Here is a 111,594-nt window from a genome sequence, read left to right as displayed (position 1 = left end):
CCGGAGGTCACCATCACCGGCGAGGCCGTCCAGCAGGGCAAGCCCTCGCCCGAGGGCTATCTGGCCGCGGCCGCGCGGCTGGGCGTGCCGATCGAGCAGTGCGTGGTGGTGGAGGACAGCGCGGCGGGCATCCAGGCCGGACTGGCCGCCGGGGCCGGGCACGTGCTCGGCGTCGGCAAGGGCGAGGCCACCGAGGCCGCACACAGCGCGGTGCCCGACCTGACCGGGGTGACCTGGGACGGCAGCGGGCTGCGAGTCGGCTGAGGCCGCTGCGGCCGGGGGACTGGTCCCACCCGGGATCACTAGCTTCACCTGCACGAACGGTTCCGTTCCACCGGACAGATCGGCAGGTCCCGGGTATGGCGGTTCGAGCTTTTTGGGCAGGCGCGGCAGCAGTCCTCATGGTGATCATCAGCACCCCGCCGGTCACCGCGGATCCCGTGTCGCGGCAACAAGTCCAGCGTCTGGAGTACGGCAGCAGCGGCGCGGGGAATCCGCAGACCCACGACTGCACTGTCCACATCGGACCGGGCGCCTCGATCAACGCGGCGATCTCCCGGGCCGGTGCGGGCGCGGTGCTGTGTGTGCGGGCGGGCGACTACCGCGATCAGTCGGTGGAGCTAAACAAGGCCGAGGTGACCTTGCGCGCCACCGGATCCGCCGTCGTCCGCGGCGCGGTCATCCGGGGCCGGGGCGCCACCCTGGACGGGTTCACCGTGGCCGGCGGTGACTACGACGCGCCCCGCACCGGGATCGTGCTGGCCGCCGCATCGGTGCGGGTGCAGAACAATCTGGTCAACGGCGGCCGGTTGCTGCTGGGCATCTCCTGTGCCGGCGGCGGCTGCGACCAGGCCCGGATCGCACGCAACACGGTGACCGGCGTGGAGAGCATCGGCATCCAGCTCGGCGACGGCGCGGGCGCGGTGGTCGAACTCAACAACATCTACGACCTGCACAAGGACCGGGCCGGTCAGGCCCACGACGTCGACGCGATCCGGTTCTGGGGGCGGCACCTCATCCGCTTCAACTACCTGCACGACATCAACGAGTTCGCCAGCTACGACAACCCGCACGTGGACTGCTTCCAGACCTTCAACACCGGCGCCGGATCGGCGGGCACGGTGATCGAGAACAACTACTGCCTGCGGGTGTCCCGGCAGTGCCTGATCGCGCAGAACCACAGCGCGAGCAGCTACCAGATCCGCGAGGTCACCTTCCGCAACAACGTCTGCGAGACCTATGACAGCCAGGGCATCAACCTCGGCAGCATGAGCGGGGTGCTGCTGGAGAACAACCTGGTGCTCAGCGGTTTCCGGTTCCAGGTGATCAACCTGGAGGTGCTGGGTCCCGGTCTGGCCAACACCGGCACGACGGTCCGCAACAACATCCTGGTGCGCGCCGAATCCAGGGCCACCACCTTCCGGCGGGCCGGGGCCAGCACCGGTGAGCGGATCGCGGCCAACCTGGAACTGCTCGACACCTCGCTGAACGGCCGCGACGAGGCATTCCACCGCAGCAGGCCGCCCTATCCCGCGCACCGGGCGGCGGATTTCACCGAGTACCGCGACTACGCCGCGGCCCGCGACATCGTGGACAAGGGCATCGCGGGCAACAGTTCGACCGCCGATGTCGACGGCAACCCCAGGGTCGCGGGCGGGGGCATCGACCTGGGGCCCTTCGAGATCCGGTAGTCCACAGTGGACGGCGCCGGCGATCGGGCTCTGGGGGAAGCCCGTCCGCCGGCGCCGCTGATCCGTCACCGCCTGGCCAGTGGTGGCCCGCGGTGACGGAGGAATCGGGCGGGCCAGGGCGATCCGGTCACCGCGCGGCCCGCCGGTTCGGCCGAGCGGCCAGTTCCCCGGGCACGCAGCCGCGGGCCGGCCCGGTCCGCGGCGACCCGGCGAGCAGCACATCCAGGGGGGTGGCCGTGCCGGATTCGGCCGGGGCCACGAAGTCCAGGTCCAGCTCGGCGGCGTTGAGGCAGGCGATCGAACCCAGCGCGCCGCATTCCCGTTCCAGGCCGGTGAGCCGGTCCGATCGCCTGCCGTGGCTGACCCTGGCCAGGTAATGCCGGGCCCTGGCCGGATCCGCGCTCGCGCGCACCCTGGCCAGGATCGCGTCCGCGACGTAGTCGGCGGTGCCGTGCACCAGATCCAGTTCGCGGACCGCGGTGACTTCCCCGGCACACCGGGTCAGCCAGCGGTCGTACCAGTACGCGGCGATCCGCAGTTGCCGGTCCCGCTGCAACGGGTCGCGGAAGGCGCGCACCAGGGCGTCGTAGATCATCGACCGGATCAGCGCGGCCCCGGCAGGCCGCCGCCCCGCCGGTTCCGGCCGGGCGGTGCGCGGTGGCCAGCGGGCCTGCACCTGTTGCCGGAAGCCGACTTCGGTGGCCTGCCGGAACCCGTCCAGGAGCTGATCAGCGAAGGGCCGGCCGGTGAAATCGGGGGCGAGGTCCAGCAGCAGCACGGGTTTGCCCCGCCAGTACGCCGCGACGCAGGTGCCCGGCAGGCCGGGCCCGCACACCTCCGCGGCCGACACCTCGCTGATCCCGGTGCAGCTGACCAGTCTGGCGTGCGCGCCGTGCACCAGCAGCACGCTGAGCCTGCCCAGATCGGCGCCGGGCCAGAACCGGTTGCTCGCGCCCCAGCCATACTGGAGGTGCCTGCCCAGTGCGCGGGCGTAGCCGTCGAGGGTGGGCACGGCGGGCGGGCGATGCCCGCGCCGGTGGACGCCGCGTCCCGGAACCAGTTCGGTCATGGTGGATCCCCAGTGAGTTGATGCGATGGCGACAACTCTGGCCTGATCCACCGGGAAGTCAACAAGTCGCGGCCGGTGTCCAACCGCGACCGCTCGCACCGGGCGGGGCGTCACCGGAGTTCCAGCGGTGTCCAGCCGGTGCCGTCGCCGGAACGCCGGTAGGGCAGCGGGACCTCCGTGGCGAGTCTGCTCGACCAGGCCAGGTAACCGCCGCGAGTCCACCGCACCCAGCCGATCTCGGGCTGTTCCGTTGGTGCGGCGGTGAAAGTGCGCCCGCCGTCGGCGCTGCGCCGTAACCGCCCGCCCGGCTCGGTGGAGACGAGCACCCGCTCACCTGGCCCGAACACCGGCACGCCCAGGACCCGTAACGGTGGTGTGCCAGGGGCCGGGCGCCAGGTGCGCTGCCAGCTCCGGCCGCCGTCGGCGCTGCGCAGGATCGCGAGCAGGACGGTGCCTACGGTGATCGAGGCGAACAGCAGGCCGTTGCCCGTCCCGGCCACGTGCACCACGGCCCGCTCCGGTCGGGCGTCCTGTGTGGACAGTCGATCCAGGCTGCCGCTGAGGGTCCAGCTCCGCCCGTCGTCCCGGCTGACCGCGAGCCGCCACCCGCCACTGGCCCGGTCCACCCCGGAGAGCCACCAGCTGCCGTCGGCGGTGGGCGCGGGGCCGGGGCGCAGCCCGGTCAGCCGGGGCACGCCGCGCAGCCGGGCCGTGCCGCCGGTCCGCGGGGAGACCACCAGGAACTCGCCCTGGCACGGAATGTCGGCGGGACAACCGGATTCCGCGAGCGCACCCCTGGGGATCCGGTCGACCTCACCCTGGGGCGCGACCGGGACGCTGTGCCACTGACGGCCCGCGTCGGCGCTGAACAACCGCCGATCATGCTGCCGCGGCACCGAGAGCAGCACCGCCGCCGGGCCCAGCACCGCGAGTTCGCCGAGCAGGTTGACCTCCGGCGGGCGCGCCGAAGCCGCGGGCGCTGGCACCTGCTGCCAGGTCCGGCCGTCGCCGGTGCGCAACAACTCATCCACGCAACCCGACCGTGCCGCCTGCCCGCCCGCACAGTGCCTGCGCAGCGCGAAACCGGTGCGCTCGTCGGCGAAGTCCACCTGGGACACCGCGGTATAGGGCGCGCGATCGGGCTCGGTCCGGGCTGATTCGGCGGTGGGTTCAGGACGGGGTTCGGTGCGGTCGCGCAGCAGGGCGACCGCGGCGATCACCGCGACCGCGAGCAGGCCGGACCAGGATTTGCGCCAGGACAGGGGATGCCGTTTCACGGCGGAGATCCTGGCGCACCGCCCGCCTGTCCAACTGCTGACTCAGGTGCGGGCCGCGCCTACCTTCCAGTACCCGGAGAACAACACCCGCCGCCGGTCCAGGCCGCGCTCCTTGACCAGGTGCCGCCGCACCCCGGTGGCCAGCCCGGACTCCCCGCACACCCAGGCGTAGTCCAGCTCCGGCAGGTCCGAGGCACGCAGCGTGCGCACCAGTTCCGCGCCCGGTTCGCCGTCGCGGGTCAGCCAGGTCACCGCGACCCGCTCGTCCAGCGGCACCCGGTATTCCGCGCCGGGCACCTCCACCAGCACCCGCAGTCCGGCCACCGCCTCATCGTCCACAGTGGACAGAATCGCGGCCAGTGCGGGCAACGCGGTGTCGTCGGCGGCCAGCAGCTGGTGGCGGGCACTGGCCGGGGGCTGGTAGCAGGATCCGCCGGTGCGGAAGCCGACCAGGTAACCGGGTTTGGCCGTGGCGGCCCAGGCCGAACCCGGTCCGGCGTCGGCGTGCAGCACGAAGTCCACGTCGATCTCGCCGTCGGCGGCCCGCAGTTCGCGGATGGTGTACCAGCGCAGCTCGGGCCGGACCGCCGCGGGCATCCGGCGGATCGCGGCCCGCACGTTCATCCGCTCGGCGGGCAGCAACACGCCCTGCTGCCCGGCCTGCGGCATCAGCAACCCGAAGTACTCGTCGGGGCCGGAGCGGGCGAAGAACTCGAATTCGGTGGCGTGGAAGGTGATCCGCCGAACCTTGGGCGCCACCTGGCGGACCGCGGTGACTGTCATCAGGAACTGGTCCAGGTCCTCGCGCGCGGTCGGCGCGGCCATCACCAGCGAGGTGGCGGAGCTGAGCAGGTTCAACTGGAGGCGGTCGAACCGCGACAGCTTAGACATGAGGGTAGCCTAACCTAAATTTCCGGCGGCTTGCGGGACTCGCCTGTCCTGTGGTTCATTAGTGGAGTAACGAACCACAGGACCGGAGTCCGGATGTTCAACGACGGCAGTCCGATCTACCGGCAGATCGCCGAGCGGATCGAGGCGGAAGTGCTCAGTGGCGCGCTGGCCGCCGATGAGCAGGTGATGTCGACCAATCAGTACGCCGCCTTCTACCGGATCAACCCGGCCACGGCGGCCAAGGCGTTCCAGCAGCTGGTCGAGCGGGGTGTGCTCTACAAGAAGCGAGGTCTGGGGATGTTCGTCAGCGCGGATGCCCGCGAGTTGTTGCGGGCCCGCCGGGGGGAGCGGTTCTTCGCCGATGTGGTGGATCCGATGGTGGCCCAGGCCAAGGCCATCGGGATTCCGCTGGACGAGGTCGTGCGGCGGATCCGGGAACTGACCGAGGAGGGGGCATGATCACGGTCGAGGTGGACCGGCTGGAGCTGCGCTACGGCGCGACGACGGCGTTGCGGGACATCAGTTTCCGGCTGGACGGGCCGGGCATCTGCGGGGTGCTGGGGCACAACGGGTCGGGCAAGTCCAGCCTGTTCTCGGTGCTCGCCGCCTTCCGGCGGGCCAGTGGCGGCGCGGTGCGGATCGACGGCGAGCCGGTGTTCGAGAACCCGCGCAATACCCGGCGGATCTGCCTGATCCGGGAGTCCGGGGACACCGTGGAGAGCGGTGACCGGGTGGCCGAGGCGCTCACCCTGGCCGCCGAGCTGCGGCCGGACTGGGACGCCGACTACGCCGCGGCGCTGGTGGACAAGTTCGGCATCGGGACGCGGAAACGCCTGCGGGAGCTGTCCCGCGGCCGGAGATCGGCACTGGGGGTGGTGCTGGGGCTGGCCAGCCGGGCGCCGCTGACCATCTTCGACGAGACCTACCTCGGCATGGACGCGCCCTCCCGGATGGCCTTCTACGACGAGCTGATCGCCGAGCAGGGCACCCGGCCGCGTACCTTCCTGCTGGCCAGTCACCTCATCGACGAGGTGGCCCCGCTGCTGGAACGTGTTGTGCTGCTGGACGATGGGCGGCTGGCCGCGTTCGAGGAGGTGGACGCGCTGCTCGCGCGCGGGGTGTCGGTGACCGGACCCGCCGGGGCGGTGGCCGGGATCGTCGAGGGCCTGCAGGTCATCGGCGGGCGCACGCTGGGCCAGACCCGGCAGGCCGTCGTCTACGGCGAACTGGACGACGGCCGGCGGGCCGCGGCCGTGGCGGCGAACGTCGAGCTGGGGCCGTTGTCCTTGCAGGAACTCATCATCCACCTGGCCGGGAAGGGGGAACGGGCATGAGCGGGTATCGGCCGATGCGGTTCCCGTTGCCGGGGATCTTCGCCTTCGTGACGTTGCTGTGGCTGGCCTACGCGGTGGTGGTCGGCCTGGTGCTGACCGGGATCGCGGTGTGGGGCACGGTCAGCCTGAGCGTGTGGGACAACGCGGTGCAGGTCGCGCTCTGGTTCGCGTTCGGATTCACCGCCTGGCTGCTCTACACCTACCTGCCGGTGTATGTGGCCAACGGGATCACCCGGCGCGAGTTCACCGCGCGGGTGGCCGGGTTTGTCGGTGTGCTGGCCGCGGTACTGGCGGTGCTGACCGCGGCGGGCTACCTGGCCGAAGGCGGCGTGTACGCGCTCGCCGGATGGCCGCAGATGCTTGCCCCGCAACGGTATTTCACCGCCGCGACCGAAGTGCCCACAGTGCTGCTGACCCAGTTCCTGGCCTTCGGCGCCTTCAGCGCGGTGGGCGCGCTGGTGGGATCGAGCTTCTACCGGGACCCCGCGCTCGGGCTGGGGTCCCTGCCGGTGGGCCTGGCGGTGCTCTACCTCGCCAACATCGTCTCCGGCACCTGGGTCGCGGCGAGTGTCGGCCTGAGCCCGTTCGATCGGCTGCCGCTGGCGGTGGCCGCGCCCGCGGGAGTGGCCCTGATCGCCCTGGTGCTCGGCGGGGTGTGGTTGCTGCTGCGGAACATTCCGATCCGACCTGTGTCTACTTAGGACTGACTGGAGTATGGGGGAGTTGATGGCTGTCATCGAGGTCGAGGGGTTGCGGAAGCGGTACCGGGACACGGTCGCGGTGCGGGACATCGGGTTCAGCGTTGCCGAGGGGGAGATCTTCGGCATCGCCGGGCTCAACGGGGCGGGGAAAACCACCACGGTCGAGTGCATCGAAGGGTTGCGCCGGCCCAGTGGCGGGCGGGTCCGGGTGCTCGGGCTGGACCCGTGGCGGGACCGGGCGCGGTTGCGGCAGGTGGTCGGCTCACAGTTGCAGGACAGCATGCTGCCGGAGAAGCTACGGGTCGGCGAGGCGCTGCGGTTGTTCCGCTCCTTCTACCGGGACGGCGCCGATCCGGAGACCCTGCTGGGCGAGCTGGGCATCGAGACCAAGCGGCACACCGCGTTCGAGGATCTTTCCGGCGGTCAGCGGCAACGGCTGTCCATCGCGCTGGCGCTGATCGGGAAACCGCGGATCGTGGTGCTGGACGAGCTGACCACCGGCCTGGACCCGGTGGCCCGCCGCCGCACCTGGGAGCTGATCGAGAAGATTCGGGCCGGCGGGGTGACCGTCGTGCTGGTCACCCACTTCATGGACGAGGCCGACCGGCTGTGCGACCGGCTGGCCATCTTCCACCAGGGCAGCGTGGCTGCCCTGGACCACCCGGCCGCCCTGCGCGCGCAGCTGGCGGCCAGCCGCGGCGTGCTGGATGTGTCCCTGGACGAGGTCTTCCTGGCACACACCGGCGCGCACCCCGAACTGGCGGAGGAGGACGCATGAGCACCCTGACCCCGTTGCCGCGCACCACCGGCTGGCTCGCGCTGACCGTCAGCGAGGCGAAACTGCTCTGGCGGGATCCGGGCGGCCTGATCATCCCGGTCGCGCTGCCGCTGCTGATCATGGTGATGAACGGTATGGGCGCCAAGGGGTTCAGCCCGCCCGGCGGGGTGCGCACCTTCGACACGGTGGCCACCCCGGTCGCGCTGGGGATGATCATCGCCACCACCGCGCTGGTGAACGTGCCCGCGGTGCTGGTCTCCTACCGCAAGTCCGGGGTGCTGCGCCGGATGTCGGCCACCCCGGTCAGCCCGCTGGTGCTGCTGGGCGCGCAGGTCCTGGTGAACCTGGCGCTGTCCGCTTTCGGCATCACCCTGGCGCTGACCGTGGCCACCTTCGCCTTCGATCTGAGCGCCCCGGCCTCGCCGCTGGTGACGGTGATCGCCTTGCTGCTGGGCGTGTTCGCCAACTACGCCCTCGGCGTGCTGCTGGCCGCGCTGGCGCCCTCGGCCAACGCCGCGATCGGCATCGGGCTCGGCGTGTTCTTCGCGACCTTCGCCGCCGGCGGTGGGTTCCTGCCCGCGGAACGGTTGCCGCGCTGGCTGGCCGCGATCGGCGAGTTCACCCCGTTCGGCGCGATGCTGCAGGCGGTGCGGGACGGCTGGTCCGGCGCTGGACCAGCCGCCCTGCACCTGGTGGTACTGGCCGCGCTGGGGGTGCTGCTGACCGCGATCTCGGTGCGGGTGTTCCGCTGGGAGTGACCCGGCGCGGCACCCGGGTCAGGCCCTGACCTCCGCGGCCGGGCGCACCGAACGCAGCACCACCAGCACGAACCCGCTCAGCACCAGGCATCCGGCGGCCCCGATCCAGGCCACCCAGTGCAAACCGTCCACAAAGGACATCCGGGCCGCGGTCAGCAGGGTCTGCCCGAGCTGACCGGGCAGCTCCCCGGCCAGCTTCACGGCCGCGGCCAGGGTGTCCCCGGCCGCGGTCAGCTGCTCCGCGGTCAGCCCGGCGGGCGGGTTGCCGGTGAGTCCGGCCCGGTAGATCAGCGCGCCCAGGCTGCCCAGGATCGCGATGCCCGCCGCGCCGCCGAACTCGTTGGCCGTCTCGGAGATCGCGGCCGCGGCACCGGCCCGTTCGGGCGGGGCGGTGGCCAGCACCAGGTCGGTGGCGATACTGGCCACCGCGCTGATGCCGGTGGCCATCACCACCTGCGAGGCCACCAGCCACAGCACCCCGCTGTCCGCACTGACCTGGGCGAACAGCGCGAATCCCGCCGAGGCCAGCGCCAGGCCGCCCGCCAGCAGGTAGGCCGGGGGCACGGTGGCCGCGACCGCGGTGGCCAGGCCAACGCCCAGCAGCATCCCGGTCAGGCCGGGCAGCGACCACAACGCGGCCTCGAACGGGCTGTAGCCCAGCACCAGCTGCAGGTACTGCGCGATGAACAGCCCGATCCCGGCCAGGATCAGGTAGGTGATGGTGCAGGCGATGATCGAACCGCTGAACCGGATGTGCCGGAACAACCGCACGTCGATCATCGGCTGCCGGGCACGCAGCTGCTGCCGGACGAACACCCAGCCCAGCAGCAGACCGGTCGCGATGGCGGCCAGGTGCGGCCAGGCCACCCCCTCCTTGGCGATCTTCTTCACGCCGTAGATCACCGGCAGGATCGCGGCCAGCGACAGCGCCGCGCCGCCCAGGTCGAACTTGCCTGGGTCCGGGTTGCGGGCCTCTGGCAGCAGGATCGGGCCCAGCACCAGCAACAGCAGCATCACCGGCACGTTGAGCAGGAACACCGAGCCCCACCAGAAGTGCTCCAGCATCAGCCCGCCGATCACCGGGCCGATCATGGTGCCGCCGGCAAAGCCCAGCGTCCACACGCTGACCGCGATCTGGCGTTCCCGCGGATCGGTGAACATGGTGCGGATCAGCGACAGCGTGGACGGCGCCAGCGTCGCCCCGGCCACCCCCAGCATCGCCCGCGCCGCGATCAGCAGTTCGGTGCTCGGCGCGTAGGCGGCCAGCACCGAGGCCACCCCGAACAACGCGGCGCCGCCCAGCAGCACCCGCCGCCGCCCGAACCGGTCGCCCAGGGTGCCCATGGTGATCAGCAGTCCGGCCAGCACGAAGCCGTAGAGGTCCAGGATCCACAGCAGCTGATCACTGGTCGGTTGTAGTTCGGCGCTGAGCGCGGGCACCGCGTAGAAGAGCACCGACAGGTCCATGGACACCAGCACGGTGGGCAGTGCCAGCACCGCGAGGCCAAGCCATCGCATGGGAGACCCCCCTGTTTACGTCGTAAACATCTCGAACGCTTACAACGTATACTTCGAAGGGTCGAGCAGGCAACCGAGTGGAGGACCATGCGGGAGATGGCGACCCGGCGGCCGGGCCTGACCCAGGAACTGATCGTGGCCACCGCGATCGAACTGGCCGATGCGGGCGGGCTGGACGCGGTGACCATGCGCGGGGTCGGCCAGCGCCTCGGCGCCACCGGCATGGCGCTGTACCGGCACGTGGCCAACCGGGAGAAGCTGGTCGAACTCATGATCGACCAGGTCGCGGGGGAGTACGCCTATCCCGATCCGCGCCCGGCGCTCTGGCGGGATGCCCTGGAGGCGCTGGCCTGGCAGGACTGGCGGTCCTTCTACGCGCACCCGTGGATGCTGGCCGCCACCGCCACCGCCCGCCCGCCGCTGGGCCCCAACCTGATCGCCAACATGGAGTGGGCGCTGGCCAGCTTCGACGGTCTGCTGCTGGAGCCCCAGGAGCAGCTCTACCTGCTGGGCGTGGTCACCAGTCACGGCCACGGGCTGGGCATGGTGTGGCTGGGCGGGGAAGCGGTGCCCGACGTCAAGGCCACCACCGGCTGGTGGCGGGACCGGCTGAGCGAGTCCGACGCCTGCCCCCGGCTCAACGCGCTGGCCACCGCGCTCGGCCCGGAGATCGACGTGCACCGGGAGTTCGAGTTCGGCCTGGCCCGCATCCTGGACGGCATCGAACTGCACCTCGTCCGGCGCTGAGCCGGCCATCAGACGCAGTCGGCGCTGAGCCGGCGGATATCGGGTTCAGCCCGCCGCGCGCACCGCCTCGGCCGTGGCGTGTTCCAGGGCGAGGTGCAGTGCGCCGTGCGCCGGGGCCAGCGCGCCGAGCACGCCGTGGCCGAGCCGGACCGGCGCGGGGGAGCGGGCGGCGACCGCGGCACGCACCGGTTCCAGGAGCGCCGGGTGGGTGCCGACCGGGCCGCCGAGCAGCACCAGCCCGGGATCCACCACCGCGGTCACCGAGGCCACCGCGCGCGCGATCCCCGCGCTGAGCGTGCTGATCGCCTGACTGCGGGCGGTGCTTTCGTTGGCGGACAACAGGTTTAGCACCGCGTCCACATCGGTTCGGCCGAACCCCGCCGCGCTGAGTTCACCGGCCAGGGTGCCCTCGCCCGCACCCGGCAGATAGCCGATCTCCCCAGCCAGCCCGTGCGCGCCACGGATGAGCCGGTCGCCCAGGTAGAGCCCGACACCCAGCCCGGCGCCGATGTGCAGGTAGGCGAAGCTGTCCGCGCCCGCCGCGCCACCGGAGCGGTGCTCGGCCAGCGCGGCCAGGTTCACGTCGTTGTCCACCAGCACCGGCGCGGCGGTCACCTCGGCCAGGATCGCCGCCGGGCTGACCAGGCCCTCCGGGAACGGTGAGCCGGGCAGCGCGACCACCTCGCGGGAGCCGGGCGCGACCGGGTTGGCCACCGAGACCGCCACCGCCCGCAACGGCCCGCGCTCCGGCCCGATCGCCGCCAGCGCGTGCCGCACCACCGCCCGCAACCCGCTCGCCACCGCCGCGCTGTCACCGGGTTTCCCCGGCGGCCGGGTGTGCTCGTGCCGGATCACCCCGGCCAGATCCGCCGAGCGGGCGCGGACCCCGGCCTGGTCCAGCACCACCGCGAGCACCCAGCCCGCGGCCGTGCCGAGTTCGTGGAACGTGCCGACCCGCCCGCGCCTGCCGGTCTCGGCGGGTCCGGTGGCATCGAGCAGCGCGGCCTCGACCAGGCGGCGCACCGACTCGGACACGGTCGGCTTGGAGATCCCGGTGGCGGTGGCCAGTTCCGCCCGGGTCACCCGGCCGCGGGCGATCACCTCGGCCAGCAGCCGCGCGTCGGTGCCCGTGCGCAGCACCGACTGCGGCAGCTCCCTGCTGAGGCTTGCGCGCTCTCGTGTCACCGGCCTAGCCTGCCATCAGGATCTAGTTAGGTGAGGTTACCAAATGACGTCGACCACCGCCGCCCCCATCGACTTCCCGGCCGCCATCCGTGCCGCCAAGGCCGAACTGCGGGCGCGGGTCGGCGATGTGGCGGGTGCGTTCGCCCAGGTGAGTGCACAAATGCGGAACGAGGTCGCGGCGGTGCTCGCACAGCGCGAGCGCGGCGAGCAGGTCTGGCCGGTGCTCGAATTCGCCGAGCTGGCCGCGGTCTCCGCCGAGCAGCGGGCCGCGATCCGCCGCCGCGGCTGCGCGGTCATCCGCGGCACCTTCCCGCGCGAGCGCGCCGAGTCCTGGGACGCCGAGCTGGTGGACTACCTGGCCCGCAACGACTTCGAGGGTTCCTACCGCTACCTCGACGACGGCGTCTTCGGCGGCCTGGCCGCGGGCAAGCCGTCGATCTTCCCGATCTACTGGTCCGGCCCGCAACTGGCGGCCCGCTCGGACCCGAACATGGCTGCCGTGCGCGGTTTCCTCAACGGCTTCTGGAAACACGAGTCCGAAGGCCGGGTCTGGTTCGACCCCGCCCGCGACACCGCCTACCCGGACCGCGTCCGCCGCCGCGCCCCCAGCGCCAACTCGGCCGGATTGTCCCCGCACACCGACTCCGGCTCGGTGGAACGCTGGCTGCTGCCCGCCTATCAGCAGGTCTTCCGGCACGTCTTCGCCGGTGAGCCCGCGAAATACGATCCGTGGGACGGCGCGTACCGGACCGAGGTGCACGAGTACGAGTCCACGGTGATGTGCTCGGCCTTCCGCACCTTCCAGGGCTGGACCGCGTTGTCGGATATGGCGCCGACCGAGGGCGTGCTGCACGTGGTGCCCATCCCGTCCGCCATGGCCTACCTGCTGTTGCGCGCCCTGCAGGACGACGTGCCCGAGGACGACCTGTGCGGCGCGGTCAACGGCCAGGCGCTGCCGATCAGCGAGCAGTGGCACGCGGAGCTGTTGCCCGCGCTGACCCCGATCCCCGCGGTCGCGCCAGGGGACACGGTGTGGTGGCACGGCGACCTGATCCACTCGGTCGGCGCGGTCACCGGCCAGCGCGGCTGGGCCAACGTCATGTACATCCCGGCCAGCCCGCACTGCCCGAAGAACGCCGAGTACGCCGCCCGCTGCGGCCAGGCCTTCCTGACCGGCGCCAGCCCCGCCGACTTCGCCGCCGAGAACTACGAGACCAGCTGGACCGGCCGCCCAGCTCTCGCCGACCTGAACCCCTTGGGCCGCAACCAACTCGGCCTGGGCTGACCAGGGCGCCGGCTCACCACACCGGGTCGACCCCGAGGATCTGCACCGTCCGCTCCCACAGTTCCCGCCCGAACTCCGGATCGTGCGGCTGGGCACCCTTGGGCGGCTGCCGTTCGAGCAGGTGGAAGTAGGCCCCGTTCACCGACTCCGCGTCCGGCGTGGTCGCCAGATGTTCCAGCGGCGCGGCGCCCTGGTCCGGGCTGACCGCCATCCAGCGCCCGAGCGGCGAGTTGATCATCACCTTGCCGAACAGCCCGAACACCCCGTCGTTGCGGAAGAAGTCGCTGGCGACCAGCCCGGGGTGGAAACTCGACGCGGTCAGCCCGCTGCCCGCGGCCCGCAGGGCGAGTTCCTGGGTGAAGAGCACGTTGCCGAGCTTGGAGCGGCCGTAGACGTTGGTGCTGCGGAACCGGCCACGGGCGGAGTTGAGATCGTCCAGGTCCAGCTTGGCCCAGGAGTGCGCGGCACTGGCCGTGGAGATCACCCGCGCGGTGCCCAGCGCCGGCGCGAGCAGGTGCGTCAGCAACACCGGTGCGAGGTAGTTGGCCTGGAAGGTCAGCTCGTGCCCGTCCACGGTGGTGCTGCGCTTGGTGGCCTGTAAACCGGCGTTGTTGGCCAGGATGTCGATCACCGGGTACCGCGCGAGCAGTTCCGCGGCCAGTCGCCGGACCTCGTCGAGGTTGCTGAAGTCGGCCAGGAACGATTGCGCGCCAAGCTCTTCGGCGACTGCCGCGGTCTTCTCCGGGGACCGGCCGACAATCGCCACGGTCGCGCCGAGCTTGGTCAGTCGCCGGGCCGCGGCCGCGCCGACTCCCGCGCTGGCACCGGTGATCACTACAACGCGGCCGTCGAGCCGCAGGGTTTCCGCCATGGGATCGATCTTGCCAGGATGGGCAGAGTTCGCGGGCACTGTCGTTTCAGTGAGGAATGAAGTCAGTAGGGTGGGGCGCACAAAGCGAAAGGCAGCCTGGAGACGGGGTGTCGGCGGAGGGGCTGGGGAGCATGGGGCGCTGGGGTGTGGCGGGGCGGCGGGAGAGGTCGGGGCGGGCCGAAATTCCCGTGGCGCGAGGGATGTCCGTGTGGCGGGGCGGGATTGCCGCGGCGCGGCGGGAGCTGACGGAGCGGGGCGGAATCGTAGTCGGGCGGCGGGCGTTGCCGGGGTGGGGAGGAGTTCCCGTGGCTCGGCGGAAGTCCGCCCGTCGTGGCGGGATTGTCGTGGGAATCCTGGCCTGTGGGCTGATCGCGAGCGCGTGCACCACCGCCGAAATCCCGGAACCGATGCCCGCGCCCAAAGCTGCCCCCGCCGACATCCACCCACCGGGCCGCTCACCCGTCCCACGCCCCGCCACCCTCGAAGACGTGCCCGGCGACCCCGCCCGCCAGCGCTCACTGCGGCTCGAAGAGGAGCTTCGACGGGCGCTGCCTGCCGGGTTGCGGGTAGAGCGGGTCAGCTCCTCTGTGGAGCCCGCGCTGGGCAGCCGCTCCTACGAGATCGGCGCGCTGGTCACCGACGGGACCGGGTACGGCGTGGTGCTGGTGATCTTCACCAGTCCGCCGATCACCTCGGGGGAGCCGGGGTGTTTCAAGCACCAGGAGAAGTTCTGCCGGATCCTGCCGCAGGCCGGCGGCGACACCGTGTCCATGGTGGACCGTAGTGGCGAGAGCGAGCAGCGGGCGATCACGGCCGAGCGGTTCCGGCCGGATCGCAAGCTGCGCCTGACGATCCGGTCCCAGGACGGGGCCGACGAGATGCAGTCCCGGTTCTGGCGGGGTGGGCCACGGCTGGGCCGGGTGCCGCTGAACGCCGACCAGGTGGTGGCGCTCAGTGGGCATCCCGGGTTCACGCCGGACTAGCGCCCGACCCGCGCCGCCGAAGTGCCCAGCCCACGGGGTCCGCCGAGGGCTGAGCGGGTCTTGCGCTGCCACGACTCGGGTCGGTACCGGCGGGTTTCCAGGTGCCATTGGAAGTCCCCGGCCAGCCAGTCGCGCAGGCCGCCGAGGTAGCGCCGGGTGATCGCGGCCGTGGTGGGGTCGTGCCGGGTGAGCAGGGCCGGGATCTCGGTGTGGCACAGGTGCTCGAACAGTTCCAGCCGGGCGGTCAGCAGGTGGCCGGTGCGGATGGTGGCCGACTCGACGCCCTCGCCGAGGAAGGCCGCGTGCACCACGACCGCGTTGCTGACCTCCTGCTCGTACTCGGTCTCGCGGCGGTAGGAGAGCAGGTCGTTGTGCAGGTCCACCACATCGGCGAAAGCCTCGCCGAGTCGCCGCATCGCCGAGCTGTCCCGGATTGCGGCAGGCAGTTCCAGCTCCAGCACCAGTTCGGCCAGCTGGGCGGCCCAGTGCGCGCCACCGGCCAGGCGGCGCATGCCGAGGTAGTCGGCGGGGTCGGGGATCCGGCCCAGCGCGAGGTTGTCGATTTCCCACAGCGCGTCGTCGGCGATGTTGGGCAGGCACTCGGCCAGCCGGGCCCGCCAGGCGGGGGAGGCTGCGGTGCGTTGCCAGAGGTCGCGCAGGGCGTGTTCGACCGGGTTGGATGGGGTCGCGCCGCCAGGGATCCGGGCCAGGCGGTCGAGGAAAGCCCTGGCGCCCAAGGGATCCCGGGTTCGTTTGTGGCGTTCCAGCAGCAGGTCGTCCAGGTACCAGCTCCAGGTGTACCAGTCCGCGACCAGGTTCAGTGTGTCGCCGCGGCCCTCGGGGTGGACCAGGGCGGCGAAGAGCGGGAGGTCGAAGTCGGCGAGGTCCTGCTCGTCCCAGATCGCGAACCAGGGATCCGGTCCGGCCACCAGGCCCATCCGGTGCGCCCAGGCGGTGCTGTGCGCGCGGGTCCGGGTCAGGTCGGGGCTGCGACGCGGCGGGTAGGGCGGCTGCACGGCGCGAGCTTGCGGGGCGAGCGGGCTGCTGTCCACACCTCGAAAGCGTGACACGGGAAAACCGGTGGTCCGCGAAGCCCGGAACGAGCAGCATCGATGATCGTGACCGTCGATCCGCGAGTGCTGGCCCTGATCGCCGCCCGGCACGGGCGGACCCTGCGCGAGGTCGAGCCGCTGCCACCCGGCGTGGCCAACCACTGCTACCGCCTCGGCCCCGACCTGGTGCTGCGCATCCCGCGCGGCGACCCGGCCGAGTTGCGCAAAGAGGCCGCCGTCATCCCGGTCGTGCGCGCCGAGGGTGTCCGCACCCCGGCGGTGCGCAGCTACGACCCGGACCTGCCGTACCTGGTCCTCGATCACGTCCCCGGTGCCGAACTGACCACGCCCGACCCCGTCGCGCTGACCGAGCTGGGCCGTCAGCTCGCCCGCCTGCACCGCGTCACCCCGGCCACCGCCATCCCGTGCGTGCCCACCGACACCGAGTCCGACCCGCGCCCGCTGGTGGACCACCTGGCCACCACCGGCCTGCTCGACCGGTCTGCCGCCGCCTGGCTCACCGACTGGTTCAACCGCCTGGAGTGCTACCGCCCGGCATCGGAACCGGTACTCGTGCACGGCGACATCCACCCGCAGAACCTGCTGGCGCACAACGGTTCCGTCACCCTCGTCGACTGGGGCGACGCGGTCTGGGGCGACCCGGCCACCGACTTCGTCAAACTCCCGCTCGACCACCTCCGGCCCGTGCTCACCGGCTACCTGCCCACCCCGGCCGACCACCCGGCCTGGGCGGCCCGGATCCTCTGGCACCAGCTGTCCTGGGCCCTGGGCCGGCTGCGCAACCCGCGCCCGCGCCCGGACGAACGGCAGTGGAGCGCGCCCCCGTACGCGCGACTGCTGGACCTGCTCCGCTTTCTCGCCGAGGGCCCGCCCGAACCGTGGCGGTCACTGCTGCCGAACTCCCGCGCCGGGAAACACTGACCCACGGTTTACCGCCACCCGGTGGATCCGGCCGGGAACCCATTAGCCGCGGCCAACTCGGGATCCGCGGTGGTAGCGCTTCCGCGCATTGATGCGGTACCACTATGCCTGTGGGATAACCATCAGTGACACGGGCATCGGTGGCTGACTGTTTGCCGAGGGGTGAGCGGGATGGGGGCACAGCCGCCAGAATCCGGCGAGAACGAGGAAACCGGGGCCACCCCGCCGGTTCCGCCGCCCAGCGCGCACAACGATCTCTCTGGACACATCTACGGCGGCGCGGTCCAGGGTTACCGGATCGGGCCAGTGAACTTCCACCAGGTCCCCGGCCAGCGGCACCAGGTACCCAGGCAATTGCCGCCCGCTCCCGCCTGGCTGGTCCATCGCGGTGACGAGCTGGCCACCCTGGATCGGCTGGCCGAGGGTTATCGCCACGACGGCCGGTCCATGGTGGCGGTGCTCAGCGGGTTGAGCGGAGTCGGAAAGACCGCGATCGCACTGCAGTGGGCACACCAGAATCTGGCCCGCTTCGGCGGCGGGCAGCTCTATGCGGATCTGAACGAATACCGTCATCGCGGTGCCGTGGATGTGAATGAGGTGCTCGCCGGTTTTCTGCGCGCGCTGGGCGAGCACCGGCCGTTGCCGATCCGGCTGCCGGAACGGGCGGCGAAGTTTCGCACCATGACCGCCGAGTCGAATGTGCTTGTGCTGCTGGACAACGCCGACCAGCCGGGGCAGGTGCGCGCCTTCCAGCCCGGCTCGCCCGCGGGTGTGGTGCTGGTGACCAGTCGCAGCAAACTCAGCGGCCTCGGATCGGAGGGCGCCGAGCTGATCCCGGTGCACCCCCTGGATCCGGCGCACAGTGTGGAACTGCTGCTGGAGCAGACCCGGCGGGGCAACGCCGAGTACGAACAGGCCATGCTGGAGGTGCTGGCCGAGCTGTGCGCCGGGTTGCCGATGGCGCTGCGGGTGGTGGGCGCGCTGCTGGCGCGCCGGCGGCACTGGTCGCCACAGCGGCTGGTGGACCACTTCAGCGACGAACGGCACCGGCTGAACAGGCTGTCCTCCCGGGACCGGGACCCCTTCGGCCGGCTCTTCGCGGACGCCGCAGGTCAGCTCTCCACCGACGGCCGCGCGATCTACCACTGCGTTGGCGTCCACCCCGGCCCGGATTTCGGCCAGCACGTGCTGGCCGCGGCCACCGGACTGACGCCGGAGGCGGTGGAGGACGCCCTGGACGAGCTGAGCGAGGCGCACCTGGTGGAAGTCACCGGTCCGGACCGCTACCGCATGCACGAACTGGTCAAACTGCACGCTGGTCAGTCCGCGCCACCGGCCGCGGGGCACGCCGAGGTGTTGCGCGGCATCGTGGACTGGTACCGGCACGGGGCGGCCGCCGCGGACCGGGCGGTGCTCGGCGCGGACCGCTGGCGGCTGGCCCCGCGCAGCGAGACCGCGCCGACCTTCGTCTTCGCCGAGGGCAGCGGCACCGGCTGGTTCGAGCTGGAGCGGCGCAACCTGCTGGCCGTAGTGCGCTGCGCGGCCGGGCAGCGCTGGGACGAGGTGGTGTGGCAGCTGTGCGAGGCGCTCTGGCCCGCCTACCACACTCGCCAGCATTTCGCGGATTCCATTGCGGCACACCAGCTTGGCGTGGCCGCGGCGGAGCGGTGCGGGCACCTGACCGCGGAGACCCGGATGCGTAACCAGCTGGCCAGGGCCTGGCTGGAACTGGCCGAGTTCGCCGCGGCCGAACGTGAGCTGGAGGAGGCCCAGACCAGGGCGGCGGCCAGTGGCGAACCCAGGGCCCGCGCGGTGGTGGTGGAGTCCTACGGCGTGTTGCGCAGCAGGCAGAACCGGCTGGCGGAGAGTGCCGGGCACTTCCGGCAAGCGCTGGGCATCAACGAGGAGATCGGCGATGTGCGCGGGATCGCCATGCAGGGCTACCAGCTCGGCGGGGTGTTGCAGCGGCTGGGCGAGCACACCGAGGCGATCGCGGTGATCCAGCAGGCGTTGCTGAAGTTCTACCAGGTCGGCGACGAGTTCTCCGCGGCCCGCGCCCGGATCGTGCTCGGCGACGCGCACGTCGCGCTGGGCCAGGACCGGCAGGCATGTGTGGAACTCCAGGTCGCGGTCCGGATAATGCGGATGCGCGGGCAGCCGGAGCGGGAGGTGCGCGCGTTGCAGGCGCTGGTGGAGATCGCCGGTCGGCTGGCCGATGCCGAACTGCGGCAGATCGCGCTGGACCGGTTGCGCGAGCTGACCGGCGGCACTGCCTCAGACCTGCGGTAGCGGCCGCACGCTCTCCACGCAGACCTCGACCTCGGGGCCGTCGGTGAGCCGTGCGCCGAGTTTGCCGCCGGGTTCCAGCTCACGTCCGCTGACCCGCCAGCGGTAGACCGCGACCGCGGCCAGGAACACCGGCAGCGGCTCGGCGGCGCAGGGCCACAACGAGACCACGCCCAGCGCCGGATCGCGGAAGGTGAGCACGCACCGCTGTTCCGAGACCGCGGCCACCAGTGCGGCCGTGCCCTCGGCGAGTGCCCGCGTGGCCCACTCGGTCAGCTCGGCCCTGGGCAGGGGACCGGTGCGCACGATGATCTCGGCGGTGGCCCGCATCCCGGGGTCGACCTCCTCATCGTCGATCACCAGCAGGTAGTCGGCGGTGTCGCTGAGCCGCCGGAACCGTTGCAGGATCGCCGGAAACCGCTCAATGTCCACAGTGGACTCGGAAACGGTGTCCAGCACGTGGAAGGCGGTGATCGCCGCACCGCGCACCGGCGTCGGCGCGCTGATCGGCAGCATTCGCGGCGGGTGCGCGGGCGGGGCGAGCTGGAGCAGTTCGTAGCAGGTCTGCCGCAGCGTCGCCGCGGACCCGCCGGGCAGGCCCAGGGTGTCGGCGGTGATCTCCACCAGCTCGGCCGAGACGGTGCCGCGCTCGACCTGTCCGCGCAGGTCACCGTGCACGTTGAGGACAGGTGCGGTGCACACCAGCCTGATGGTGACCGAGCCAGGGGTCAGATCGTCCAGGCCGCTGGCGGAGTTGAGGAAGGGCCTGCCCAGCGCCGCGCCGTAGAAGGCGACCGAGCCGTGGTCGCCGATGCTCACATCCGCCGCGATCAGCGCGGCCTGCCAGCTGTCCTCCGGCCGGATCAGCAGCAGCCCGCTGTCCAGGGCGTCCCGGAACCAGGCCCGCACGGTGCCGACCCCGTGGTAGGCCCACACGTTCGGGTGCAACACCAAGGCCACCCGGTAGTGGTCCACCGGCAGCTGCGCGAGCAGCCGTTCCACCAGCTCGTCCCGCTGCCCCAGCAGCGAGCGCTCACCCCAGGTCGAACTGATCAGCACCAGCCGCTGGCCAGGCCCGACGCCCAGCGCCTCCCGGTAGGCCGGGCGCCGGACCTCGGCCGCGCGGATCCGGTCCCAGGTCGGATCGCCGATCACCCTGGCCCGGCCGGCCGCCGCCGGGGTGTGCAGGGCGAGGTCGAGGCGCTGGCGTTCGTGGGAGAGTCCGATGACCGCGGGGAACACCTTGCCGTCCGCGGTCAGCTCATGCGGGGACAGCCCGACCGGGGCGTCCTCCTTGTTGGTGCGGCTGGACAACTGGCGGTTGTACCCGGCTCCGTGCGGCACCACCAGCAATGGCCCGTCCAGTGCGGCCAGCGAGGGATTGACGTGCGCGGCCAGCACCAGGTCGAAGCGGGATTTCGCGGCCACCTCCCAGTCGAGCAGGGTGATGCCGAATCGGTCCAGCTGCCCGTGCAGACCGGCGGTGAATACCGAACCGGAGTCGAGGGTGAAATGCACCGCGACCCGGTTGTCGCAATCCAGTAGCGGCACGATGTCGAGCAACCGGACCAGCGAGGTCAGGTTGCGCACCACGGCGAGGACAGTGCGTTGTGGCCGCACTGTCGCCCACAGGTCAACATCGGGCAGCACGCGACCTCCGGGACAATGGCGCCCGCCAACTGGCGAAGGATACACAGCAACGGGAATCGGCAGAGTTCCGGGTAGAATGGCGCATTGCCAGGGGAAGAGGTGGGGATTGATGGACCCGGTGACACTGGCCGTCGGCGGTGGCCTGGTGCTGCTCGGTTACCTCGGCGGACTGCTCAGCCGCCGCAAGCGCACCCCCGAACCCCCGCTCACCGCCGACTGCGGCTGCGGCCACTCCCTGGCCCTGCACGACCCGGAGGCCGGGACCTGTCACGCCCAGCTGGAGCGGATGACCGCGCACAACAAGTACGCGGGAACCTCCTACGAGCAATCCCAGTGCCCGTGCCGGCAGTACGTGGGGCCGCGGCCGATCGAGGAGTTCCTGGCGCCGAGGTACCTGCCACCCGCCTGACCCGCTTACCGGCGGTGGGCGCAGAACCACCTGTCCGGGATCCGGGTTGATCCGTTGGTGTCCATGGACGGGTGCTCACCAACTCGGTCAGCGACGCGGGCCGGCACGAGGCCGGGGTGCGCCAGCAAGATCGGCGAAGGGCCGCTGCGGCCGACCGCCTGGTACCAGACTCGAAAATCGATCCGCGCCGATACCGCTCGTGGCATACTCGCAGGTGGCACTTGGGCATCGGCGCGGATCTCGCCCTGGTCCGCGACCCTGGCCGTACGGCTGGGCCGCTTTGTGCTGCCATTTTCCGCCCGGCACGGGCGTCTGCGAAGCAGACCCCGGTGGCACTTGGGCCAACTGGTACGCCCGCTTGGGCAAAACCGGCGTACCACTTGGCCCAACTCGTCGAAAGGGGGGATTAGTGGATTGCGCGGAGGAGGCGGGAGACGTTGATGCGGGTTGGGTTGAGGCCTTTTTCGATTTTTTCCAGCATCAGTTCGGCGTTGAGGCGGCCGTAGGCGAGCAGGTCGATGTTGGCCAGGCTGAACTCCGGCCAGGTGTGAATGCTCAGGTGCGATTGGGACAGCACGAGCACCGCGGTCACCGCGCCGTTGGGGAAGATGTGCCCGGTCTCGCCGAGGATGGTCGCGTTGCCCGCGATCGCCGCTGAGCGCAGCAGGTCGAGCAGCACGGGTTCGTCGACCAGGATCGCCGGATCGCGTACCCACACGTCCACCGCGTACGAGCACAGCTCGTCCACCTGTACCTCTGCTGCTTCCGGCTCGCTCATGCCGCCCAGGCTAGGGCTGATCAGGCCGGGCCGCAGGGAGAACACCCGCCGGGGTCACCCGCCGGCCAGGCGGTAGCCGGTGACGACGAGTTCCTGCAGGGCCAGGGCGTCCGCGGCCGGGACCACCGCGCCGGGGTCGATGTTGTTGCGGGCGTTGTAGAAGGCGGTCAGCGCGGCCAGTTCGGGGCGGGCCTGCGCCACCGTGACCGTGCCGTCGGCCAGCCGGAGTTCGCCGCGCCGGAAGTCCAGCACGTGCGTGCCCTCGGCGGTGTGCGCGGTGATCGCCATGGTGACGGTGCGGGCCGCCCGGTCCAGGCGCACCAGCGCGGGCACCCCGGCGAAGCTCAGTCCCAGCTCGGCCTGCTCCTCCACCGGACCACCCGACACCGCGCAGGATCGCACCTCCGGCAGTCCGAACACCGCGACCAGCACATCTAGCGCGTGCACGCCCAGGTCCAGCAGCGCGCCGCCCCCGGCCAGCGCCGGATCGCGGTACCACGGGGTGAACGCCTGCCACAGCCGATCGCCGGGATTGCCCATGCCGAACTCGATGCTGGTGACCTCACTCGCACGTACCGCTGCGGTGAACGGGGGCAGCAACTCGTGGAAGCGGTAGGGCAGGTTGACGCCGAAGAGCGGTCCGTCCACGGTCTGGGCGGCGAACTGGCGAGCCTGGTCGATGTCGGCGGCCAGGGGTTTCTGGCACAGCACCGCGACCCCGGCGTTGAGCGCGGCCAGCGCCGGCGCCACGTGCTCGTTGTTGGGGGTGCAGACCGCGAGCACGTCGGGCCGGGTCCTGGCCAGCACCTCGTGCACCGAGCCGCCGACCCACACCCCGGGTTCGTTGGCGAAGAGTTCGGCGGTGCGGGCCGGGTTGCGATCGCAGGCGCCGACCAGCTCCAGATCGGGGCGGGAGTCCAGGAACGGCAGGTGGTAGCGCTGGGCCACCCGGCCGCAGCCGATGATCGCGACTCTGGTCATGGCGCGGCCTGCCGGGCGGGCGCGAGTTCGGCGGCGAGCTGGTCCAGGCTGATCCGGCCCCGCAGGAAGTCGCCGACCCTGGCCAGCCGGGGCCGTCCGTGCCGCTGCGCGACCAGGGTCCAGAACTGGCCCAGGTCCGCCGCGGTGTGGTGCCGGGCCTGGGGCAGATGGCAGGCGAAGGAGCCGATCAGCCGGAACTCCGCCCCGGCCAGCGCCAGCCGCAGGCCCAGTTCCAGGTCCTCCCCGCCCCACAGCGCGCCGAACCCCTCGTCGAATCCGCCCACCCGCTCGAACAACTCCCTGGGCACGCTGGTGCTGGTGCCGACACAGGCCAGCCAGCGCAGTTCGTGGTAGGCGGGAATCCCGGCCACCGCCTGGGCCACGCCCTCGATGAACGAGCGCTGCGGGCCCAGCCGCCGGTACCGCTGGTCCAGTGCGGGCAGATCCGCCGGGCCCAGGGTGCGGCCGCGGGCGCCGGTCAGCGTGTCGCTGAACCTGGGTGGGTCGGGGGCGAACAGGAACGCGGTCAGGTCGGTGATGCGGCCGTGCGCGACAGTGGCCGGGCCGGGTGCGCTCGCGTGCCGGTGCACCAGGTCCGGGGCGGCCAGGGTGTCATCGTCGAGGAAGAGCAGCAGGTCGCCACTGGCGAGCGCGGCGCCGGCGTTGCGGGCGGCGGCCACGCCCCCGCCGCCGGTTGCCGTCCGGCGCAGGGGAAGTCCGGTGGGCAGGGCGGCGAGCACCGCGTCCACCGCGCCAGGGGTGGGGGAGTCGTCGACCAGCACCACCTCGAACTCGGCCCGGTCCAGGGTCTGCGCGAGCAGGGCGGACAGGGTCAGGTACAGCCGGGTGGTGCGGTCCCTGGTCGGGATGACGACGCTGATCATCGCGCCGCCCTTCTTTCCCTGGAGAACGCGAGTGTCTTCGTGCACGCCATTAGGTCGCGAATACGCGATGCCGACTCAGTGGCATTCGGCATTCCGCTCAATGTAGCGCAGTGCGGCCGCGTCCACTACTGTTCCTTTGTTTCACTGGGTAACTTGAGGGGCCATTGCTCCGACCGAATTAAAACAAGATGGCCGCCGGATTCGCCTGCCGGAAAACGCTAGGATGCGCGATTGGCGGGAAGGGGGCCGGAATGCACTTGCCGTCCGGCGCAACGGAGTGCGACCACCTCGCGGAACTGACGCCGGTAGGCGCCGAACCGGACTTGGCCCCGCTCCAGGTCGATCCCGGGGCGATCGGACCCGCCGCTGTCCCGGCCACGGACCTCCGGTGGCTGACCCTGGGCCCGCCCCGGGCGCCGAGTAGGCCGCCGCCGGCCGCTGCCCCGCGACGGGCCACCCCGGAGACCTCCCAGTAGCAGGCCGCCACCCGGTCCACCAGGTTCATCCGAACAGCGCTCGGTGATCTGCCCGATAGGGAGCCTGGGTCACCCGTATCCCCGCTTACGCTCGCCCGGGATACGTGAGTTGATCAGGAGGAACAGGGTGACGGAGGCGACGGGCTTCGGCGCCGGGCTGCGCAGGCTGCGCACCGAACGGGGGCTCTCGCTGGCCCAGGTGGCCAGCCTGGTGCACTACAGCAAGGGCTACCTGAGCAACGTCGAGAACGGCCGCAAACCGGTCAACCCCGGCCTGGCCCGCAGACTGGACAAGGCCCTGGACGCGGCGGGCGAGCTGACCGGACTGGCCCTGGAGGACGGGCAGCGCTGCCCGTACCAGGGACTGGCCGCCTTCGAGGCCGAGGACGCGGGCTGGTTCTTCGGCCGGGACCGCGCCACCGCGGCCCTGCTGGGCAGGCTGTCCGACTCCAGGACCGCAGGGTTGCCGCTGGTCGTCTTCGGCGTCTCCGGCGCGGGCAAATCCTCGCTGCTGCGGGCCGGACTGGTGCCCGCGCTGGACCGGGGCGCGCTGCCGGAGGCCGGCGGGGTCCAGGTGATCACGCCGACCGCCCGGCCGATGAGCGTGCTGCCCGCCTCGGGTGGGGTGCTGGTGGTGGACCAGTTCGAGGAGGTCTTCACCCTCTGCGAGGACCCGGCCGAGCGCCGGGAGTTCATCAACGCGCTGTGTGCGGCGGCCAAGGCGGACACCCTGGTCGTGCTCGGCGTGCGCGCGGACTTCTTCGGCGCCTGCCTGGCCAATCCGTGCCTGCTGGCCGCGGTGCGGCACAACCAGTTCACCGTGGGCGCGATGCACCGGCGGGAACTCGTCGAGGCCATCACCGGACCCGCCGAGCGCACCGGGCTCGCGGTGGAACCCGGGCTGGTCGAACTGCTGCTGCGCGATCTCGGCGTGGCCGGCGACGACCCGGCCGCCGGGTACGATCCCGGCGCGCTGCCGCTGCTGTCCTACGCGCTGATGGGCACCTGGCAGCAGCGCACCGCCGAGGCGCTGACCGTGGCCGGGTACCAGGTCACCGGCGGCATCGAGGGCGCGGTGGCCGCCGCGGCGGAACGCGCCTACGAACAGCTCGGCCCGGAGGCCCAGGACGCGGCCCGGCGGGTGCTGTTGCGGCTGGTGCGCATCGACGAACGGGATGAGCCGGCCCGCCGCCGGGTCCGGTTCGAGGAACTGCTGTGCGGGGAGGAGAAACCGGCCCAGGCCGCGATCGAGACCCTGGCCGAGGCCCGGCTGCTGGTGCTGGACCGGGACACCGTGGAGATCACCCACGAGGCACTGCTGCGCGCCTGGCCGCGGCTGGGCGACTGGATCGCCGCGGACCGGGAGGGCCTGCGGCTGCACCGCCAGCTCACCCAGGCCGCCCAGGAGTGGACGAGCCTGGGCCACGACCCCGGCGCGCTCTACTCCGGCGCCCGGCTCACCCTGGCCGCGCAGTGGGCCGCCGAGCACGACACCGAACTGACCGGTGGCGAACGGGATTTCCTGCGCGCCAGCGCGGCCGACGGGCAGCGCCGTGCCCGCACCCGGCGCAGGCTGGTCGCCCTGCTCGCGGTGCTGCTGGTGCTGGCCGCCAGCGCCACCGTGGTGGCCACCCAGTCCCAGCGGGCCATGGCCGAACAACGCGACCTCGCGCTGTCGCGGGGCACCATCGCCACCGCGACCTCGTTGCAGGAGAGGGATCCCGCGCTGGCCGTGCAGCTCCGCCTGGCCGCCTACCGCCGGTCGCCTGGCCCGGACACCCGCGATGCCCTGCTGGCCGCGTTCAGCCTGCCCTATCGTGGCCGGTTCGCCGGCCACAGCAGCGATGTGGTCACCATGGCCTTCGCCCCGAGCGGCCCGCTGGCGGCCACCGCGAGCTGGGACCACACCGCCAGGCTGTGGGACATCGCCAACCCGCGGCGGCCGGTCGAACTCGCGCAGCTGCCGCTGGCCGAACAGGCCCGCGCGGTCGCCTTCCACCCCGGCGGCAAGCTGCTGGGCGTCGCGGACGCGAGCAGCCTGCGGCTGTGGGACATCACCGAACCGCGCGGGCCCCGGCCGGTGGCCATCCTGCGCGGCGAGATCACCTGGGTCGCCTTCAGCCCGGACGGCCGGACCGCGGCCACCGGTGACATGAAGGGCAGCACCACGCTGTGGGACATCAGCGATCCGGTGCAGCCCAGGGAAACGCACAAACTGCCCGGCCACCTCTCTGGGGTCACCTCCATCGCGTTCAGCCTGGACGGCAAGCTGCTGGCCACCTCCGGCGACGCCACCGCCCGGGTCTGGGAGCTGGGCGGCGGCGTGCCCCGGCTGCGTGGCGTGCTCACCGGGCACACCGCCTCGCTGCGCACCATCGCGATCAGCCCGGACGGCGCCACCCTGGCCACCGCCAGCTGGGATCACACCGTCCGGCTGTGGCGCACGGCCGACCTGCACGCGCTGGCCACCGTCAACGCGCACCAGTCCATCGTGTGGTCGGTGGCGTTCAGCCCGGACGGCCGCAGGCTGGCCAGCACCGGTGGCAACACCATCCTGTGGGAGGTCGCCGATCCGGCCGCGCCACGCAGGCTGAGCACGCTGCCCGGCGGCACCTACGCGGTGGCCTTCAGCCCCGACGGCAACACCGTGGCCACCCCGGACTGGGTGCAGGACCTGCGTGAACTGCCGCTGACCGGGCACGAGGACGTGGTCACCACAGTCGTGTTCAACCCGAAGGGCGATCTGCTGGCCACCGGGAGCTGGGATCGCACGGTCCGGGTGTGGGACGCCCGCCGCCCGCGCCCGCTGGCCGTGCTGACCGGCCCGGCCGCCTTCGTGCGCGTGGTGGCCTTCAGCCCGGACGGGACCCTGCTGGCCGCGGGCAGCGAGGACGGCTCGGTGTGGCTGTGGGACGTCAGCGACCCGGCCGCCATCCGGCCGCTGCCGCCGATCGTCGTGGGGGCGGGGGAGGTCGGCCACCTCGCGTTCAGCCAGAACGGCAAGCTGCTGGCCACCGCCGGGCACTACTGGGTGACCCTGTGGGATCTCCCGCAGCGCCGCGAGCTGTCCCGGCTGAGCAACTCCACCACCGGCAACCTGCTGGTCGCCTTCAGCCCGGACGACCGGGTGCTGACCACCTGGGCCAGGTCCAGCCCGCCCCGGCAGTGGCTGATCACCGACCCCGAACGCCCGGCCGAACAGGCCCGCCCGGCCGGTGACAGGTCGGCGAGCACCGGCACGCTGAGCCCGGACGGCCGGATCCTGGCGCTCTACCACTACGAGGAGCGCACCGTGCGGCTGCTGGACCAGAGCGGTGAACTGGCCGTGCTGCCTGGGCAATCGCTGCTGTACCGGCTGACCTTCGCCCCGGACGGCAAGCGACTGGCGGGGGCCGCGGAGGACGGCGTGGTGCGGGTGTGGGACCTGAGTGACCCGCGAGTGCCGGTCGAACAGGCCCGGCTGGCCGGGCACAGCGGACCGGTGCCAGGGGTGGCGTTCAGCCCGGACGGCGCCCAGCTGGTCACCAGTGGCAACGACCGTGCGGTGCGGCAGTGGGACACCGATCCGGACCGGGTGGCGGCCAAGATCTGCCAGGTGGCCTACCCGCGGATCAGCCCGGAGGTGTGGGAGCGGTACTTCCCCGGACTGGAGTACCAGCCACCCTGTCCGGCCTGAGCGGGGCCCTGGCGCGCACCCGCCCGCCAGGGCCACCGGGCCGGGCTCAGAAGCGGAACAGCCAGGTCTGCTGGGGTGACCCGTTGCACGGCGTGGAGTCCGCGACCCTGGCATCGTGGTTGGCGGTCAGGCAGAAGGTGCTGTTGCGGTACAGGATTTTCCCGTCCGGCCGAGGATCCCAGGTCTGACCGAGGAAGTTCCACGGCTTGCAGCGCAGGGCCTGCACCGGGTTGTGGTTGATCTCCAGGCAGTCACCGGTCCGGGTGTTGACGATCGTGTTCCCGCCGCTGCGTACCCACCTGGCCGAGTTGGCGAAGACGGGAATGCAGGGCAGGAGCCGCACTACGTCGTCAACCTGGGTCATGCACGGCCCGATCGCGTTGCCGGCCCTGATGGTGGTCCCCGCCGCCGCCGGCCCTGCCGCGGCGGTGGGCGTGCTGGTCAGTGCCACCAGGGCCAGTGCGATCCCCAGGACACGGCTGCGTGCCTGCATGCTGTTCTCCTTCGTGCGTGGATACCTGGACCGGATCCTGGCAGCAAGATCACGGCACCGGCCGCGCCGGACCGAAGGGCTGCCCACCAGAGCGCCCGAACGGGCCTGACCGTGACAAAACCATTACGTGGCAAGGACAAAACGCGGACACGGCGGCCCGAGAGTGGACGGGTCGACGGCGGGCGCACGGAGGGTGCGCCCGCCGGACCCCTGTCTTGTTCTCGAAGGAGTGGTTGTCCTGAAACACATTTCCGTTGCCGCCGCGACCGCGGCAGCGCTGCTGCTGACCACCGCCTCGCCCGCCGGCGCCACCGCGATCGGCGATGTCCAGCAGGCCATGGCGAAGGTGGCCGCGACAGCCGGCGCCGTGGGCGTGATCGGCGGCGTGTACCTGGACGGCAAGCTCGCCGGCCGGGGCACCGCCGGATCGCGGCTGCTCCACGGCGAAGGCGGCCCGATCCCGGCCGACGCCCGGTTCCGCATCGGCTCGCAAACCAAGACCATGGCGGCCACCACGCTGCTCAAGCTGGTCGAGGAGGGCCGGATCGGTCTGGACGGCAAGCTCGCCACCCTGCTACCCGAGGTGGCCGCCGACGGGCTGGTGGCGCGCGCCGACGAGATCACCGTGCGGCAGCTGATCCAGCACACCTCCGGCGTCCCCGACTGGTACTCCCGCCCCGGCTCGACCGAACCGGCGTTCGACGTCTTCGACTTCACCACCCACTACCGGCCGCTCGACGTCGTGAAGATGACCAGGGGCCTGCCGCGCACCGGCGAGCCGGGCGAGAAGTTCACCTACTCCAACACCGGCTACACCCTGATCGGCATGATCATCGAGAAGGTGACCGGGCGCGGCCTGGCCCGCGAACTCGACCGGCGGCTCTTCCAGCCACTCGGCATGACCCAGACCTATCTCGCCACCAAGCCCCCGGAGGGCATCAAGGGCCCGCACGGGCACGGCTACTACCCCGACGCCACCGGCACTCCGCGCGATGTGGACCGCCTCAACGCCAGCTTCGGCGCCGCCGCCGGCGGCGTCATCTCCACCACCCGGGACATCAGCGCCTTCTACCGGGCCTTCCAGCAGGGCAAGCTGCTGCCGCCGGAGCTGCAGGAGGTCATCACCCGTGGCCCCCAGGGCCGTGCACGGCCGGGCGCCGGGCAGTGCGGTGACGACCTGCGGATCTTCGGCGGCACCGCGCCCGGCTACAGCGCGGTGACCCTCACCTCGACCGATGGCAGGCGGCAGATCGCCGTCGGCGCCACCCGGAGTCTGGCCGACGACAACACCGTCATCTCCGCGATGATCGAGGCGGCCCAAGCCGTGCTCTGCCCGGCGGGCTGACGCTCCACACTGGCGGTCCACCTGACCAGGTCGCCGCTCCCGGCGGAGAGCGACGGCCGGTCAGGTGGTCAGCCGTGCGGGTTGAACGGGATGCCAGCCGGCTTGGCCTTCTCCAGCTCCCAGCCGAACGCGCTGTCCTTCAGCCCGAACCCGGCACTGCCGAAGTCGGCCTGCACCAGGCGATCCCGGATCCCGGCCGGATAGTTGTCCCAGCCCACCAGGGTCGGGTACTGCCAGGCGCCCTTGTGGTTCTCCGGCGGCTCGGTGGCGCTGGCGTGCCGGAAGCAGTGCGTGCTGATCCCGTCCTTGTGATAGACGATCTTCGCGTGCGTGCCCTCCCAGGCGACCTGCGAGGAGGGCTTGGTGGTGTATTTGCCATGCGCGGAGGTCGAGACGTGCTGCGCGGCGCCGTTCTGCACCCAGATCACCACGTGCTCGATGTCGTGCCGGTGCCCGCTCTCGATCCCGGCCAGGGCCTGGTCCTTCTCGAAGTACAGGTCGTACATGTAGGCGCACCAGCCGTTGTTGCACCGGGCGCGGGAGTAGGAGTTGGTGTTGTTCAGGTCGGAGAGGTCCCGGCAGTTGCCGTTGAGCGCGCCGGTGGGCTTGAGTCCCGGGTTGAGCGTGCCGTCCGGACCGATCGCGGGACTGGAGTAGCAGCCGTCCCCGTCGTAGTCGAAGGCAGGCTGCCAGCGCTGGTCCTCCGCCGGCGCGCTGCCGGGCAACGCGCGTGGCGGGTCGGCGTGGGCCGCGCCGGGTAGCAGCAGCGCCACCGCGGCCGCACCAACGATTGCATTGAGAGTCAACGAAAGCTTGCCGAACCGCCGTTTCCTGCCGTTCTCGGCCAATGGCACAGCACTGTGCTGCAAGGGGACCTCCCGGACCGGTGGGGGCGGCGGTTGTTGTCGTTGACCATGGTTCAGTGCGCACCCGCCGGTCCGTCAAGGGCCGGGCGGCGGTCACCGCCCGGCCACTCGAAGGTTCCCGGATTGATCAACTGACGTTCACCGGGCGGTGCGCCGATCAGGCTTGCGCCCGGCTATTCCGGCGGCGCGCCCCGCCAGCGCCATCCGCTCTGCCGCGGCTGGTCCGGCAGGCCGGCCCGGCCGGTCGCCCACAGCAGCACCCGCCACGGGTCCAGGCCGGTGAGCTGGGCCGTGGTGTGCGGGAACATCCGGGTCAGCACCCGCGCGCACACCGCCCGTGGCGGATCCAGTGCCAGCCCCAGCCCTGCGGCCAGGTCATGGCCGTGTACCAGCATCTCCACGCAGCCCATCCCGGCGAACCCGGCCGGATCCGCCAGCCCGGTCGGGTGGTACGCCCGGGTCTCCGGCGGCGCGGTGCGCACGGCGGCGGACAGCAGGCGGCTGCCGGTCACCGCGAACTCCAGCAATTCGGCGCTGGTGGCGTCCTTGTCCGCGAACGCCTCGAACCGGACGTAGTGGTCGGTGGGCCGGGCAACCAGTTGGGCGGCATAGGAGAGCAGGCAGTCGCCGAGGTGTTCGGCGGTGTGCCGGGCGGTCCAGTCGCCGGTGCCGGGCACCGCGGACCAGTCCTGGCCGGTCGCTGGGGCGAGGATCGCCGCGACGTGCGCGGTGACCGTGTCGAGGTCGTCGGTGTGCACGGTGGGTCAGTGTGCCGGGGCCTGGTCACCGGTGCTCGGTAGGTTCTGGGGCGTTGGCCGGCAAGGCTGGAGGGCATGCGGTGGGGTTGGGGTTGCTCGGGCAGGCGGTGGTCATGTTCGTGGTGACCAATGTGGACGACATCGTGTTGCTCGCTCTGTTCTTCGGCCAGGCCACCGGCAGCCGGGGGGTGATCCGGGTGGTCGCCGGTCAGTACCTGGGCTTCGCCGGGATCCTGGCCGCCTCGATCGTCGGCGCCCTGGGTGCCGGGTTGTTGCCCGCACCGGTGATTCCCTACCTCGGGCTGCTGCCCCTGGTGCTCGGGCTGCGTGCGGGCTGGCAGGCGTGGCGGGAGCGGCGGTCCGGCGGGGAGGACGAGTCGGAGGTGCCGGGCGCGGGTCCGACGGTGGCGGCCGTTGCCGCGGTCACCTTCGCCAATGGCGGGGACAACATCGGTGTGTACGTCCCGGTGTTCGCCAACGCCGGGACCACCGGGCTGATTGTCTACACCGTCGTCTTCCTCCTTCTAGTCGGCGTGCTGTGTGTGCTGGGCCGGTACTTCGCCACCCGGCCGCTGGTCGCCAGGGCGCTGGCCCGGTGGGGGCACGTGGCGCTGCCGGTGGTGCTGATCGGCATTGGGCTGCTGATCCTCGTTGAGGGCGGCGTGTTCCGGCTCTGACGCTGGTCAGCGAGGGGTCTTGCGGAACAGGAGTAAGACGACGGCGGCCATGGCGGTCAGTAAGGCCGCGCTGAGTCCGCCCAGGGTGTTCAGGGCGGTGGTGAAGGCGGATCGGGCGGTGCTGAGCAATGCGGTGGCGGCCTCCGGGGAGAGTTGGGTGGCGGTGCTGAGGGCGCCGGAGAGAGTGTCCTTGGCTAGATCCGGGGTGTCCTGGGGGAGTCCGGCGCGGTAGACGGCGGCGCCGATGCTGCCCAGGACACCGACGCCGGCGGCGATGCCGAACTCCATGCTGGTCTCGGACAGCGCGGAGGCCGAGCCCGCCTGGGCGACCGGCGCGTTGCCGACGATCAGGTCCGGGCCGAGGGCCATCAGTGGACCGTTGCCGAGGTAGACCAGGACAAAACCGGTGACCAGCAGGGGTAATCCGGACACTGGATCGACGAAGGCCAGCAGCAGGTAGCCGAGGGCGGCCACCGCCAGCGCGGCGGCCAGGATCCGGCCGGGTGGGAAGCGGCGGGCCAGGGCCGGGGTGAGCAGCGAGGTGACGATCATGGCGCCGGCGGCGGGCAGCAGCCACAGTCCGGCGGTGAGCGGGGACAGGGACTGGACCTGTTGCAGGTACTGGGACAGGAACAGGTAGACCGCGCCGACCACGCCGATGCCGACCATCAGCACCACCAGGGCGGCGGTGAATGTCCTGGTGCGGAACAGGGTCAGGTCGAGCAGTGGGTCGGGCAGGCGGCGCTGGCGGCGGATGAACAGCACCGCGCACAGCACACCGACGGCCAGGGCGGGCAGGCTCCGGGCGAGTTCGCCGCCGCGGGAGAGGTCCTTGATGCCGTAGATCAGCGGCAGGATCGCGGCCAGGGACAGCAGGATGCTCGCCAGGTCGATCCGGCCCGGCCGGGCACGTGGGGCGCGGTACTCCGGGAGCAGGAACGGGCCGGTGAGCAGGAGGAGCAGCATCACCGGGACACCGGCCAGGAAGACCGAGCCCCACCAGTACCACTGGAGTAACAGGCCGCCCAGGATCGGGCCGAGCGCGATGCCGGCGGAGAAGCAGGTGGCCCAGACCCCGATCGCGGTGGCGCGCTGGCGCGGGTTGACGAACATGGTGCTGAGCAGGGCCAGGGTCGAGGGCATCAGGGTGGCGCCCGCGATGCCGAGCAGGGCCCTGGCGGCGATGAGCACGGCCGGACTGCTCGCGTACGCGGCGGCGACCGAGGCCAGGCCGAAGGCCGCCGCGCCGATCAGCAGCAGGCGACGCCGGCCGATGCGGTCGCCGAGGGTGCCCATGGTGACCAGGAAGCCGGCGATCATGAAGCCGTAGCTGTCCACGATCCAGAGCAGTTCGGTGCTGGTGGGGCGCAGGTCGGCGCCGAGTTGGGGCAGGGCCAGGTACAGCACGGTGGCGTCCATGGCCAGCAGCAGGGTGGGCAGGGCCAGCACGGCCAGGCCAAGCCAGTCACGCAGACCGGCCTGGGGTGTGGTTGCGGTTGTGGTGTGCACGGGTCCTCGGCGGGTGGGAGTGGGTGTCGGGGATCAGGCTGCCGGGGCGGTCGCACGAAAAGCGCACGAAGTTCGCACGGGGCGGGGTTGTCGGGGAGGTGGGCTAGCGTCGGGTTCGTGCGTTTTGGAGTGCTGGGTCCGCTGGCCGTGTGGACGGCGGCGGACGTGCCGGTGCGGATCCCGGAACCCAAGGTCCGCGCGCTGCTCGCCGTCCTGCTGGTGCAGGAGGGCAGGCCGATGCCGCCCGCCCGGATCATCGCCGAGCTGTGGGGTGATCAGCCGCCGGGCAACCCGGCGAACACCTTGCACACCAAGCTCTCCCAGCTCCGCCGGCTGCTGGCGAAGGCCGAGCCGGGTGCCCGGCCGTTGCTGGTCCGCGAGTCCGCCGGGTACGCGCTGACCCTCGGCCCGGACGCGCTGGACCTCACCCGGTTCCGCGCCCTGGTCGCCACCGCCGGGCGGACAGCCGACCCTGGTGACCGCGCCGGTCTGCTCGGGCAGGCGCTGGCGCTCTGGCGCGGGGCGGCCCTGGCCGATCTGGCCGGGGAGGAGTTCGCCGAGGCGGCGATCGCCCGCTGGGAGGAGGAGCGGCTGGTCGCGATCGAGGACCGGGCCCGGACCCGGCTGCTGCTCGGTGAGCCCGCCGCGCTCGCCGCCGAGCTGGCCGAACTGGCCGCCGTGCACCCGCTGCGGGAACGCCTGCAGGCCGCCTACCTGGGCGCACTGCACCAGGCGGGCCGCCAGGGCGAGGCGTTCGCCGGGTACGAGCGGCTGCGCGCGGAACTCGCCGACCAGCTCGGGGTGGATCCCGGCCCCGAACTGCTCGACCTGCACCAGGTGATGCTGCGACCACCCGCCCCGGCGCCCCCGCCCCGCGGCAACCTGCCCGCGCCGCTGACCGGACTGCTCGGCCGGGCCGAGGCGGTCCGTGCGGTCGGCGCGCTGCTGGGCCAGTCCCGGCTGGTGACGCTGACCGGCGCGGGCGGGGTGGGCAAGACCCGGCTCGCGCTGGCCGTGGCCCACCAGGCCAGGACCGCCTTCGCCGACGGTGTCTGGCTGGTCGAACTGGCCGGGCTGGACCGCGGGCAGACCCCGGCCGGCATTGCCGAAGTGGTGGCCGCCGCGCTCGATCTGCGGGCCGGACCAGGCAGTGCGCAGGGCCCCGGCTGGGTGGTGACGGCGTTGCGGGACAAGGAGATCCTGCTGGTGCTGGACAACTGCGAGCACGTGGTCGAGGCGGTGTCGGCCTGGACCGCCGAGCTGCTCGCGGCCGCGCCGCGGGTCCGGGTGCTGACCACCGGCCAGGAGGCGCTGGGCCGCACCGGCGAGACGGTGTGGCCGGTGCCGCCGCTGGCGGCCGAGGACGCGGTCCGGCTCTTCGCCGCCCGCGCGGCCGACCGGCAACCCGGCTTCACCCTGACCGCGGACAACACCGAGGTGGTCGCCGAGATCTGTCGTCGCCTGGACGGTCTGCCGCTGGCCCTGGAACTGGCCGCGACCCGGGTGCGGCTGCTCGGTGTAGGCGAGGTGCGGGCCCGGCTGGACGACCGGTTCCGGCTGCTCGCGCAGGGCGAACGCGCAGCCCCGCACCGCCAGCGCACCCTGCGCGCGGTGGTCGACTGGTCCTGGGAGCTGCTCGATCCGGCCGAACAGCTGGTGCTGCGCAGACTGGCCGTGCACGCCGACGGCTGCACCCTGGCCGCGGCCGAGGCGGTGTGCGCGGGCGGGCCGGTGGCGCCGGAGGAGGTGCTGGGACTGCTGGGCAGGCTGGTGGACCGGTCCCTGGTCGAAGTGTCCGATGTGGACGGTCCGAGGTACCGGCTGCTGGAGTCCGTCGGCGCCTACTGCCTGGAGCGGCTGGCCGAGGCGGGCGAACTGGCCGAGGTGCGGGCCGCGCACCGCGGCTACTACCTGGCCCTGGCCGAACGCGCCGAGCTGCGCGGCCCGGCCCAGCGGGACTGGCTGCGCCGGCTGGACCTGGAGAGCGCCAACCTGCGGCGGGCGCTGGAGGGCGCGGTGGCCGAGGGCAACGGGGTGGCGGCGTTACAGGTGGCGCGGGCCCTGCTCTGGTACTGGTTCCTGCGCGCACGACTGTCCGAGGCCCGGCGGCACTTCGCCGCCGCACTGTCCCTTGTGGACAACCCGGCGCCGTCGATCACCGCCTGCGTGGAGGGGATCGCGCTGCTCGACGGCGACCGCCCGGTCCAGGGGCCGGTCCCGGCAGATCCGTTCGGCGCCTGGTTCCTCGGCTACTGCCGCTATGCCACCGGTGACTTCGCCGGGAGCACGGCCCCGCTCAGCGCGGCGCTGGCCGCCTTCGAACAGCGCGGCGACCAGTGGGGCCGCGCGGTGGCGGCCAGCACCAGGGCTGCCGTGGGACTGCTGCTCGGCGACCTGGCGCAGGCCCGCCGGGACGCCCTGCTCGGCGCGAAGCTGGCCGAGCGGACCGGTGACCGCTGGGCCCGGTCCCTGGCCGCCGGACCACAGGCCGAACTGGCCGAGATCGCCGGTGACTACGCCCAGGCCCGGCGCTGCCACGCGGACGGCCTGGCCTGGGCCGAGGACCTGGGCCTGTGGCTGGAGGCCGGGGAACGCCTCGGTGGGCTGGGCCGGATCGCGATGCTGTGCGGCGAGCACGAGGCGGCCAGCAGTCACCACGAGCGGGCCAGAGAACTGGCGCGGACGCACGGTTTCGAGTCCGGCCGGATCCACGCCGAGATCGGACTGGCCCTGGGCGCCCGGCGGCGGGGCGCGCTGGCCGAGGCCGAGCGGTGGCTGCACGGGTTGCTGGAGTGGCACACCCGCGCCGGACAGCACCACGGCACCGCGCTGGTGCTGGCGGAACTGGGCTTCGTGGCCGAACTGCGTGGGGACGCGGCGACCGCGCTCGCCCGGCAGCAGGCCGGGCTGGTGGCGGCCAGGGACAGCGGTGATCCACGAGCGGTCGCGCTGGCCCTGGAAGGACTGGCCGGAGCCAGCGCGGTAGGCGGGGAATTCGTCGTGGCAGCCCGGTTGCTCGGGATGGCCGCGGCGATCCGCGAGTCGGTCGGCGCGCCGCTGCCCTCCGCCGAGCGTGGGGATGTCGACCGGATCAGTGGGCTGGTGGCCGATGCGCTGGGCGAAGCGGGATGGTCGGCGGAACTGGCGCGGGGCCGGGAAATGCCGCTGGGGCAGGAGGACGCCGTCGTGGCGTTGGCCGGTGGGTGAGCGGTCCGCCGGGCGCCGTGGGGACGGCGGCCCGGCGGAGGATGATGGCCCGGCTCAGCCCTCGGCGCCCAACCGTTGGTCCAGTTCGGCGCGGTCGGCCAGGTACCAGATCTGGTTGCCGCGGTTGGTCTCGCGCACGTAGCCGGCCAGCGCCGAACTGCGCTGGACGTGCTCGCTGATGTCACCGAGGAAGGCCAGTGGCACCCGGTAGTTCACGAACTTCTGGGTGAACTCCCCGGCCATCCGGGTCTCCAGCCGGAAGAAGCCCTCGGCCAGCCGGGACACCGGGATCGCGATCAGTCTGGCCTGCTGCGACCAGGCTTCGCCGATGAGGTCGGCGGCGTCGCGTTCGGTGCCCAGCAGTGGGCCTTGCGGCGCGCAGTGGAACACCGGCACGCCGTGGGTGATCTCAAGCATGTCGCCTCCCCGCGGTGGTGGTGGTCAGGAATTCGAGTTCGGCCTCCTCGGTCGGCACCAGGTGGCCGGTGCCGGGTAGCAGGCGCACGGTCGCGCGCGGGAGCACGGTCCGGAGTCGCCGGGCGGCGATCCTGGTGTCCCACATGACGTCCAGCTCGCCGAGCAGCACGTGCACCGGCATGGTCAGCCTGCCCAGGGCCTCATCGGTGAACACGGGCAGGTCGCCGCTGCGGTAGCGGTAGTGCCTGCTCATCAGCACGGTCCGCGCCACCACCGCGGACTCGTCCACTGTGGACAGACCGGGGCCCAGCATCATCCGCACGGTGCGCAGCTTGCCCCAGCGACCGAACGGGGCCAGCAGCAGCGCCTTGACCAGATAGCCCTTGCGCTCCTTGGTGATGCCGGGCGGGCAGGACAGCGCGAGCCGGTCCACCCGCTCCGGTCGCCGGGTGGCGTAGTCCAGGGCGAGCCAGCTGCCCAGCGAGTAACCCAGCATCGCGGTGCGGGCCAGGCCGAGATGGTCCAGCACGGCGTCCAGCCAGCGCGTGTGCCGGTCGGAGGCCGGGTCGGGCCGGGTGGGCGCGCTCAGGCCCGGTTCGCCGATGATGTCCACCGCGTGCACCCGGAAAAACGTTGCCAGCTCAGGGATCCGGCCCAGCCACTGGGCCGAGTTGCTGCCGGAGCCGTGCAGCAGCACCAGCGGCGGCGCGTCCAGCGGACCGCAGCTGAGCACGAAGGTCTCGCCCTCGGGCGTGGGCACCCGCCGCTGGTCGTGGGGCACGGGCCAGGACGCCAGCTCCGCGAGGTACAGCTCGCGGAGCCGGCGCTGGCCAGCCTCGGATCGGTAGATCATGCAAGTGACTCTAACATTCCCTAAAGTTCCTTGCTAGGGGTTTGATAGGGAGTGATGGGGAACTCAGGGGTTAGCCGCCGTTGATCACGAAGGAGGATCCTGGTTCGCGGACGATGTTGCCCTTGGCCGAGTTGGTGATGGTGACGCCGGTCAGCGTCGCGCTGCCCCGCGCCCCGCCCATGGCCAGGATCCCGGCCCCGTTGTTGCTCTTGTCGACGCGCACGTTGGTGATGGCCACGTTCGGCATCTCCCCGCCGCCGGTCTTGAACTGGATGCCATCGTAGGTGGAGTCCAGCACCTCGGTGTCCCGGATGACCACGCCCGGGATGGGCAGGTTCTGCGGGAACAGCGTGATCGCGCCGAACTCCTGCGCCTCGCCCCAGAACACCCCGCCGCAGCGGTGCAGCGCGTTGTTGGCGATCAGGGTCTGGCCGGAGAAGGGCAGCGGGTCGTGGTCGGTGGCCAGCATGATCCCTGGGTAGTTCATGGTGTCGTAGACGAGGTTGTTCTCGATGCGGTTGCCGTAGCCGCCGTAGACGGCGATCCCGTTGGCGCGCCAGGGCAACTGGATGGTGTTGTTGAGGAACTTGTTGTCGTGCGCGATGTCCACCGACTGGTTCTTCACGTACTTGTTGGCCCACACGGCGAGGGCGTCGTCCCCGGTGGTGCGGAAGGAGGAGTTGAACACCGTGGAGTTGCGGGTGCCGTTGGTGAAGTTGATCCCGTCGGCGTAGGTGTTGCGGATCCGCATGCCGCTGAACTCCAGCCCGTCACCGGGCCCCCACAGCTCGGGGATGTTGTCGAAATCGCGGCCGACCCAGACGCCCACGTTGGCGTGCTCGATCCAGACGTTGCTGATCTTGGTGCCGGTGCCGAAGCGGCCATTGAGGCCCACCCCGCCCTCGGCGTTGCCGTCGCCGCCGCGGATCCGGCCGGAGCCGAAGATGGCGATGTCGGAGATCTGCGTGTTCTTGTCGATGTCGAAGCCGAAGTTGCCCTCGTGCGGGTGGTTGAGCCCGCCGGTGGCCAGGTGCGGCTGGGTCAGCGTGTACAGCTGGGAGTGCCACATGCCCGCGCCGCGGATGGTCACGTTGCTGATCCCGACCTGGTTGTACTGCCCGCGGTTGTGCGGGTCGTCGGTGAGGATCTTCTTCTCCTGCCGCCACTGACCGGCCGGGATCCACACGCAGCCGATCACGCCGTTCTGGTCGTCGGTGACCGCGCGCTGGATGGCGTCGGTGTCGTCGTTCCCGTCGCCCGGCACCGCGCCGTAGCTGGTGATCGAGGTGCATCCGGCAGGCTGGCTGGCGGCCGGCGCGACCTGCTCCAGGTCGATCAGGTCGATGATGTAGAACTGCGCCGAGTCACCGTCGTCGCGCTGCAGCTTGAATCGGGTGCCGGGCGGGTAGGAGCTGGCCAGCAGCGCGTGCGATTCGTCGAACAGGCGGCGGGCATCGGCCTGTGGGTTGTTGGTCAGCGATTCGGGTCCGTCGCTGGTGCCGTAGAGCCAGCTGTGCCGCGAGGACAGGGTGAGCTTGCGGACGAAGGAATCGTTGACGTACAAGCTGATCGTGGCCTCGATGCCGCCACCGCCGGGCGCGTCCGGGATCGAGTTGCGCACCACGATCGAGTTGGCCTGGTTGGCCGAGGTGAACTCGACGAACTGCCCGGTGCTGTTGAGCCGCACGGACTGGCGGCCGGAGGATTCGGTGGCGAAGTTGGTGTGCCCGAAGGTGCGCAGCGGATCGGCGCTGAGCAGCTGGCCCTGGTAGCGGGCGGCCTCGGCCTCGTACTCGACATAGGGCACCGCCGCGCCACGGCCGACCACGATCGCGCGGGCCAGGGAGTTGTTGTTCTCATTGGTTTCGGTGAGCACGCCGGTGGCATCGGCGGTGGCGGTGATGGTGGCCCCGCCGCTGCTGGCGGTCCAGGTGCCGCTGATCGCCACGGTGGCCTCCGCGCCCGCGGCGATCGGACCGGTCGGGGTGTTCAGCGTGGTCCCGCCGACCGCGACCCGGGTGACGGTGTTCCCGGCCGCGCTGGTGCCGCGGTTGCGCAGCTGCACCGCGAAGCTGACCTGCGCGCCGACTGCCGGACTGGCCGGGTTCGAGGTGACGCCGAGGACCTCCAGATCCGGGCCGGGCGCCTGCCCGACGGCGAGCTGGTTCGGCGCGGTGAGGCCGTTATTGGCGTCGTTCTGCTCGACGATCGTGTTCGCCGGGTCGACCAGCGCGGACACCTGGTAGCTGCCCATCGCCCTGGTCCCCGCGCCGACCGAGACGGTGGCTGTGCCGCCCGCGGCCAGCGCGCCCACCGGGGCACTGCCGACCACCGCGCCGCCGAGGCTGAAGTTGACCGTGGTCGCGCCGGCCGGGGCCGAGCCGATGTTGCGGACCTGCGCGGTCAGCGTGATCGGGTCGGTCTCGCTGGGACTGGCCGGGCTCCAGGACACCGTGGACACGGTCAGGTCCGGGTTGGGCGCCGGGGTGCCGATGACCTGGATCTCGCCCACCTGGCCGCCGGGCGCACCGGTGTTGCCGAAGAACTGAAGCCGCAGGTCAGCGGCCCGCCCGGTGACCGGGATGGTGATCGAGTTCTGGTTGCCGGTCGGGCTGAACTGGTAGTCGGCGCGGTCGCGTAACGAGCTGAACCCGGTGGCGGCCTGCTCGCGGCCCAGCACCTGGATGCTCTGCGTGCGCGGGCCCCAGATCGGGTCCGGGTTGAGCTTGACGACCACCGATTCCAGGTCGGCGTTGGACCCGAGCTTGACGGTCAGCGTGGCCGGGTAACCAGCCGATTCCCAGTAGCTGCCGATGTTGCCGTCGTTGGCGTTGGCCGCCACGTAGTTCTGGGTGACCGAGGACGCCTCGATCGCCTTGCCGCGGGCCAGATCGGCCGGTGCGGCCAGTGCGGTCGCGGGGGTGAGACCGGCGCTGACCAGGCCGATCGCCAGCAGGGCGGTGCTGAGCCGTCTGAGCTGCTTCCAGTGCATGGGGACCTCTGTTCGGTTTTCCGCGCAGGGCGGGACGCCGCGGGGCCAGGGCGAAGGGCGGCGACCGCGGGCGTGACAGGGCGTATGCGATGAAGTTGCAGATGATCGCCGATGATTTGAGCGATCACAGTCGACTTTTTGCGGGCAGGGGAGTCAAAGGTTGCAGACAGATGACGGTGACGTCAACGGTCCGCAGGCGTCGACTTGGCCAAAGTGGGACGCCCACTTGGGCCAAACCGGCGTACCGGTTGGCCCAACTCGCCGGGAGACCAGCTCCCGACCGCGCCGACCGCTACGCGCCCAGCGCGGTCGGGAGCTGGTCTCGGGACTGGATGCCGAGCTTGCGGTAGGCGCTGGTGAGGTGGACCTCGATGGTGCGGCGGCTGACGAACAGGGTTTGCGCGATGGCGCGGTTGGTCTCGCCGTTGGCGGCCAGCCGGGCCACTCGCAGTTCGCTGGCGGTGAGGGCGTCGACGCCGGTGAGCAGGGTTCGCCGGGGCCGGGCGCCAGTGGCGACCAGCTCCTGTTTCGCTTGGGCGGCAAGGGGATGGGCGTGCCGGCGGCTGGCCAGATCCAGGCCCTCGCGGAGGTGGCGCTGGGCGTCGGCGCGGTGGCCGGCCCGGCGGAGCGCGCTGCCGTACTCGATCAGCGAGTGCGCGAGTTCGAGCACGCCGGTGGAGCGGCGCAGCACGTCCACGGATTCGGCGAGGCGGTCCAGCCGGGTGCCGCCGCCCTCGATCAGGCCGAGGGTGCGCAGCGCGATGCCGTGTGCTCTCGGCGCGCCGAAGCCTTGGGCCAGTGCGAGTTCCTCCTCGGCGAGGTCTCTGGCCGCGGTGGGTTCGCCGAGGGCGAGCTGGGCCAGCGCGGCGTCGGCCCGCCAGTGCGCGAAGCCCGGGTTGACCACGCCCGCGCCGGTCAGTCCGGCGCCGCAGGCGAGCAGGTCGGCCAGGGCGGCGCGAGGGCGTTGCTGGCGGAGCCGGAGCCGGCCGCGGGCCAGGTGCACGAAGTGGCCGATGAGCATCCGGACTTCTTCTTCGGAGTCCAGTTCGTGTTCGGTGAGCACGGCCTGGGCCTCGTCCAGGTGGCCCTGTTCGGCGAGGGCGTCGACCAGCACGGCCGCGGCCAGGGGGAGTTCGCGGTCGCCGTCGACCTCGTGCAGGGCCAGTGCGGCGCGGCCGTCGGCCTCGGCTTCCTGGAGGTGTCCGGCGGTGAGCGCGGTGCGGGAGCGCAGCACGGCGAGGTAGCGGAATTCGGCCAGGTTGCCGCGGGTGCGGGCGTGTTCGACGCCGCGGTCGAGCACGTCCAGGGCCTCGGGCAGCCGGTCGGCCATGACCAGGGCGGTGCTGGCGAAGTTGGCCAGGATCCACTGGTCCCGGGACGGCAGCGAACCGGCCACGGCGCGAGCCGCCAGCTCGCCGACCACCTGGGCCGGGCGGTCGGCGGTGGCGCAGGCGCCGAACGCCAGACAGGCCAACACCATCCGGCCCGCCTCGGTCGCCGCGGACACGGTGTCCGCGAGCTGGTCCAGGCGGGCGATCCAGGAGGTGGGCGGGCGCATGCTGACGAAGCTGGCCATCGAGTAGGCGACGGTGAGCTGCAACGGCAACTCGCCCTCGTCCAGGGCCGCGCAGGCCAGCTCGAAGGTTTCCATGGCCGCGTCCGGGCGGCCGGTCTGCACCATCACCGCACCCAGGTCCAGGGCCAGTTCGCCGCGGATGACCGGGTCGGTGCTCAGGTCGAAGGCGGCCCGCAACGCCGGGGCGGCCTCGGCCGGACGGTTGGCCATGCCCAGCGCCCGGCCCAGTTCGGCGTGCAGTCTGGGCAGGTCGGCGGTGGCCGGGGGTTCGGCCAGTGCCCGGCGCAGGCAGCTCGCGGCGGCCTCGGGCGCACCCCGGCCGAGCGCGTTGGCCGCGGCCGCGACCAGGGCGGTGACCACCGCGGGGTCGGCGCTGGGCGCGGCGGCCAGCAGGTGCGGCACGAGTTGTTCGGCGGGGGCCTGCTCGGCGGTGAGCACCTGCACCGCGCGGCGATGGTCGGCGGCGCGGCGGATGTCGGTGCCGTCGGCGTAGACCGCGGTGCGCACCAGTGGATGCGCGAAATCGAGGGGATAGCCGCCGGTGAGGATGGACTCGCGGGCGAGCAGGTCGGCGAGTTCGGTGGCGGTGTCCAGGGGCAGGTCGGCCAGCCGGGCCGGGCGGCGCAGATCCGCGGCGGGACCGAGTACCGCCAGGGCCCTGACCAGCCGGACCGCCTCGGGGCCGAGGCGGCTGAGCCGGGTCAGCACGGTGCGCGCGATCGGCGCGGCCTGCAACCCGGGCACCCGGCCCGCCTGCGCGGCCACCGGCGGCACCCGATCGGCACGCAACGCGGTGATCGCCTCGGTGAGCAGGAACGGGTTGCCGCCGGTGGCCTGCGCGCAGGCGCGGCAGAACTCGGCGTCAGCGGCGGGGGAGAGGCGGTCCCGGACGAACCGGCCGACCGCGTGTTCGGACAGCGGGGCCAGGTTCAGCCGCACCGGGTCCACCCCGCCCAGGGCCAGGGTGAGCGCCGCGTCCGGGGCGACCGGGCGGCTGCCGAGCAGGAGCAGCACCGGCAGGTCGGCCATCCGCCGGGCCAGGTGCGAGACGAACCGCAGCGAGGCTTCGTCCGCCCAGTGCGCGTCGTCCACCGCGAGCAGCAGCGGCGCGGGTTCGGCCAGGTTGGAGCACAGCCAGTACAGCCCGTGCACCACGCTGCCCACCGCTGCTTGGGGCCCGTCGGCGGCGAAGACCGGCGCGGCCAGTGCCGCGGCCCCGGTCCGGACCTCGGGGTCGGCGGTGCGCAACGCGGGCTCGAACAGTTGACGGATCAGCGCGAACGGCAGATCCTGCTCCAGTTCGCCGCCGGTGGCGGTGAGCACCCGGAAACCACGTCCGGTCGCCAGGTCGCCGGCGGCGGCCAGCACCGCGGTCTTGCCGATCCCGGGCACCCCCTCGACCAGCGCCGACGTGCCCCGCCCCGCCGCGGCCGCCTGCAGCAGCGCACCGATCCGCCCCAGTTCGGCGTCCCGCTCGAACAACCCCACCCGCACCCCTGCCCGGCAAAAGACTTCGGTGCCGACCACAATGCCGAGACGGTCGCGGAAAGTCATCGTGGTGTCTCAGGTTGTTACCTGCCTGGGAGGGGCCATGCGCAGAACCGTGATCGCGGGACTCGCGATCGCACTCGTCGCGCTGCTCAGCGGCTGCGACGACCTGGAGGATCAGGCACTACCCCCGTCGGCGACCAAACCGCAGGTCATCGCACAGACCACGGTCAGCCCGGCCACCGCGGGGGACTGCAACCGCACCGGCCCGAAGATCCGGTCCGTGCTGCCGACGCTGACCAGCAAGTTCCACATCGCCAAGGCCAACCCGTGCGTGCCGCTGATCGGCCTGGTGGACGAGGTGCTCGGGGTGGTGCCGCGGTCGGAGCGGGCCGCGCTGGCCGCCTTCCAGGACCGCCTGGGCAGGCTGGTGGGCGCGGCCAACACCGTCAACACCGTGCTGACCTGCGCCTACCAGACCGACCGGGTGGGCATCGTGCTCTACCAGGAGAAGGCCACGGCGCTCTCGCTCGGCCTGGTGGTGGCCATCCGCGGCAAACTGGACGCCGCCGCCGAGGTCGCGGCCTGCTACCTCAAGGTCACCCTGACCGGCTTCCTGGCCGACCCGCCACCCGGCAAACCCAAGGCGCCGTGCTTCCACCGCGGCTCCCGCACACAGGGCGGCGAGGACTACTCGCTGTTCTGGGTCGGCTCCAGCGAGGCCATGTGCGGCGCGCTGGCCAAGCTCGCCGGCTAACGGCAGCGCTTCCGGCGCGGCGCGGGCAGGCCGTGCCGGATGGCGTTGCCCGCGTGCACCCCGTAGGCCAGGTCAGCGGCCAGATTCTTCAACTCCCGCAACAACTTTCGCATGGATTCAGCCTCGTCTGGGGGCCGGGGCCGAACCAGTGGCGGTAACGACAACCTTCGCTAAGATCCCGCCATGGCCAAGACCGTGGCGGTACTCGCCTACGACGGCATGACCTCCTTCGAGACCGCGATCGTCACCGAGGTCTTCGCGCTGCGCTGGCCCGATCTGGACCTCGGCGAGGACTGGTACGAGGTGCGGATCTGCGCCGAGCGTCCAGGTCCGGTGCCGGTGCTCGGCGGCGCGGAACTGCTGGTCCGGCACGGCCTGGACGTGCTGGCCGACGCGCAGACCGTGGTGATCCCCAGCGTGGCCGACGTGCACGCCGAACCCGCGCCCGCGGTGATCGCCGCACTGCGGCTGGCCAGCAGCCGGGGCGCGCGGATCGTGTCCATCTGCTCCGGGGTCTTCGTGCTGGCCGCCGCCGGACTCCTCGACGGACTGCGCGCCACCACGCACTGGCGCTACACGGAGCTGTTGCAGCGCAGGCATCCGGCCATCCAGGTCGACCCGCGCCCGCTCTACATCGACAACGACCGGATCCTCACCAGCGCAGGCTGCGCGGCCGGCCTCGACCTGTGCATCCACCTGCTGCGCAAGGACTTCGGCGCCGAACTGGCCAACGCGGTGGCCCGGCGGCTGGTCATCCCGCCGCACCGGGACGGCGGCCAGGCGCAGTACATCGAGAGCCCGGTGGCCGCCCAGCCCGGCGACGACCGGATCGGCGAGAGCATCGCCTGGGCTCTGTCCCACCTGACTGAGCCGATCTCGGTGCGCGCCTTGGCCGAGCGGGCCCGGATGTCCGAACGCAGCTACCTGCGGCACTTCGCCAGGACCGTCGGCGCGAGCCCGATCAAATGGCTGATCGCCCGGCGGGTGCAGGCCAGCCTGCCGTTGCTGGAGAGCACGGACACCCCGATCGAGCAGGTGGCCGCCGCGGTCGGCTTCGACACCGCGGTCACCTTCCGGCACCACTTCAGCACGGCCCTGCGCACCAGCCCTTCGGCCTACCGCCGGACCTTCCGCGCCACCGGCTAGCCAAATTTGGCTAGCCGGTGCTAGGCTCCGCTTCGGCAGGTAGCCAAATTTGGTTAGTGGGGAGATTTGATGTCCGGCTTGACCCCGTACGTGATGGTGCGCAGCGCCAAGGAGTTCGTCCAGTTCATCACCGACACCTTCGACGCCGAGGTGTCCAACGTGATCCCGCTGCAGCAGGACCCGGAGCGGGTGGTGCACGCGCAGGCCCGGATCGGTGAGGGCGTGCTGTTCTTCGGCGACGCCGGCATGGACGGCCGCCAGTGCCTGCCCACGCCGGAGGAGTCGGCACATGTCCAGCTGTGGACCGTGGTGCCGGATCCGGAAACCACGCACGCCAAGGCCCTGGCCGCCGGCGCCCGGGAGGCGCTGCCGGTGACCAAGGAGGAGGACGGCACCCTGATGAGCGGCTTCATCGACCCGTTCGGCACCCTGTGGTGGTTGAGCGCGACCGGGCTCTGAGCGCGGGCTAGGGAAAAGGGGTCAGTCCATGTCGGCGGTTCGGTTGCTGGTGCTCGGCGCGGTGCGGCGACACGGGCGCGCCCACGGCTACCAGGTTCGCGCGGACCTGGAGAGCTGGGGCGCGCACGAGTGGTCCAACGCCACCTCCGGCTCGGTCTATCACGCGCTCAAGGCGATGACCGGCCAGGGATTGCTGGTCCTGCACGAGACCAAGCCGAGCGAGGCTGGCGGACCGCCGCGGATGGAGTACGAACTCACCGAGCAGGGCGAGCAGACCTACTTCTCGTTGCTGCGCAAGGCCCTCAGCAGTCACGACCCCGGTCTGGACCAGCTCGCCGCCGCGGTCGGCCTGATCGAGGACCTGCCTCGTGCGGAGGCGATCGAGCTGCTGGGCAAGCGGGCCGCGGCCACGGCGCAGTGGCGGGCCAGCGTCACCGAGGGGCTGCCGCCGGAGACGGATCTGGACGGCTGGGGGCCGGTGGGTGAGGTGTTGCGGCTGTGGCTGCACACCGCGGACAGCCGGGCGGAATGGACCGCCCGGCTGCTCCGGCGGCTGGAAGAGGGGGCGTACCGGATGGCCGGCGAGTAGGTGATCCCGGCCGATCCGGGTGGTCCGGGATTCGTCCGTACCGGCTCAGCGCCGGGTGGTCCAGGCCGCGCCGCGGGTGATGAACTCCTTGAACAGGGCGGAGATCCGGCCGGTCAGCACCGCGTTGACCGGGGTGTCGTCGGTGCGGGTGAACTGGGTGATCCCGTCCCGGCGGCCCAGGCTGATGTTCTGCCACACGTAGCGGATCCGGATCGGCCGGGTGCGGCGGCCGCGCAGGGTGCGGGTGATATCCGTTGCCGCGTAACGGCCCATGGGCAGTCCGGTCTGGCAGGACATCCGCGCGCCCGCCGCCGCGTCGCCGATACCGTAGACCTCCGGATGCGAGAGCGAACGCAGGTGATCGTCGACGAGCAGGCGGCCCTGGGCGTCCACGGCCAGGCCCGCCTCGGCGGCCAGTGCGGGCACCCGGAAACCGGCCGCCCAGACGGTGGTGTCGGTGGGCAGGCCGGTGCCGTCGGCCAGGTGCACGGTGTCCGGGCCGAGCTTGGTGACCTGGCTGCCGTGCCGGGTGGCGATGCCCAGGCGGGTGAGGGCGCGGTGCAGGTGGCGGCGGGCGGCGGGGGAGAGCCAGGCGCCGGGCTGGGTGCCGCTGAGCAGGCTGATGCGCAGGTCCGGGCGGGTTTCGGCGAGTTCGGCGGCGGCTTCGATGCCGGTGAGGCCACCGCCGACCACGGTCAGTCGCGCGCCGTCGGGCAGGGTGGGCAGGTGGGTGCGGAGGCGGTGGGCCTGGTCCGGGTCGGCGAGGGCGAAGGCGTGCTCGCGGACACCGGGCACCGAGTCCAGGTCGGCTGAGCTGCCCAGGGCGTAGACCAGGGTGTCGTAGCAGAGTTGCGTGTCCGTATCCAGGTGGACGGTGCGCGCGGCGAGGTCGATCCCGGTCACCGTGGCGGTGCTGGCGTAGCCGGGAAGTGGTTGCCTGCGCAGGGATTGGCCCGCGGCGAGCTGGTGCAGGCGGACCCGTTCGACGAAGTGCGGGGTGCGGTTGACCAGGGTCAGCTGCGCGGCAGGCAGCAGGCGGGACAGCCGGTTGGCCGCGGACAGGCCCGCGTACCCGGCGCCCAGGATCACGATGCGGTGGGTCATGGCGGGTTGACCGGACAGCCGCCGGAATCGTGACGGGGTGTGGGCGCGATCACCTGAGCTGGCCGGCGGCGAAGGTGAGTTTGGCCGAGTTGACGATCAGGTGCAGCCGGACGATCCGGTCGCCGTCCAGCGCGGGGGCCAGGATCGCGGTCAGGGTGTCGCCGATCCGCAGCAGGGCGGCGGGATGTCCGTTGACCTCGGCGGTGCTGGCGTGCACCAAGGCGGCCTGCGGGTGCCGGGACAGGCCGAGCAGGTACCGCAGCACCTTGGGCTTGCCGGTGATCGCGCGACGGGCCGCGGTGGTGCCGCCGCCGTCGGCCCAGGAAACCACGTCCTCGGCGAGCAACTGCTCCAGCCCGGCCAGATCGCCGGTGAGGGTGGCGGCCAGGAACCGGCTCACGATGCGCTGCTGGGCGGAGCGGTCCGGGGTGAAGCGCCGGCGTTCGGTGGCAATGTGCTCGCGGGCCCGGTGCAGGAGTTGCCGGGAGTGCGACTCCTCGACGTCCAGGATCGTCGCGATCTCCCGGTGCGGGTAGTCGAATGCCTCGGCCAGCACGAACACCGCGCGCTGGATCGGGGTGAGCCGTTCCATCAGCACCAGCACACCCAGAGACACCAGATCCCGCTGCGCCGCGGTCTCCAGGGGACCGAGCGCGCCGTCCGCGGTGAGCACCGGCTCGGGCAGCCAGGTGCCGACGTAGTGCTCCCGGCGGGCGCGGGCCGCGGTCAGCCGGGTCAGGCACAGGTTGGTGACCACCGTGGTGAGCCAGGCCGCGGGCACGCTGATGGCCCCGCGATCCGCCAGGTGCCAGCGGATCGCGGCGTCCTGGACCGCGTCCTCGGCCTCCGCGGCCGAACCGAGCAACCGGTAGGCCAGGCCGAACAGGCGGGACCGATGTTCCTCGAAGACCCGCACGGGCCGGAGGTTACCCGCAGCGCGGCGACGGGTTACGTGCAGTGCGGCGGCCGGGAGCGAGGCTCCGCCCCCGGCCGCGCCGGAATCACTTGCCGTTGTCGCCGATCGCGGCCAGCGCGGCGGCCAGCTTGAAGTACTTGTTGGTGCCCAGGTCGCGGACCGTCTTGATGCCGAAGGCGGCGGCCAGCTTCTCACCGTCGCCCTCGCTGACGCCGGCCAGCGCGGCGACCGGCGCGTCCAGAACCTCGGCCACGGTCAGGTTCTCGTACGCCTTGTCCAGCTGCTTGGCCAGGTCCACGGATACAGCCACAGGTGGTTCCCCTTCAACGAGATGCGGTAGATGCCGCGGGCCAGGCTAGCGACGGCGCGTGGTGCGGAAGAGCCTCTGCGGGACCAATTCCGGCTCAGCACTGAGGGTGAACGCGCGGCCACAACCGGGCCGGGCGGCCCGGAGCCAGAAGCTTCGAACCGCGGGTATCACCGGGTCAGCCGATCAAGACCGGCGCGAGGAACCCTGCCTAGCAGGTCCCGCAACGCGCCGACCACCACCGCCGGCGCCTCCTCGGCCATGAAATGCCCGCAGGACACCGTCCGGTGCTCGACCTCCGGCGCCCAGGCCCGCCACAACGCGGCCGCGTCGAACCCCAGTGCCGACCCCCAGTCCTGCTGCAACACCGTCACCGGCATCCGCAGCTGGTTCCCGGCCGCCCGGTCGGCCTGATCGTGTTCGACGTCCACCCCGGCGCTGGCCCGGTAGTCGGCGACGATCGAGGGCACCGCGTTGCGGCAGGCATCCAGGTAGGCCGTGCGGATCGTGGCCGGGATCGCGGCCGGATCCTTGGTCCAGAGATCCAGGAAGTAGCCGAAGAACTCGTCCGCACTGGCGCTGATCATCGCTTCCGGCAACCCTGGCGGCTGGGCCATCAGGTAGAGGTGGAAGCCGATGGCCGCCGACCGCCCGCGCAGGACCGCCCACATGTCCATTGTCGGCAGCACGTCCAGCGAGGCCAGGTGGGTGATCACGTCCGGGTGGTCCAGCCCCGCCCGGATGGCCACCAGCGCACCCCGGTCGTGCCCGGCCAGTGCGAACCGCTCGTGCCCCAGCGCGCCGGCCAGCTCGACGATGTCCGCGGCCATGGTGCGCTTGGCGTAGCCGTCGGCCGGCTTGTCGCTGTCCCCGTAGCCACGCAGGTCAGGCGCGATGACGGTGTGATCGGCGGCCAGGTCGGCGGCCACGTGCCGCCACATCAGGTGCGTTTGCGGGAAGCCGTGCAGCAGCACGATCGGGCGGCCGGTCCCGCCCACCGCCACGTTGAGTGCCACCTCCGGGGCGACGGTGATCCGGTGGTAGTCGAATCCGGTGATCCTGGGTGTCATGAGCGCAGCGTGCCCGCGCCCGATCAGCAACCGATCAGCAAACGCTTAGGCTCGGCACGTGATGACCTTTGGGGTGCTCGGCCCACTCGTGGCCGCGGACGAGCACGGCCCGGTCACCCTCAAAGGCCCCCGCCAGCGCGCGATCCTGGCCCGGCTGCTGATCGCCCGCCGCCGGGTGGTCCCGGTCCGCACCCTCATCAACGACCTGTGGGAAGACCCGCCCGACGGCGCCCTGGGCGCGGTCCAGACCTTCATCAACACCCTCCGCCAGTCCCTGGAACCCGGCCGCGCCCCCAGAACCCCCGCCACCCTGCTGGTGACCGAGGCCCCCGGCTACGCCCTGCGCACCACCCCGGACGCGGTCGACGCCGACCGGTTCGAGGCCGCGCTCACCACCTCCGATCTGTCTACATTGGACAAAGCGCTCGCCCTGTGGCGCGGCGCGGCGTACGCCGAGTTCGCCGAACATCCTTGGGCCCGCCCGGAAATCGCCCGCCTGGACGAACTCCGCCTGCTGGCCGTGGAACGCCGGGCCGAAGCCGCTCTGGCCCAGGGCCAGTCCGCCGCGGTCGCCGCCGACCTGCGCGCCCACATCACCAGCCACCCCTGGCGCGAACACGCCTGGCACCTGCTCGCCCTGGCTCTCTACCGCACCGGCCGCCAGCACGACGCCCTGGACGCCCTGCGCACCGCGAAAAACGCCCTGGTCACCGAGTTGGGCGTGGACCCGGGCCCCGCCCTCCGCCAGCTGGAAACAGACATCCTCGCCCAGGCCCCGCACCTGGACGCCCCAACCGCAACCCCCGCCACCGCACCAATCCCACCCCCCAACCCCCGCCCCGAACCCCTGCTCCTCGGCCGCACCACCGAACTCGCCCAACTGACCCCCACCCCACCCCGCCTCCACCTGGCCCTCATCTCCGGCGAACCCGGCTCCGGCAAAACCGCCCTCGCCGAAGCCCTCACCAGCACCCTCGCCGCCCAGGGCTGGATCACCGCCTGGGGCCGCAACCCCGAACACCCCGACACCCCCGCCACCTGGCCCTGGACCCAGATCCTCACCACCCTCGCCACCCACCATCCCCTCCCCGCCGCACCCGCCGAGGATCGTTTCCACTTCCACCGCACCGTCCTGTCCTATGTGGACACCCTCGCGCGGGAATCCCCACTCCTGCTCGTCCTCGACGACCTGCACCGCGCCACCGAGGAAACCCTCGCCCTGCTCGCCGCCCTGGTCACCGAACCCCCGCCCCGCCCGATCCGCATCCTCGCCACCCACCGCTCCACCCAGATCACCCCCGGCCTGGCCGAGCTGCTCGCCCGCATCGCCCCCGCCGAACCCACCCGCGTTTACCTCACCGGCCTGCCCGAGTCCGCCACCGCCGAACTCGTCCGCGCCACCACCCAGCGCGAACTCCCGGCCCGCGTCCTGCACGCCATCCACGAACGCAGTGGCGGCAACCCGTTCTTCGCCCGCGAACTCGCCCGCCACTACGAGACCGAGGGCGACTTCGCCGTGCCCGCCGGGGTCCGCGAGGTGATCCGGCACCGCCTCAGCGCCCTGTCCGAGGACGCCCGCACGGTCCTCCGTCAGGCCGCCGTGATCGGCCGGGATCCCGACCTCGACCTGCTGATCACCCTGTCCGGCAACGAGAATCTGGTCCTGGACACCCTGGATGCCGCCCTGCTGCTGGGTTTCCTCACCGAGTCCGGCCCCGATCGCCTCCGGTTCGCACATGCCCTGGTCCGCGACACCCTCTACGACGAGGTCTCCGAATCCCGCCGCGCCCGCTGGCACGCCACCCTCGCACACACCCTGGAAAGCCTGCGCCCCAACGACATCGACGCCCTGGCCCACCACCATCTACTGGCCGGATCCCGCGCCCCCGCCGACCGCCGCGCGCACTACGCCGCCGCCGCGGCCCGCCTGGCCGAATCCCGTTTCGCCCCGCACGAAGCCGCCCGCCACTACCGGCACGCCCTCGACGCCTGCGACGGCGACCCGCGCACCCGCCTCGAACTCCGGATGGGCCTGATCCGCAACCAGGCCGTCACCGGCCACCTGCACACCGCCCGCGACCAGCGCGCCGACACCCTGACCGAAGCCGAATCCCTCGGCGACCCGGAACTCACCGCCAGGGTCATCGCCGCCTTCGACGTGCCCGGCAGCTGGACCACCCACGACGACCCCGCGATCGCCGCGCAGGTGGTCGCCGTCACCGAACGCACCCTCACCGCCCTGCCCCCACACCGGATCGCCGACCGCGCCCGCCTGCTCACGACCCTCGCGATGGAACTGCGCGGCACCCGCTCCACCCGCGCCCGCACGGCCGCCGCCGAAGCCGAGTCCCTGGCCAGAAAACTGGCCGATCCGGCCCTGCTCGCCTTCGCCCTCAACGGCCGCTTCCTGCACACCTTCGACCACGCGGGCCAGTCCCCGGAACGCGCCGCCCTGGGCCACGAACTCCTCAAACTCGCCACCCAACACGGCCTGATCACCTTCGAGGTCCTCGCCCACCTCATCCTGATCCAGGCCAACTCCGCCCAAGCCGACTTCGCAACCGCCGACCAGCACGCCACCGCCGTCGACCAACTCGCCGAGGGCCACCAGCTACCCCTGGTCGCCGTCTTCACCGAGTTCTACGCCGCCCTGCGCCACTCCGCCGCGAGCCGGTTCACCGCAGCCGAAGCCACCTACCGCGCCGCCGCCACCCGCCTCGACACCGCGGGCATGCCCGGCCTGTCCCACGGCCTGTTGCCCCTGGCCCTGCTGTCCCTTGATTTCCAGCGCGACCCACTGTCCACAGTGGACATCAACGCGGACTGGGGCCCGTACCTGGACTGGGTCCGCCCACTCGCCCTGCTCACCGCGGGCGACCGACCCGCCGCCCTGGCCGCGGTCCGCGCCCTCCCGGACACCCCGGCCGACCTGCTCACCGAGGCCCGCCTCGCCCTGCTCGCCCGCACCGCCCTGGCCCTGCACGACCGCGACACCCTGGAACGCGCGCACACCGAACTACTGCCCGCCGCCGCCGAACTCGCCGGCGCGGGCAGCGGCCTGCTCACCTTCGGCCCGGTGGCCGGCTATCTCACCGAACTGGCCACCGCACTCGACCGCTAGGACACCAGCGAGTCCAGCAACCGCAACCGTTCGGCCGACGGCGTGCCCGGTTCCGCGCCCAGGAAAATCAGCCGCTGACTCGAATCGTCCGGCAGCCGCAGGATCTCCTCCTGCAACACCAGCTCGCCGACCAGCGGATGCCGGAACTGCTGCACCTTGGGCAGGCATTCCGCCACCGGGTGCTCGGCCCAGATCCGGGCGAAATCCGTGCTCTTGATGCTCAGCTCGCCGATCAGCGCGGCCAGCAGCTCGTCATCCGGGTGGTCGCTGGTGGCCGCGCGCAGGTAGGAGGCGGCGTTGCGGGCCTGCGCCGGCCAGTCCGGCAGCAGATCGCGCCACTCAGGGGAGAGGAACATCAGCTTGGTCATGTTCGGCCGCTGGTCCGGACGCAGGCCGTAGAGGGCGAAACCCAAGCGGTTGGCGGCCAGCAAATTCGTGCTGCGGCCGACCAGCACCGCGGCCTGTTCGGTATTGCTCTCCAGCAACGTCAGCATCGACGGCCGGACCGTCTCCGGACCGGCGCCGCGACGCACCGCCCGCACGGGCCGGGCCAGCCGGAGCAGATGCGCGTGCTCGTCCACGTTGAGCTGCAGGGCGGCGGCCAGCGCGGACAGCACCGAATCCGACATCTGATGGCTTTCGCCCTGCTCAAGCCGGGTGTAGTAGTTCACGCTGATCCCGGCCAGCTGGGCCACCTCGTCCCGGCGCAGGCCGGGCACCCGGCGCGGCTGGCCGTAGGTCGGCACCCCGACGGTCTCCGGCGTGAGCGCGGCCCGCCGGGCCCGCAGGAAGTCGGCCAGCTCGTCAGCCGTGCTCCGGTTCTCACCCATGCCCCCATGATCGCCCCGTTCCGGCCGGGCTGCCATCCCCTCGCGTTGGTACCCACCGCAGGGGCGCGCGCGGGCCGCGCGGCGGGTGCAGCGTGGCTGCCATGACCGCCACCACCCGCACCCTCGGCCTGGACACCTTCGGCGACGTGCCGGACAGTGCCGGCCAGCCCGAGGGCATCCGCCTGCTGGTCGAGCAGGGTGTGCACGCCGAACTGGCCGGGGTGGACTACTTCGGCATCGGCGAGCACCACACCGCCGAGATGCCGCTGTCCGCGCCGGACCTGGTGCTGGCCGCGATCGCCGCCCGCACCCGGCGGATCCGGCTGGGCTCGGCGGTCACCGTGCTCAGCACCGACGACCCGGTCCGGGTGTTCCAGCGCTACGCCACCCTGGACGCGCTCTCCGGCGGCCGCGCCGAGGTGATCCTGGGCCGCGGCTCCAGCACCGAGTCCTTCCCGCTGTTCGGCTTCGACCTCGCCGACTACGACGAGCTGTTCGCCGAGAAGGCCGACCTGTTCGCCTTGCTGCGCGAGGAGAAACCGGTCACCTGGACCGGTAGGTTCCGGCCCGCGCTGGACGGCGTCGAGGTCTTCCCGCACACCACCTCCGGCGCGCTGCCCACCTGGATCGGCGTCGGCGGCACCCCGCTGTCGGTGGTGCGCGCCGCCCAGCACGGGCTGTCCCTGATGCTGGCCATCATCAGCGGTCCGGCCGCCAGGTTCCGCCCGTTCGCCGAGCTGTACCGGCAGACCCTCCAGCACACCGGCCGGCCGGACCTGCCCATCGGCGTGCACTCGCCAGGGCACCTCGCCGACACCGATCAGATCGCCCGCGAGGAGTTCTTCCCGCACTACCTGGACGCCTTCGGCCGGGCCGCCCGGCAACGCGGCTTCCGGCCGCCGACCAGGGAGTCCTACGACCAAGAAGTCGGCCCGCGCGGCGCGCTCTACGTCGGCTCGCCGGAGACCGTGGCCACCAAGATCGCCGCCACCCTGCGGCAACTCGGCGCCACCCGCTTCGACCTGAAATACGGCATGGCCGGCCTCGGGCACGAGTCCCTGCTGCACGCCATCGACCTGTACGGCCGCGAGGTAGCGCCCCGCGTCCGCGCACTGCTGTCCACCCACTGAACCGAGGAGCATTTCCCGTGTCCGACAAGAAGATCATCGCAGTCATCGGCGCCACCGGAGCCCAGGGCGGCGGCCTGGCCCGCGCGATCCTGGACGACCCTGCCGGCCCGTTCGCGCTGCGCGCCATCACCCGCGACCCCGCCTCGCCCGCCGCCCGCGCGCTGGCCGAGCGCGGCGCCGAGGTGGTCCAGGCCGACCTGGACGAGGAGGACAGCATCCGCCGCGCTTTCACCGGCGCCTACGGCGCGTTCGTGGTGACCAACTTCTGGGCCGCGCTCACCCCCGAGCAGGAAGCCGCCCGCAACCGGGCCCAGCTGGAGATCGACCAGGCGCACACCGCGGCCAAGATCGCCGCCGAGATCGGCCTCAAACACGTCGTCTGGTCCACTTTGGACGATTCCCGGCCGCAGTTCACCCACCGCGGCATCGAATTGCCCACCCTGCTGGGCCGCTACAAGGTCCCGCACTTCGACGCCAAGGCCGAGGCCGACGCCCGGTTCACCGAACTGGGTGTGCCCACCACTTTCCTGCAGACCACCTTCTTCTACGAGGCGTTCCTGATCGGCCAGGGCCCGCAGCGGGACGCCGAGGGCAACCTGGTGCTGACCACGCCGATCGGGGACAGCCCGATGGCGATGATCGCGGTGGAGGACATCGGCCGCACCGCCTACGGCATCTTCAGCCGCGGCGGCGAGTTCGTCGGCCGCACCGTGGCCATCGCGGGCACGCACGCCACCGGCAAGGAGATCGCCGCGCTGTTCACCGACGTGCTCGGCGAACCGGTCAGCTTCCGCCCGAGCACCCCGGAGGAGGTCCGCGCCTCCGGTCATCCCCTCGCCGACGAGATCGCGGCCACCTTCCAGTTCTACGCCGACACCGCCGACTACTTCGTCGGCGCCCGCGACCTCAATCAGGTCCGCGAACTCAACCCCCGGCTCCAGTCGCTGGCCGACTGGCTGAAGGCCAACGCGGCCAAGATCCCCCGGGACTGACCGCGTCCGCGCCCGGCCGGAACCACCCGGCCGGGCGGTCCGATTGGACACGTCTGGTGACCGACCTGTTACTCACCGTACCCTCGGGTTGTGACGCGACGCTGCGACCGTCTCCGGGGTGGAGGTCGACGCGCGTGGCGGTCAGGGAATTCAGCAGGGCGACAACAACCGGATGTGGAACCTCTTCGTCAACCTCGGCCTGCCGCCCGCGCTGAGCCGGGCGCTGGTGCTGCTGATCGTGGTGGCGCTGCTCGGCGGCGGCACCTGGGCGGTGGCGAGCTGGGTGCTGCCCTGGCTCGCGCCGACCTACCGGACCCAGTTCCTGATCGACACCACCGCCGAGGAACCGGAGAGCATCGCCCGCTCGCTGCGTCAGGCAGTGCAGAACGCCGGTGACCAGGACTCGTTGGCACTGCGCGGTTTCGGCGGTGAGTGCGGGTCGCCGGACAACACCACCCAGCTGGTCGACTTCGGCACCGGCAACCGCCAGGAGATCACCCAGGCCGCCGGGCAGCGCCGCGGTGGCAGGCCCACCCTGTTGCGTGGGGTGGTGGAGGCGGTGGCGGACTTCTCCGGCCCGTTCACCCTGCGCGCCACCCAGGTCAACCGGATCATCCTGGTCACCCGGCACGGCACCGACGCCTGCGACGAGGACACCGCGTTCGTCGGCAAGGAGATCAAGGACCGGCTGGCCGCCGCCGGCCTGACCATCGAGCTGCGGCTGGTCGGCTACCAGCTCCCCGCCGAGCAACGCGATCGGCTCAAGCGGATCGCCGGTGGCGCGGGCGCGCCGGAACCGCTGTTCGCCGCCGACCAGGCCGGGCTGGACGCGGCACTGGAGTTCGTGACCAACACCGAACCCGTGCTGCGCTACGCCAAGGAGATCGTGGACATCCTCAACCCCACCGTGGAGCGGGTGAACACGGCGGCCACCGCCACCGTCGACGGCCGCCTGGACCTCGCGGAGACCACCCTGGCCGAGGCCAGGGAGTCCGCCGGGCAGACCGGCCTCCGTTTCGACGGCCTGCGTGATCGGGCCAGAACCCAGCAGACACAGGACCTCCAGCGCCAGGCCGACACGCTGCGCGCCCAGCTCGACCGCATCCTGGCCGCCGCCAACGGCCTGCTCGCGACCGCCCGCTCCGCCGAGTCCCTCGACCCCGGCCTGACCGCCTTCCGGGGCCTCGCCGCCGACTACAACGCCAAGGTGACCAGCATGAACAAGGCCATCGCCGCCCTGCGCGCCACCGCCCCGGCGGCCCCACGATGACCGCACCCGTCAAGCCCCGCCGCCGCTTACGCCTGATCGCCGTGCTGCTCACGCTGATCCTGGTGGCCGCCGCGGTGATCGTCTACTTCCTCATCCCCAGCCACCGCACCGCCCTGGTCGTGGACTCCTCGGCCGCCCCCGACGGGTTCGGCCCGGTCGCCCAGGCGGTCGGCGCGGCCGCGGTCAACAGCGCCGCGGCGGATTCGCTGTCCCTGCGCCGGTTCGGCGGCGAGTGCGGCAGCCCGGCCAGCACCAGCGAACTCGTCGCCCCGGCCACCGGCAGCGGCAAACAGGTCGCGGACGCGCTCCGCCGGGTCACCGCCGCCGGCCGCAGCACCATGGTGGCCGGAATCCTCGGCGCCATCGAGGATTTCAGCGCGTTCTACCCGTTCCGCGGCTGGACCACCAACCGCATCGTCGTGGTCACCCGCCAGGGCATCGACGCCTGCAACCAGAACGAGGCCGAAGTCAAGAAACTCATCCAGGACAAGGTGGCCGAGGCCGGCCTGACCCTGGAGTTCCGCTTCGTCGGCCTGCAGATCCCACCCGAACAACAACAAAATCTGACCCAGCTCGCCGCGGCGGCGGGCGCGCCCAAACCCAAGCTGGCCGCGAACACCGCCGAGCTGGCCGGCTCGCTCCGGGAACTCGTGCTGCCGCGCGCCACCGAGGCCAGTTCGATCGCCCCGCCCACCAGCGCGACCAAGCCGGCCGAGCGGGCATTGGTGCAGGTCGCGGTGGCCATGTCGGTGTTCTCCGCGGAGGTCAGCATCAACGCGCCGGACACCAAAGCCTGTGCGCTGCCAACAGGTCTGAAGTCCAGGCGCTGCGAGTTCACGGTGCCGGCCGGCACGATCGCCCCGGTGCGCGCCACCATCTCCGGGGCCTGGACGGGCCGCGGCCACCAGGGCCAGCCGATCTGGTTCGGCTGCGACGACAAACCGACCACCCTGCAAGGGATTCCCGGCGCCAGCGCGACCTGCAACCTGGACCTGACCACCTCCGGCCGCTACGTCTGCCTGGCCACCACCGACATCGCCGACCGCGGCGGCGCCTACGCCTGCTCGGAGATTTTCCGGAAGGTCCCCAAGGCCCCGATTCCCTTCGGCAGCACCGCTCCCGCGCCCACCAAGTAGGTCTCACCGGTGTACCGCCCGGCCAGCTCGGTACCGATCCGGGCCAGTTCCGCCTGCACCGCAACAGGTTCCAGCACCTCGACCATCGTGCCCCAGCCGGCCAGGTTGCGGGCCAGATCCAGCGGCGTCGGCGCGGCCAGCCGGACCCACGCCCGTCCGTCGCGCTCCTCGTCGACCTCGCAATGCCGCCCGAACTGGTTGCGCAGCACCGGAACGAACCGCGACTCGATGACCACCGTCGCCCAGGTCCGGGACCGCTTCTGCTCGACCTCGCCGACCACCTTGTCCCAGGCCGCGGCCAACGTGAAATCGTCCGGCCGCTCAGCCGGTTCCTCGGTGACCGTGGCCTCGATGATCCGCTCCACCCGGAAGGTCCGCTGCCCCTTGGCCGTGCCCGCGAGCAGGTACCAGATGTCGTCCTTGTCGACCAAGCCCCACGGCTCGACCAGGCGTTCGGTGCGTTCCCGCGCGCCGCTGGTGTAACTCAGCCGCACCTTGCGGCGGCGCACCACCGCGGACTGCAAGAGGTCGACCATCGCGGGCCGGTGCCGGTCGCGCTCACCCCAGCGGGTCGGGTCGATCATCGTGGCACTGGCCGCCGCCTCGGCGTCCGCGCGGAAGGTGCTCGGCAGCGCCCGCACCAGTTTCCGCAACGCCGCCTTGGCCTCGGCGGAGACCGCGGCGGCTGGTCCGACCAGCAGGAACAACGCCTGCGCCTCGGTGGCGGAGAGCCCGCTGAGATCGGTGCGGGCGCCGCCGACCAGGGACCAGCCACCACCGCGGCCGGGTTGCGGGTACACCGGGATGCCCGCCGCGGACAGCGATTCCAGGTCCCGGCGCGCGGTGGCCACCGACACCTCCAGCTCCGCGGCCAGCTCGGCGGCGGTCACCCGGCCCCGGGCCTGCATCAGCAGCAGGGTGGCGACAAGTCGGTCAGCGCGCATGTTTCCCAGCTTGTCCGGAAAAGTGCTCAGTTGATGAGCACTTTAGGTCGCAACATGGTTTCCGTCAGCCCCAACGAGAGGAACCACCGATGTTGCGAGGACTCACCACCCACAACTTCTTCGCCGCCGACGTCACGGCCGCCGTGGCCTGGTACACCGAACTGCTCGGCGTCCAGCCCTACTTCGAGCGTGAACTGGACGGCAAGCCTGCCTACGTCGAGTTCCGCATCGGCGACTACCAGCACGAACTCGGCATCCTGGACCGCCGCTTCGCCCCGCCCGGCGCCGGTGCCGCCGGCGGCACCGTGACCTACTGGGCCGTGGACGACATCGAGGCCGCCTACCAGCGCCTGCTCGACCTGGGCGGCACCCCGCAGCAGGGCCCGACCGAGCACGGCCCCGGTTTCGTCACCGCCTCGGTGATCGACCCGTTCGGCAACATCCTGGGCGTCATGTTCAACCAGCACTACCTGAACGTGCTCGCCGGTCAGGCGGGGGAGTGAGATGAGCACCTTCACCGCGGCGACCACCGAGGACTGGCGAAACTGGCTGGCCGCCAACAGCACATCCGAGTCCGAGATCTGGCTGATCATCCAGCACCAGGACAGCGCCACCCCGAGCCCGCGCTACCACGAGGCCATCGAACAGGCGCTCTGCTTCGGCTGGATCGACAGCCACCACCGCAAACACGACCCGACCAGCTCCCGCCTGCGCTTCACCCCGCGCACCCCGCGCAGCACCTGGAGCCGGCTCAACCGAGACCGCGCCGCGAACATGATCAACCGCGGCCTGATGACCGCCCCCGGCCAAGCCATGATCGACCTGGCCAAAGCCACCGGCACCTGGGAACTCCCCGCCAACCCACCTACGGACCTGCACGCCCAACTCGACCGCGATCCGTTGGCCCGCAAGCACTTCGAGCAGTTCCCACCCTCCTCGAAACGGCTCATCCTGGACTGGATCGCGGGCGCCAAACGACCCGAGACCAGGCAGCGCCGGATCGAGCGGACCGTGTCGCTGGCCGCGCTCAACCTCCGCGCCAATCACCCGCAGACCCGCCAGGGCGCCGGTGCGCGACCACCGCGGCCGCGCACCGGACCGCTCACCTGAGCTGCTGCTTGATCAGATCCAGGTAGCTGATCACCCGGGCGTACACCCCCGGCTTCCCGGCCTGGGCACAGCCCTCGCCCCAGGACACCACGCCGACCAGCTTGCCCGCGGTGACCAGCGGACCGCCGGAATCACCCTGGCAGGAGTCCTTGCCGCCCTCGGGCAGACCGGCGCAGACCATCGAGGTGGCGTTGTACTCGCCGTAGGCCGACTTGCAGGTGGCATCGCTGGTCAGCGGCACGTCCACCTTGCGCAGCACCGGCGAGGACGGCCCGCCGGAGCGGATGTCGCCCCAGCCCAGGGTGGTGGTGACGGTGCCGGCCCGGTACAGCCCGGTGTCCGCCGCGGTCACCAGCGGCATGGTCTTCTGCTCCAGGTTGCGGTCCAGGGTGAGCACCGCGACGTCATCACCCTGTTCCACCGACCGGTAGCTGGGGTGCTGCCAGTACTTGGTCACCTTGGCCACCACCCCCTTCGTGGTGCGCATGTCGGTGCGCCCGGCCACCACGGAGAACCGGGAGGCCGGATCACCGTCGGTGCAGTGCGCGGCGGTGAGCACCTTGTTCGGCGCGATCAGGGTGCCACCGCAGTGCTCGCGGTTGCTGTGGAACACCGCGACCGTCCAGGGGTTGGCCTCGGTGGTGGTCGTGGTGCCGCCGACGATCAGGGGATCGACGTCACTGGCGGCGGCGTTGGCCAGACCGCCCAGGGGAATCGCACACACCGCAACAGTGGCCACAACTGCGGCGCGACGGGCAAAGTTTCGCAGGGTTTCTCGCACGATCGGATTCCTTCCACAGAAATTCCGGTACGTGCCCCAGCGCACCACTGTTCGTGCGCGCGCAACATCCAACGGAGGTCGGGTATCCGACCACCGGAAAGTCCACCCCCGGCGATCAGGACACCAGCCCCCCATCCCGAGCGATCATCGCCGCCTGCACCCGGTTCGCACACCCGATCTTGGTCATCACCCGGCTCAGATGACTCTTGATCGTGCTCTCACTGACCCGCAACGCCACCCCGATCGCCACATTGGACGCCCCTCGCGCCACCAACGTGAGCACCTCGCGTTCCCGAGCACTCAACTGCCCAAGCAGCCGATGGGCCTGGGCGAACCGCCGCGGATCGATGCTGGTGAACTGCGCCAGCACCAGCCTGGTCAGTCGAGGTGACAGGATCGCCTCACCCCCAGCCACCACCCGCACCGCGTAGAGCAACTCGTCCGCCCCGGCATCCTTGAGCACGAACCCGGCCACCCCCGCCCGCATGGCCCGATGCACAAACCCAGCCATACCAGCGCCATCGGCCTCGTGTCCGGACCCGCCCACACCCGCACAAGCGGTGTGGTGCACGGATCCGGCCCCGCCAGCACAAGCAGTCTGGTGCCCGGACCCGGCTGCGCCCAGGCACCTGGCCTGGCGCCCAGACTCGCCCGCACCGGCGCAAGCGGCCTGGTGCATGGACGCGGCCATACCAATGCAACCGATCTGGTGTGCGGACGCGGCCACACCAGCGCCAGCGGTCTGCTGTGTGGACCCACCCGCCACCGCACAGGTGGCCTGCTGACCGGACCCGCCCGCCCCGGCGCAAGGAGCGTGACGACCGGCCCCGCCCGCGCCAGCGCACGCGGTCTGGTGCCAGGATCCGCCGGTGCCGGTGCCGGTGCCGGTGCCGGTGTCCGTGCCGCCACCGGTGTCCGTGCCCGTTCCCGTTCCCGTGCCCGCGCACGTGGCCTGGCAGGTGGATACGCCCGTGCCCGCGCAGGTGCCCTGGTGCGCAAGCCCGCCCGTGTCCGCGCCCACCGCCCGGCGCAGGTGGCCAACCTGCTCGGCCGCGGTCGGCTCGAACGCGGTCAGCACCACCACCGCGGTCTCCGGTACCTGCTCCCGGACCGCCTCGATCGCGGACAACCCGTCCTGGCCGGGCATCCGAAGATCCATCAGCAGTACCCGCGGCCGCTGCTGCCTGGCCAGCCGCACCGCGGCCGCACCATCCCCGGCCTCGCCCACCACCCGCAGATCCGGCGCGCTTTCCAGGATGCCGCGGATGCCGTACCGGGCCAGGGTTTCATCGACGATGCCCACGGTGATCACGAGACCCGCCGAATCAGGAATCGCGGTGAGCGAGTGTGCACAATTCCAGAAAACGCTCCTTCTTGCTTATTGTCCGACAATTGCCGCCGGTCAGGGAAAATGTGGCGGGCATGGTTCCGGAAATGTCGTCCCAAGGTTCCGTCCGGCCCGCTCGGATGTCACGTCAGGTCACCAGCGCCTCGACCGTACCACGGTCGCGCAGGCGCTCTGTACTGCGCAGACGTTTCACTCCGCGAACTGAACAGATTTGCCGGACAGGTCTGCCCGGCATACTACTTTCCTCCTAGTCGGCGCCTCGGTTCAATACCAGAAAGTATGACCCATCAATACCCGCCAGTGTGATTGTTCGGCCATCCTGCGCACCTAGGCTTGCTGTCAGGTGGGCCATGGTCCACTGTGGCTGGTGGCGGGTCCCGATGCCGACCAGTTCGCCGGGTTCTCCCGTAGCGATATCACTCCGACACTGATGAGGAACCCACCGCCATGGGCGCACGGAAGACAGCAGCAGTACTGGGCGCGGTCCTGCTGACCCTGGCCACCGCCGCACCAGCGGCCGCCGCGCCAACCGACGAGCTGTCCGACTCCGTCCGCAATCAGTCCACTATGGACACACCGGCGACCGGTGACCTGGTCGCGATCGCCAGGGAGATCGTCGCCCGCGACCTGGTCCGGGGACAACGATGAGACCGGGCAACCGGGTCGGCCTCGGCGGGGCGCTGCTGGTGTTGCTCGGCGTGCTGGCCATGACCTTCGGCCCCGACCTGATCAACGCCACCGTCCCGTCCCGGACCCCACCGGTGCAGGCCGGTGACACCAGGGTGATCAACACGGGGGAGGCCAGGGTGAGCCTGGATCTGACCCCGCTGGCGGGCTGGACCCAGTCACCGGGCACCAACCCCACCGGCTTCACCCTCACCCGCTCCGCCGACCGGCTCAGCGTCGAGGTGAAGTCGGGCGTGCAGAACGGCCGGATCGCACTGGAGCGGTACCTGCGCGGCCTGGGCGTCACCGAACCCGCACTGCGCTGGCAACTCACCGGCGAAGTGCGCACCACCACCGGACTCACCGGCCACCAGGCCGGGTTCGACCTCCGGGAACGGCACGGCACGGTGTGGCTACTCGGCCGGGACAGCACCGCGGTGATCCTCAACCTGGTCGGCCCGCGCGACACCGAACCCGGCATCGGCACCCTGCTGGACCTGGTGGAGGTGACCGGGTGAGACACCCGCCGCCAATCGCACGCCACCGTCGGCGAGGTGCGGGCGCGGTCCCCGACTTCACGGGCGATCGACCGCAGCTCCCCAGCGAGCAGGCAGCCCGTCCTGGCGTCCGCGGAGGTCCCGGCCATGAAGGAAGGTAACGCCATCAGCGCGCTCCAGGCCCGCGCATTCTGGCAGCCCCGGCGCGCGATGCTGTGGGTCTATTTGGTGATCGTGGTGATCTGCCTGCCACTGCTTGCTCTGACCTTCGCCCCGTTCGCCGCGGCCTCCCCGGTCGCGCTGGGCATCGCGCTGGCCGGGCAGCTGGTGCTCGGCGTGCTGCTCTACACGCTGATCCGCTGGATCGACCTGTTCGAGAAGGAACCCCGCACGCTGCTTGCCGCGGCCTTCCTGTGGGGCGTGGCGATGACCGCCCTGGCCGGCAGCCCGAACGGCGCGATCGGCCAGCTGGTGGCCAAACTCGGCGGCCACGAGTTCGCGGTGGAGTGGTACGCCGCCATCGCGGGCCCCACCACCGAGGAAACGCTCAAGGCGCTCGGCGTGATCGCGATCGTGGTGATCGGCCGCGAACAGGTCCAGCGCACCCTGGACGGCCTGGTGTACGGCGCGATGGTCGGCCTCGGCTTCCAGCTCGCCGAGAACGTCACCTACGTGCTGAGCAACGCGATCGAGAACCCCAACAGCGATGTCCAGGGCGGGATCGGGGTGCTGCTGGCCCGGTTCCTCACCGGCCTGGCCACGCACACCGTGTACAGCGGCGTGGTCGGGCTGGGCATCGGGTACGCGCTGACCAGGGTGGACCGATCCTGGGCCCGGCGGGTGCTGGTGGCGTTCGCGCTGTTCCTGGGCGGCTGGGGCCTGCACTTCCTGTGGAACTCGCCGCTGCTCGGCGAATCCGGCCTGGTGACCATCATCGTGAAGCAGGGCCTGATCGTGCTCTTCTTCATCCTGGCCATCCGCTACGGCGCGCGGCACGAGTACCGCTGGTTCGTCAGCACCCTGCGCGCCGAACCAGCCGAGATGATCAGCCCCGCGGAACTCGGCGCCCTGCGCACCCGCCGATCCCGCCGCCGCGCCCGCAGACACGCCGCCGCCCAGCTCGGCCCGCCGGGCCCAATGCTGCTCCGGCGATTGCAGGACGCCCAGCTCGCGCTGGCCGTGGCCAAGGACTGGGCGGCCGACCCGGCCACCGATCCGGAGGTGGCCGCGACCCGGCAGGCGATCGGCCGCGCCCGCGCCGAGCTGGCACGACGTGGTCAGGAGGTCAGCCTGGGCGGGCGATGAGTTCGACCATGGTGCGGATCGGGGTGAACCTCGGCAGCTCGGCGAAGGCGTCCCGGTGCTCGACGACGAACCCGGCCCGGCGCACCGCGGCCTCGGTGTCCCGGTTGGGGCGACAGCCCGCGGCCAGCCGCCGCCACAGCGGGTCCACCCGGTCCTGCCACCTGGCCAGCCCACCGCTGCCGCGCACGTGCTCCAGCACCACCAGCCGGCCACCCGGCGCCAGCACCCGCCTGGCCTCGGTCAGCGCCCGGTCCGGATGCGCGACCGTGCACAGCACCAGCGTGCAGACCACCGCGTCCACGCTGGCATCGGGCAGGGCAAGGGCCTCGGCGGGGGAGTCCAGCACCTCCACCGGCACCCGCGCGCGATTCACCCTGCGAGCGAGGCGCTGCCGCATGTGCGGATCCGGCTCGGTAGCCAGCACCCGCGCCGCACTGGCGAAATGCGGCAGGTTGACCCCGGTGCCCGCCCCGACGTCCAGCACCACCCCGGTCAGCCCACCCAGCAGCCTGGCCCGCCGGGCGGCCAGCACCCGCCGTTCCATCGCGGCCGTCATCCGGTCGTAGACCATCGCGAAAAGCCGGTGACCAGGCATATCGCCCATCATCCCAGAACAGCGTCGGCTTGCTCACTCGTTCCGCGCTTGAAAGTTCGGCCAGCCGAACTTTAGTCTTCCAAGGACCGAACTCGGCACTGGGAGGCGCGGAACACGCATGCGGAACACACCCTCGCGGTTAACGCGCACCTGGCTGGCCACGATCGCCGTCCTCGCCCTGGCCGCGACCGGCTGCACCGCCCGCACCGCCGCCGACCCCGCCGACAGCCGCCCGGTCGTGCTGACCACCTTCACCGTGCTCGCCGACATCGCGAGCAACGTGGCAGGCGACAAACTGCGGGTCGAGTCGATCACCAAGGCCGGCGCGGAGATCCACGGCTACGAGCCCACCCCCGCCGACATCCGCAAGGCCACCCAGGCCAAGCTGATCCTGGACAACGGCCTCAACCTGGAGGCCTGGTTCACCAAGTTCGTCGCCGAACTCGACGTGCCACACGCGGTGGTCAGCGAGGGCGTGCAGCCGGTGGACATCGCCGAGGACGCCTACCGCGGCAAGCCCAACCCGCACGCCTGGATGTCCCCGCTGAACGTGCGCACCTACGCCGACAACATGGCCAAGGCCTTCGCCAAGCTCGCCCCGGCGCACGCGGCCGAGTTCACCGCCAACGCCGAGAAGTACAAGCAGCAGCTGACCGAGGTCCAGCAACGGCTCACTGGCGCACTCGGCAAGCTGCCCAAGGAACAGCGCGCACTGGTCACCTGCGAGGGCGCTTTCTCCTACCTGGCAAGGGATGCGGGCCTGACCGAGCGGTACCTGTGGGCGGTCAACGCCGAACAGCAGGCCACCCCGCAGCAGATCGCCGGCGCCATCGAGTTCGTCCGGCAGAACAAGGTGCCCGCGGTGTTCTGCGAGTCCACCGTCTCCGACGCGCCGATGAAACAGGTCGTCTCGGCCACCGGCGCCCGCTTCGGCGGCGTGCTCTACGTGGACTCGCTCTCCGAGGCAGGCGGCCCGGTGCCGACCTACCTGGACCTGATCCGGCACGACGTGGACACCATCGTCGCGGGGCTGACCAAGTGAGGGCCGCGGTCCGGGTCGAGGACGTCACCGTGCACTACGGCGAGGTGCAGGCGCTCAACGGCGTCAGCCTCACCCTGGAACAGGGCCGGGTGCACGCGCTGATCGGGGTCAACGGCTCCGGCAAGTCCACCCTGTTCAAGACCATCATGGGCGTGCTGCGCCCGGACTCCGGCACCGTCGAGGTGGACGGCCAGACCCCGGCCCGCGCCCGCAAGTCCGGCGCGATCGGCTATGTGCCGCAAAGTGAAACGGTCGACTGGGCGTTCCCGCTCTCCGTCCGCGATGTGGTGATGACGGGTCGTTATGGGCACCTGGGCTTCACCCGCCGCGCGCGCCGCGCCGACCACGAGGCGGTCAACGCCGCGCTGGCCAGGGTCGAGCTGACCGACCTGGCCGACCGGCAGATCGGCCAGCTCTCCGGCGGCCAGCGCAAACGCGCCTTCCTGGCCCGCGGCATCGCCCAGCACGCCCGGATCCTGTTGCTGGACGAGCCGTTCGCGGGTGTGGACAAGCCCTCGGAGGCCACCATCACGCGGCAACTCCGCGCACTGGCCGCCGACGGCGTCACCATCCTGATCTCCACCCACGACCTGGCCGCCGTGCCCGGCCTGGCCGATGAGGTCCTGCTGCTGATGCGCCGGATCCTGGCCCGCGGCGAACCCGCCGAGGTCCTCTCCCCGGAGAACCTGGCCCTGGCCTTCGGCCTCGACGTCTCCCAGGAGCGGGTGTGAACATCCTCGACCTGCTGGCCGAACCCCTCGGCTACAGCTTCATGGTCCGCGCGCTGGTGGCCACCGTGATCGCCGCGGTGGTGTGCGCGGTGCTGTCCTGCTGGCTGGTGCTCATCGGCTGGTCGCTGATGGGCGACGCGGTCTCGCACGCGGTGCTGCCCGGCGTGGTGCTGGCCTATGTGCTCGGCGCGCCGTTCGCGGTGGGCGCGCTGGTGTTCGGCTTCCTGGCGGTGGCGCTGATCGGGGTGGTGCGCGACACCAGCCGGATCAAGGAGGACGCGGCCATCGGCATCGTGTTCACCACGCTGTTCGCCCTGGGCCTGGTGCTGATCTCGGTGACCCCGAGCCAGACCGACCTCAACCACATCGTCTTCGGCAACCTGCTGGGCGTGGCCACCACCGACGTCATCCAGATCGCCGTGCTGGGCGCGCTGGCCCTGACCGTACTGGTGCTCAAACGCCGCGATTTCACCCTGTACGCCTTCGACCCGACGCACGCGCACGCCATCGGCCTGAGCCCCCGGGTGCTCGGCGCCGCGCTGCTGGCCCTGCTCGCCTTGACCTCGGTGGTGGCCCTGCAGGTGGTCGGGGTGATCCTGGTGGTGGCGATGCTGATCATCCCGGGCGCCACCGCGTACCTGCTGACCAACCGCTTCCAGCGAATGCTGATCATCGCCCCGGTGCTGTCCGCACTGGCCGCGGTCACCGGCCTGTACCTGAGCTACTACCTGGACACCGCCTCCGGCGGCATGATCGTCCTGGTCCAGGGCGCGGTGTTCACCCTGGCCTACCTGTTCGGCCCGGAACACGGAATTCTGGGCCGCCGGCTGGCCGCGCGTCGGCGTGCGGCCGTCCGGACGTGACCGTGCGCGGATACCCTGCCCGCATGTCGGTGTCCGAGCTGTCCGAGAGCACCCAGAACTACCTCAAGGTGGTCTGGGCGCTGCAGGAGTGGTCCGAGGAGCCGGTCACCACGTCGGTGATCGCCCAGCGCCTCGGCCTGCGGCTGTCCTCGGTGTCCGAGTCGGTCCGCCGGCTGACCGAACAGGGCCTGCTGGAACACCCGCGCTACGGCAGCGTCGGCCTGACCGAGGCCGGCCGGGCGCACGCGGTGGCCATGGTCCGCCGCCACCGCCTGATCGAGACCTTCCTGGTCAACGCGCTGAACTACCGCTGGGACGAGGTGCACGAGGAGGCCGAGCAACTCGAACACGTGGTCTCGGACCTGATGGTCACCCGCATCGACGAGTTCCTCGGCAAACCCACCCGCGACCCGCACGGCGACCCCATCCCCGCCGCCGACGGCACCGTGCACCGCCCCGACGCCCGCCAGCTCACCGGCATGCCGCCCGGAACCCGCTGCCGGGTCGAACGCATCTCCGACGCCGACGCCGCCCGCCTGCAGTACTTCGCCGACAACGGCCTGGTCATCGACACCGAACTCCTGGTCCTGGACTCCGCCACCGGCGCCGACACCCTCACCATCCGCGTCGCCGATCGCACCGACCACCTGAGCCTCGGCCCAGCCGCCACCGACGCGGTCTGGGTCTCCCACCAGCCGTAGCCCCGCCGCCGCTGTCAACAGGACGTGCACAGAACATCCGCACCCGGCTGAGAGTGTCCAGGTGTGCTCACCAGGCGAACCTTCACCAAAATCCTCACCGCCGGGGCGGCCACCGCCTCGCTGACCGCCGTCTCCACCGGCGCGGCCGCTGCCAGGAACGAGCCGCGGACTGCCGCCGCCCGCGACGAGCAGCGAACGACCACCGCTGAAGACAAGCCACCAACCAGCGGTGCCCCGGGTTGGCGCAGGCTGGGCCCGATCCGGCAGGTACGCACCGAGTTGCTGGACATCGCCTACCACGAGTCCGGACCGGCCACCGGCCCCGTCGTGCTGCTCGGCTACGGCTGGCCGTACTCACCACTTGCCTACGCCGAGGTGGCTCCCGCACTGGCCCGTCGCGGCTACCGCGTGCTCATCCCTTACTTGCGTGGCCAGGGCGCGACCCGGTTCCGGTCACCGAGCACCAAACGTTCCGGGCAACAGGCCGCCCTCGGTTCGGACTGGATCGCGTTCATGGACGCACTCAAGATCCCCAAGGCCGTCTTCGGCGGCTACGACTGGGGCGGCCGCGGCCTGTGCGTGGCCGCCGCCCTGTGGCCGCAACGCTGCCTCGGCCTGGTCTCGGTGAACAACTACCTGGTGCAGGACTTGGCACTGGCCAGGATGCCGCTGGCACCGTCCATCGAATCGGCGCAGTGGTACTTCTATTACTTCCTTACTGAGCGCGGCCGCAACGGCCTGACCACCAACACCAAGGAACTGACCCGCGTGGTCTGGCAACGGAACTCCCCAACCTGGCGATTCACCGAGCAGGACCTGGATGAGGCGGTCTCGATCTTCCGCAACCCCGACTACGTCGACATCGTGCTGCACAACTACCGCCACCGCCTGCTCACCGAACCCGGCGACCCACGCTACGACGACCTGGAGGCCAAGCTGCTCACCCAGCCCCGGATCACCGTGCCCACAGTGACCCTGGACGGCCTGGACGACGGCAACTTCCCACCCACTAACGGCACTCCGTCAGCGAAGTTCTTCACCGGCCCGCGGGTGCACCACCAGGTCCCCGGCGCAGGCCACAACCTCCCACAGGAACGCCCCAAAGCCTTCCTGAACGCGATCCTGGAGGTCACCCGCCTCCGCTCGTGACCTGTCCCCAGTGCGAGGTCTTTCCCTTCACTTTCACCAGGCCGTGATTCCACTGTGGACAGGGTGAACCGAACAACCAGCCGACCATTCGCCCAAGCCAAGGCCCTCGGCCTGGCAATCACCCTCGCGTTCACCCTGACTCCACTCGCGACGGCAACGCCAGCCGCGACAGCAACCCCAGCGGCAGCGGCAACCCCACCCGCAATGGCAACTCCAGCCGCCGTCGCACCCGTCGCACCGGTCGCTGCGGCACCAGGCACGGTTACCCGCCACAGCTTCGGCAACAACGCCGGCAGGCGTGAGTACGGCCTCTACCAGCCCGCCGGCGGAGCCCGCCCCGGCCGACCACTGATCGTGTTCCTGCACGGCTGCGGCGGCGCGAGCCCCGAGGAGGCGGTCCGGCAGTCCGGCCTGACCACCCTCGCCGACCAGCACGGCTTCCTGGTGGCCGCACCCGCACAGCCCAGCTTGACAGGGTTCAACGGGTGCTGGAGCTGGTTCCTGCCCTGGCAACAGCAGCGCGACGCCGGAGAACCGTCGATCATCGCGGGCATCACCCGGGAGGTGGCGCGGCAAGAGCAGGCCGACCCAGCCCGTATCTACGTCGCCGGATTCTCCGCCGGTGGGGCGATGAGCACGGTTATGGCCGCGACCTACCCGGACCTGTACGCCGCCGTGGCGACCTTCGCCGGCTGCGGGTACCCCACCTGCGTTGACGGCACCGGCCTGCTCGCCCGACTACGCATGGGCGGTCTCGCCAGGCCAATGCCGGTGCTGCTCGGACAGGGCGAACTGGACCCGATCAGCGTGTATCCGCTGGGACGCCTGCACCTGCGCCAGTGGCTCAATGCCAACACGTTGGCCGGCGGCGGTGGCCCGTGGCTGGGTCCGGACCGGGTAGACCGCAACCAGTACTTCGACCGGGAGACCTACCTCGATCCGCGCGGCTGCGCGCTGGTGGAGTTCCTCACCGTGCACGGCGGCGGACACACCTACTTCACCGGGCTGCCGGACTATCCCGCCGAGCTGACCAGTTTCCTGCTGCGACAACGACTGGGTGCGGCACCCGCGGTCCCCGCAGCCTCCGTAGCCCCAACGTCCCCGCAGCCTCCGCGGACTGCCGGTGAACGCCACTGCGGAACCACGTCCCCGGCGCTGCTGGGATAGCGGATGGAGGCGGGACAACAACGTCGGAGCTTGGGCGGCGGATAGTCAGCGGGAAAGCAGCGGGCCTGGACCGCCTGCGGCTGCTGCAAACCGGCACCGACGGCTTCGCCGGTAGAACATCACCGCGCCCGACCTGGACGCCTCCGCGCTGATGGCGTTGCCGGACAACCTGATCGTCGAGCAGCAGGACCTCACCAGCCCTAGCAGGGCGGCGACGACCTGGTGCTGCGCTGGTCCCGCCACATGCTGTACCGGCTCGCCACCACCGGTCTGTCCGAAGTGGACTTCCGACTGCTCGACCAAGAGCACTTCTCGGACATCTCGCAGATGATCATCGCAGCCTGGGCCGCCGCCCACACTGAGGTCACCGTTGTCGTTGATTTCACCGCCGCTACGCGGAAACCACCACTGCCGCTTGGAGTCCACTACCGCCACGCTGGGCGCTCAGGGGCCGGACGCCTCGGCCAGGTCCTTGAGGTGCTCGTTGCGGGTGCTGATCAACCGCCGCATGTAGTGATCAAGCACCAGCAACTCCGCGAGCCGGCCCAGCGGACCGAGCGGCGCAGCGAAGTCGATCACATCGCGCATCAGCGTGCCGCCCCGGCCGTCCGGCTCGAAGTGGTGCGCGTGATGCCAGCGCCGGAACGGACCACGCTCCTGCTCATCGACGAAGTACCCCGGCGGGTCGTACGCACTGATCCGCGAGGTCATCCGCCAACTCAGCCCGAAGTGCTTTGCCTGCCAGGTAACGGTGTCGCCCAGGGCGAGCCGCCCGGAGGTGACCCCGTCGATCGCACGCTCGGTGGAGCCCGCCATCGAGCTGGTGTGCACCTCGACCTCCAGCGAGAGGTCGAAGACCCGCTGCGGCGGCGCGGCGATGCTGGTGCTGACCTCGAAACGCGGCATGCCTCGACCCTACGTCCAGCCGCCACCGGTGGCAGTCAGCTGGCATCGACCTCCGCCGGGACACCCGGACTCAGGGACGCCGGACCAGGTGACCGCCGATCTGCAGCTGATCACGCAGCAGCCCTTGGGTTCGAGTCACCTCCTCCTCTGTGCAATCGATCAGTACCTTGATCTCGACGTCCCGCTTGACCAGATCCGCGGTGAGCAGCACCCCGCACACACCCACGCCGGCAGCGCTGCCCAGGAACATATCGATTCCCTCGCCATCGCCGCTGCTGGTCGAATCCAGGTGGCCGTAGTCGAGCGGGTAGATCACATCGGGAAATCGCGGATGCGGTTGGCCACGTGGGCGGTCGACCACGATGGTCGAGGCCGCGACCAGCTGGTCGAGCCGGTCGAAGAACCCCAGCAGGTCACTTGGTTGGCGTCCGGGAGAGGTAGGCACCCGGACATCCTCGTTCACCCCGGCCTCCGGCCAGAATCATTACTCTGGCCGGGGCCGTGGGGTTGCCGACGGGGGGAGAACGATCGTGCCAACGACCAGGGAGTTGCTCCGGAACGTACGGCGGCGGCCTGGCATGTATCTGAGGCAGTCTGAGCTGTCGTATGGGGGATTGGCCGACTTCGTGATGGGCCTGGACCTGGGCACCGACGGCGCCCTGCTCGATGGGTTTCGCGAGTTCCTGGTGCTCAAGCTCGACTACGGAGACAATCTCGCCTGGTCCGCGCTGGTCTGGCACCTGTCCCGCAACGGGACGGAGACCTTGGCCGACCAGACTGCGGCCGACCAGACTGCGGTTGACTGCCTCTTCGATCTGCTGGACGAGTTCCTGGCCGAGGTCAGTGACCGGCGACGTCGGCACCGCATCCACCACGAGTACGTGCAGTGGCTGCAACGGCAGTCCTGGTACGACCAGGATCTGGCGCGGTTCGGCAGTTCCCCGCCACCTGAGATGCTCGACGTGGATCAGGTGCGCGCGATGCTCGGCATGGACCGGGCGGCGCTCTTCGACCTCGTGGCGACCGGGCAACTCCAGTTGTCGCGGGCTGGGGCGGACGTGCTGTTCTACCGGCGAGAGGTCGAACGACTGGTCCCGTGACCCGCTGGGCTGGGAGAAGATCAGGGCATGAGCGATCTGTTGTTGCGGGACGGGCTTGTGCTGGACGTGCGCTCTGGTGACTACTCCGAGGCGAGCCTCCGTTGTGTGGATGGCCGGATCGCCGAGATCGGCCGGGGCCTGACCGCCTCGGCGGAGGCCAGGGTCGTTGACCTGGCCGGTGCGGTGGTGCTGCCAGGGCTGATCGACGCGCATGTGCACGTCACCGCGGCGACCGCGGCGCTTGGGGAACTGCCGACCTGGCCTCCGTCCTATGTGGCCGCACACGCCGCCCGGATCATGGGGTCGATGTTGCGGCGCGGGTTCACCACCGTGCGGGATGCGGCCGGTGCGGACTACGGGCTGGCTGACGCCCAGGCGGAGGGCCTGATCGTCGGACCTCGGCTGGCCTTTTGCGGCAAGGCGTTGAGCCAGACCGGCGGTCACGGGGATCTGCGGGGGCGAGGCGCCTCGGCCTCGGACGATCATCCATGCTGCGCGGGGCTCGGGCAGGTTGCGGATGGGGTGGACGCGGTTCGGGTGGCGGCCCGGAACGAACTGCGCAAGGGGGCGCACCACATCAAGGTGATGGCCTCCGGTGGGGTGGCTTCGCCGACTGACCGGATCGACTCCACGCAGTACTCGATGGAGGAGTTGCGGGCGGTGGTGGAGGAGGCCGAGGCGGCCAATCGGTATGTGGCGGCGCATGCCTACACCGCGCGGGCGGTGAACCGCGCGCTGGAGGCCGGGGTGCGGTCGATCGAGCACGGCAACCTGATCGATGAGCGCAGCGTCGAGTTGTTCCTCGCGCATGACGCCTATCTGGTGCCGACGCTGGTTACGTACTGGGCGTTGAAACAGGAGGGCGAGGCGCACGGCCTGCCGGCGGACAGCCACCGCAAGGTGGACGAGGTGCTGGAAGGTGGACTGCGCGCGCTGGAACGCGCGGCCCGGAGTGGGGTGAAGCTGGTGTACGGCAGCGATTTGCTCGGCGGAATGCACCGCTACCAGAGTCACGAGTTCCTCCTTCGAGGTGAGGTTCAGCAACCGATCGATGTCATCCGGGCAGCCACGGTCACCGCGGCTGAGCTACTCGGTCTCGCCGGGGAGATCGGCGAGGTGCGGGTGGGGGCACAGGCCGATCTGGTTGTGCTGGAACGGGATCCGCTGGTGGAGGTGGGGGTGTTGGCGGTCACACGTCATATCGTGCAGGTGGTGCAGGAGGGCCGCATCGTCTCTGACGGCAGAGCCGTATAGGCGGAAAGTCGTACCTGGCTCTGCCCTCCTCGCTGATGTCCCGAAGCCCCCGACCGACGATCGTGGAAATCGCGCTTCGGACGGAGGGACAAACAGTGATCATCGCTGAGGGCTTGACGAAACAGTACGGCGGCGGCGTCGGTGTGGACGACCTGTCCTTCGCCGTGCGGCCCGGCGTGGTCACCGGGTTCCTCGGTCCGAACGGGGCCGGTAAGTCGACCACGATCAAACTGATGCTCGGCCTGGTGTGCGGCGCGGGCCGCACCACCTTCACCGGCCACACCTACCTGGAACTGGCCGATCCGCTGCGCACGGTCGGCGTGCTGGTCGACCCGGGCGCGGTGCACCCGTCCCGCTCGGCAGCCGGGCACCTGCGGATGGTGGCCGCCGGCGGCGGGTTGCCGATGCGCCGGGTGCCCGAGGTGCTGTCCCTGGTGGGCCTGGACTCGGTGGCGGACAAGGCGGTCGGGAAGTTCAGCCTGGGCATGCGGCAGCGACTGGGGCTGGCGACCGCGCTGCTCGGCGATCCGGAGTACTTGATCCTGGACGAACCGGCCAACGGGCTTGATCCTGACGGGGTGCGCTGGATCCGGCGGTTCCTGCGTGGCCTGGCCGCGCAGGGGCGGACCGTGCTGGCCTCCTCGCATCTGCTGGCGGAGATGGCACAGCTCGCTGACGACCTGATCGTCATCGGCGCGGGCCGGTTGATCTCGGCCGGGCCGCTGGCGGACTTCGTCGACCAGCACACCCGCAGCACCGTGGTGGTGCGCGGGCCCGAGAGTGCGCGGTTACTGGTGGCCTTGGGGCGCAACGGGTTACGCGTGTGGCAGGGCACCGCCGAGGAGCTGGTGGTCGACACCGACAACACCGAACTGGTCGCCAGAGTGGCCGCCCAGGCAGGCACGCCGGTCCGGGAACTGTTCGTGCGGCGGTCCGATCTGGAAGAGGCATACCTGGCCGCGACCGCGCATACCGTTCAACTCCGAGGAGAACCGTCGTGAACACAGCGGTGGCCTATGAATGGCACCGGGCCCGCAGTCTGCGCTCGACCTGGGCGCTGCTGCTGGCGGCCGGATTACTGGCTTTCGCATCCGGGCTGTACTGGGGTGCCAAGACCGATCTGGGGACGCTGGACGCCTTCGACTCCTCGCTCGGGCTCCCGCTGACCCTGGGTGCCGCGCTGATCGCCGCGGTGGGCGTGTGCGCGTTCGGACTGGATTATCAGCACGGCACGATGCACACCACCCGGCTGGTGCTGCGGTTCCCGGCTCGGATCGTGGCGGCCAAGGCGGTGGTGGCCGGCGGGTTGAGCCTGGTCGGCGGCGTGCTGGTGACCGGGCTCGCGGCCGCCGGGGTATTACTGGCCGGTGGTTCACCCGGTGGTGGGGTGACGCATGTGCTGCTGCGGGGCGTCGGCGTGCTGTTACTGGCGCTGCTGTCCGGGTTGGTCGGGCTCGCGCTCGGCGGGCTGCTGCGGCATACCGCGGTCGGGACCGGGGTCTTCCTGGTGTGGACGTTGGTGGCCGAGACCGCGCTGGGTGGGTTCCTGGAGGTGCCGCTGACCTCATTGCCGTTTCGCGGCACCGCGTTACTGTTCGCCGGTAGTGCCCCGCCGTGGTTCGCGGCGCTGCTGTTCGCGCTGGTGGCGGCGGTCGGGCTGACCGCGGTGGGATTCACCCTGGCACGTCGGGACAGCTGACGGTCAATGATCACGTGGCCGCCTACAGTGGGCGTCGTGGGGTCCGAGAAGCGTGTGCAAGGCAGATGGGCCTGGTGGGACGGTCGGCTCAGCCTGGTGGCGCTGGACATCCTGGTGTTCGCCATCGTGTTCACGTTTGAGCTGGTCAGCGCTCGGAACCAGGACAAGCTGGACAACCCGTACTACCAGGTCGCGCTGGTCACGCTGATCTGCACGCTGCCGCAGTTGCGTCGGCGGTTCCCGATGGTGGTGCTGGTAGTGGCGCTGGCCGGTATTCCGGCTGGGCTGACCCTGGTCCCGGCGACCGTGGCGGTCTACTCGGTCGCGGCCCGGCACGGACTGAGCTGGAGCACCGGCATCGCGGTCCTGCTGACAACGGCTGTGGAGTTCATCCAGCGGAAGCCGTTTCGGGTGGAGGACCTGGCGCCGATGGCGTTCGCCTTCGCCCTGATGGTGGCGGCACCAGTGCTCGCCGGGCTGTGGATGCATCAGCGGGCGACCCTGCTCGCCGTGCTGCAGGACCGGGCCGAGGAGGCGGAGCGCACCCGCACCCTGCTCGCCGAGCAGGCTGTGTCGGCCGAACGCCGGCGTATCGCCAGGGAAATGCACGACGTGGTCGCGCACCGAGTCACCGCGATCGCATTGCAGGCGGGCGCGCTGTCGGTGAACGCGCCGGACGGGCGGACTGAACGGGCCGCGGAGACGATCCGCACCGTGAGCGTGACCGCACTGGATGAGTTGCGCGGCATTCTGCGGGTGCTGCGCGATGAGGCCGACGAAGGTGAGCCGCCGCCGACACGGGCCACCGGGAGCGGGTTGTTCGGCTCGATCGAGCACCTGGTGGCGGAGGTGCTGGCCACCGGCGGGCGGGTCGAGCTGGAACTGCCGGATCCGGCGCCGGAGGTGCCCGAGGTGGTGGAGCGGGCGGTGTACCGGGTGGTGCAGGAATCACTGACCAACGCCGGTAAGCACGCCCCGCACGCGGACGTGCGGGTGCGGGTCAGCGCGACGGCTGAGCTGCTGGTCGTGGAGATCAGCAATCCGCTGGCCCCGCGTCCGGCGGACGTGCCCGGCTCCGGTTACGGTCTGCTGGGTATGCGGGAACGGGTCGAACTGGCCGGTGGGCGGCTCAGCGCGGGCCGTGTCGAAGGCGGAGTGTTCCGGGTGACCGCGCGGTTCCCGCTGGAGGAGACGACAACGTGACGGTGAAGGTGGTCCTGCTGGAGGACGAGGAGATCGTCCGCAGCGGGGTCCGGATGATCCTGGAGTCCGCCTCGGACATCGAGGTCGTGGCCGAGGGCGAGGACGGCTCGCAGGCGATCGAGCTGACCGATCGGTTCCGGCCAGATGTGGTGCTCACCGACATCCAGATGCCCAAGGTCGACGGCATCGAGGTCACCCGCCAGCTGACCGCTCGGCCCGAGGCTCCTGCGGTGGTCATCCTCACCACCTTCGACGTCGACGAGTACGTGCATGCCGCACTGCGATACGGCGCCGCCGGCTTCCTGCTCAAGGACAGCCCACCGTTGGAACTGGTCACCGCGGTCCGGGTGATCGCCTCCGGTGAGGCCATGATCTCGCCCCGGATCACCAAGCGCCTGCTGTCCCGCTTCGCCACCGGCGCGGCCGAAGAGGCGGCACTCGCCCGGCTGGCCGCGCTCACCCCACGGGAACGCGAGGTGGCGGTGCAGATCGGGCACGGGTTGAGCAACGTGGAGATCGGGGGTGTGCTGTTCATGAGCGAGTCCACCGTGAAGGTCCACATTGGACGGATCAAGATCAAGCTGCGAGCAGCAAACCGCACCCAGGTGGCAATCCTGGTGCACGACGCGGGTTTGCTCTGACGAGGCAGGGCATCAGGAGTGGTGGGGCAGCGGGCAACCGGGCTGTGGGACGACCGGGCGACGAGGCGATCGGGCGACGAGGTGACCGGCTCGCGAGGTGGCGAGGCTGTGAGGCGACTGGGCTGTGAGGCGACTGGGCCGTGAGGCGACTGGGCCGCGAAGTTACTGGGCCACCAGTTGACCGGGTCGCGAGGCGCCCAGGTGACGAGGTGACCGGGTCACGAAGTGGCAGGTCTGCGAAGTGGTTGGTCCGTGCGCTGACGGGACCTGGTTTGCATTGGCGGGGGCGGGTTTGCCCTGGCGTGCCTGGGAGTGTTCTGAACTGCCCGCGCTTGGTCTTGTGATGCTGGGCGAGCCTGGCGTGACGGAGCCGCTGGCCTCCTTGTTGGAGGGATTGTCAGCGGGCGTCGCCGTAGGCGCTGGTGCGCCCGAACAGGAACCACAGCAGGGGGCCCAGGAACGGGGCGCAGAAGGTGAAGACCACCCAGACCAGGGTCATGCCGCCGTGCAAGGGGCTTCGTAGGACGCTGATCAGTGCGGCCAGGAAGAGCACGAATCCGGCGATGATGGTCAGGGCGATGGCTGCGGCGGCTCCGTATGCCCAGTACTGCTCGGTCATGGTGACTTCTCCTGTGGGTTGGGAGCGGTGGCAGCCGAAGTGGGCGGCGGTGTTGAGGGGCGTGGGGGCGGACCAGGTGGTGTTGGTCTGGGGGACTGGGAACGGGGTGTGGGCGGTCACCTGGGCGAGAACAAGCTGGGGGCTCCGGTTGGTGGGTGTGGGTGGGAATGCCGTGGTGGGGCCCAGTTTTGTTCGTGGGGTGGGGGTGCGCATCAGACGTGACGGCGGGGTGGGTAGTACCAGAGTCGTAGGGGGAGATGGCTAGGTGGATGAGGGGTGCCGCGGAATTTCACTCCTGGGAGGGAGACGCCGTTCTGCGGCGGGGATTTGTGGCTGGTAGTGGCGTTGGGGCGGGCTGGTTTGTGGCTTGGGAGACCGGTTTTCCTGGATTTGCCCGCACAGCGGACGGGACAGGTCCCGTGGGCGGACAAGTAGCCTGCGAGGCGTGAGCCGAATTTCGGATCGATCGCACCCTGATCTACCCGTGAACACCTGCAGCCGGACCCGGTTCGCCGCCGGGATCATTGGCGCCCTGCTCATCCTCGCCACCGGCACGATCGTCATCGGCCTGATCGTCCGGCTCGTCTTCCCGGTGCAGTTCAGCGCCGGGGACCACTACCGGCTATCGCCGTTCGGGGTCGGCTTCGGCGTCAGCGCGATCTACCTCGCCTGGCTTGGCTATCTGGCGCTGCGCCGGCGGCACTGACCCACGGGCGGCTCCCGGCCAGGCGCCGCGGCCGAGCAGGCACAGCACCAGCGCGGCGATGTTCCACGAATCGTCGTCGCCGCGGTGGTGGCGGCCCTGCAACGGCAGTCCGGCGATCTCCAGCGCGCGGGCCATGCCGGCGGGGCGGCGCAGGCCAAAGGCGGTGGCGAAGACCGCTTTGGCGTTGGTGTGCAGCGGGCTGAGTGGGTAGGCGGCGGCGTGGGGCGGATTGAGTGGGTGGGCGGCGATGTGGGGCGGATTGAGTGGGTGGGCGGCAGTGTGGGGCGGGCTGAGTGGGTGGGCGGCAGTGTGGGGCGGGCTGAGTGGGTGGGCGGCGGTGTGGTCGGGGTTGAGCGGGTGGGCGTTGGTGGGCCGTGGGTTGCTTGGGCTGGCGGTGGGGGTGCACTGGCGGTGGAACTGCTTGCGGTCGTAGTCGCCCCAGCTGGTCCAGGCGCGTTTGGCCGCGGCGTGTTCGGTGGCCAGAAGCGCGCAGGCCTCGGCGAAGTCGACGCCGGTGTCGACCTCGGTCTGGGTGAGTCCAGTCAGCTCAGTGCAGAACTCGCTGACCGCGGACTGCCGTGGGCGCACCAGGATCCGGTGTTTGCGCAGGCGTTCGGCGGTGGCGAGGTTGACCACGGTCAGGCCGATCTCGATGATCTCGCTGATCTGGCCGGGCGGCGGGGTGCCGGGCCAGCAGGTGGCCTCGACGTCGATGACGTTCAGTAGGCCGGGCTCGCCGTTCATCCGCCGAGGTTAGCCGGTGCGGCCGATGACGCGGGCGGCGTCGGCGGTGTCGGCGACGTGGGTGGGGTTGGTGACGTCGTGGGGGCGAGCCGGTAACGCTTGCGGCACGCCGGTCCAGCTCGGCTAACGACGAAGAGTAGCGACTCGACTACGGGCAGGTGACCAAGCTCGACTACTACGGCGCTATCCAGTGGCTGTTGAACGTCCTGCGGATTCCGGTCGATGTGACCGGGCTGGCCGGGGACGATCTTGGGCCGTTGTGGGCGTTGTTGATCTTGGTGTGGCTGGTGTTCGTGCCTTACTCGATCATCCGGTGGTGGTCTGGCCGGACGTTGAGTCACGAGTTGCTCAGCGAGAACCTGGGCACCTTGCCGTTCCTGCACTTCGGGTTGCTGGTGCTCTCCTTCGGGCTGGCCGGCCAGCCCGGCGATGCCGTCACCGAGGCGGTGGTCAAGCTGGTCAGCGAGAAGCTGCCGGAGACGGCGCCGGTCGCGGTGCTCACCCAGATGGCGCTCACCTTGCTGTTCTGGCTGGTGTTCACCCACCTGCTGGCAGTGCCCTGGCACACCCGGGCGACGCCGGTCCTGCAGTTGGTCAGCCAGATCTCCAGTCTGGGCACGGTATTTGTGCTCACCGCGGCCTGGATGGGGGTGGGGCCGTTCCAGCGGGTGGGCGAGCCGGACTACTGGCTGACGGGCCTGCTGGTGACGCCGGCCATCCTGATCCCGGTCTACCTGCACTGGGTTGCCTACAACCCGCCCGAGGACGAGGAACCGTGGTGGACCCGGCTGCTCGCGCCACCGGGCTGGCTGCTGTGGCGGACCCTGCGCGCGGCCCTGGGCTACGCCGGGATCGGCGTGCTGTTCAGTCTTCCGTTCTGGTACGGGATCTTTCCGCCGCCCACGTTCGCGGCGGTGCTGGGCGTGCAGGCGTTCGTGTTGTCGATCAGCTTTCTGTTGTGGTGCAACAGGTGGACCGAGTCGATGCTGGACGAGCAGGACCCGGACATCCCGGCCGCGCTGCCGCGGTTCGTGCACCTGAGCCTCGCGTTGTCCGCTGGTGCGCTGGGGGTGGCGAGCCTGCCGTCGTCCGGGCCGAACCAGGTCTGGTTGCTGGGTGTGGGGCTGCCGGTGCTGGTCGCGGTGCTGCTGTACCTGGCGCGGGTCAACCGGGAACGCGGGCGCACCGACCGCTGGCAGGCCTGCCTGGTGGCGGCGCTGGCCGGGGCCGTGTTGGTGGTGCCAGTGAAGCTTGGACTCACCGCGTTGCTCACCGTGGTGACCGGAGCCTGACCCAGTGCCGGGTGAGTTCAGGAAGCGGTGATGTCCAGCACCGCGGTGTTCTCGCGGTGGCCGGCGAGTCTGAGCTTGATGGTGGTGCCGGGCTTGCCGAAGGAGCCCTCGCTGTCCGCACCCAGTCGCAGCAGACCGGAGTCGTGGGTGACGGTGACACCGGAGGGGGCGACGGTGATCTTGAACTTGAAGTCGCGCAGGGAGAGTTCGGCAGTGTCGGTGACCTGGATCTGGCACTTGCCGGACTGGCAGGCGGCCAGGTTGGTGCCGTTGGCGGCGGCGGGCAGGGCGGCTGGGGACGCGGGCGGCTCGCAGTTCGGGGCGAGGCCGTGCGCGGTGGCCAGCTCCGGGGTGGGGGCGGCCAGCTCAGCCAGGGACGGGGGTTGTGGTTTGAGCGCGGTGAGGATGTGGGCGACCTGGGTGGCCTGCTCCTTCAGTTCGTTGAGCGGGGCCGAGTTGAGCGGGGGCCGGTTGTAGCCGTAGTTGGGCAGCTTGGGCAGGGCGTCCTCGACGGCGGCGAGCACGTTCGCCCGGTGGTCGTCGGCGGCCTTGATCCCGGTGGGCGGCAGTGGTTTGAGTTGCTTGACGACCTGGGCGGGGGTCTCCCGGGCGCTGCGCAGGTACTGGTCCAGCGTGATGTCGGCGACCCGGGCGAAGCGCGGATCGGTGAGGGTGGGGTCGTTGAGCGGGTCGGTGCGCATGGCGGCCAGCGACCTGGTGGTCTCGCACATGGTGTTCATCCAGCTCAGCAGCGTGCGGGCGCGGTCGTCCCGATTCTTGCCCGGGGCGCAGTGCGGCGCCAGGTTGTGTGAGCTGAGGAGTTCGGGCGTGCGCTCGGCCAGGCCGGTCAGCTTGGCGAGCTGTGGTTCGATCGCGGTGAGGTGGTCGCCGATCTGCTTGGCCTTGGCCTTCTTCTCCTCGTCCGGATCCCGGAGGATCAGTGCCGCGTCCCTGGCACTCGGCAGCTTTGGCTGGAGGTCCCGCAGGGTCTTGGTCAGCGCGGCGAGGTGCTGGTCGGCGGCGGCGATCTTGCTGGGTTCGAGCTTCGTCAGCGCCTTGACGATGCCTTCGACCTTGCTCGCCGCGCCGGTGACCGCGCCGACGAGGGGGAAGGCAGCGGTGTCGGGGCCGGGCCCGGTCGGGCTGCCCGGTTTGGGGAGCCGGTCGAACTGGGCTCGTAGTTCGTCGAACTGGGCGGCCTGTGCGCAGGCGGTGCCGGCCCAGGCCACCAGTGCCCGGGTGGCGGGCGCCGGTGGTGGTGCGGCCGGGGGCTCCGGCGGTGTGGTGCAGCCGCCCGCGAGCAGTCCGAGTCCCACTGCCGTCAGCCATCCCGTGCGCATCGCCCTGTGCTTCACGGGCGCACCGTAACGGGGCTGGGGTGGGAGAGGTCCCGGGCGGCAGGTTGCGGACACGGGTACGGAAACGCACCCGGGCAGTAGCCGGTTCGGGCTCCGGTGGCCGCCAGTGCACAACCGGGTCGCGCCTTGATCCACCGGGTGGCGTAGGCGTGCGCCGGGTGATCCTGGATGCTGAGCGCATGGCACGTAAGTTCCAGGTGGTTGTCGACTGCCACAACCCGGACCGGATGGCCGCTTTCTGGTCCGTCGCGCTCGGCTATCCCATCCAGAGACCGCTGGACGGCCACCGGAGCTGGCTGGACTACCAGCTCGCCAAGGGTTTCCCGGCCAACGAGCAGGCCAGGTTCGCCGCGATCGCCGATCCGGACAGCGGTGACCGGGTCTGTTTCCTCGGTGTGCCCGAGGCCAAGGACGGCAAGAACCGGCTGCACCTGGACATCCAGGCCACCGCCCCCGGCGACGCGCTGCCCGCCAAGATCGCTAAGGTGGACGCACTGGTGGCCGAACTGCGCGGGCAGGGCGGATCGGTGTTGCGCACCGGCCGGGAACGCGGCCAGTACTTCGTGACCATGGCCGATGTGGAAGGCAACGAGTTCTGCGTGCACTGACGTCCCACCCGGATCCGCTGGCCGGCGCGGTCAGGCGCGCGGGCCGGCGGCTGTTGCCGTTCATGGCGTTGCTGTTCTTCGTGAACTACCTGGACCGGGTCAACGTGGGCATCGCCGCGGTCCGGATGAACGCCGATCTCGGTTTCAGCGCAACGGTGTTCGGCCTGGGCGCCGGTCTGCTCTTCGTCGGCTACACCCTCTTCGAGCTGCCCAGCAACCTGGTGCTGCGCCGGGTCGGCGCCCGCCGCTGGATCGCCGCGATCACCCTGGGCTGGGGCATCTGCGCCGCGTCCACCGCGTTCATCCAGGACGAGACCGGCTTCTACCTGCTGCGCTTCCTGCTCGGCGTGTGCGAGGCCGGTTTCCTGCCCGGCATGATTCTGTACCTGACCGAGTGGTTCCCCCGGCACCAGCGCGGCCGCTACACCGCGCTGTTCATGCTCGCGGTGCCGGTCACGGTGGCCATCGGCACCCCGATCTCCACCGTGCTCATGGAGGTCAACGCCTTCGGCCTGGCCGGCTGGCGGTTCATGCTGCTGGCCGAGGGCATCCCGGCGATCCTGCTCAGCGCCCTGGTGCTGAAGCTGTTGCCGGACCGGCCTGAACAGGCCAGGTGGCTGCCTGCTGAGGAGACCGCCGCGCTGCGGGCCGCGCTCGACGCCGAACAGGCCGACATCCGCACCCACGGCCGCAGTTCGCTGCGTGCGGTCTTCCGGGACGGGCGGGTCTACGTCATCGCGCTGATCGGCTTCGGCATCAGCGGCGGCCTGTACGCGCTGACCTTCTTCCTGCCGCAAATCGTGGCCGGCTTCCACACCAGTTACGGCGGCCTGTCGACCTACGCGATCGGCCTGATCACCGCGATCCCCTCGGCGCTGGCCGCGGCCTCGATGTGGTTCTACGCGCGCAGATCCGACCGGGCGGGCGAACGCATCCGGCACATCGCGCTGCCGCTGATCCCGGCCGGGCTGGCGCTGGCCGCCGCGCTGTACCTGGAGTCACCGGTGCTGGTCATGGCGGCCATCACCATCACCACGGTCGGCGCCTTCATCACCCTGCCGGTGTGGTGGCAGCTTCCGGCCGGCATTCTCACCGGCCCGGCCGCCACCGGTGGCATCGCGCTGATCGCCTCGCTGGCCAACACCTCCGGTTTCCTGGCGCCCTACCTGACCGGCTGGCTCCGGGACCTCACCGGCGACTACCGGTCCGGCATGCTGGTGATTGCCGCGTTCATGCTCATCGCGGCCGTCGCCACCCTGTTGCTGGGCCGCACCGCGGCGTTCCGCGGCACATCCGGATCGCGTTGACCGCGTTTGTTTGTCCGGCCCGGATTTCCCAGCGTCACCACGGTGACCGGGCCGAATGCCGGTCACCACACTCGGGAACATGCTGCCCTGCACCCGGATCGTGTCTGGCGCTGATCGCCACGCCCGGCGGCTGCTGGCGCGCTCGCGCTGTGGTGGGCATCCCGCGCCGGTGTGCATCCCGGTTTCGCTGGGTGGCGAAAAACAGCAGGTAGCGCTTCAACGCATTTATACCTAGATATTGTTCGGCCGTTTTTTGGGTTGATGGATACACCATGTTACTGACGGCTCGCTCGATCGGCAGGTGGTTCCCTGTCGTGTGAACCCGATGGACGGAAATTGTCCGGACTGAAACACTCGCATGGTCAATTCGTCTACCGATTCCAGACAGGGGATGTTGACGGTGAGTTTGCGAAGTCGTGGGCTCGCGCTGCTGGGCAGCGTGGTGGCAATAGCGGCATTGTTGGCCGCATCGGGGGTATCGCAGGCGGTCGAGGGGCCGCGGGCGCAGGCCGGAGATGTTGATCTGTACCTGATGCGCGGCGGGGCGGAATTTGTTCCAGGTGGGTCAACGGATCGCGCCATGACGGTCATCAATCACGGGCGTGACATGGTCGGGAATGCGGAGCTATATTACACTACGCCCATTTTCGTCAATGTCGACAGTGCCAAGAAGTTGCCGACCGGATGCGTCATGTATTACCAGAACAAGGATTACCGGGTCCCGGAGGTCGTCAAGTGCACTATCGCGCCACTCAAGCGTAATGCGCGGGTGGAAGTGACTTTGCCGCTGAAGATCTACCAGGGCGCGCCCGCCGTGCCCACCTATGGTGTCGCGATCGTGCGTTCCGCCCAGGCGCACAGCGACCCCGAGCGCAACATCACCGACAACATCACCGTTCCCGGCGGGGTGATCTCCCTTCCGGTGCCTCCCGCGCCTGATTACGATCGACAGGTGCAGGCGGGGCCGCGAATCGCGTTGGCGGCCTCCACGGCCATTGTGTCGAGCAAGCCCTCCGAGGCCGCGTACCGGGTGTACAACATCGGGGATCAGGTCGCGTACAAGGTCCGTCTGCAACTGATCACCGCACTGTATGTGAACACGAGTACGGCCGGCTCGCTGCCGGCCGGTTGCAGCATGACCCTCAAGGACGCCGACCCGGCGGTGCCGGAGATCGTCGACTGCGAAATCGGGAATCTCGAGCCCGGCAAATTCAAGGAGTTTCGCATCCCGGTCAAAGCCGTCCCCAACGGCCCGAGAGGGCAGATGCACGGCATGGCCCTGGTAACCAGGAGTGCGGCACCACGGGACGGCCTGCAAGATGTACTTTCGGCTGAACTGCAGCTCACTGGCGCGTCGCTAGGTGCCAACGGCGCCCAGTAACTCCACCGGCAATTGACACAGCGTGGCTGCCGGCCGGTCGGATCCGCGACCGGCCGGCCATCGCGTGCGGGTGCGGGCAGCACCGCATCCGCCCCTCCTGCTGGTTGTACGGTGGCTCAGGACGGACAGCAGGGGAGTGGCGTGGAACTGGATCTCGGCGCGGTCCGGGCCTTCGTCGCGATCGCGGACGAGCAGCACTTCGGCGCGGCCGCCGACCAGCTCGGCCTGACCCAGCAGGCGGTCTCCAAGCGGATCGCCAAGCTGGAGGCGGGACTGGGCACCGCGTTGCTGCACCGCGGTCGCACCGGCACCGGGCTCACCGAGGACGGCGCGGCCTTCCTGCCGCCCGCCCGCGCCCTGCTCGCCCTGGCCGACCAGGCCGTCACCGCGGTGCGCCGCCGGGACCGGCCGCTGCGGGTGGACGTGCTCGGCGCCCGGCTCGCCCCGACCGAGCTGATCAGGGAGTTCCACGAGGCCAACCCGGACGTCGAGATCGACATCGTGGCGGCGAAGGGCCTGCGCACCGGGGTATCCGCGTTGCTGGACGGCACCGTGGACGTGGCCTTCGCCCGGATCGCCGGACCGCTCGACCCGGCCATCGAGCACACCCCGGCCCTGCTGGAGCCGTTCCACTTCCTGGCCGGCCGCAAGCACCGGCTGGCCACTCGCCGGAAGGTGCGGCCCGTCGAGCTGGCCGACTCGATCGCCTGGATGCCCGGCAACGAGCCCGGCAGCGAGTGGGCCGACTACTACGAGGCCTATCGCGCCGACTTCGGCCTCACCATCGACCCCTCGGGCCCCAGTTTCGGCCTGGAGCACATGTTGGACCGGCTCGCCACCGACCCGGACCGCTTCATGTTCGGCTCCGAACGCATGCGGGTGCCCTGGCATCCCGGCATCGCGCGCATCCCGGTCGTGCACCCGATTCCGCTGTACCCGTGGTCCGTGCTCTGGCGCCGCAGCAACCGCCATCCGGTGCTGCCCAGGCTGATCGAGCACCTCAGCGCGGGTTTCCGGCCCTTCGACCCGGACCGGCAGTGGCTGCCCGCCGCGGATCTCCGGGTGCTGCGCGGCGGTTGATGAAGATGTGCTCATCTTGGGCTCATCGAGTCTCCAGGTCCCGCGGCGAAGCTAGGTGCTATGAACACAAACCACCGAGCCCGATACCTGGCCGCGACCACCGGCGTCCTCGGCCTGTTGCTCGGCGGCTGCTCTGCCGCGGCCGCCCCCAGCACGCCGGGCCAGCCCGCACCGCTGACCGGCATCCCCGGTATCAACACCCCGGTCCCCGCGCCCGCCCCGGTCGTCGCACAGCCCAAGCTGCTCGCCCCGGTGTCCTTCCCGCGCACCGAAATCGACGCCGACGACCAGCGCGGTGACGGCAAGCAGGTGCTGATCGAGGAGTCCGAACTGCCGGTCGCCGGTCACCTGGTGGTCTTCGACCTCAGTGGCAAGCTGCTCGGCTCCACCCCGATCCAGCCGGGCGCGCACCGCAACGTCCCGGTCACCCTCGACCCCGCGCTGGGTCAGGGCACGCACTCGCTGCGCGCGCTGCTGACCGTGGACGACGGCGACGGCAAGTTCAACGCGGACAAGGACGCCCCGGTCCGCGAGGACGACGATGACGACCCGGAAATCGAGGACGAAGGGTTCCGTTACACCGTGGGCTGATCGTGGCCGACGGTTGTTAGGGTCGCATTGGTTCACAGTGCGAAGGAGCCCGATGACCGCGCCACAGCAGCAGGCCGCCGACCCCGGTGAGCTGTCCGCAGTGCTGGCCCGCATCCTCACCGAGGTCGGCCCGAGCGCGGGCCGGGCCGGCCGGGTGGCGGACTACATCCCGGCGTTGTCCGCGGTGGACCCGGCCACGTTCGGGTTCGCCGCGACCGACCTCACCGGGCACACCATCGGCGTGGGTGAATGGCAGATCCCGTTCTCCATCCAGAGCGTGTCCAAGGTGTTCTCACTGGCGCTGGTGCTGGCCATCGAGGGTGATCAACTGTGGCGGCGGGTCGGGCGGGAGCCCTCGGGCAACCCGTTCAACTCGCTGGTGCAGCTGGAGCACGAGAGCGGGATCCCGCGCAATCCGCTGATCAACGCGGGCGCGCTGGTGGTCACCGACCGGCTGCTCACCCTCACCGGCGACGCCCGTGGCGCGGTGCGGGACTTCCTGCGCGCGGAGAGCGGCGACGACCGGGTCGACTTCGACGCCGCGGTGGCCCGTTCCGAGGCCGAGCACGGCGACCGCAATGCCGCCCTGGCCCACCTGATGGCCAGCTACGGCAACCTGGAGAACCCGGTCGCCGACGTCCTGGAGCACTACTTCTGGCAGTGCTCGATCGCGATGAGCTGCCGCGACCTCGCCCTGGCCGGTTCCTTCCTGGCCCGGCACGGCGTGCGCGCCGACGGCTCCCGGCTGCTTTCCCGCAGCGAGGCCAAACGGGTCAACTCGGTGCTGCTCACCTGTGGCGCGTACGACGCCGCAGGTGAGTTCGCCTACCGGGTCGGGCTGCCGGGCAAGAGCGGGGTCGGCGGCGGCATCCTGGCCGTGGTGCCGGGCCGGTACTCGCTGTGCACCTGGAGCCCGGCCCTGGACGAGCGCGGCAACTCGGTGGCGGGCGTGGCCGCACTGGACCACTTCACCACCCTCACTGGCCTCTCCGTGTTCTGACCTAGCGCTGGTGCAGCAGCCCCTGGAGCAGCAGTTCGATCAGGCGGCGCGGGTCGTAGTCCGGGTTGTCATCCCGCCCGGCGCACAGGTTGCCGATGCCGCGCATCAGCTCGTAGCCCTTGATGCCGGGCTTGATCTCACCGGATTCCTCGGCGGCGCCGAGCAGGTTCTCGCAGGCGGGCACCAGCCGGTCCAGGAAGAAGGCGTGCAGCGCGTCGTAGCCACTGTTGGGCTGCATGACGTCGGCGAGTCCGTGCTTGGTGACCAGGAAGTCCACGAACAGGTCAACCCACTGCCGGAGCGCCTCGAACGGTGAACTGGCACTGGCCAGCAGGGTCCCGCCGGCTTCGACACATGCCTCGACCTGGTGGCGGTAGACGGCGACCACGAGATCCGCCCTGGTCGGGAAGTTGCGGTAGATGGTGCCCATACCGACGCCCGCCTTGGCCGCGATCTCCCGGATCGGCGCGTCCACGCCCGAGGTGACGAACACCGCGGCGGCGGCGGCCAGCAGCGTTTGCTGGTTGCGCAGGGCATCGGCCCGCTTGCTCCGGGCCGGGACCTGCTCCGGCTGGCTGGGCTTGGACACCGCGCACTCCTTGAGGATCTGGCCGTTTGACAAAGCGGAACGCTGCTCCGTATCGTCGGTTCCGGAACGCCGCTCCGCTTGAGCGTACTTGAACGGACCGCTCCTGTCCGTCCTACCCTCCTGCCAAGGGACCAATCTGCCATGAATGCTGTGCCGCACCCCGTCCTGTCGATCAGTCCGGTCGTGTTGCCGACCCCCGGCCGCGCCGTGGACCTCCAACTCCGGATTTCCGCGCCCCAGCAGGGAACCGGGCTGCCGATCATCCTGCTCTCACACGGCCAGGGCTACTCGAACCACCTCTCCTCGCTCAACGGCTACGCCCCGCTCGCGCACTACTGGGCAGCGCACGGCTTCACCGTCATCCAGCCCACCCATCTCAGCTCCCGCAGCCTGAACCTGGACCCCACCACCCCTGGCGCACCGCTGTACTGGCGCTCCCGGGCCGAGGACATGACCCGGATCCTGGACCGCCTGGACGACATCGAGACCGCCGTTCCGCACCTGCGCGGCCGCCTGGACCGCGACCGGGTCGCGGTGGCCGGGCACTCGATGGGCGGCCACACGGCAAGCCTGCTGCTGGGCGCGAAGATCACCGATCCCGACCTGAACCTGGCCGATTCCCGGATCAAGGCAGGCGTCCTGCTCGCCGCGCCCGGCCGGGGTGGCGAGGCCCTCGCCGAGTCCGCGACCGAGCTGCTGTCCTTCGTCACCGCCACCGACCTCACCACCATGACCACCCCCGCCCTGGTGGTCGCCGGCGACAAGGACATCTCCACCCACCTCACCGTCGAGGGCGCGGACTGGCACGCCGACCCGTACCGCCTCGCCCCAGCCCCGAAGACCCTGCTCACCCTGTTCGGCGCGGAACACGGTCTCGGCGGCGTCTCCGGTTACGACGTGGCCGAGACCACCGACGAAAACCCGGACCGGGTAGCCGCGGTGCAGCGGCTCACCTGGGCCTACCTCCGCAGCGAGCTGTACCCCGAAGACCCCGCCTGGCAGTCCGCCCGCGCCGACCTGCTGACCGGACCTGACGCGGTGGGACGGGTCGAAGCCAAGTAGCCCAGCAGGCGCGCGGTCACGAGTGAGCGGTGACAGGCCGCCGCGTCGCGCTCGACGCAGAACAGCGCGGTTGCGTTTGCCCACGCCCTGGCGATCGTCCTCGCGGTACTGGAGCTGGCGTAGTTCGGTGGTGGGCGCCAGATCCTTCAGGTGGCGGTAGCCGATGTTCGCCGCGGCGCTGGCGGAGGTCGAGCAGCAGGCCCACGCCCTCGTCGGTGAGCCTTTGCAGGAAGGTCTCGGCGGTGTCGCCGTAGACGCCGATCGTGATGATTCGTCTCATCGCTGTCCCCGTGCGGTGCGGTGGGCCCGGACGGGCCAAGCCCACCGCAGTCCCGCTACGGCAGAAGTACCGGCTGATCCACGGTCCACAGCCAGGTGCCGTCGGGCTGGCGACGGGCGATCTCCACGGTGATCTCGCCGTTGTCCAGGGTGCACGCGGTGAGGGCCTGGTCGCCGTTCACCAGTGCGGCGTGCTGCCTGCCGGGTGTGAGCACGGGTGCGGCGGCGAGGAACTGTTCGTACACCTTGCGGATTTCGGCGTGGCCGGTGGCGAGGTTGCCGGGTGGGAAGGCCAGCACGGCGTCCGGCTCGTACAACGCCACCAGTCCGTCCACATCGCCCGCGTTGCCGCGTTCGATGAAGAACCTGCCCAGATCGTTCGGCTCGGTGGCCACTGTCTTGCTTGTCATGGGAAGGAGCCTGTCAACCAATCACGACATCTTGTGTCGTGTATTTCCGTAGACTTGTGGCATGCGTGCCGACCGGTTGGTGTCGCTGGTGCTGTTGCTGCGCCGGCACGGGCGGCTGTCCGCGACCGCGCTGGCCCGGGAGCTGGAGGTGTCCACGCGCACGGTGCTGCGCGATATCGAGGCGTTGTCCGCGGCCGGTGTGCCGGTGTACGCCGAACGCGGGCGGCTCGGTGGGTTCGCGTTGCTGCCCGGGTTCCAGACCGAACTCACCGGGCTGAACCACGACGAGGCGCTGGCGTTGCTGGTGGCCGGATCGCGGCGGGGCGGACAGGCGTTCGGACTGGGCTCGGCGCTGGCTTCGGCCATGCGCAAGGTGGTGGACGCGCTGCCGGAGAGCAATCGGACCACCGCGGCCGGGGCGGCCCAGAGACTGCTCATCGAACCGGAGACCGATCTGCTCGCGCGTCGGCAGGTCGCCGAGGAGGTGCCGGCTGCCGTGGTGGCCGAGGTCCGGCGCGCGGTGTTCGCCGGGCACAAGCTGCGCATCCACTACGCGGCCGCGGACCAGGCCGCGCGGTGGCGCACGGTGGATCCGATCGGACTGGTCACCGTGCGCGGGCAGGGTTATCTGCTGGCCACCCGGTCCGGCGCGGATCGCACCTATCGGCTGTCCCGGATCCTGGCCGCCGAGGAACTCGACGAGCCCGCCCAGCGACCGGACCGGGTTGATCTGGACCGGGCCTGGCAGGAACGCAGCACCCGGTTCCGGACCGGCGGCGACCAGATCACCGTGCTGCTGCGGCTCAATCCGGCGCGGCGGACGGACCTGGTGGGCACCGCGCTGACCGTCCGCGCCGAGGACACCGGCGAGGTCGACGCGGACGGCTGGCTGCGGCTGGCGGCGACCTTCCAGGACGCGCGGCACGCCGAATGGGCGTTGTGGCAGCTCGCGACGAACGCGGAAGCCCTGGCGCCGCAGTGGTTGCGCACCACGCTGCGGGAGCGCGCCACCGCGGTCCTCAGCTGCTATGGACAGCCTCGACCAGGCTGACACCGTTGCGGCGCACCGCTGTGGTGACGGTGAGGTCGGCGCGGGCACAGAGTTGCTCGAACTCGGCGCGGGTGCGTTCCCGGCCGCCGTAGAGCACCATCATCCGGATGTCGGTCAGGCCGGGATCCCTGGGCTGGTCCGGGTTTCCGCGTTCCGGCAGGACCTCGTCGACGATCAGGATCCGGCCGTCCGCGGGCAGTGCGGCCCGGCAGTTGGCCAGGATCCGGACGGCCTGGTCATCGTCCCAGTCGTGCAGGATCCACTTGAGCACGAACAGATCCGCGCCGCGCGGGACCTCGGCGAAGAAGTCACCGGCCTGGGTGGCGCAGCGATCGCCCAGCCCGGCCTGACGGACCGCCTCGGCGGCCTCGGGGACGGCGGCCTGGGTGTCGAAGACCAGGCCGCGCAACTCCGGGAAGCGGTGCAGCAGGGTGATGAGCAGGCTGCCGTTGCCGCCGCCGACATCGGTGATCGAGCTGCACCGGCTGAAGTCGTAGAGGTCGGGCAGGGCGTTGGCGATGTGCCGGGTGGGCTGGCCCATGGCCGAGTTGTAGAGGGTGGCCAGTTCCGGGTCGGCGGCGAAGTACTCGAACACCTCCTTGCCGAAGACCTCCGGGAAGGCCGCGCGACCGGTGCGCAGGCTGAAGTCCAGGCGGGACAGCGGTTCCAGGCCGGTGGGGTGCGAGGCGAGCAGGGCGTAGGCCCGCAGTGAACCGTCCACATCGGACCGGAGCAGGGTGCCCGCCTCGGTGGCGGTGAAGCCGCTGTCGCCCTCAGTGCACAGGCCGAGGTCGGCCAGCGCGCGGAGTAGCCGGATCACTTGCGGGGCGGGGATTCCGCAGGTGGCGGCGATGTTGTCGGCGGTGCGTGGGGTGTGGTCCAGGGCGTCGGGCAGGCCGAGACGGGTGGCGGTGCCGACCACCATGGTCCGGGCCGCACCGGAGAGCAGGTGGGTCACGGTCTGGAACGGGGTCGCTGCTTGGGCAGGGGCCGTCGGGTGGGCCGGGGTTACTGACTGGGACTGGGTCATCGGGGGGCTCCTTCCTGGTCGCGGGTGGCAATGCGCCAGCCGCGGGCGTGGATGAACTGCTGATGGATGCGGGCGAAGGCGCCGCCGGTGCCGAGGAGTTCCGCCGGCGCGCCGGTTTCGACCACCCGGCCGGCGTCCAGGGCGATCACCTGGTCGGCGGCGGCCAGGGTGCTGGGGCGGTGCGCGATGACCACCACGGTGCGGTCCGGGTCCCGGGCGAGTTCGGTGATGGCCGCGCTGATCGCGGCCTCGTTGGCGGCGTCCAGGGCGGAGGCGGCCTCGTCGATGAGCACGATCGGGGCCTGTTTCAGGAAGGCGCGGGCGATGGCCACCCGCTGGCGTTCGCCGCCGGAGAGTTGCGCCCCGGCCTCGCCGACCCGGGTCCGCCAGCCCTGGGGCAGCCGGTCGACCACCTCGTCCAGGCGGGCGGCGCGGGCCGCGGCGGTGAGTTCGGCGTGGGTGGCGCTCGGGCGGGCCAGGCGGAGGTTGTCCTCGATGGTGGTGTCGAACAGGTAGACGTCCTGGAAGACGATGGCCAGGTGGCTGAGCAGGTCGGGGTGGTCGTAGTCGCGGACGTCCAGGCCACCGAGGCGCACCGAACCCTCGGTGGTGTTCAGGAAACGGGCGATCAGGCGGATCACCGTGGTCTTGCCGGAGCCGGAGGGGCCGACCAGCGCGGTGGTGGAGCCGGGTGGGCAGTGGAAGGTCACGCCGGCGAGGGCCGGGCGGTCCGGGCCGTAGGTGTGGGTGATGTCGATCAGGTCGATGCCGGTGTGCGGGAGCCGGCGGATCGGGTTGGCGGGGGCGGGAAGTCGCGGCGTGCGCAGCAGCTGCTGCACCCGGTCCAGGCCGTAGTCCAGGGCGCCCAGGCCGTGCACGTGGCCGGCGAGTGCGCCCAGGGGTTCCAGGAAGCGGACCGCGAGCACGAGCAGGGCGACGGTGTCCGCGACCGCGAGGGCGCCGGAGGTGAGCAGGTGCACGCCCAGGGCCAGCACCGCGAGGAAACCGAGGGTGACCACGCCGGTGACCGACAGGGTGGGCAGCAGGGATTCGTTGAGGGCGCGGGCATAGCGGCGGTGGTGCTCGGTGAGGGCGGTGTCGAGTTGCCGGGTGCCGGTCCGGGACTGACCGGCTGCCCGCAGCACCGGCTGGGCCTGGCCGTACTCGATGGCGCGGGCGGCGATCTCGTTGGCCGCCACCTCCATGTCCACGCACGCCGCGGCGGTCTTGCGGCGACAGTGCCGCAGCAGCAGGAACGCGACCGGCAGGGTGGCCAGCAGCGCCAGGCCGAGCCGCCAGTCCACGGCCAGGGTGATCGCGGTGACGGTGACCGGGACCAGCGTGCAGGTGATCACCGGGCCGCCGACCACCACGCACAGCCGGGAGACCGAGGTGGCCACGGAGGTCACCGTGCGCACGAAGGTGCCTTTGCGTTCGGCGGTGAACCAGCCCAGCGGCAACGTGGTCAGGTGGCCCATCAGCCGCATCCGCAGTGCCATCCCGAGTTCTCCGCTGGCGGCGAAGCCGACCGGGGTGGCGAGGACGCTGAGCAGCCAGTGCAGCAGCACCCCGGCGGCGCCGAAAAGCAGCCACGGGGTGGCGGCGGCGAAATCCGGTTCCGGGCGCAGCACCGCGCGCAGGATCGGGAACAGCAGGCCCAGCAGCAGGCCCTGGAGCACCGCGAGCGCGGCTTGCAGCGCGGCGAAACGGTGCAGTGGCGCGGGTTCCGGCCACAACCGGTGCAGCTGGCGGATCATGCCTGGCCTCCGTTCCGCTGGGCCCGCCACAGGCGCGCGTAGAGCCCGTCCTGGGCGAGGAGTTCGTGGTGGTCGCCGCGTTCGACCAGGTGGCCTTCGTCCAGGACCAGGATTTGATCTGCGGTGGCGATGGTGTGCAGGCGGTGCGCGATGACCAGCACGGTGCGCCCGGCGACGAGCGCGGACAGCGCGTCCTGCACGGCCGCCTCGCTGTCCGGGTCCAGGGCCGCGGTGGCCTCGTCGAGGATCACGATCGGGGCCTCGGACAGGATCGCGCGGGCAATGGTGAGCCGTTGCCGTTCGCCGCCGGAGAGGCCGCCCTCGCCGGAGTCCAGCACGGTGTCGTAGCCCCGGGGCAGCGCGGCCAGCACGTGGTGGATCTGCGCGGCCTCGGCCGCCGCGCGCACCTGGGCGTCGGTGGCTGAGGGGCAGGCGATGCGGATGTTCTCGGTGACCGTGTCCCGCAATAGCACCACGTCCTGGAACACCAGTCCCAGCAAGGACAACAGGTCGGCAGAGGCGATCTCGCGGATGTCGGCCCCGCCGATCCGGATCGCGCCGTCGGTGACCTCGTGGAAGCGCGGCAACAACGCGGCGAGGGTGGACTTCCCGGCGCCGGAGGGCCCGACCAGCGCGGTGACCGTGCCCGGTTCGCAGGTGGCGCTGAGGTCGCTGAGCACGTTGGTGACGCCGTCGTAGGAGAAGCTGACCCGGTCGAACTCGATCCGATGTCCTTGCGGGCGTTGGGGTTTCGCCGGTTCCGGCAGGCCGGGACGGGTCAGCAGCGCGTCGATGTGCCCGGCGGCCAGACGGGCGGTGCGCAGGCCGATGCCGCCGTGGATCATCGGCAGCACCGCGTTCGGCAGCACCAGCCCGACCACCAGGAACGGCAGCAGATCCGGTGCGGGCAGGGACTTCGCGGCCACCAGGGGCAGTCCGACGGCCAGCACCACCGCGAGCACGGTCAGCTCGGAGCCGAGCACCCGGTTGAATGCGGAGCTGTACCTGACCTCGTCCACCCAGACCCGGAAGGCCCGCTGCTGCTCGCGCACGGCGGCGTGGAAGCGGTCCAGCACCCGGCCGCCCGCGCCGAAGGTCTTGGCCACCGCGATGCCGTCGCCGTACTCCACCGCGGCGGCGCTGACCTCGCGCTCGGCGGTGATCAGCCGGGCCACGTGCTGCGGCATGGACCGCATCGAGATCCGGTAGCAGAGCAGCGCCAGCGCCGGGACCAGCACGGTGACCAGGGCGAGCCGCCAGTCCACCAGCAGCAGATAGCCCAGGCCGCAGCCGATCGCGGTGGCCGCGCCGAGGATCTCGCCGAGGGAGTGCGCGAACAGGTTGTGCATGTCCTCCAGGTCGTCCGTCATCGCCTTCTTGATCTGGCCGGAGCCGGCGGTCCGGAACCAGCCCAGCGGCAGCACACCCAGCCGCCGGACCAGGCCGCGCCGCAGGTGGTGCAGCATGCGCGCGTCGGCGTGGTGCCCGAGGTGCGAGGACAGCGCGAGCAACACCAGCCGCAGCACCGCCCCGGCCGCCCCGGCCACCGCCCACCACAGCACGCCGCCGGACCCGGTCAACGCCGACCGCGCGATCTCGGCCACCGCCAGGTAGGGCGCCAACCCCGCCGCCTCGCCCAGCGCGGACAGCACCGCGCAGGTGATCAGGTGCCCGCGCACCGGTCGCAACATCCGTCCCGCCGCGCGAATTCCGATCAACCGCGGCCCGACGTCGACGCTCATCCTCAACCCCCTAGGAAGGTTAGCCTTACCTAGGGCGAAAGGTTGCCGGTTCAAGTCGACTTGATGTCAACTGGAGCGGTGACTCCACCCGCCGTCGCCATCAGCGAAGCCGCCGCCCTGTACGACCTGCCGCCCTCGACCCTGCGCTGGTGGGAGGAACGCGGCCTGCTCGGCCCACCCCCGCGCGACGCCGGCCGCCGCCGCTATCGCGAGGCCGACCTGCGTCGCCTCGGCGTGGCCTACCTGTGTTGCGTCACCGGCCTGATGCCGCTGGCCCAGGCCGCGGTGGTGGCCGCGGGCCAGGCCAGGCGGGAGGATTGGCAGGGCACCGTCGCCGGGCAGATCGGCGCGCTGGCCGACCGCATCGACCAGTTGACCGCCGCCCGCGACTACCTCCAGCACCTGCTCCAGTGCGAGGACGCGGACATGACCGACTGCCCGTACCTGGAACGCGAGCTGGCCGAGCGGACGCCGCGGGGACGGTTGCCGCAGGAGGATCTGGTGTCGGCGGCTCGGGCGGCGAAGGCCGGCGGGAGTGATGAAAAGGCCGAGTCGGGTGACGAAACGCGGTGTGTGAGTTGCGCGCGGGTGGTGGGGGAGGGGGTGCGGGGGCGGCCGCGGCGGTATTGCTCGGCGGCCTGTCGGCAGCGCGCCTACCGGGCCCGGCGGCGGTCGGGGTGAGGGGTGGGGCACCAACATCCGGCGAGTTGGGCCAACTGGTACGCCGGTTTGGCTCAAGTGGGCGTACCAGTTGGCCCAAGTGGTACGCCGGGGCCGGGTTAGGGGGTGGGGCGGTTGCGGAGGCGGGCGGTGAGAGTGGCGAGGCGGGAGGGGCGGGGGGTTCGGGGTGGGAGGTTGCCTGCGATGGCGTCCGCTAGCAGCGTTCCCACCGTCTCGGCTGCGCAGGCCTTGTTTGCGCCGATTCCGCCGGTGGGGCCGCGTTTGATCCAGCCGACCACGTAGGTGCCCGGCTGGACGCGGCCACCCTCGTGCGGGATCGTGCCGGTGTCGGGGGCAAAAGGCAGGCCTGGCAACGGGTTTCCGCGATAGCCGACTGCTCGGATCACCTGGCCGGTGGCGATCTCGATCTCCCCGTCCGGGCCGGTGACGCGCAGGCCGCGTACCTCGGTGTCGCCGACGATCTCCAGTGGCGCCGAGTGGAATCGGAGCACGATCCGCCTTCGTCCTGGCGCGGGTGGGGCGGACCAGTCCACTGTCTGCCGGGTAATCCCTTGCAGCAGTGCGGCTTTGCCGTCACCGGCGTCGACTGCCTGGGTGGTGCGGGGGTCCTGGTCGTCGAGCACCAGGTCGAGGTCGGCTCGCTCGGTGAGGGCGAGTAGTTCCGGCATGGTGTAGGCCGCGTCGGCCGGGCCGCGGCGGGCCAGCAGCACTACCTCGCGGACCTTGCTGGAGGTCAGTTGGGCCAGTGCGGCAGGGGCGATCGTGGTGCCGGTCAACGTGTTCGGGTCGGCGGCGAGGATGCGGGCGACGTCCAGGGCGACGTTGCCGTTGCCCACCAGCACAACGCGTTCGGCCGAAAGATCCACCGCGGTGGCGGGGACGTCGGGGTGGCCGTTGTACCAGGCGACCACGGTGGTGGCGGCCAGGCTGCCTGGGAGGTCTTCGCCGGGGATGTCCAGGGTGCGGGCGGCGGAGGCGCCGACGGCGTAGATCACCGCGTCGTACTGGGCGGACAGGTCAGCGGGGGAGAGGTCCGCGCCGACCTGGACGCCCAGGCGCAGGGTCAGGCGGGGGTGCTGGTGGAAGCGGGCGAAGGTTTCGGCGATCTTCTTGGTGGACGGGTGGTCCGGGGCCACGCCGTAGCGGATCAGGCCGCCGGTGACCGGGAGGCGGTCGATCAGGGTGACCCTGGCGTTGGTGTGCAGCAACAGGTCCGCGACGGTGTACATGCCCGCGGGGCCGGTGCCGACCACCGCGATGTCCAGTGGCGCGAAGTCGGCGGGGATGGTGCGGGTGAACTCCGGCGGGCTCCAGGCATGGAACATCGGCGCGGGCGCGGTCTCCGCCGGGGCGCGGTCGGTGTAGTAGTCGGCGTTGATCCGGGCGTAGGGCTGGAGGTCGGCGGGCAGTTCGGCCACCGGGAAGATCGCGTCCACGGGGCAGGCGTCCGCGCAGGCGCCGCAGTCGATGCAGGCAGTCGGATCCACGTAGAGCAGGTCGGTGGTGCCGAAATCCGGCTCGTCAGGGGTCGGGTGGATGCAGTTGACGGGGCAGACCGCGATGCAGGACGCGTCGGCGCAGCAGGTCTGGGTGATCGCGAAGGCCATGGCTCAGATCAGGTTCGCTCGCTGGTAGAACCAGGTCGCGGCCTTGGTGAGCAGGCCGGCCGAGTTGAGGAACTCCATCAGGCCCGCGCAGCTGGACCGCATCATCGACTTGTAGTTCTGGTTCGCCTTGGCCTCGCGCAGTGCCCGCCTGGTGTCGAGTCCGGCGTTGGCGTAGACCTTCGGGCTGACCATGCTGGTGACGATGCAGTAGGACACGATGGCCACGACCAGGCCGTTGATCTGCTTGCGCAGCCAGCCCGCGCCCCGCAGCCGTTCCAGGGTCTCCTCCCTGGCGAACTTCATGTGCCGGGATTCCTCGACCACGTGGATGTTGTTGATGGTGCGGACAAACGGCGCCACCCGGTCATCGCGCATCCAGTCCCGCTGCATGACGTCGAGGACCTCCTCGGCGACCAGGATCGAGGCGTAGGCGGCCTCGCCGTAGGCGACCGTCTTGAAGGCCCGGCCGAGTTCGATCACCAGCCGCTTCGGCCGGTACGCGGGTGCGCCCAGTTTCGCCGAGCCGCGGGCGAACATGATCGAGTGGCGGCATTCGTCGGCGATCTCGGTCAGCGCCCACTGGAAGGCCGGGTCGGTGGGGTCCTTGGCGTAGAAGTCCCGCAGGATCATCTGCTGCAGGATCATCTCGAACCAGATCCCGGTGCTCGCGACCGAGGCTGACTCCTGGCGGGTCAGTTCGCGCTGTTGTTCCGGGGACATCTCCGCCCAGTACGCGGTGCCGTAGAGGCTGCACCATTCCGGGCTCATGCCGTGGTGCGCCGCGTCCAGCGGGGTCTCCCAATCCACCTCGGTCGCCGGGTCGTAGGACAACTCCGACGACGAGTCCAGCAGCCTGCGTGCCACGGCCTGGCGGTCGGGTCGGGCTTCAACGGTGGCCATTCGCGGACTCCTTGTAAGCCGAGTAGCTGTTACTCAAGGTTACTGTAACCAAAAGTAACACATATGTCCGGTCTCGCCCAGACCCCGTGAGCAGCCAGGACGGCGGGCGCTCTGCCACCCGGGTTGCATCCGGCGCTGGACATCGACACCGGGCGGGCCCTCGGTCACGATCAGAGTCGGAAATCCCTCCACCAGAAGGGGGCCCGACATGGCAACCACCAACATCTCCCGCCGCGCCCTGCTGCGCGCCGCGGCCGTGCTCGGGGTGTCCGCGCCGCTGCTCGGCGCCTGTGTCACCGGCGGCGGGCCGGGCGCCGGTCCGGGTGAGCGCGGGGAGCGCAGTGCGCGCAACCCGTTCGGGGTCAAGGCCGGGTCACCGCTGGAGGTGGTGGTCTTCAAGGGCGGCTACGGCGACGACTACGTGCTGGCCGCGGAGAAGGTCTACCTGGAGCGGTACCCGGGCAGCGCGATCGAGCACCGGGGCATCCAGCAGGTCGGCGACACCCTGCGGCCGCGGTTCGTGGCCAACACCCCGCCGGACGTCGTCGACAACACCGGGGCCGGCGCGCTGGACATCTCCGCACTCGCCGCCGCCGGTCAGCTCACCAACCTGGCCGAACTGCTCGACGCCCCCTCCTGGGACGACCCCAACGTCACCGTGCGGAACACCCTGCTGCCCGGCGTGGTCGAGGACGGTGAACGCGACGGCGTCTGCGTGCACCTGAACTACACCTTCACCGTGTGGGGCCTGTGGTACTCGAAGTCGTTGTTCGCCAAGCAGGGCTGGACCTACCCGGCCACCTGGGAGGCCATGCTCGCGCTGTGCGCGGAGATCAAGAAAACCGGCATCGCGCCCTGGACCTACCAGGGCAAATATCCGGACTACATCACCGATCCACTGCTCACCATGGCCGCCAAGACCGGTGGCATGGACCTGGTGCGGGCCCTGGACAACCTGGAACCCGGCGCCTGGCGGCATGAAGCGCTACGCGGTGCGGCCGAGGCGTTCGCCGAACTGGCCGGGCGCGGCTACTTCATGCCCGGCTCGGAAGCGTTGTCGCACACCGAAGCCCAAGCAGCCTGGTGCCAGGGCAAGGCCGCGTTCATCCCATCCGGCTCCTGGCTGGAGAGCGAACAGCGCGAGGTCACCCCGCCGGGCTTCGACATGACCCTGGGCGTGTTGCCCGCGCGCACCGCCGCCGACAAGCTCAAACCCACCGCGCTGGAAGCCTCCAGCACCGAGTCCTACCTGGTTCCGGCCAAGGCCAAGAACATCGCCGGCGGACTGGACTTCCTGCGGATGCTGTTCTCCCGCAACGCCTGCCGCGAGTTCGCCCGGACCGCGGGCACCCTGCCCTCGGTCGCCGGGGCCACCGACGGACTGACCCTGTCCAGCGGACTCGGCTCGGTCAGCGCCGCCGTGCGCGCGGCCGGGACGGAGCTGATCAGCTTCCGGCACCGCGGCTGGTATCCGCAGCTGCGCAAGGCCACCGACGACGCGGTCGGTGAGCTGATCACCCGGCGACTCACCCCGGCGGCCTTCGCCGACCGCCTGCAACTGGCGGCCGACGCACTGGCCAAGGACTCCGGCGTCAAGAAGTACACCCGCAAATGAGGCGGCGGGGTCTGGGTTTTGTCGCCTGCGCCCTGCTGCCCGCGTTGCTGCTGCACGTGGTGTTCGTGCTTTCCCCGTACGCGCAGGCGTTCTACCTCTCGCTCACCGACTGGAACGGGGTGGCCGGGCAGGCGCGGTTCGTCGGGCTGGACAACTTCGTCCAGCTCGGCTCGGATCCGCTGTTCCTGGCTGCGGTGCGCAACAACCTGGTGCTGCTGCTGACCCTGCCGCTGGGCACCATCGCGCTGGGCCTGTTCCTGGCCACCGCGCTCAAGTTCGGCTCTCGCGGTGGCCGCTCCGGGGTGCGCGGGGCCCGGTTCTACTCGATCGTGTTCTTCTTCCCGCAGCTGCTCTCGGTGGCGATCGTGGCCGTGCTGTGGGGATTCGCCTACAACCCGAACAGCGGACTGATCAACGGTGGGCTGCGCGCACTCGGCCTGGACGGGCTGGCGCGCAGCTGGCTGGCCGAGCCAGGACTGGCCCTGTTCGCGGTGCTGGCGGTGCTGATCTGGTCCGGCGTGGGCTTCTACCTGGTGCTGTTCAGTGCGGCCATGGACGCCATCCCGCGGGAGTTCTACGAGGCCGCGCTGCTGGACGGCGCCGGGCAGTGGACCACCTTCCGGCGGATCACCTTGCCGCTGCTGTGGGACAACGTGCAGGTGGCCTTCGTCTACCTGGGCATGGCCGCGCTGGACGGCTTCGCGCTGGTGCAGATCATGACCGTGGGACCCGGCGGACCGGACGGGGCCACTGAGGTCATCGGGCTTTCGTTGTACCGCAACGCCTTCAGCTTCAGCCGGTTCGGCTACGCGGCCGCGATGGGGGTGGCGTTGTTCTTCGGCACCCTGGTCTTCGCGGTGCTGGCGTTGCGCGCGGGCCGCCGGGAGCGGGTGGAGCTGGCATGAGACGGATCCCGCTGCACCTGGCGCTGCTGGGCTGGACCCTGGTCACCGGGTTCCCGTTGCTGTGGGCCGCGCTGAGCGCGCTCAAGACCGACCGGGAGATCCTGACCAGCCCGTGGTCGCTGCCGGAGAGTCCACAGTGGACGAACTTCGGCCGGGCCTGGACCGAGGCCGATATCGGCCGCTACTTCCTCAACTCGGTGCTGGTGGTCGGCGGCGCGCTGGCGCTGACCATGCTGCTGGGCGCGCTGGCCGCCTACGCGCTGGCCCGCTATCCCTTCCGCGGCAACAGGTTCGTCTACTACCTGTTCGTCGCCTCGATGTTCTTCCCGACCTTCCTGGCGCTCGTGCCGCTGTTCTTCACCGTGCAGCAGCTGGGCTTGCTCGGCACCCACCTCGGACTGATCCTGGTCTACACCGCCTTCGCCACCCCGTTCACCATCTTCTTCCTGCACGCCTTCTTCCGTGGCCTGCCCAGCGCGGTGGCCGAGGCCGCGTTCCTCGACGGCTGCTCGCACGCCGGGGTGTTCTTCCGGATCATGCTGCCGATGGCCCGCCCCGGCCTGATCTCGGTGGCCATCTTCAACTTCCTCGGTCTGTGGAACCAGTACCTGCTGCCGCTGGTGCTCAACCCGGACCCGGACAACTACGTGCTCGCCCAGGGCCTGGCCGCGCTGTCCACCAGCCAGGGCTACCGCGGGGACTGGAGTGGGCTGTTCGCCGGGCTGACCATCGCGATGCTGCCGGTGCTGGTGGCCTATGTGGTGTTCCAGCGGCAGATCCAGGCCGGGGCCACCGCGGGCGCGCTCCGCTGACTGTGGTCTGGGTCACTTTGGGCAACCTAGATCAAGACTCCAGTGTGTACATGAGGAGCCACGCGCGGTGGGCGCGCGGGCAGTCGAGGGGGAACAGCGCATGGGGTCGTTGTCATCAGCGCGCGTGCTGACCGGCGCGGTCGTGTTGTCGTTGGCAGCCAGTGGGTTGGTCGCGGGCCCGGCCGCCGCGGTGGAGGGGCCGGACATCCGCAGCACGGTCTCGGTGCCCAGCGGGACCTACCTGCCGGGAGATCCGATCACCGTCAAGCTCACCGTGACCAACGTCGGTAACCAGGGTGCCTACTACCTGCGCAAGGACGAGCGGCCGATCTCCGGAACCTCGTTCTACATCGCGGACATGAGCGACTGGGGTGATCTCGGGCCGGGCGGGCTCGGCGCGAGCTACCTGCCGGGGCAGTCCCGGGAGTACACGCTGCGCGGGCATCTCGGCGGGTGGGGCGGCGGGGACGCCCGGTTCAAACTGGGCGCGTTGTCGCCCCGCGATGTGAACCCGGCCGACGACCTCGGCGAGGCACTGGTGCCGGTGGTCTCGCCGGAGACCAAGGTGGTGGTGAGCGGGCAGATCTACGGCGACGCCGACCTGAACGGCGAGCCCTCGGCGGGGGAGGGCCTGGCCGGGGCGACGGTGGAGCTGCGCAACAACGAGGGCGCGCGCACCGCGGTCACCGGCACTGACGGCGGGTACTCCTTCCCTGGGGCGGCCACCGGCAAGTACTCGGTGAGCGTGCAGAGCCTGCCGGGCGGCTGGATCAGCCACGGGTACCAGGAACTGCGGTTGGACGGCGCGACGCCCGAGGTCAAGGTGCCGTTCCGGGCGATGCGCCCGCTCTCCGAGTCCCTGCGGGCCACCGTCGCGCTGGATCAGGCGAGCTACCCGGTCGGCGCTGAGGCCGAGATCCGCCTGACCCTGACGAACACCGGGACCCGGCCGCTGACCGGGATCCACGTGGCCTGCGACCGGATGGACAACCGCCTGCAGCTGGAGGTCCCGCCGGCGGGCTGGGGCGAACTCGGCTACGACGCGGCCGGTGCGACGGTCCAGCCGGGACAGACCCGCGAGTTCCGGGTGCGTGGCACGGTGCCCGCGCACGGCGGGGTGCGCGGCTACCTGTACCAGAGCTGCGACTTCTACCAGCTGGAGGAGCACTCCGACGGGCAGCCCAGCGGACTGCTGGTGGCCAAGGTGACCGGGCGGGACGGGGCCGTCAGCGGCACGCTGTTCGACGACCGGAACAACAATGGCACCGTCGACGCGGGTGAGGGGCTGGTCAACCAGGAGGTCCGGCTGATCGACCTGGACAACGGGCACGAGTTCACCGCGCAGACCGACGGCGCGGGCCTGGTCAAGCTGGCCGGTCCGGCCGGGCGGTACCGGATGACCGTGCAGGGCTGGGGATTCGTGCGCAAGGACGTGGTGTTCGACGTGGTCGCGCCGCCGAATGACTTCAGCGGCTGGGCACACGTGCTCCGGCCGATTCCGGGCCGCTGAACGTGCGAAGGGGGACCGGCGAACTCGCCGATCCCCCTTCGCGGGTCAGGATTCTCAGTGCATGGCCGGTGCGGCCGGGGCGCTGCCCGGCTGCTTGGCGCGGACGAAGAACGATCCGGCCAGGGCGACCAGGCCGATCACACCCGCCACCAGGAACGCCATGTGCAGGCCCTCGACGTCCGGGCTGCCGGTGGAGCGGTCCACACTGCCCACGGTGGCCACGGTGATGAACACCGCGGTGCCGAGCGCGCCTGCCACCTGCTGGAGCGTGGCCAGGATCGCGCTGCCGTGCGAGTAGAGCTGCTCCGGCAGCGAGCCAAGGGACTCGGTCATCAGCGGGGTCATCATCAGGCCGAGGCCGATCATCAGCAGCACGTGGATGCCGATCACCGCGAGCAGCGGCGAACCCGGGCCGAGCAAGGAGAACAGCCACAGCGAGACCGCCATGGACAGCGCGCCGGGGATGACCAGCGGGCGGGCGCCCACCTTGTCGAACAGCTTGCCCACCGGGCGGCCGAGCAGACCGAGCACCAGACCGCCGGGCAGCACCGCGAGGCCGCTGACGAAGGTCGAGGTGTGCAGCACGGTCTGCAGGTACAGCGGCAGCAGGATCGCGCCCGCGCCGATCAGGCAGACGAACAGCAGTGCGCTGAGCACCAGCCCGACCACGAACGAGCGGTGCGTGAACGGCCGCAGGTCCAGCAGCGCCTTGTCCTCGCGCTGCAGGCGCAGCTGCCGCCAGCCGAAGATCAGCAGCGACACCGCGCCGACGAGCACCGAAAGCCACGGCGGCACCGGCGCATGCCCGCCCGCGGACTCACCGCTGGCGGAGAGACCGTAGAGCAGACCGCCGAAACCGAGCGCGGACAGCAGCACCGAGAACAGGTCCAGCGGCACCGGGCGGGTCTCGGTGTGGATGCGCAGCAGAGCCAGGCCGGCCACCAGGGCGCCGACCGCCAGCGGCAGCACGATCAGGAACATCCACCGCCAGCCCAGCGAGGAGAGCACCGCGCCACCGATGGTCGGCCCGACGGCCGGGGCCACCGCGATGACGATGGTGATCGTGCCCATGGTCGCCCCGCGCCGCTCCAGCGGCACCAGGCGCATCACGGTGGTCATCAGCAGCGGCAGCATCATCGCGGTGCCGACGGCCTGCACGACCCGGCCGGTCAGCAGCACCTCGAAACCGGGTGCGATGCCGCAGAGCAGGGTGCCCAAGGAGAACGCGGTCAGCGAGACCGCGAAGACCTGGCGCGGAGTGAAGCGTTCGAGCAGGAAGCCGGTGGTCGGGATGACCACGGCCATGGTCAGCAGGAAGCCACTGGTCAGCCACTGGATCGTGGTGGTGGGCACCTTGAGGTCTACGGTGAGGTCCCGCAGCGCGACGCTCATGATGGTCTCGTTGAGGATCATCACGAACGCGGAGAGGACTAGCACCCCGATCAGCAGACCGGGGCGCGCCGGAGCTTGCTCCGGGCGCGGCGGGGCGGTGGTGGTGCTGGTCGTCATGGGGAGTGCTCCTGGCGGATCCGAGCCTGCGGTGATCAGGGAGGATGGGGAAACGATGGGCGACGGGCCCGGACAGCCCCCCAGCGTCACCTAATTAGGGTAACCGTTCTCCCGATCTGGTTCTTCCCAATTAGCTGACGGCTGAAAGAGGCGCGGATCACAGCGCGGATCAGCGTTTCCCGTGCACAAAAGGATCCAGTTCGGCGGCGAAGGCGGCCTCGCCGACCCGCTGGCCAATGCTCTGGCCACCCGCCACCTGTAGCCCGCGCGGGCAGTGGTTCTCACTTCCGGGCAGGGTGAACTGCCCGATTTTCCGCCCGGTCCGGGCTTCGAGCACGGTGAAGCTGTAGCGGGCCGGCACGATGTCCACCGCGCGCGGCCGTTTGGTCTCCTGGTCGGCGCAGTCGCAGGTGCCGGTGCGCTGGGTGCCCGCCGGGGTGGGCAGGAACGCGCAGACCACCAGGGTCACCCGGTTCCGGTCGAACTGGTCGGACATGGCCGGGTACCACCGCCGGGGTAGCAGTGGGGCGCCCGGACTCAGCGTGCTGACCAGCCAGCTTCCGCTGGGCAGCGCGGCCACGGTGGCCAGGTGCGGGCCGGGACCGCGGTACTCGGGGCTGCGCGGGTTGTACGGGACGCCGTCGTAGCACCACTGCCGTTCCGGCACGGTCTCGGTGGGCTGGGGTTTGCCCGAGGTGGGTGCTGCCACAGCTGTGGTGGCAGGCGGCGGGGGCACGCAGCCGGGGAACAGCAACAGCACGCAGACCACCGCCGCGACCCGGGCGGTCGTCACGATCTTCATCCGAGGATCGCACCACGGCTGGTGTGGTGGGTGTCCAGGGTTGGCAGGGTCCGGCCAGTCGAACACAGTTTTGAGCGAGTGCTCAATTATGTTGTACGGTGGTGCCATGAAGATCGTGCTGCCCGGGGGAGCCGGGCACATCGGCGGATTTCTGGGTCGTGCGCTGGTCGCGCTTGGCCATGAGGTGCTGGTGCTGAGCCGGCGTCCCGCGCCCGCGCCGGGGATCGAGTGGCTGCACTGGGACGGTCGAACGCTGGGGCCGTGGGCCGAGCGGATCGACGGCTGCGACGCGGTGATCAACCTGGCCGGGCGCAGTGTGAGTTGCCGCTACACCGCGGCCAACCTGCGCGAGATGATGGACTCCCGGGTGCACTCCACCCGCGTGGTCGGCGAGGCCATCGCCCAGGCTGAACGGCCGCCGGCGACCTGGTTGCAGATGAGCACCGCCACCATCTACGCGCACCGGTTCGACCAGGCCAACGACGAGACCACCGGCGAGATCGGCGGCGGCGAAGCAGGAGTGCCGGACTACTGGGCCTACAGCGTGCGGATCGCGGAGAACTGGGAGGCGGCGCAACGGGAATCCGTCACCCCGGACACCCGCCAGGTCGCGCTGCGCACCGCGATCGTGATGAGCCCGGAACGCGGCGGCGCCTTCCACGTGCTGCGGCGGCTGACCCGGCTCGGCCTGGGCGGCCCGGTCGCCGGCGGGAAGCAGTACGTGTCCTGGATCCACGGCCAGGACCTGGTCCGCGCCGTGTCCTTCCTGCTGGAGCACCCGGAGCTGACCGGCCCGGTCAACCTGGCCGCGCCCAACCCGCTGCCGCACCGGGACCTCATGCGCGCACTGCGTGCGGCACAAGGGATCCCGGTGGGCCTGCCGGCTGCGAAGTGGATGACCGAACTGGGTGCGTTCGCCCTCCGCTCCGACACCGAACTACTGCTGAAAAGCAGGCGGGTGGTGCCAGGACGCCTCCTGGAGGCGGGTTTTCGCTTCGACTTCCCGGACTGGCCCGCCGCGGTGGCGGACCTGCTGGGCCGGGAACCGCGTCACCACAACGCCGTGATGCCGTAGGTGGCCGCGGCCACCGCGGCCGAACCGGGCAGGGTCAGCACCCAGCCCTTGGCGATATCGGCCGCCACCGACCAGCGCACCGCCGAACGCCGGGTGGTCGCCCCGACGCCCATCACCGCCGAGGTGATCACGTGCGTGGTGGAGATCGGCGCGGCGAAGACGAACGCGGTCAGGTACAGCACCGAGGAGGCGGCCAGTTCGGCGGCCAGACCGTGCGGCGGGGTCAGGTGGAAGATCCGCCTGCCCAGCGTGCGCATGATCCGCAGGCCGCCCGCGTAGGTGCCGGCGGCCAGCGCCAGCGCGCAGGCCACCACCACCCAGAACGGGACGTGGAAACCGACCTGCTGACCGCCGATGACCAGCGCCAGCACGATCACGCCCATGCTCTTCTGCGCGTCCTGCAGGCCGTGGCCCAGCGCCAGGCTGGACGCGGAGACGATCTGCGCCCGGCGCATGCCGCGGCCGACCTTGTGCGCGTTGCCGTTGCGGAAGGCCCACATGATCCCGGTCATCACCAGGTAGCCCAGGGTCAGCCCGACCAGCGGTGAGACCACCATCGGCACCACCACCTTGATCAGCACCCCGGACCAGTGCACGTTGGTGGCCGAGGCCAGCGCCGCGCCGACCAGGCCGCCGATCAGCGCGTGCGAGGAGGAGGACGGCAGCCCGAAGTACCAGGTGATCAGGTTCCACACGGTGGCCCCGACCAAGGCGGCCAGCACCACCCGCAACCCGTGGTCGCCGACCGGGGTGTCGATCACCCCGGAGGCCACGGTGACCGCGACCGCCGTGCCCAGCAGCGCGCCGATCAGGTTCATCACCGCCGCCAGGGCCAGGGCCGCGCGCAGGGTGAGCGCCCTGGTGGACACCGCGGAGGCGATGGCGTTGGCCGCGTCGTGGAAACCGTTGGTGTAGTCGAAGGCCAGTGCGAGCACGACCACCACCACAAGCATGGTGGTGAGCATCAGGATTCCTTGACCGCGATGGTGCGCACCACGTCGGCGACGTGCTCGAAGGCGTCCGCGGCGGCCTCCAGCTGGTCGACGATCTCCTTGAGCTTCATGACTTCCAGGGCTTCCAGCCGCCCGTCGTAGAGTCGGGAGAGCAGTCGCCGGTAGGCCTTGTCCGCCTCGTTCTCCAGCGAGTTGATCTCGACCCAGTAGTCGGTGAGCCCCTGCGGGTCGGCCAGCCTGGGCAGCGCCTCGGCGGTGAGCTGGGCGGCCCGGCTGAGCAGCTCGACCTGGTCGTCCACGCCCTCGGGCAGCACGTCCACCCGGTACAGCATGGTCAGGTCGACCGCGGCGTCGATGTCGTCGACCACGTCGTCGAGGCGGATCGCGAGGCGGTAGATGTCCTCGCGATCGAAGGGGGTGACGAAGGACCGGTCCAGGTGCTCGATGATCGCGTGCGTGGCACGGTCACCGACGTGCTCCAGCTCGTGCAGGCGCTCGGCCAGCTCGGCGCGCCGCTCATCGGGCGCGCGCACGAACTCCCGCAGCACGTCCACGCTCGCGGCGATGTTCGAACCAGCTTCGGAGAACAGCTCGAAGAACCGCCGACTGGTGGGCTTCCGGCTTAGTCGCATTGTTGGTCAGCCACCCCGTCGTGGTTGGTGCTTGGTCATGCGCGCAACTTAATACGCGGTATCCGGCGGGTTCCGCGTGGGTTAACGGGAGCTGTCCGAGTGCTGGGCGAGCAGTCGGGCGAGGTCCCGGGCGGGGGCATCCGCGATCTTGTCGGCCTGTGCGGCCAGGGCCCAGCGGTTGGGTTCGTCGGCCGGATTCCATTTGTCCGCGGTGTCCAGATGGTGCCGGGTCAGCCGGGCCAAAGCGGCCTGGCAGGCGGCCTCGCCGTCGGTGATGAGGGCCTGGGCGCGGGCGGCGCGGCGCAGTGGTCCGCGCAGCCGGTAGCGGCCCTCGGCCACCGGCTCCAGCAGGTGCGCCTCGACCAGGGCGTCCAGGAGGTCTTCGGTGCTGGCCGGGTCGGCGTCCAGGAGGGCCGCGGCGGCGGGCAGGGTGGTGCTGTCGCCGTCGGGCACGGCGAGCAGCCGCAGCGCCCGGCCCTGGTCGGCGGGAAGCGCTTGCAGGGTGGCGGCGTAAGGATCCTCGGCCGATGGCACGGCTGGGGCGGTGAGGCGGCGGACCGCGGTGGCCAGGCTCCAGTCCGGGCGGGCGGCCAGCCGGGCGGCCACGTTGTGCAGCACCTGGGGCAGGCCGTCGGCGTGCGCGAGCAGGGCCCGCACCGACTCGGGGTCGGTTTCCAGACGGTCCGCGCCGATCGTGCGGGCCAGCAGTTCCCGCTGCTCTCCCGGGTCGAGGCCGGGCAGGGTGTGCCAGCGGGCGTGCGCGAGGCCGTGGAGGCGTTGCCGCGCGGTGAGCAGCACCGCGGGGCCGCCGGTGCCGGGCAGTACGGCGCGCACCTGGTGGTCCTCGATCGCGTCGTCCACCACCAGCAGGATCCGCCGCCCGCAGGTCAGGGTGCGCCACAGCGCGGAGCGTTCCGTCCGGTCCGCGGGCACCTCGGTGACGCCGAGCGCGTGCAGCAGCACCGGCAGCGGACAGGGCGCGGCCCGCAGGTACACGTAGAACTGCCCATCCGGGAACTCCGCGGCCACCTGGTGCGCCAGGTGCACGGCGGCGC

General features: G+C 71.1%; 104 protein-coding genes (2 of these 104 cut by a window edge). 59 read left to right on the top strand and 45 right to left on the bottom strand.

Annotation, left to right across the window (positions count from 1 at the left end):
- Together MZC64_RS15150 and MZC64_RS15145 are read left to right on the top strand one after the other, a co-directional pair.
- On the top strand, nucleotides 1-264 hold the 3' end of the coding sequence (locus MZC64_RS15150; protein ID WP_247756502.1) for an HAD-IA family hydrolase. The gene continues 369 nt to the left of window position 1, outside the view; 264 of the gene's 633 nt are visible here — the last part of the coding sequence; its start codon lies off the left edge, out of view; it ends in the stop codon at nucleotides 262-264.
- A 137-nt stretch (nucleotides 265-401) separates the two neighbouring features.
- Nucleotides 402-1,691 carry a hypothetical protein gene (locus tag MZC64_RS15145; RefSeq protein ID WP_247756504.1) on the top strand — a complete coding sequence of 430 codons (1,290 nt, stop codon included), beginning with the start codon at nucleotides 402-404 and terminating at the stop codon, nucleotides 1,689-1,691.
- 127 nt (nucleotides 1,692-1,818) lie between these two features.
- On the opposite strand, the gene MZC64_RS15140 is transcribed toward MZC64_RS15145, so the two are convergent.
- The 3 genes from MZC64_RS15140 to MZC64_RS15130 form a co-directional block, all read right to left on the bottom strand.
- Complete coding sequence (locus MZC64_RS15140; RefSeq protein ID WP_247756506.1) at nucleotides 1,819-2,760, bottom strand: hypothetical protein; 942 nt, start codon at nucleotides 2,758-2,760, stop codon at nucleotides 1,819-1,821.
- A gap of 110 nt (nucleotides 2,761-2,870) precedes the next feature.
- A complete protein-coding gene (locus MZC64_RS15135; protein WP_247756508.1) occupies nucleotides 2,871-4,037 on the bottom strand; it encodes a hypothetical protein in 1,167 nt (388 codons plus the stop codon).
- Nucleotides 4,038-4,079: 42 nt separating this feature from the next.
- Nucleotides 4,080-4,928, bottom strand: coding sequence for a siderophore-interacting protein (locus MZC64_RS15130; RefSeq protein ID WP_247756510.1), 849 nt, complete (start codon nucleotides 4,926-4,928; stop codon nucleotides 4,080-4,082).
- A gap of 93 nt (nucleotides 4,929-5,021) precedes the next feature.
- On the opposite strand from MZC64_RS15130, the gene MZC64_RS15125 reads away from it, so the two are divergent.
- The 5 genes from MZC64_RS15125 to MZC64_RS15105 are packed head-to-tail and all read left to right on the top strand — an operon-like array spanning nucleotide 5,022 to nucleotide 8,499.
- Complete coding sequence (locus tag MZC64_RS15125; RefSeq protein ID WP_247756512.1) at nucleotides 5,022-5,387, top strand: GntR family transcriptional regulator; 366 nt, start codon at nucleotides 5,022-5,024, stop codon at nucleotides 5,385-5,387.
- Nucleotides 5,384-6,262 carry an ATP-binding cassette domain-containing protein gene (locus MZC64_RS15120; protein WP_247756514.1) on the top strand — a complete coding sequence of 293 codons (879 nt, stop codon included), beginning with the start codon at nucleotides 5,384-5,386 and terminating at the stop codon, nucleotides 6,260-6,262. The genes MZC64_RS15125 and MZC64_RS15120 overlap by 4 nt, the downstream gene beginning before the upstream one ends.
- On the top strand, nucleotides 6,259-6,963 hold the full coding sequence (locus MZC64_RS15115) for a hypothetical protein (RefSeq protein WP_247756516.1): 705 nt from the start codon (nucleotides 6,259-6,261) through the stop codon (nucleotides 6,961-6,963). Before MZC64_RS15120 ends, MZC64_RS15115 begins: the two co-directional genes overlap by 4 nt.
- 25 nt (nucleotides 6,964-6,988) lie before the next feature.
- Complete coding sequence (locus tag MZC64_RS15110; protein WP_247756518.1) at nucleotides 6,989-7,741, top strand: ABC transporter ATP-binding protein; 753 nt, start codon at nucleotides 6,989-6,991, stop codon at nucleotides 7,739-7,741.
- Nucleotides 7,738-8,499, top strand: coding sequence for an ABC transporter permease (locus MZC64_RS15105; protein ID WP_247756520.1), 762 nt, complete (start codon nucleotides 7,738-7,740; stop codon nucleotides 8,497-8,499). The genes MZC64_RS15110 and MZC64_RS15105 overlap by 4 nt, the downstream gene beginning before the upstream one ends.
- Before the next feature lie 18 nt (nucleotides 8,500-8,517).
- On the opposite strand, the gene MZC64_RS15100 is transcribed toward MZC64_RS15105, so the two are convergent.
- Nucleotides 8,518-10,017, bottom strand: coding sequence for an MFS transporter (locus MZC64_RS15100; protein ID WP_247756522.1), 1,500 nt, complete (start codon nucleotides 10,015-10,017; stop codon nucleotides 8,518-8,520).
- Nucleotides 10,018-10,104: 87 nt separating this feature from the next.
- On the opposite strand from MZC64_RS15100, the gene MZC64_RS15095 reads away from it, so the two are divergent.
- Complete coding sequence (locus tag MZC64_RS15095; protein WP_247756524.1) at nucleotides 10,105-10,764, top strand: TetR/AcrR family transcriptional regulator; 660 nt, start codon at nucleotides 10,105-10,107, stop codon at nucleotides 10,762-10,764.
- A gap of 45 nt (nucleotides 10,765-10,809) precedes the next feature.
- Here the strand turns inward: MZC64_RS15095 and MZC64_RS15090 are convergent, their stop codons facing one another.
- The gene (locus MZC64_RS15090) at nucleotides 10,810-11,949 is read right to left on the bottom strand and encodes an ROK family transcriptional regulator (protein WP_247756526.1); all 1,140 of its coding nucleotides are present in this window, start codon (nucleotides 11,947-11,949) and stop codon (nucleotides 10,810-10,812) included.
- 43 nt (nucleotides 11,950-11,992) lie between these two features.
- On the opposite strand from MZC64_RS15090, the gene MZC64_RS15085 reads away from it, so the two are divergent.
- Nucleotides 11,993-13,234, top strand: a complete 1,242-nt coding sequence (locus tag MZC64_RS15085) for a YbiU family protein (protein ID WP_247756528.1) — start codon at nucleotides 11,993-11,995, stop codon at nucleotides 13,232-13,234.
- Nucleotides 13,235-13,247: 13 nt separating this feature from the next.
- Here the strand turns inward: MZC64_RS15085 and MZC64_RS15080 are convergent, their stop codons facing one another.
- The gene (locus MZC64_RS15080) at nucleotides 13,248-14,105 is read right to left on the bottom strand and encodes an SDR family NAD(P)-dependent oxidoreductase (RefSeq protein ID WP_247756530.1); all 858 of its coding nucleotides are present in this window, start codon (nucleotides 14,103-14,105) and stop codon (nucleotides 13,248-13,250) included.
- A 305-nt stretch (nucleotides 14,106-14,410) separates the two neighbouring features.
- Between MZC64_RS15080 and MZC64_RS15075 the strand changes: the two genes are divergently transcribed.
- Entirely contained in the window at nucleotides 14,411-15,088 is a 678-nt protein-coding gene (locus MZC64_RS15075; protein WP_247756532.1) for a hypothetical protein, read from the top strand.
- Here MZC64_RS15075 and MZC64_RS15070 read toward each other — a convergent pair.
- The gene (locus tag MZC64_RS15070) at nucleotides 15,085-16,140 is read right to left on the bottom strand and encodes a hypothetical protein (protein WP_247756534.1); all 1,056 of its coding nucleotides are present in this window, start codon (nucleotides 16,138-16,140) and stop codon (nucleotides 15,085-15,087) included. The genes MZC64_RS15075 and MZC64_RS15070 overlap by 4 nt on opposite strands.
- A 60-nt stretch (nucleotides 16,141-16,200) precedes the next feature.
- Between MZC64_RS15070 and MZC64_RS15065 the strand changes: the two genes are divergently transcribed.
- A complete protein-coding gene (locus MZC64_RS15065) occupies nucleotides 16,201-17,082 on the top strand; it encodes a phosphotransferase family protein (RefSeq protein ID WP_247756536.1) in 882 nt (293 codons plus the stop codon).
- A gap of 171 nt (nucleotides 17,083-17,253) precedes the next feature.
- On the top strand, nucleotides 17,254-19,371 hold the full coding sequence (locus tag MZC64_RS15060) for an NB-ARC domain-containing protein (RefSeq protein WP_247756538.1): 2,118 nt from the start codon (nucleotides 17,254-17,256) through the stop codon (nucleotides 19,369-19,371).
- On the opposite strand, the gene MZC64_RS15055 is transcribed toward MZC64_RS15060, so the two are convergent.
- Nucleotides 19,357-21,018 (bottom strand): hypothetical protein, encoded by a 1,662-nt coding sequence (locus tag MZC64_RS15055; RefSeq protein WP_247756540.1) that lies wholly within the window; start codon nucleotides 21,016-21,018, stop codon nucleotides 19,357-19,359. The two genes, MZC64_RS15060 and MZC64_RS15055, sit on opposite strands and share 15 nt — an antisense overlap.
- Nucleotides 21,019-21,127: 109 nt before the next feature.
- On the opposite strand from MZC64_RS15055, the gene MZC64_RS15050 reads away from it, so the two are divergent.
- The gene (locus tag MZC64_RS15050; RefSeq protein WP_247756542.1) at nucleotides 21,128-21,427 is read left to right on the top strand and encodes a hypothetical protein; all 300 of its coding nucleotides are present in this window, start codon (nucleotides 21,128-21,130) and stop codon (nucleotides 21,425-21,427) included.
- 406 nt (nucleotides 21,428-21,833) lie between these two features.
- Here MZC64_RS15050 and MZC64_RS15045 read toward each other — a convergent pair whose 3' ends face one another.
- Genes MZC64_RS15045 through MZC64_RS15035 form a run of 3 tightly spaced genes read right to left on the bottom strand, consistent with a single transcriptional unit; the run spans nucleotide 21,834 to nucleotide 24,070 of the window.
- Entirely contained in the window at nucleotides 21,834-22,205 is a 372-nt protein-coding gene (locus tag MZC64_RS15045; protein ID WP_247756544.1) for an S-adenosylmethionine decarboxylase family protein, read from the bottom strand.
- Nucleotides 22,206-22,259: 54 nt separating this feature from the next.
- Entirely contained in the window at nucleotides 22,260-23,186 is a 927-nt protein-coding gene (locus tag MZC64_RS15040) for a Gfo/Idh/MocA family protein (protein ID WP_247756546.1), read from the bottom strand.
- Complete coding sequence (locus MZC64_RS15035) at nucleotides 23,183-24,070, bottom strand: glycosyltransferase family 2 protein (protein WP_247756548.1); 888 nt, start codon at nucleotides 24,068-24,070, stop codon at nucleotides 23,183-23,185. Before MZC64_RS15035 ends, MZC64_RS15040 begins: the two co-directional genes overlap by 4 nt.
- A 603-nt stretch (nucleotides 24,071-24,673) precedes the next feature.
- On the opposite strand from MZC64_RS15035, the gene MZC64_RS15030 reads away from it, so the two are divergent.
- Complete coding sequence (locus MZC64_RS15030; protein ID WP_247756550.1) at nucleotides 24,674-28,222, top strand: helix-turn-helix domain-containing protein; 3,549 nt, start codon at nucleotides 24,674-24,676, stop codon at nucleotides 28,220-28,222.
- A gap of 46 nt (nucleotides 28,223-28,268) precedes the next feature.
- On the opposite strand, the gene MZC64_RS15025 is transcribed toward MZC64_RS15030, so the two are convergent.
- Complete coding sequence (locus tag MZC64_RS15025) at nucleotides 28,269-28,715, bottom strand: RICIN domain-containing protein (protein ID WP_247756552.1); 447 nt, start codon at nucleotides 28,713-28,715, stop codon at nucleotides 28,269-28,271.
- Nucleotides 28,716-28,944: 229 nt separating this feature from the next.
- Between MZC64_RS15025 and MZC64_RS15020 the strand changes: the two genes are divergently transcribed.
- Complete coding sequence (locus MZC64_RS15020; RefSeq protein WP_247756554.1) at nucleotides 28,945-30,060, top strand: serine hydrolase domain-containing protein; 1,116 nt, start codon at nucleotides 28,945-28,947, stop codon at nucleotides 30,058-30,060.
- Nucleotides 30,061-30,128: 68 nt separating this feature from the next.
- Here MZC64_RS15020 and MZC64_RS15015 read toward each other — a convergent pair whose 3' ends face one another.
- Nucleotides 30,129-30,833: an NPP1 family protein gene (locus MZC64_RS15015; RefSeq protein ID WP_247797703.1), complete on the bottom strand. Its 705-nt coding sequence runs from the start codon at nucleotides 30,831-30,833 to the stop codon at nucleotides 30,129-30,131.
- A gap of 266 nt (nucleotides 30,834-31,099) precedes the next feature.
- On the bottom strand, nucleotides 31,100-31,684 hold the full coding sequence (locus MZC64_RS15010; protein WP_247756558.1) for a maleylpyruvate isomerase N-terminal domain-containing protein: 585 nt from the start codon (nucleotides 31,682-31,684) through the stop codon (nucleotides 31,100-31,102).
- 80 nt (nucleotides 31,685-31,764) lie between these two features.
- Between MZC64_RS15010 and MZC64_RS15005 the strand changes: the two genes are divergently transcribed.
- Nucleotides 31,765-32,361 (top strand): cadmium resistance transporter, encoded by a 597-nt coding sequence (locus tag MZC64_RS15005; protein ID WP_247756560.1) that lies wholly within the window; start codon nucleotides 31,765-31,767, stop codon nucleotides 32,359-32,361.
- Between the two features lie 6 nt (nucleotides 32,362-32,367).
- Here MZC64_RS15005 and MZC64_RS15000 read toward each other — a convergent pair whose 3' ends face one another.
- Complete coding sequence (locus MZC64_RS15000; protein ID WP_247756562.1) at nucleotides 32,368-33,870, bottom strand: MFS transporter; 1,503 nt, start codon at nucleotides 33,868-33,870, stop codon at nucleotides 32,368-32,370.
- Between the two features lie 117 nt (nucleotides 33,871-33,987).
- Between MZC64_RS15000 and MZC64_RS14995 the strand changes: the two genes are divergently transcribed.
- Nucleotides 33,988-37,077, top strand: a complete 3,090-nt coding sequence (locus MZC64_RS14995; protein ID WP_247756563.1) for a BTAD domain-containing putative transcriptional regulator — start codon at nucleotides 33,988-33,990, stop codon at nucleotides 37,075-37,077.
- A gap of 54 nt (nucleotides 37,078-37,131) precedes the next feature.
- Here the strand turns inward: MZC64_RS14995 and MZC64_RS14990 are convergent, their stop codons facing one another.
- The 4 genes from MZC64_RS14990 to MZC64_RS14975 all read right to left on the bottom strand — a co-directional run bounded on the left by MZC64_RS14990 (nucleotide 37,132) and on the right by MZC64_RS14975 (nucleotide 44,403).
- Nucleotides 37,132-37,494, bottom strand: a complete 363-nt coding sequence (locus MZC64_RS14990) for a DUF4180 domain-containing protein (protein WP_247756564.1) — start codon at nucleotides 37,492-37,494, stop codon at nucleotides 37,132-37,134.
- The gene (locus MZC64_RS14985; protein ID WP_247756565.1) at nucleotides 37,487-38,347 is read right to left on the bottom strand and encodes an alpha/beta fold hydrolase; all 861 of its coding nucleotides are present in this window, start codon (nucleotides 38,345-38,347) and stop codon (nucleotides 37,487-37,489) included. The genes MZC64_RS14990 and MZC64_RS14985 overlap by 8 nt, the downstream gene beginning before the upstream one ends.
- A 70-nt stretch (nucleotides 38,348-38,417) precedes the next feature.
- Nucleotides 38,418-41,339 carry a CARDB domain-containing protein gene (locus MZC64_RS14980; protein WP_247756566.1) on the bottom strand — a complete coding sequence of 974 codons (2,922 nt, stop codon included), beginning with the start codon at nucleotides 41,337-41,339 and terminating at the stop codon, nucleotides 38,418-38,420.
- 292 nt (nucleotides 41,340-41,631) lie between these two features.
- Complete coding sequence (locus tag MZC64_RS14975) at nucleotides 41,632-44,403, bottom strand: LuxR family transcriptional regulator (protein ID WP_247756567.1); 2,772 nt, start codon at nucleotides 44,401-44,403, stop codon at nucleotides 41,632-41,634.
- A 103-nt stretch (nucleotides 44,404-44,506) separates the two neighbouring features.
- On the opposite strand from MZC64_RS14975, the gene MZC64_RS14970 reads away from it, so the two are divergent.
- From MZC64_RS14970 to MZC64_RS14955, 4 genes are all read left to right on the top strand, one after another.
- Entirely contained in the window at nucleotides 44,507-45,160 is a 654-nt protein-coding gene (locus tag MZC64_RS14970) for a hypothetical protein (RefSeq protein ID WP_247756568.1), read from the top strand.
- Between the two features lie 183 nt (nucleotides 45,161-45,343).
- A complete protein-coding gene (locus tag MZC64_RS14965; protein WP_247756569.1) occupies nucleotides 45,344-46,306 on the top strand; it encodes a helix-turn-helix domain-containing protein in 963 nt (320 codons plus the stop codon).
- Nucleotides 46,307-46,375: 69 nt separating this feature from the next.
- Nucleotides 46,376-46,765: a glyoxalase/bleomycin resistance/extradiol dioxygenase family protein gene (locus MZC64_RS14960; RefSeq protein ID WP_247756570.1), complete on the top strand. Its 390-nt coding sequence runs from the start codon at nucleotides 46,376-46,378 to the stop codon at nucleotides 46,763-46,765.
- A gap of 28 nt (nucleotides 46,766-46,793) precedes the next feature.
- Nucleotides 46,794-47,354 (top strand): PadR family transcriptional regulator, encoded by a 561-nt coding sequence (locus MZC64_RS14955; RefSeq protein WP_247756571.1) that lies wholly within the window; start codon nucleotides 46,794-46,796, stop codon nucleotides 47,352-47,354.
- Nucleotides 47,355-47,399: 45 nt separating this feature from the next.
- On the opposite strand, the gene MZC64_RS14950 is transcribed toward MZC64_RS14955, so the two are convergent.
- The 4 genes from MZC64_RS14950 to MZC64_RS14935 form a co-directional block, all read right to left on the bottom strand.
- Nucleotides 47,400-48,458 (bottom strand): NAD(P)/FAD-dependent oxidoreductase, encoded by a 1,059-nt coding sequence (locus tag MZC64_RS14950; protein ID WP_247756572.1) that lies wholly within the window; start codon nucleotides 48,456-48,458, stop codon nucleotides 47,400-47,402.
- A gap of 49 nt (nucleotides 48,459-48,507) precedes the next feature.
- Nucleotides 48,508-49,374: an RNA polymerase sigma factor SigJ gene (sigJ, locus tag MZC64_RS14945; protein WP_247756573.1), complete on the bottom strand. Its 867-nt coding sequence runs from the start codon at nucleotides 49,372-49,374 to the stop codon at nucleotides 48,508-48,510.
- 85 nt (nucleotides 49,375-49,459) lie between these two features.
- The gene (locus MZC64_RS14940) at nucleotides 49,460-49,684 is read right to left on the bottom strand and encodes a hypothetical protein (RefSeq protein WP_247756574.1); all 225 of its coding nucleotides are present in this window, start codon (nucleotides 49,682-49,684) and stop codon (nucleotides 49,460-49,462) included.
- A 167-nt stretch (nucleotides 49,685-49,851) separates the two neighbouring features.
- Nucleotides 49,852-50,751 (bottom strand): alpha/beta fold hydrolase, encoded by a 900-nt coding sequence (locus MZC64_RS14935; RefSeq protein ID WP_247756575.1) that lies wholly within the window; start codon nucleotides 50,749-50,751, stop codon nucleotides 49,852-49,854.
- A gap of 61 nt (nucleotides 50,752-50,812) precedes the next feature.
- Here MZC64_RS14935 and MZC64_RS14930 point away from each other — a divergent pair, with 61 nt between their 5' ends.
- Entirely contained in the window at nucleotides 50,813-53,872 is a 3,060-nt protein-coding gene (locus MZC64_RS14930) for a BTAD domain-containing putative transcriptional regulator (RefSeq protein WP_247757426.1), read from the top strand.
- Here the strand turns inward: MZC64_RS14930 and MZC64_RS14925 are convergent.
- The gene (locus MZC64_RS14925; RefSeq protein WP_247756576.1) at nucleotides 53,869-54,702 is read right to left on the bottom strand and encodes a helix-turn-helix transcriptional regulator; all 834 of its coding nucleotides are present in this window, start codon (nucleotides 54,700-54,702) and stop codon (nucleotides 53,869-53,871) included. The two genes, MZC64_RS14930 and MZC64_RS14925, sit on opposite strands and share 4 nt — an antisense overlap.
- Before the next feature lie 101 nt (nucleotides 54,703-54,803).
- On the opposite strand from MZC64_RS14925, the gene MZC64_RS14920 reads away from it, so the two are divergent.
- From MZC64_RS14920 to MZC64_RS14905, 4 genes are all read left to right on the top strand, one after another.
- Nucleotides 54,804-55,832 (top strand): LLM class flavin-dependent oxidoreductase, encoded by a 1,029-nt coding sequence (locus MZC64_RS14920; RefSeq protein WP_247756577.1) that lies wholly within the window; start codon nucleotides 54,804-54,806, stop codon nucleotides 55,830-55,832.
- A gap of 17 nt (nucleotides 55,833-55,849) precedes the next feature.
- Complete coding sequence (locus tag MZC64_RS14915) at nucleotides 55,850-56,824, top strand: NmrA/HSCARG family protein (protein WP_247756578.1); 975 nt, start codon at nucleotides 55,850-55,852, stop codon at nucleotides 56,822-56,824.
- 118 nt (nucleotides 56,825-56,942) lie between these two features.
- Nucleotides 56,943-58,094: a VWA domain-containing protein gene (locus MZC64_RS14910; RefSeq protein ID WP_247756579.1), complete on the top strand. Its 1,152-nt coding sequence runs from the start codon at nucleotides 56,943-56,945 to the stop codon at nucleotides 58,092-58,094.
- The gene (locus MZC64_RS14905) at nucleotides 58,091-59,230 is read left to right on the top strand and encodes a hypothetical protein (RefSeq protein WP_247756580.1); all 1,140 of its coding nucleotides are present in this window, start codon (nucleotides 58,091-58,093) and stop codon (nucleotides 59,228-59,230) included. The genes MZC64_RS14910 and MZC64_RS14905 overlap by 4 nt, the downstream gene beginning before the upstream one ends.
- On the opposite strand, the gene MZC64_RS14900 is transcribed toward MZC64_RS14905, so the two are convergent.
- Nucleotides 59,149-60,174: a YafY family protein gene (locus MZC64_RS14900; RefSeq protein WP_247756581.1), complete on the bottom strand. Its 1,026-nt coding sequence runs from the start codon at nucleotides 60,172-60,174 to the stop codon at nucleotides 59,149-59,151. The two genes, MZC64_RS14905 and MZC64_RS14900, sit on opposite strands and share 82 nt — an antisense overlap.
- An 89-nt stretch (nucleotides 60,175-60,263) precedes the next feature.
- Between MZC64_RS14900 and MZC64_RS14895 the strand changes: the two genes are divergently transcribed.
- Together MZC64_RS14895 and MZC64_RS14890 are read left to right on the top strand one after the other, a co-directional pair.
- Nucleotides 60,264-60,677, top strand: a complete 414-nt coding sequence (locus MZC64_RS14895) for a VOC family protein (protein WP_247756582.1) — start codon at nucleotides 60,264-60,266, stop codon at nucleotides 60,675-60,677.
- 1 nt (nucleotide 60,678) lies between these two features.
- A complete protein-coding gene (locus MZC64_RS14890; protein WP_247756583.1) occupies nucleotides 60,679-61,284 on the top strand; it encodes a YdeI family protein in 606 nt (201 codons plus the stop codon).
- Here MZC64_RS14890 and MZC64_RS14885 read toward each other — a convergent pair.
- Nucleotides 61,277-62,008 carry a serine protease gene (locus tag MZC64_RS14885; RefSeq protein WP_247756584.1) on the bottom strand — a complete coding sequence of 244 codons (732 nt, stop codon included), beginning with the start codon at nucleotides 62,006-62,008 and terminating at the stop codon, nucleotides 61,277-61,279. The genes MZC64_RS14890 and MZC64_RS14885 overlap by 8 nt on opposite strands.
- 172 nt (nucleotides 62,009-62,180) lie before the next feature.
- The gene (locus tag MZC64_RS14880) at nucleotides 62,181-63,368 is read right to left on the bottom strand and encodes a response regulator transcription factor (protein ID WP_247756585.1); all 1,188 of its coding nucleotides are present in this window, start codon (nucleotides 63,366-63,368) and stop codon (nucleotides 62,181-62,183) included.
- 492 nt (nucleotides 63,369-63,860) lie between these two features.
- Here MZC64_RS14880 and MZC64_RS14875 point away from each other — a divergent pair, with 492 nt between their 5' ends.
- The 3 genes from MZC64_RS14875 (at nucleotide 63,861) to MZC64_RS14865 (ending at nucleotide 65,881) form a co-directional block, all read left to right on the top strand.
- Nucleotides 63,861-64,061: a hypothetical protein gene (locus tag MZC64_RS14875; protein ID WP_247756586.1), complete on the top strand. Its 201-nt coding sequence runs from the start codon at nucleotides 63,861-63,863 to the stop codon at nucleotides 64,059-64,061.
- Nucleotides 64,058-64,597 (top strand): hypothetical protein, encoded by a 540-nt coding sequence (locus MZC64_RS14870; protein ID WP_247756587.1) that lies wholly within the window; start codon nucleotides 64,058-64,060, stop codon nucleotides 64,595-64,597. The genes MZC64_RS14875 and MZC64_RS14870 overlap by 4 nt, the downstream gene beginning before the upstream one ends.
- 126 nt (nucleotides 64,598-64,723) lie before the next feature.
- Nucleotides 64,724-65,881, top strand: coding sequence for a PrsW family intramembrane metalloprotease (locus tag MZC64_RS14865; RefSeq protein WP_247756588.1), 1,158 nt, complete (start codon nucleotides 64,724-64,726; stop codon nucleotides 65,879-65,881).
- Here MZC64_RS14865 and MZC64_RS14860 read toward each other — a convergent pair.
- Complete coding sequence (locus MZC64_RS14860) at nucleotides 65,862-66,476, bottom strand: class I SAM-dependent methyltransferase (protein ID WP_247756589.1); 615 nt, start codon at nucleotides 66,474-66,476, stop codon at nucleotides 65,862-65,864. The genes MZC64_RS14865 and MZC64_RS14860 overlap by 20 nt on opposite strands.
- Before the next feature lie 118 nt (nucleotides 66,477-66,594).
- Here MZC64_RS14860 and MZC64_RS14855 point away from each other — a divergent pair, with 118 nt between their 5' ends.
- The 6 genes from MZC64_RS14855 (at nucleotide 66,595) to MZC64_RS14830 (ending at nucleotide 72,129) form a co-directional block, all read left to right on the top strand.
- A complete protein-coding gene (locus tag MZC64_RS14855; RefSeq protein WP_374205730.1) occupies nucleotides 66,595-67,518 on the top strand; it encodes a metal ABC transporter substrate-binding protein in 924 nt (307 codons plus the stop codon).
- The gene (locus tag MZC64_RS14850; RefSeq protein ID WP_247756590.1) at nucleotides 67,515-68,249 is read left to right on the top strand and encodes a metal ABC transporter ATP-binding protein; all 735 of its coding nucleotides are present in this window, start codon (nucleotides 67,515-67,517) and stop codon (nucleotides 68,247-68,249) included. The genes MZC64_RS14855 and MZC64_RS14850 overlap by 4 nt, the downstream gene beginning before the upstream one ends.
- Complete coding sequence (locus MZC64_RS14845) at nucleotides 68,246-69,112, top strand: metal ABC transporter permease (RefSeq protein ID WP_247756591.1); 867 nt, start codon at nucleotides 68,246-68,248, stop codon at nucleotides 69,110-69,112. The genes MZC64_RS14850 and MZC64_RS14845 overlap by 4 nt, the downstream gene beginning before the upstream one ends.
- Before the next feature lie 23 nt (nucleotides 69,113-69,135).
- Entirely contained in the window at nucleotides 69,136-69,813 is a 678-nt protein-coding gene (locus MZC64_RS14840; RefSeq protein WP_185005421.1) for a metal-dependent transcriptional regulator, read from the top strand.
- A gap of 63 nt (nucleotides 69,814-69,876) precedes the next feature.
- The gene (locus MZC64_RS14835) at nucleotides 69,877-70,962 is read left to right on the top strand and encodes an alpha/beta fold hydrolase (RefSeq protein ID WP_247756592.1); all 1,086 of its coding nucleotides are present in this window, start codon (nucleotides 69,877-69,879) and stop codon (nucleotides 70,960-70,962) included.
- Between the two features lie 204 nt (nucleotides 70,963-71,166).
- Nucleotides 71,167-72,129 (top strand): PHB depolymerase family esterase, encoded by a 963-nt coding sequence (locus MZC64_RS14830; protein WP_247756593.1) that lies wholly within the window; start codon nucleotides 71,167-71,169, stop codon nucleotides 72,127-72,129.
- 444 nt (nucleotides 72,130-72,573) lie between these two features.
- On the opposite strand, the gene MZC64_RS14825 is transcribed toward MZC64_RS14830, so the two are convergent.
- Nucleotides 72,574-73,035, bottom strand: coding sequence for an SRPBCC family protein (locus MZC64_RS14825; RefSeq protein ID WP_247756594.1), 462 nt, complete (start codon nucleotides 73,033-73,035; stop codon nucleotides 72,574-72,576).
- Nucleotides 73,036-73,105: 70 nt separating this feature from the next.
- Entirely contained in the window at nucleotides 73,106-73,498 is a 393-nt protein-coding gene (locus MZC64_RS14820) for an inorganic pyrophosphatase (protein WP_247756595.1), read from the bottom strand.
- Between the two features lie 151 nt (nucleotides 73,499-73,649).
- Between MZC64_RS14820 and MZC64_RS14815 the strand changes: the two genes are divergently transcribed.
- The 6 genes from MZC64_RS14815 to MZC64_RS14790 all read left to right on the top strand — a co-directional run bounded on the left by MZC64_RS14815 (nucleotide 73,650) and on the right by MZC64_RS14790 (nucleotide 78,932).
- Nucleotides 73,650-74,135 carry a hypothetical protein gene (locus MZC64_RS14815; RefSeq protein ID WP_247756596.1) on the top strand — a complete coding sequence of 162 codons (486 nt, stop codon included), beginning with the start codon at nucleotides 73,650-73,652 and terminating at the stop codon, nucleotides 74,133-74,135.
- Between the two features lie 27 nt (nucleotides 74,136-74,162).
- Nucleotides 74,163-75,389, top strand: coding sequence for an amidohydrolase family protein (locus tag MZC64_RS14810; protein ID WP_247756597.1), 1,227 nt, complete (start codon nucleotides 74,163-74,165; stop codon nucleotides 75,387-75,389).
- A 113-nt stretch (nucleotides 75,390-75,502) separates the two neighbouring features.
- The gene (locus MZC64_RS14805; RefSeq protein ID WP_282105240.1) at nucleotides 75,503-76,390 is read left to right on the top strand and encodes an ATP-binding cassette domain-containing protein; all 888 of its coding nucleotides are present in this window, start codon (nucleotides 75,503-75,505) and stop codon (nucleotides 76,388-76,390) included.
- Nucleotides 76,387-77,088, top strand: a complete 702-nt coding sequence (locus MZC64_RS14800; protein ID WP_247756599.1) for a hypothetical protein — start codon at nucleotides 76,387-76,389, stop codon at nucleotides 77,086-77,088. The genes MZC64_RS14805 and MZC64_RS14800 overlap by 4 nt, the downstream gene beginning before the upstream one ends.
- Before the next feature lie 36 nt (nucleotides 77,089-77,124).
- Entirely contained in the window at nucleotides 77,125-78,291 is a 1,167-nt protein-coding gene (locus MZC64_RS48660) for a histidine kinase (protein ID WP_247756600.1), read from the top strand.
- Nucleotides 78,288-78,932 (top strand): response regulator transcription factor, encoded by a 645-nt coding sequence (locus MZC64_RS14790; RefSeq protein WP_247756601.1) that lies wholly within the window; start codon nucleotides 78,288-78,290, stop codon nucleotides 78,930-78,932. Before MZC64_RS48660 ends, MZC64_RS14790 begins: the two co-directional genes overlap by 4 nt.
- 397 nt (nucleotides 78,933-79,329) lie before the next feature.
- Here MZC64_RS14790 and MZC64_RS14785 read toward each other — a convergent pair whose 3' ends face one another.
- Nucleotides 79,330-79,551, bottom strand: coding sequence for a PLD nuclease N-terminal domain-containing protein (locus tag MZC64_RS14785; RefSeq protein WP_247756602.1), 222 nt, complete (start codon nucleotides 79,549-79,551; stop codon nucleotides 79,330-79,332).
- Between the two features lie 484 nt (nucleotides 79,552-80,035).
- Here MZC64_RS14785 and MZC64_RS14780 point away from each other — a divergent pair, with 484 nt between their 5' ends.
- Nucleotides 80,036-80,257, top strand: a complete 222-nt coding sequence (locus MZC64_RS14780) for a hypothetical protein (protein ID WP_247756603.1) — start codon at nucleotides 80,036-80,038, stop codon at nucleotides 80,255-80,257.
- Here MZC64_RS14780 and MZC64_RS14775 read toward each other — a convergent pair.
- Nucleotides 80,174-81,001, bottom strand: a complete 828-nt coding sequence (locus MZC64_RS14775; protein WP_247756604.1) for a 3'-5' exonuclease — start codon at nucleotides 80,999-81,001, stop codon at nucleotides 80,174-80,176. The genes MZC64_RS14780 and MZC64_RS14775 overlap by 84 nt on opposite strands.
- 158 nt (nucleotides 81,002-81,159) lie before the next feature.
- Between MZC64_RS14775 and MZC64_RS14770 the strand changes: the two genes are divergently transcribed.
- Nucleotides 81,160-82,293 (top strand): hypothetical protein, encoded by a 1,134-nt coding sequence (locus MZC64_RS14770; RefSeq protein ID WP_247756605.1) that lies wholly within the window; start codon nucleotides 81,160-81,162, stop codon nucleotides 82,291-82,293.
- Between the two features lie 17 nt (nucleotides 82,294-82,310).
- Here MZC64_RS14770 and MZC64_RS14765 read toward each other — a convergent pair whose 3' ends face one another.
- Nucleotides 82,311-83,648, bottom strand: coding sequence for a hypothetical protein (locus MZC64_RS14765; protein ID WP_247756606.1), 1,338 nt, complete (start codon nucleotides 83,646-83,648; stop codon nucleotides 82,311-82,313).
- 182 nt (nucleotides 83,649-83,830) lie between these two features.
- On the opposite strand from MZC64_RS14765, the gene MZC64_RS14760 reads away from it, so the two are divergent.
- The 6 genes from MZC64_RS14760 to MZC64_RS14735 all read left to right on the top strand — a co-directional run bounded on the left by MZC64_RS14760 (nucleotide 83,831) and on the right by MZC64_RS14735 (nucleotide 89,618).
- Nucleotides 83,831-84,259, top strand: a complete 429-nt coding sequence (locus MZC64_RS14760) for a VOC family protein (protein ID WP_247756607.1) — start codon at nucleotides 83,831-83,833, stop codon at nucleotides 84,257-84,259.
- A gap of 62 nt (nucleotides 84,260-84,321) precedes the next feature.
- Nucleotides 84,322-85,566, top strand: coding sequence for an MFS transporter (locus tag MZC64_RS14755; protein ID WP_247797702.1), 1,245 nt, complete (start codon nucleotides 84,322-84,324; stop codon nucleotides 85,564-85,566).
- Between the two features lie 400 nt (nucleotides 85,567-85,966).
- Entirely contained in the window at nucleotides 85,967-86,947 is a 981-nt protein-coding gene (locus tag MZC64_RS14750; protein WP_247756609.1) for a hypothetical protein, read from the top strand.
- A 141-nt stretch (nucleotides 86,948-87,088) separates the two neighbouring features.
- A complete protein-coding gene (locus tag MZC64_RS14745; protein WP_247756610.1) occupies nucleotides 87,089-88,027 on the top strand; it encodes a LysR family transcriptional regulator in 939 nt (312 codons plus the stop codon).
- A 60-nt stretch (nucleotides 88,028-88,087) separates the two neighbouring features.
- On the top strand, nucleotides 88,088-88,618 hold the full coding sequence (locus MZC64_RS14740) for a hypothetical protein (RefSeq protein WP_247756611.1): 531 nt from the start codon (nucleotides 88,088-88,090) through the stop codon (nucleotides 88,616-88,618).
- Nucleotides 88,619-88,670: 52 nt separating this feature from the next.
- Nucleotides 88,671-89,618: a glutaminase gene (locus tag MZC64_RS14735; protein ID WP_247756612.1), complete on the top strand. Its 948-nt coding sequence runs from the start codon at nucleotides 88,671-88,673 to the stop codon at nucleotides 89,616-89,618.
- 1 nt (nucleotide 89,619) lies between these two features.
- Here the strand turns inward: MZC64_RS14735 and MZC64_RS14730 are convergent, their stop codons facing one another.
- Nucleotides 89,620-90,207 carry a TetR/AcrR family transcriptional regulator gene (locus tag MZC64_RS14730; protein WP_247756613.1) on the bottom strand — a complete coding sequence of 196 codons (588 nt, stop codon included), beginning with the start codon at nucleotides 90,205-90,207 and terminating at the stop codon, nucleotides 89,620-89,622.
- A gap of 141 nt (nucleotides 90,208-90,348) precedes the next feature.
- Between MZC64_RS14730 and MZC64_RS14725 the strand changes: the two genes are divergently transcribed.
- Nucleotides 90,349-91,269 carry a chlorophyllase gene (locus tag MZC64_RS14725; protein WP_247756614.1) on the top strand — a complete coding sequence of 307 codons (921 nt, stop codon included), beginning with the start codon at nucleotides 90,349-90,351 and terminating at the stop codon, nucleotides 91,267-91,269.
- Nucleotides 91,270-91,604: 335 nt separating this feature from the next.
- Here the strand turns inward: MZC64_RS14725 and MZC64_RS14720 are convergent, their stop codons facing one another.
- On the bottom strand, nucleotides 91,605-91,943 hold the full coding sequence (locus tag MZC64_RS14720) for a nuclear transport factor 2 family protein (RefSeq protein ID WP_308301011.1): 339 nt from the start codon (nucleotides 91,941-91,943) through the stop codon (nucleotides 91,605-91,607).
- Nucleotides 91,944-92,019: 76 nt separating this feature from the next.
- Between MZC64_RS14720 and MZC64_RS14715 the strand changes: the two genes are divergently transcribed.
- Complete coding sequence (locus tag MZC64_RS14715; RefSeq protein WP_247756616.1) at nucleotides 92,020-93,009, top strand: YafY family protein; 990 nt, start codon at nucleotides 92,020-92,022, stop codon at nucleotides 93,007-93,009.
- On the opposite strand, the gene MZC64_RS14710 is transcribed toward MZC64_RS14715, so the two are convergent.
- Genes MZC64_RS14710 through MZC64_RS14700 form a run of 3 tightly spaced genes read right to left on the bottom strand, consistent with a single transcriptional unit; the run spans nucleotide 92,978 to nucleotide 97,538 of the window.
- A complete protein-coding gene (locus MZC64_RS14710; RefSeq protein ID WP_247756617.1) occupies nucleotides 92,978-94,039 on the bottom strand; it encodes a methyltransferase in 1,062 nt (353 codons plus the stop codon). The genes MZC64_RS14715 and MZC64_RS14710 overlap by 32 nt on opposite strands.
- Complete coding sequence (locus MZC64_RS14705; RefSeq protein ID WP_247756618.1) at nucleotides 94,036-95,796, bottom strand: ABC transporter ATP-binding protein; 1,761 nt, start codon at nucleotides 95,794-95,796, stop codon at nucleotides 94,036-94,038. The genes MZC64_RS14710 and MZC64_RS14705 overlap by 4 nt, the downstream gene beginning before the upstream one ends.
- Complete coding sequence (locus MZC64_RS14700) at nucleotides 95,793-97,538, bottom strand: ABC transporter ATP-binding protein (protein ID WP_247756619.1); 1,746 nt, start codon at nucleotides 97,536-97,538, stop codon at nucleotides 95,793-95,795. The genes MZC64_RS14705 and MZC64_RS14700 overlap by 4 nt, the downstream gene beginning before the upstream one ends.
- 78 nt (nucleotides 97,539-97,616) lie before the next feature.
- Between MZC64_RS14700 and MZC64_RS14695 the strand changes: the two genes are divergently transcribed.
- Nucleotides 97,617-98,219, top strand: a complete 603-nt coding sequence (locus MZC64_RS14695) for a MerR family transcriptional regulator (RefSeq protein ID WP_247756620.1) — start codon at nucleotides 97,617-97,619, stop codon at nucleotides 98,217-98,219.
- Nucleotides 98,220-98,317: 98 nt separating this feature from the next.
- Here the strand turns inward: MZC64_RS14695 and MZC64_RS14690 are convergent, their stop codons facing one another.
- Both MZC64_RS14690 and MZC64_RS14685 read right to left on the bottom strand, forming a co-directional pair.
- Complete coding sequence (locus MZC64_RS14690) at nucleotides 98,318-99,826, bottom strand: FAD-dependent oxidoreductase (protein WP_247756621.1); 1,509 nt, start codon at nucleotides 99,824-99,826, stop codon at nucleotides 98,318-98,320.
- 3 nt (nucleotides 99,827-99,829) lie between these two features.
- A complete protein-coding gene (locus tag MZC64_RS14685) occupies nucleotides 99,830-100,726 on the bottom strand; it encodes a diiron oxygenase (protein WP_247756622.1) in 897 nt (298 codons plus the stop codon).
- A gap of 208 nt (nucleotides 100,727-100,934) precedes the next feature.
- Between MZC64_RS14685 and ngcE the strand changes: the two genes are divergently transcribed.
- The 4 genes from ngcE to MZC64_RS14665 all read left to right on the top strand — a co-directional run bounded on the left by ngcE (nucleotide 100,935) and on the right by MZC64_RS14665 (nucleotide 105,568).
- Entirely contained in the window at nucleotides 100,935-102,341 is a 1,407-nt protein-coding gene (ngcE, locus tag MZC64_RS14680; RefSeq protein ID WP_247756623.1) for an N-acetylglucosamine/diacetylchitobiose ABC transporter substrate-binding protein, read from the top strand.
- A complete protein-coding gene (locus MZC64_RS14675) occupies nucleotides 102,338-103,246 on the top strand; it encodes a carbohydrate ABC transporter permease (protein ID WP_247756624.1) in 909 nt (302 codons plus the stop codon). Before ngcE ends, MZC64_RS14675 begins: the two co-directional genes overlap by 4 nt.
- On the top strand, nucleotides 103,243-104,058 hold the full coding sequence (locus MZC64_RS14670) for a carbohydrate ABC transporter permease (RefSeq protein ID WP_247756625.1): 816 nt from the start codon (nucleotides 103,243-103,245) through the stop codon (nucleotides 104,056-104,058). The genes MZC64_RS14675 and MZC64_RS14670 overlap by 4 nt, the downstream gene beginning before the upstream one ends.
- A gap of 100 nt (nucleotides 104,059-104,158) precedes the next feature.
- Nucleotides 104,159-105,568 (top strand): SdrD B-like domain-containing protein, encoded by a 1,410-nt coding sequence (locus tag MZC64_RS14665; protein WP_247756626.1) that lies wholly within the window; start codon nucleotides 104,159-104,161, stop codon nucleotides 105,566-105,568.
- Between the two features lie 54 nt (nucleotides 105,569-105,622).
- Here MZC64_RS14665 and MZC64_RS14660 read toward each other — a convergent pair whose 3' ends face one another.
- Both MZC64_RS14660 and MZC64_RS14655 read right to left on the bottom strand, forming a co-directional pair.
- Entirely contained in the window at nucleotides 105,623-107,077 is a 1,455-nt protein-coding gene (locus MZC64_RS14660; RefSeq protein WP_247756627.1) for an MDR family MFS transporter, read from the bottom strand.
- Between the two features lie 169 nt (nucleotides 107,078-107,246).
- Nucleotides 107,247-107,879: a hypothetical protein gene (locus MZC64_RS14655; RefSeq protein ID WP_247756628.1), complete on the bottom strand. Its 633-nt coding sequence runs from the start codon at nucleotides 107,877-107,879 to the stop codon at nucleotides 107,247-107,249.
- Nucleotides 107,880-107,985: 106 nt separating this feature from the next.
- Here MZC64_RS14655 and MZC64_RS14650 point away from each other — a divergent pair, with 106 nt between their 5' ends.
- A complete protein-coding gene (locus MZC64_RS14650; protein ID WP_247756629.1) occupies nucleotides 107,986-108,954 on the top strand; it encodes a TIGR01777 family oxidoreductase in 969 nt (322 codons plus the stop codon).
- Here MZC64_RS14650 and MZC64_RS14645 read toward each other — a convergent pair.
- From MZC64_RS14645 to MZC64_RS14635, 3 genes are all read right to left on the bottom strand, one after another.
- A complete protein-coding gene (locus MZC64_RS14645; RefSeq protein WP_185005361.1) occupies nucleotides 108,930-109,919 on the bottom strand; it encodes an inorganic phosphate transporter in 990 nt (329 codons plus the stop codon). The genes MZC64_RS14650 and MZC64_RS14645 overlap by 25 nt on opposite strands.
- On the bottom strand, nucleotides 109,919-110,539 hold the full coding sequence (locus MZC64_RS14640; RefSeq protein ID WP_247756630.1) for a DUF47 domain-containing protein: 621 nt from the start codon (nucleotides 110,537-110,539) through the stop codon (nucleotides 109,919-109,921). The genes MZC64_RS14645 and MZC64_RS14640 overlap by 1 nt, the downstream gene beginning before the upstream one ends.
- Before the next feature lie 81 nt (nucleotides 110,540-110,620).
- Nucleotides 110,621-111,594, bottom strand: partial view of a BTAD domain-containing putative transcriptional regulator gene (locus MZC64_RS14635; RefSeq protein WP_247756631.1) — the 3' portion only. It continues 946 nt past the right edge of the window; 974 of the gene's 1,920 nt are visible here — the last part of the coding sequence; its start codon lies beyond the right edge, outside the window — the gene reads right to left on this strand; its stop codon occupies nucleotides 110,621-110,623.

The organism is Crossiella sp. S99.2 (genome assembly GCF_023094165.1).
Classification (GTDB): Bacteria; Actinomycetota; Actinomycetes; order Mycobacteriales; family Pseudonocardiaceae; genus Crossiella.
This window is presented reverse-complemented; position numbering and strand designations above follow the sequence as displayed.

What these genes read in the sequence shown, in the direction of transcription:
- MZC64_RS14985 (WP_247756565.1), bottom strand. Translation starts at nt 38,347, where the DNA reads ATGATCTACCGATCCGAGGCTGGCCAGCGCCGGCTCCGCGAGCTGTAC.
- MZC64_RS14860 (WP_247756589.1), bottom strand. Translation starts at nt 66,476, where the DNA reads ATGCCTGGTCACCGGCTTTTCGCGATGGTCTACGACCGGATGACGGCC.
- MZC64_RS15085 (WP_247756528.1), top strand. Translation starts at nt 11,993, where the DNA reads ATGACGTCGACCACCGCCGCCCCCATCGACTTCCCGGCCGCCATCCGT.
- MZC64_RS14645 (WP_185005361.1), bottom strand. Translation starts at nt 109,919, where the DNA reads ATGCTCACCACCATGCTTGTGGTGGTGGTCGTGCTCGCACTGGCCTTC.
- MZC64_RS15125 (WP_247756512.1), top strand. Translation starts at nt 5,022, where the DNA reads ATGTTCAACGACGGCAGTCCGATCTACCGGCAGATCGCCGAGCGGATC.
- MZC64_RS14660 (WP_247756627.1), bottom strand. Translation starts at nt 107,077, where the DNA reads ATGACGACCAGCACCACCACCGCCCCGCCGCGCCCGGAGCAAGCTCCG.
- MZC64_RS14950 (WP_247756572.1), bottom strand. Translation starts at nt 48,458, where the DNA reads ATGACCCACCGCATCGTGATCCTGGGCGCCGGGTACGCGGGCCTGTCC.
- MZC64_RS15025 (WP_247756552.1), bottom strand. Translation starts at nt 28,715, where the DNA reads ATGCAGGCACGCAGCCGTGTCCTGGGGATCGCACTGGCCCTGGTGGCA.
- MZC64_RS14725 (WP_247756614.1), top strand. Translation starts at nt 90,349, where the DNA reads ATGAATGCTGTGCCGCACCCCGTCCTGTCGATCAGTCCGGTCGTGTTG.
- MZC64_RS14640 (WP_247756630.1), bottom strand. Translation starts at nt 110,539, where the DNA reads ATGCGACTAAGCCGGAAGCCCACCAGTCGGCGGTTCTTCGAGCTGTTC.
- MZC64_RS14990 (WP_247756564.1), bottom strand. Translation starts at nt 37,494, where the DNA reads ATGCTTGAGATCACCCACGGCGTGCCGGTGTTCCACTGCGCGCCGCAA.
- MZC64_RS15050 (WP_247756542.1), top strand. Translation starts at nt 21,128, where the DNA reads ATGGACCCGGTGACACTGGCCGTCGGCGGTGGCCTGGTGCTGCTCGGT.
- MZC64_RS14840 (WP_185005421.1), top strand. Translation starts at nt 69,136, where the DNA reads ATGTCGGTGTCCGAGCTGTCCGAGAGCACCCAGAACTACCTCAAGGTG.
- MZC64_RS14875 (WP_247756586.1), top strand. Translation starts at nt 63,861, where the DNA reads ATGGGCGCACGGAAGACAGCAGCAGTACTGGGCGCGGTCCTGCTGACC.
- MZC64_RS14895 (WP_247756582.1), top strand. Translation starts at nt 60,264, where the DNA reads ATGTTGCGAGGACTCACCACCCACAACTTCTTCGCCGCCGACGTCACG.
- MZC64_RS14920 (WP_247756577.1), top strand. Translation starts at nt 54,804, where the DNA reads ATGACCGCCACCACCCGCACCCTCGGCCTGGACACCTTCGGCGACGTG.
- MZC64_RS15095 (WP_247756524.1), top strand. Translation starts at nt 10,105, where the DNA reads ATGCGGGAGATGGCGACCCGGCGGCCGGGCCTGACCCAGGAACTGATC.
- MZC64_RS15145 (WP_247756504.1), top strand. Translation starts at nt 402, where the DNA reads ATGGTGATCATCAGCACCCCGCCGGTCACCGCGGATCCCGTGTCGCGG.
- MZC64_RS14665 (WP_247756626.1), top strand. Translation starts at nt 104,159, where the DNA reads ATGGGGTCGTTGTCATCAGCGCGCGTGCTGACCGGCGCGGTCGTGTTG.
- MZC64_RS14890 (WP_247756583.1), top strand. Translation starts at nt 60,679, where the DNA reads ATGAGCACCTTCACCGCGGCGACCACCGAGGACTGGCGAAACTGGCTG.
- MZC64_RS14855 (WP_374205730.1), top strand. Translation starts at nt 66,595, where the DNA reads ATGCGGAACACACCCTCGCGGTTAACGCGCACCTGGCTGGCCACGATC.
- MZC64_RS14810 (WP_247756597.1), top strand. Translation starts at nt 74,163, where the DNA reads ATGAGCGATCTGTTGTTGCGGGACGGGCTTGTGCTGGACGTGCGCTCT.
- MZC64_RS15060 (WP_247756538.1), top strand. Translation starts at nt 17,254, where the DNA reads ATGGGGGCACAGCCGCCAGAATCCGGCGAGAACGAGGAAACCGGGGCC.
- MZC64_RS14970 (WP_247756568.1), top strand. Translation starts at nt 44,507, where the DNA reads ATGCGCAGAACCGTGATCGCGGGACTCGCGATCGCACTCGTCGCGCTG.
- MZC64_RS14865 (WP_247756588.1), top strand. Translation starts at nt 64,724, where the DNA reads ATGAAGGAAGGTAACGCCATCAGCGCGCTCCAGGCCCGCGCATTCTGG.
- MZC64_RS14870 (WP_247756587.1), top strand. Translation starts at nt 64,058, where the DNA reads ATGAGACCGGGCAACCGGGTCGGCCTCGGCGGGGCGCTGCTGGTGTTG.
- MZC64_RS14685 (WP_247756622.1), bottom strand. Translation starts at nt 100,726, where the DNA reads ATGGCCACCGTTGAAGCCCGACCCGACCGCCAGGCCGTGGCACGCAGG.
- MZC64_RS15045 (WP_247756544.1), bottom strand. Translation starts at nt 22,205, where the DNA reads ATGAGCGAGCCGGAAGCAGCAGAGGTACAGGTGGACGAGCTGTGCTCG.
- MZC64_RS14925 (WP_247756576.1), bottom strand. Translation starts at nt 54,702, where the DNA reads ATGGGTGAGAACCGGAGCACGGCTGACGAGCTGGCCGACTTCCTGCGG.
- MZC64_RS14825 (WP_247756594.1), bottom strand. Translation starts at nt 73,035, where the DNA reads ATGCCGCGTTTCGAGGTCAGCACCAGCATCGCCGCGCCGCCGCAGCGG.
- MZC64_RS14775 (WP_247756604.1), bottom strand. Translation starts at nt 81,001, where the DNA reads ATGAACGGCGAGCCCGGCCTACTGAACGTCATCGACGTCGAGGCCACC.
- MZC64_RS15080 (WP_247756530.1), bottom strand. Translation starts at nt 14,105, where the DNA reads ATGGCGGAAACCCTGCGGCTCGACGGCCGCGTTGTAGTGATCACCGGT.
- MZC64_RS15040 (WP_247756546.1), bottom strand. Translation starts at nt 23,186, where the DNA reads ATGACCAGAGTCGCGATCATCGGCTGCGGCCGGGTGGCCCAGCGCTAC.
- MZC64_RS15065 (WP_247756536.1), top strand. Translation starts at nt 16,201, where the DNA reads ATGATCGTGACCGTCGATCCGCGAGTGCTGGCCCTGATCGCCGCCCGG.
- MZC64_RS14905 (WP_247756580.1), top strand. Translation starts at nt 58,091, where the DNA reads ATGACCGCACCCGTCAAGCCCCGCCGCCGCTTACGCCTGATCGCCGTG.
- MZC64_RS14650 (WP_247756629.1), top strand. Translation starts at nt 107,986, where the DNA reads ATGAAGATCGTGCTGCCCGGGGGAGCCGGGCACATCGGCGGATTTCTG.
- MZC64_RS14735 (WP_247756612.1), top strand. Translation starts at nt 88,671, where the DNA reads ATGACCGCGCCACAGCAGCAGGCCGCCGACCCCGGTGAGCTGTCCGCA.
- MZC64_RS14965 (WP_247756569.1), top strand. Translation starts at nt 45,344, where the DNA reads ATGGCCAAGACCGTGGCGGTACTCGCCTACGACGGCATGACCTCCTTC.
- MZC64_RS15105 (WP_247756520.1), top strand. Translation starts at nt 7,738, where the DNA reads ATGAGCACCCTGACCCCGTTGCCGCGCACCACCGGCTGGCTCGCGCTG.
- MZC64_RS14760 (WP_247756607.1), top strand. Translation starts at nt 83,831, where the DNA reads ATGGCACGTAAGTTCCAGGTGGTTGTCGACTGCCACAACCCGGACCGG.
- MZC64_RS14830 (WP_247756593.1), top strand. Translation starts at nt 71,167, where the DNA reads ATGGCAACTCCAGCCGCCGTCGCACCCGTCGCACCGGTCGCTGCGGCA.
- MZC64_RS14960 (WP_247756570.1), top strand. Translation starts at nt 46,376, where the DNA reads ATGTCCGGCTTGACCCCGTACGTGATGGTGCGCAGCGCCAAGGAGTTC.
- MZC64_RS14740 (WP_247756611.1), top strand. Translation starts at nt 88,088, where the DNA reads ATGAACACAAACCACCGAGCCCGATACCTGGCCGCGACCACCGGCGTC.
- MZC64_RS15130 (WP_247756510.1), bottom strand. Translation starts at nt 4,928, where the DNA reads ATGTCTAAGCTGTCGCGGTTCGACCGCCTCCAGTTGAACCTGCTCAGC.
- MZC64_RS14670 (WP_247756625.1), top strand. Translation starts at nt 103,243, where the DNA reads ATGAGACGGATCCCGCTGCACCTGGCGCTGCTGGGCTGGACCCTGGTC.
- MZC64_RS15110 (WP_247756518.1), top strand. Translation starts at nt 6,989, where the DNA reads ATGGCTGTCATCGAGGTCGAGGGGTTGCGGAAGCGGTACCGGGACACG.
- MZC64_RS14900 (WP_247756581.1), bottom strand. Translation starts at nt 60,174, where the DNA reads ATGCGCGCTGACCGACTTGTCGCCACCCTGCTGCTGATGCAGGCCCGG.
- MZC64_RS15140 (WP_247756506.1), bottom strand. Translation starts at nt 2,760, where the DNA reads ATGACCGAACTGGTTCCGGGACGCGGCGTCCACCGGCGCGGGCATCGC.
- MZC64_RS14690 (WP_247756621.1), bottom strand. Translation starts at nt 99,826, where the DNA reads ATGGCCTTCGCGATCACCCAGACCTGCTGCGCCGACGCGTCCTGCATC.
- MZC64_RS15035 (WP_247756548.1), bottom strand. Translation starts at nt 24,070, where the DNA reads ATGATCAGCGTCGTCATCCCGACCAGGGACCGCACCACCCGGCTGTAC.
- ngcE (WP_247756623.1), top strand. Translation starts at nt 100,935, where the DNA reads ATGGCAACCACCAACATCTCCCGCCGCGCCCTGCTGCGCGCCGCGGCC.
- MZC64_RS14785 (WP_247756602.1), bottom strand. Translation starts at nt 79,551, where the DNA reads ATGACCGAGCAGTACTGGGCATACGGAGCCGCCGCAGCCATCGCCCTG.
- MZC64_RS14655 (WP_247756628.1), bottom strand. Translation starts at nt 107,879, where the DNA reads ATGAAGATCGTGACGACCGCCCGGGTCGCGGCGGTGGTCTGCGTGCTG.
- MZC64_RS15115 (WP_247756516.1), top strand. Translation starts at nt 6,259, where the DNA reads ATGAGCGGGTATCGGCCGATGCGGTTCCCGTTGCCGGGGATCTTCGCC.
- MZC64_RS14980 (WP_247756566.1), bottom strand. Translation starts at nt 41,339, where the DNA reads ATGCACTGGAAGCAGCTCAGACGGCTCAGCACCGCCCTGCTGGCGATC.
- MZC64_RS14755 (WP_247797702.1), top strand. Translation starts at nt 84,322, where the DNA reads ATGGCGTTGCTGTTCTTCGTGAACTACCTGGACCGGGTCAACGTGGGC.
- MZC64_RS14700 (WP_247756619.1), bottom strand. Translation starts at nt 97,538, where the DNA reads ATGAGCGTCGACGTCGGGCCGCGGTTGATCGGAATTCGCGCGGCGGGA.
- MZC64_RS14715 (WP_247756616.1), top strand. Translation starts at nt 92,020, where the DNA reads ATGCGTGCCGACCGGTTGGTGTCGCTGGTGCTGTTGCTGCGCCGGCAC.
- MZC64_RS14955 (WP_247756571.1), top strand. Translation starts at nt 46,794, where the DNA reads ATGTCGGCGGTTCGGTTGCTGGTGCTCGGCGCGGTGCGGCGACACGGG.
- MZC64_RS14705 (WP_247756618.1), bottom strand. Translation starts at nt 95,796, where the DNA reads ATGATCCGCCAGCTGCACCGGTTGTGGCCGGAACCCGCGCCACTGCAC.
- MZC64_RS15120 (WP_247756514.1), top strand. Translation starts at nt 5,384, where the DNA reads ATGATCACGGTCGAGGTGGACCGGCTGGAGCTGCGCTACGGCGCGACG.
- MZC64_RS15100 (WP_247756522.1), bottom strand. Translation starts at nt 10,017, where the DNA reads ATGCGATGGCTTGGCCTCGCGGTGCTGGCACTGCCCACCGTGCTGGTG.
- MZC64_RS14675 (WP_247756624.1), top strand. Translation starts at nt 102,338, where the DNA reads ATGAGGCGGCGGGGTCTGGGTTTTGTCGCCTGCGCCCTGCTGCCCGCG.
- MZC64_RS14930 (WP_247757426.1), top strand. Translation starts at nt 50,813, where the DNA reads ATGACCTTTGGGGTGCTCGGCCCACTCGTGGCCGCGGACGAGCACGGC.
- MZC64_RS14710 (WP_247756617.1), bottom strand. Translation starts at nt 94,039, where the DNA reads ATGACCCAGTCCCAGTCAGTAACCCCGGCCCACCCGACGGCCCCTGCC.
- MZC64_RS14935 (WP_247756575.1), bottom strand. Translation starts at nt 50,751, where the DNA reads ATGACACCCAGGATCACCGGATTCGACTACCACCGGATCACCGTCGCC.